This window comes from Streptomyces sp. NPDC104381 (assembly GCF_055583745.1).
On sequence record NZ_JBVJNK010000002.1, the window covers coordinates 1 to 114,026 of the forward strand.

Annotated in this window: 97 protein-coding genes, 1 tRNA gene and 2 pseudogenes (1 of these 100 running past the window's edge); 49 read left to right on the forward strand and 51 right to left on the reverse strand. The window is 71.1% G+C overall.

Annotated features, from left to right (window positions below; translation table 11 throughout):
• Positions 1–220: 220 nt before the first annotated feature.
• From ACZ607_RS05080 to ACZ607_RS05105, 6 genes are all read right to left on the reverse strand, one after another.
• On the reverse strand, positions 221–1,204 hold the full coding sequence (locus ACZ607_RS05080; protein ID WP_469731888.1) for an ABC transporter substrate-binding protein: 984 nt from the start codon (positions 1,202–1,204) through the stop codon (positions 221–223).
• A 1-nt stretch (position 1,205) separates the two neighbouring features.
• On the reverse strand, positions 1,206–3,188 hold the full coding sequence (locus ACZ607_RS05085; protein ID WP_469731890.1) for an ABC transporter permease: 1,983 nt from the start codon (positions 3,186–3,188) through the stop codon (positions 1,206–1,208).
• Complete coding sequence (locus ACZ607_RS05090; protein WP_469731892.1) at positions 3,188–4,336, reverse strand: quaternary amine ABC transporter ATP-binding protein; 1,149 nt, start codon at positions 4,334–4,336, stop codon at positions 3,188–3,190. The genes ACZ607_RS05085 and ACZ607_RS05090 overlap by 1 nt, the downstream gene beginning before the upstream one ends.
• Entirely contained in the window at positions 4,333–5,904 is a 1,572-nt protein-coding gene (locus ACZ607_RS05095; RefSeq protein WP_469731894.1) for a GMC family oxidoreductase, read from the reverse strand. Before ACZ607_RS05095 ends, ACZ607_RS05090 begins: the two co-directional genes overlap by 4 nt.
• An 80-nt stretch (positions 5,905–5,984) precedes the next feature.
• The gene (locus ACZ607_RS05100; protein ID WP_469731896.1) at positions 5,985–7,517 is read right to left on the reverse strand and encodes an aldehyde dehydrogenase family protein; all 1,533 of its coding nucleotides are present in this window, start codon (positions 7,515–7,517) and stop codon (positions 5,985–5,987) included.
• A 403-nt stretch (positions 7,518–7,920) separates the two neighbouring features.
• A complete protein-coding gene (locus ACZ607_RS05105) occupies positions 7,921–8,850 on the reverse strand; it encodes an LLM class F420-dependent oxidoreductase (protein ID WP_469731898.1) in 930 nt (309 codons plus the stop codon).
• 135 nt (positions 8,851–8,985) lie between these two features.
• Between ACZ607_RS05105 and ACZ607_RS05110 the strand changes: the two genes are divergently transcribed.
• Positions 8,986–9,939, forward strand: a complete 954-nt coding sequence (locus tag ACZ607_RS05110; protein ID WP_469731900.1) for an intradiol ring-cleavage dioxygenase — start codon at positions 8,986–8,988, stop codon at positions 9,937–9,939.
• 170 nt (positions 9,940–10,109) lie between these two features.
• Here ACZ607_RS05110 and yicI read toward each other — a convergent pair whose 3' ends face one another.
• Complete coding sequence (gene yicI, locus ACZ607_RS05115; RefSeq protein ID WP_469731902.1) at positions 10,110–12,377, reverse strand: alpha-xylosidase; 2,268 nt, start codon at positions 12,375–12,377, stop codon at positions 10,110–10,112.
• Positions 12,374–15,334, reverse strand: a complete 2,961-nt coding sequence (locus tag ACZ607_RS05120) for a glycoside hydrolase family 3 C-terminal domain-containing protein (RefSeq protein WP_469731904.1) — start codon at positions 15,332–15,334, stop codon at positions 12,374–12,376. The genes yicI and ACZ607_RS05120 overlap by 4 nt, the downstream gene beginning before the upstream one ends.
• A gap of 411 nt (positions 15,335–15,745) precedes the next feature.
• Between ACZ607_RS05120 and ACZ607_RS05125 the strand changes: the two genes are divergently transcribed.
• From ACZ607_RS05125 to ACZ607_RS05150, 6 genes are read left to right on the forward strand one after another with little or no spacing between them, the layout of a single operon-like run.
• Positions 15,746–17,419 (forward strand): extracellular solute-binding protein, encoded by a 1,674-nt coding sequence (locus tag ACZ607_RS05125; RefSeq protein ID WP_469731906.1) that lies wholly within the window; start codon positions 15,746–15,748, stop codon positions 17,417–17,419.
• Position 17,420: 1 nt separating this feature from the next.
• Positions 17,421–18,437, forward strand: coding sequence for an ABC transporter permease (locus tag ACZ607_RS05130; RefSeq protein ID WP_469731908.1), 1,017 nt, complete (start codon positions 17,421–17,423; stop codon positions 18,435–18,437).
• Between the two features lie 5 nt (positions 18,438–18,442).
• On the forward strand, positions 18,443–19,378 hold the full coding sequence (locus tag ACZ607_RS05135) for a carbohydrate ABC transporter permease (protein ID WP_261988170.1): 936 nt from the start codon (positions 18,443–18,445) through the stop codon (positions 19,376–19,378).
• Between the two features lie 47 nt (positions 19,379–19,425).
• Positions 19,426–21,402: a beta-galactosidase gene (locus tag ACZ607_RS05140; RefSeq protein ID WP_469731910.1), complete on the forward strand. Its 1,977-nt coding sequence runs from the start codon at positions 19,426–19,428 to the stop codon at positions 21,400–21,402.
• A complete protein-coding gene (locus tag ACZ607_RS05145) occupies positions 21,399–23,618 on the forward strand; it encodes a glycosyl hydrolase family 95 catalytic domain-containing protein (protein ID WP_469731913.1) in 2,220 nt (739 codons plus the stop codon). The genes ACZ607_RS05140 and ACZ607_RS05145 overlap by 4 nt, the downstream gene beginning before the upstream one ends.
• 39 nt (positions 23,619–23,657) lie before the next feature.
• The gene (locus tag ACZ607_RS05150; protein ID WP_469731915.1) at positions 23,658–24,365 is read left to right on the forward strand and encodes a glycoside hydrolase family 12 protein; all 708 of its coding nucleotides are present in this window, start codon (positions 23,658–23,660) and stop codon (positions 24,363–24,365) included.
• A 79-nt stretch (positions 24,366–24,444) separates the two neighbouring features.
• On the opposite strand, the gene ACZ607_RS05155 is transcribed toward ACZ607_RS05150, so the two are convergent.
• From ACZ607_RS05155 to ACZ607_RS05190, 8 genes are all read right to left on the reverse strand, one after another.
• Positions 24,445–25,452 (reverse strand): LacI family DNA-binding transcriptional regulator, encoded by a 1,008-nt coding sequence (locus ACZ607_RS05155; protein ID WP_469731917.1) that lies wholly within the window; start codon positions 25,450–25,452, stop codon positions 24,445–24,447.
• 196 nt (positions 25,453–25,648) lie between these two features.
• Positions 25,649–26,737 (reverse strand): pectinesterase family protein, encoded by a 1,089-nt coding sequence (locus ACZ607_RS05160; protein WP_469731919.1) that lies wholly within the window; start codon positions 26,735–26,737, stop codon positions 25,649–25,651.
• 170 nt (positions 26,738–26,907) lie between these two features.
• On the reverse strand, positions 26,908–27,240 hold the full coding sequence (locus tag ACZ607_RS05165) for an SH3 domain-containing protein (RefSeq protein WP_469731921.1): 333 nt from the start codon (positions 27,238–27,240) through the stop codon (positions 26,908–26,910).
• A gap of 32 nt (positions 27,241–27,272) precedes the next feature.
• Positions 27,273–27,647, reverse strand: a complete 375-nt coding sequence (locus ACZ607_RS05170; RefSeq protein ID WP_469731923.1) for a hypothetical protein — start codon at positions 27,645–27,647, stop codon at positions 27,273–27,275.
• Positions 27,648–27,760: 113 nt separating this feature from the next.
• Positions 27,761–28,777 carry a winged helix-turn-helix domain-containing protein gene (locus tag ACZ607_RS05175; protein ID WP_469731925.1) on the reverse strand — a complete coding sequence of 339 codons (1,017 nt, stop codon included), beginning with the start codon at positions 28,775–28,777 and terminating at the stop codon, positions 27,761–27,763.
• A gap of 171 nt (positions 28,778–28,948) precedes the next feature.
• The gene (locus tag ACZ607_RS05180) at positions 28,949–29,869 is read right to left on the reverse strand and encodes an arabinan endo-1,5-alpha-L-arabinosidase (protein WP_469733385.1); all 921 of its coding nucleotides are present in this window, start codon (positions 29,867–29,869) and stop codon (positions 28,949–28,951) included.
• A 219-nt stretch (positions 29,870–30,088) separates the two neighbouring features.
• Positions 30,089–31,276 carry a cytochrome P450 family protein gene (locus ACZ607_RS05185; protein ID WP_469733386.1) on the reverse strand — a complete coding sequence of 396 codons (1,188 nt, stop codon included), beginning with the start codon at positions 31,274–31,276 and terminating at the stop codon, positions 30,089–30,091.
• Between the two features lie 32 nt (positions 31,277–31,308).
• On the reverse strand, positions 31,309–32,622 hold the full coding sequence (locus tag ACZ607_RS05190; protein WP_469731927.1) for a cytochrome P450: 1,314 nt from the start codon (positions 32,620–32,622) through the stop codon (positions 31,309–31,311).
• Between the two features lie 394 nt (positions 32,623–33,016).
• Here ACZ607_RS05190 and ACZ607_RS05195 point away from each other — a divergent pair, with 394 nt between their 5' ends.
• A complete protein-coding gene (locus ACZ607_RS05195; RefSeq protein WP_469731929.1) occupies positions 33,017–34,966 on the forward strand; it encodes a family 43 glycosylhydrolase in 1,950 nt (649 codons plus the stop codon).
• Between the two features lie 148 nt (positions 34,967–35,114).
• Here ACZ607_RS05195 and ACZ607_RS05200 read toward each other — a convergent pair whose 3' ends face one another.
• The gene (locus ACZ607_RS05200; RefSeq protein WP_469731931.1) at positions 35,115–35,759 is read right to left on the reverse strand and encodes a proteophosphoglycan 5; all 645 of its coding nucleotides are present in this window, start codon (positions 35,757–35,759) and stop codon (positions 35,115–35,117) included.
• A 162-nt stretch (positions 35,760–35,921) separates the two neighbouring features.
• Here ACZ607_RS05200 and ACZ607_RS05205 point away from each other — a divergent pair, with 162 nt between their 5' ends.
• Positions 35,922–36,833, forward strand: coding sequence for a hypothetical protein (locus ACZ607_RS05205; RefSeq protein ID WP_469731933.1), 912 nt, complete (start codon positions 35,922–35,924; stop codon positions 36,831–36,833).
• 86 nt (positions 36,834–36,919) lie between these two features.
• On the opposite strand, the gene ACZ607_RS05210 is transcribed toward ACZ607_RS05205, so the two are convergent.
• Positions 36,920–38,965 carry an FG-GAP-like repeat-containing protein gene (locus ACZ607_RS05210; protein WP_469731934.1) on the reverse strand — a complete coding sequence of 682 codons (2,046 nt, stop codon included), beginning with the start codon at positions 38,963–38,965 and terminating at the stop codon, positions 36,920–36,922.
• A gap of 221 nt (positions 38,966–39,186) precedes the next feature.
• The gene (locus tag ACZ607_RS05215) at positions 39,187–39,567 is read right to left on the reverse strand and encodes a hypothetical protein (protein WP_469731936.1); all 381 of its coding nucleotides are present in this window, start codon (positions 39,565–39,567) and stop codon (positions 39,187–39,189) included.
• 158 nt (positions 39,568–39,725) lie between these two features.
• Between ACZ607_RS05215 and ACZ607_RS05220 the strand changes: the two genes are divergently transcribed.
• Both ACZ607_RS05220 and exaC read left to right on the forward strand, forming a co-directional pair.
• Complete coding sequence (locus tag ACZ607_RS05220) at positions 39,726–40,979, forward strand: GAF domain-containing protein (protein ID WP_469731938.1); 1,254 nt, start codon at positions 39,726–39,728, stop codon at positions 40,977–40,979.
• Between the two features lie 107 nt (positions 40,980–41,086).
• Complete coding sequence (exaC, locus tag ACZ607_RS05225) at positions 41,087–42,610, forward strand: acetaldehyde dehydrogenase ExaC (protein ID WP_469731940.1); 1,524 nt, start codon at positions 41,087–41,089, stop codon at positions 42,608–42,610.
• 76 nt (positions 42,611–42,686) lie between these two features.
• On the opposite strand, the gene ACZ607_RS05230 is transcribed toward exaC, so the two are convergent.
• Positions 42,687–44,288, reverse strand: a complete 1,602-nt coding sequence (locus ACZ607_RS05230; protein WP_469731942.1) for a Na+/H+ antiporter — start codon at positions 44,286–44,288, stop codon at positions 42,687–42,689.
• A 727-nt stretch (positions 44,289–45,015) separates the two neighbouring features.
• Here ACZ607_RS05230 and ACZ607_RS05235 point away from each other — a divergent pair.
• The 7 genes from ACZ607_RS05235 (at position 45,016) to ACZ607_RS05265 (ending at position 51,082) form a co-directional block, all read left to right on the forward strand.
• A complete protein-coding gene (locus tag ACZ607_RS05235; RefSeq protein ID WP_469733388.1) occupies positions 45,016–46,164 on the forward strand; it encodes an ATP-binding protein in 1,149 nt (382 codons plus the stop codon).
• Complete coding sequence (locus ACZ607_RS05240) at positions 46,161–46,571, forward strand: roadblock/LC7 domain-containing protein (protein ID WP_406144633.1); 411 nt, start codon at positions 46,161–46,163, stop codon at positions 46,569–46,571. The genes ACZ607_RS05235 and ACZ607_RS05240 overlap by 4 nt, the downstream gene beginning before the upstream one ends.
• Positions 46,568–46,948, forward strand: coding sequence for a DUF742 domain-containing protein (locus ACZ607_RS05245; RefSeq protein ID WP_469731945.1), 381 nt, complete (start codon positions 46,568–46,570; stop codon positions 46,946–46,948). The genes ACZ607_RS05240 and ACZ607_RS05245 overlap by 4 nt, the downstream gene beginning before the upstream one ends.
• Positions 46,923–47,513 carry a GTP-binding protein gene (locus ACZ607_RS05250; protein ID WP_469731947.1) on the forward strand — a complete coding sequence of 197 codons (591 nt, stop codon included), beginning with the start codon at positions 46,923–46,925 and terminating at the stop codon, positions 47,511–47,513. Before ACZ607_RS05245 ends, ACZ607_RS05250 begins: the two co-directional genes overlap by 26 nt.
• 13 nt (positions 47,514–47,526) lie before the next feature.
• Positions 47,527–48,888, forward strand: coding sequence for a cytochrome P450 (locus ACZ607_RS05255; protein ID WP_469731949.1), 1,362 nt, complete (start codon positions 47,527–47,529; stop codon positions 48,886–48,888).
• A gap of 101 nt (positions 48,889–48,989) precedes the next feature.
• Complete coding sequence (locus ACZ607_RS05260; RefSeq protein ID WP_469731951.1) at positions 48,990–50,243, forward strand: cytochrome P450; 1,254 nt, start codon at positions 48,990–48,992, stop codon at positions 50,241–50,243.
• A gap of 74 nt (positions 50,244–50,317) precedes the next feature.
• Complete coding sequence (locus tag ACZ607_RS05265) at positions 50,318–51,082, forward strand: enoyl-CoA hydratase/isomerase family protein (protein ID WP_469731953.1); 765 nt, start codon at positions 50,318–50,320, stop codon at positions 51,080–51,082.
• Positions 51,083–51,175: 93 nt separating this feature from the next.
• Here ACZ607_RS05265 and ACZ607_RS05270 read toward each other — a convergent pair whose 3' ends face one another.
• Positions 51,176–52,042: a LysR family transcriptional regulator gene (locus ACZ607_RS05270; RefSeq protein ID WP_469731954.1), complete on the reverse strand. Its 867-nt coding sequence runs from the start codon at positions 52,040–52,042 to the stop codon at positions 51,176–51,178.
• Between the two features lie 94 nt (positions 52,043–52,136).
• Between ACZ607_RS05270 and ACZ607_RS05275 the strand changes: the two genes are divergently transcribed.
• The 3 genes from ACZ607_RS05275 to ACZ607_RS05285 all read left to right on the forward strand — a co-directional run bounded on the left by ACZ607_RS05275 (position 52,137) and on the right by ACZ607_RS05285 (position 54,116).
• On the forward strand, positions 52,137–52,454 hold the full coding sequence (locus ACZ607_RS05275) for a hypothetical protein (protein ID WP_469733390.1): 318 nt from the start codon (positions 52,137–52,139) through the stop codon (positions 52,452–52,454).
• A 275-nt stretch (positions 52,455–52,729) separates the two neighbouring features.
• Positions 52,730–53,089, forward strand: coding sequence for a UBP-type zinc finger domain-containing protein (locus ACZ607_RS05280; protein ID WP_469731956.1), 360 nt, complete (start codon positions 52,730–52,732; stop codon positions 53,087–53,089).
• Positions 53,090–53,150: 61 nt separating this feature from the next.
• On the forward strand, positions 53,151–54,116 hold the full coding sequence (locus ACZ607_RS05285) for a DUF5996 family protein (RefSeq protein ID WP_469731958.1): 966 nt from the start codon (positions 53,151–53,153) through the stop codon (positions 54,114–54,116).
• Between the two features lie 94 nt (positions 54,117–54,210).
• On the opposite strand, the gene ACZ607_RS05290 is transcribed toward ACZ607_RS05285, so the two are convergent.
• Positions 54,211–54,858 (reverse strand): TetR/AcrR family transcriptional regulator, encoded by a 648-nt coding sequence (locus tag ACZ607_RS05290; protein WP_469731960.1) that lies wholly within the window; start codon positions 54,856–54,858, stop codon positions 54,211–54,213.
• Between the two features lie 152 nt (positions 54,859–55,010).
• Here ACZ607_RS05290 and ACZ607_RS05295 point away from each other — a divergent pair.
• Positions 55,011–55,770, forward strand: a pseudogene (locus tag ACZ607_RS05295) (SDR family NAD(P)-dependent oxidoreductase).
• A 231-nt stretch (positions 55,771–56,001) separates the two neighbouring features.
• Here the strand turns inward: ACZ607_RS05295 and ACZ607_RS05300 are convergent.
• Both ACZ607_RS05300 and ACZ607_RS05305 read right to left on the reverse strand, forming a co-directional pair.
• Positions 56,002–56,892 (reverse strand): hypothetical protein, encoded by an 891-nt coding sequence (locus tag ACZ607_RS05300; RefSeq protein WP_469731962.1) that lies wholly within the window; start codon positions 56,890–56,892, stop codon positions 56,002–56,004.
• Between the two features lie 378 nt (positions 56,893–57,270).
• Positions 57,271–57,957, reverse strand: a complete 687-nt coding sequence (locus tag ACZ607_RS05305) for a hypothetical protein (RefSeq protein WP_469731963.1) — start codon at positions 57,955–57,957, stop codon at positions 57,271–57,273.
• A 440-nt stretch (positions 57,958–58,397) separates the two neighbouring features.
• Between ACZ607_RS05305 and ACZ607_RS05310 the strand changes: the two genes are divergently transcribed.
• The 10 genes from ACZ607_RS05310 (at position 58,398) to ACZ607_RS05355 (ending at position 70,676) form a co-directional block, all read left to right on the forward strand.
• The gene (locus ACZ607_RS05310; RefSeq protein ID WP_469731964.1) at positions 58,398–60,935 is read left to right on the forward strand and encodes a Pls/PosA family non-ribosomal peptide synthetase; all 2,538 of its coding nucleotides are present in this window, start codon (positions 58,398–58,400) and stop codon (positions 60,933–60,935) included.
• A complete protein-coding gene (locus tag ACZ607_RS05315) occupies positions 60,932–63,412 on the forward strand; it encodes a non-ribosomal peptide synthetase (protein WP_469731965.1) in 2,481 nt (826 codons plus the stop codon). The genes ACZ607_RS05310 and ACZ607_RS05315 overlap by 4 nt, the downstream gene beginning before the upstream one ends.
• Positions 63,413–63,439: 27 nt before the next feature.
• Positions 63,440–64,447 carry a TauD/TfdA family dioxygenase gene (locus ACZ607_RS05320; RefSeq protein WP_469731966.1) on the forward strand — a complete coding sequence of 336 codons (1,008 nt, stop codon included), beginning with the start codon at positions 63,440–63,442 and terminating at the stop codon, positions 64,445–64,447.
• A complete protein-coding gene (gene sbnB, locus ACZ607_RS05325; RefSeq protein WP_469731967.1) occupies positions 64,444–65,514 on the forward strand; it encodes a 2,3-diaminopropionate biosynthesis protein SbnB in 1,071 nt (356 codons plus the stop codon). The genes ACZ607_RS05320 and sbnB overlap by 4 nt, the downstream gene beginning before the upstream one ends.
• Positions 65,515–65,588: 74 nt before the next feature.
• Positions 65,589–66,581 (forward strand): 2,3-diaminopropionate biosynthesis protein SbnA, encoded by a 993-nt coding sequence (sbnA, locus tag ACZ607_RS05330; RefSeq protein ID WP_469731968.1) that lies wholly within the window; start codon positions 65,589–65,591, stop codon positions 66,579–66,581.
• A 91-nt stretch (positions 66,582–66,672) separates the two neighbouring features.
• Positions 66,673–67,263 carry a sigma-70 family RNA polymerase sigma factor gene (locus tag ACZ607_RS05335; RefSeq protein ID WP_469731970.1) on the forward strand — a complete coding sequence of 197 codons (591 nt, stop codon included), beginning with the start codon at positions 66,673–66,675 and terminating at the stop codon, positions 67,261–67,263.
• Positions 67,260–68,069 carry an anti-sigma factor gene (locus tag ACZ607_RS05340; RefSeq protein ID WP_469731972.1) on the forward strand — a complete coding sequence of 270 codons (810 nt, stop codon included), beginning with the start codon at positions 67,260–67,262 and terminating at the stop codon, positions 68,067–68,069. Before ACZ607_RS05335 ends, ACZ607_RS05340 begins: the two co-directional genes overlap by 4 nt.
• A gap of 246 nt (positions 68,070–68,315) precedes the next feature.
• Positions 68,316–68,738 carry an ATP-binding protein gene (locus tag ACZ607_RS05345; protein WP_469731974.1) on the forward strand — a complete coding sequence of 141 codons (423 nt, stop codon included), beginning with the start codon at positions 68,316–68,318 and terminating at the stop codon, positions 68,736–68,738.
• Positions 68,739–68,852: 114 nt separating this feature from the next.
• The gene (locus tag ACZ607_RS05350; protein WP_469731976.1) at positions 68,853–69,809 is read left to right on the forward strand and encodes an intradiol ring-cleavage dioxygenase; all 957 of its coding nucleotides are present in this window, start codon (positions 68,853–68,855) and stop codon (positions 69,807–69,809) included.
• A 6-nt stretch (positions 69,810–69,815) separates the two neighbouring features.
• Positions 69,816–70,676 (forward strand): triphosphoribosyl-dephospho-CoA synthase, encoded by an 861-nt coding sequence (locus ACZ607_RS05355; RefSeq protein ID WP_469731977.1) that lies wholly within the window; start codon positions 69,816–69,818, stop codon positions 70,674–70,676.
• A gap of 44 nt (positions 70,677–70,720) precedes the next feature.
• Here the strand turns inward: ACZ607_RS05355 and ACZ607_RS05360 are convergent, their stop codons facing one another.
• Positions 70,721–71,299, reverse strand: a complete 579-nt coding sequence (locus ACZ607_RS05360) for a TetR/AcrR family transcriptional regulator (protein WP_469731978.1) — start codon at positions 71,297–71,299, stop codon at positions 70,721–70,723.
• A gap of 32 nt (positions 71,300–71,331) precedes the next feature.
• Here ACZ607_RS05360 and ACZ607_RS05365 point away from each other — a divergent pair.
• From ACZ607_RS05365 to ACZ607_RS05380, 4 genes and pseudogenes are all read left to right on the forward strand, one after another.
• Positions 71,332–71,610: pseudogene (locus ACZ607_RS05365) on the forward strand (aromatic-ring hydroxylase C-terminal domain-containing protein); the annotation flags it as partial.
• 11 nt (positions 71,611–71,621) lie between these two features.
• On the forward strand, positions 71,622–72,272 hold the full coding sequence (locus ACZ607_RS05370) for a CatB-related O-acetyltransferase (protein ID WP_469731979.1): 651 nt from the start codon (positions 71,622–71,624) through the stop codon (positions 72,270–72,272).
• A 51-nt stretch (positions 72,273–72,323) separates the two neighbouring features.
• Positions 72,324–73,601 carry an erythromycin esterase family protein gene (locus tag ACZ607_RS05375; RefSeq protein ID WP_469731980.1) on the forward strand — a complete coding sequence of 426 codons (1,278 nt, stop codon included), beginning with the start codon at positions 72,324–72,326 and terminating at the stop codon, positions 73,599–73,601.
• On the forward strand, positions 73,598–74,011 hold the full coding sequence (locus ACZ607_RS05380; protein ID WP_469731981.1) for a VOC family protein: 414 nt from the start codon (positions 73,598–73,600) through the stop codon (positions 74,009–74,011). Before ACZ607_RS05375 ends, ACZ607_RS05380 begins: the two co-directional genes overlap by 4 nt.
• A 67-nt stretch (positions 74,012–74,078) precedes the next feature.
• On the opposite strand, the gene ACZ607_RS05385 is transcribed toward ACZ607_RS05380, so the two are convergent.
• The 4 genes from ACZ607_RS05385 to ACZ607_RS05400 are packed head-to-tail and all read right to left on the reverse strand — an operon-like array spanning position 74,079 to position 78,332.
• Complete coding sequence (locus ACZ607_RS05385; RefSeq protein WP_469731983.1) at positions 74,079–75,065, reverse strand: class I SAM-dependent methyltransferase; 987 nt, start codon at positions 75,063–75,065, stop codon at positions 74,079–74,081.
• On the reverse strand, positions 75,062–76,168 hold the full coding sequence (locus ACZ607_RS05390; protein ID WP_469731984.1) for an NAD(P)-dependent alcohol dehydrogenase: 1,107 nt from the start codon (positions 76,166–76,168) through the stop codon (positions 75,062–75,064). The genes ACZ607_RS05385 and ACZ607_RS05390 overlap by 4 nt, the downstream gene beginning before the upstream one ends.
• Entirely contained in the window at positions 76,165–77,568 is a 1,404-nt protein-coding gene (locus ACZ607_RS05395; protein WP_469731986.1) for an aldehyde dehydrogenase family protein, read from the reverse strand. Before ACZ607_RS05395 ends, ACZ607_RS05390 begins: the two co-directional genes overlap by 4 nt.
• Before the next feature lie 8 nt (positions 77,569–77,576).
• The gene (locus ACZ607_RS05400) at positions 77,577–78,332 is read right to left on the reverse strand and encodes a (5-formylfuran-3-yl)methyl phosphate synthase (RefSeq protein ID WP_469731988.1); all 756 of its coding nucleotides are present in this window, start codon (positions 78,330–78,332) and stop codon (positions 77,577–77,579) included.
• A gap of 475 nt (positions 78,333–78,807) precedes the next feature.
• On the opposite strand from ACZ607_RS05400, the gene ACZ607_RS05405 reads away from it, so the two are divergent.
• Positions 78,808–79,290 (forward strand): DedA family protein, encoded by a 483-nt coding sequence (locus tag ACZ607_RS05405; RefSeq protein WP_469731990.1) that lies wholly within the window; start codon positions 78,808–78,810, stop codon positions 79,288–79,290.
• Positions 79,291–79,318: 28 nt separating this feature from the next.
• Here ACZ607_RS05405 and ACZ607_RS05410 read toward each other — a convergent pair whose 3' ends face one another.
• Both ACZ607_RS05410 and ACZ607_RS05415 read right to left on the reverse strand, forming a co-directional pair.
• A complete protein-coding gene (locus tag ACZ607_RS05410; protein ID WP_469731992.1) occupies positions 79,319–81,211 on the reverse strand; it encodes an alkyl/aryl-sulfatase in 1,893 nt (630 codons plus the stop codon).
• 63 nt (positions 81,212–81,274) lie between these two features.
• On the reverse strand, positions 81,275–81,667 hold the full coding sequence (locus tag ACZ607_RS05415) for an SHOCT domain-containing protein (protein ID WP_469731994.1): 393 nt from the start codon (positions 81,665–81,667) through the stop codon (positions 81,275–81,277).
• A 168-nt stretch (positions 81,668–81,835) separates the two neighbouring features.
• On the opposite strand from ACZ607_RS05415, the gene ACZ607_RS05420 reads away from it, so the two are divergent.
• Positions 81,836–83,059, forward strand: coding sequence for a metallophosphoesterase (locus ACZ607_RS05420; protein WP_469731995.1), 1,224 nt, complete (start codon positions 81,836–81,838; stop codon positions 83,057–83,059).
• Positions 83,060–83,075: 16 nt separating this feature from the next.
• Here ACZ607_RS05420 and ACZ607_RS05425 read toward each other — a convergent pair whose 3' ends face one another.
• Positions 83,076–83,558, reverse strand: a complete 483-nt coding sequence (locus ACZ607_RS05425) for a MarR family winged helix-turn-helix transcriptional regulator (protein ID WP_469731997.1) — start codon at positions 83,556–83,558, stop codon at positions 83,076–83,078.
• A gap of 83 nt (positions 83,559–83,641) precedes the next feature.
• Here ACZ607_RS05425 and ACZ607_RS05430 point away from each other — a divergent pair, with 83 nt between their 5' ends.
• Positions 83,642–84,571, forward strand: coding sequence for a quinone oxidoreductase family protein (locus tag ACZ607_RS05430; RefSeq protein ID WP_469731999.1), 930 nt, complete (start codon positions 83,642–83,644; stop codon positions 84,569–84,571).
• A 40-nt stretch (positions 84,572–84,611) separates the two neighbouring features.
• Here ACZ607_RS05430 and ACZ607_RS05435 read toward each other — a convergent pair whose 3' ends face one another.
• The gene (locus ACZ607_RS05435; RefSeq protein WP_469732001.1) at positions 84,612–85,487 is read right to left on the reverse strand and encodes a helix-turn-helix transcriptional regulator; all 876 of its coding nucleotides are present in this window, start codon (positions 85,485–85,487) and stop codon (positions 84,612–84,614) included.
• Positions 85,488–85,646: 159 nt separating this feature from the next.
• On the opposite strand from ACZ607_RS05435, the gene ACZ607_RS05440 reads away from it, so the two are divergent.
• Entirely contained in the window at positions 85,647–86,426 is a 780-nt protein-coding gene (locus ACZ607_RS05440; protein ID WP_469732003.1) for an SDR family NAD(P)-dependent oxidoreductase, read from the forward strand.
• 31 nt (positions 86,427–86,457) lie between these two features.
• Here ACZ607_RS05440 and ACZ607_RS05445 read toward each other — a convergent pair whose 3' ends face one another.
• Positions 86,458–87,339: an alpha/beta hydrolase fold domain-containing protein gene (locus ACZ607_RS05445; protein ID WP_469732005.1), complete on the reverse strand. Its 882-nt coding sequence runs from the start codon at positions 87,337–87,339 to the stop codon at positions 86,458–86,460.
• A 235-nt stretch (positions 87,340–87,574) separates the two neighbouring features.
• Between ACZ607_RS05445 and ACZ607_RS05450 the strand changes: the two genes are divergently transcribed.
• The gene (locus ACZ607_RS05450; RefSeq protein WP_469732006.1) at positions 87,575–88,231 is read left to right on the forward strand and encodes a YceI family protein; all 657 of its coding nucleotides are present in this window, start codon (positions 87,575–87,577) and stop codon (positions 88,229–88,231) included.
• A 19-nt stretch (positions 88,232–88,250) separates the two neighbouring features.
• Here the strand turns inward: ACZ607_RS05450 and ACZ607_RS05455 are convergent, their stop codons facing one another.
• Positions 88,251–89,186 carry a GlxA family transcriptional regulator gene (locus tag ACZ607_RS05455; RefSeq protein ID WP_469733391.1) on the reverse strand — a complete coding sequence of 312 codons (936 nt, stop codon included), beginning with the start codon at positions 89,184–89,186 and terminating at the stop codon, positions 88,251–88,253.
• Positions 89,187–89,377: 191 nt separating this feature from the next.
• Here ACZ607_RS05455 and ACZ607_RS05460 point away from each other — a divergent pair, with 191 nt between their 5' ends.
• Positions 89,378–90,706 (forward strand): MFS transporter, encoded by a 1,329-nt coding sequence (locus tag ACZ607_RS05460; RefSeq protein ID WP_469732008.1) that lies wholly within the window; start codon positions 89,378–89,380, stop codon positions 90,704–90,706.
• Here ACZ607_RS05460 and ACZ607_RS05465 read toward each other — a convergent pair.
• Entirely contained in the window at positions 90,683–92,002 is a 1,320-nt protein-coding gene (locus ACZ607_RS05465; protein ID WP_469732010.1) for an aminotransferase class I/II-fold pyridoxal phosphate-dependent enzyme, read from the reverse strand. The two genes, ACZ607_RS05460 and ACZ607_RS05465, sit on opposite strands and share 24 nt — an antisense overlap.
• 47 nt (positions 92,003–92,049) lie before the next feature.
• Here ACZ607_RS05465 and ACZ607_RS05470 point away from each other — a divergent pair, with 47 nt between their 5' ends.
• Positions 92,050–93,351, forward strand: coding sequence for an MFS transporter (locus tag ACZ607_RS05470; RefSeq protein ID WP_469732012.1), 1,302 nt, complete (start codon positions 92,050–92,052; stop codon positions 93,349–93,351).
• 62 nt (positions 93,352–93,413) lie between these two features.
• On the opposite strand, the gene ACZ607_RS05475 is transcribed toward ACZ607_RS05470, so the two are convergent.
• Positions 93,414–94,100: a hypothetical protein gene (locus tag ACZ607_RS05475; protein WP_469732014.1), complete on the reverse strand. Its 687-nt coding sequence runs from the start codon at positions 94,098–94,100 to the stop codon at positions 93,414–93,416.
• A 246-nt stretch (positions 94,101–94,346) separates the two neighbouring features.
• On the opposite strand from ACZ607_RS05475, the gene ACZ607_RS05480 reads away from it, so the two are divergent.
• Together ACZ607_RS05480 and ACZ607_RS05485 are read left to right on the forward strand one after the other, a co-directional pair.
• On the forward strand, positions 94,347–95,147 hold the full coding sequence (locus ACZ607_RS05480; RefSeq protein WP_469732016.1) for an SAM-dependent methyltransferase: 801 nt from the start codon (positions 94,347–94,349) through the stop codon (positions 95,145–95,147).
• Between the two features lie 299 nt (positions 95,148–95,446).
• Positions 95,447–95,998, forward strand: coding sequence for a YbaK/EbsC family protein (locus tag ACZ607_RS05485; RefSeq protein WP_469733393.1), 552 nt, complete (start codon positions 95,447–95,449; stop codon positions 95,996–95,998).
• Between the two features lie 67 nt (positions 95,999–96,065).
• On the opposite strand, the gene ACZ607_RS05490 is transcribed toward ACZ607_RS05485, so the two are convergent.
• The 3 genes from ACZ607_RS05490 to ACZ607_RS05500 form a co-directional block, all read right to left on the reverse strand.
• The gene (locus tag ACZ607_RS05490) at positions 96,066–97,031 is read right to left on the reverse strand and encodes an aldo/keto reductase (RefSeq protein WP_469732018.1); all 966 of its coding nucleotides are present in this window, start codon (positions 97,029–97,031) and stop codon (positions 96,066–96,068) included.
• Between the two features lie 72 nt (positions 97,032–97,103).
• A complete protein-coding gene (locus ACZ607_RS05495) occupies positions 97,104–98,648 on the reverse strand; it encodes a hypothetical protein (RefSeq protein WP_469732020.1) in 1,545 nt (514 codons plus the stop codon).
• Between the two features lie 160 nt (positions 98,649–98,808).
• Entirely contained in the window at positions 98,809–99,321 is a 513-nt protein-coding gene (locus ACZ607_RS05500; RefSeq protein ID WP_469732022.1) for an anthrone oxygenase family protein, read from the reverse strand.
• Between the two features lie 184 nt (positions 99,322–99,505).
• Here ACZ607_RS05500 and ACZ607_RS05505 point away from each other — a divergent pair, with 184 nt between their 5' ends.
• Positions 99,506–100,372, forward strand: a complete 867-nt coding sequence (locus ACZ607_RS05505; protein ID WP_469732025.1) for a septum formation family protein — start codon at positions 99,506–99,508, stop codon at positions 100,370–100,372.
• A gap of 89 nt (positions 100,373–100,461) precedes the next feature.
• Positions 100,462–101,262, forward strand: coding sequence for an N-formylglutamate amidohydrolase (locus ACZ607_RS05510; protein ID WP_469733395.1), 801 nt, complete (start codon positions 100,462–100,464; stop codon positions 101,260–101,262).
• Positions 101,263–101,272: 10 nt separating this feature from the next.
• On the opposite strand, the gene ACZ607_RS05515 is transcribed toward ACZ607_RS05510, so the two are convergent.
• The gene (locus ACZ607_RS05515; protein WP_469732027.1) at positions 101,273–101,704 is read right to left on the reverse strand and encodes a VOC family protein; all 432 of its coding nucleotides are present in this window, start codon (positions 101,702–101,704) and stop codon (positions 101,273–101,275) included.
• Between the two features lie 205 nt (positions 101,705–101,909).
• Positions 101,910–102,473 (reverse strand): TetR/AcrR family transcriptional regulator, encoded by a 564-nt coding sequence (locus ACZ607_RS05520; RefSeq protein WP_469732029.1) that lies wholly within the window; start codon positions 102,471–102,473, stop codon positions 101,910–101,912.
• 102 nt (positions 102,474–102,575) lie between these two features.
• Between ACZ607_RS05520 and ACZ607_RS05525 the strand changes: the two genes are divergently transcribed.
• The gene (locus tag ACZ607_RS05525) at positions 102,576–103,499 is read left to right on the forward strand and encodes an NmrA family NAD(P)-binding protein (RefSeq protein ID WP_469732031.1); all 924 of its coding nucleotides are present in this window, start codon (positions 102,576–102,578) and stop codon (positions 103,497–103,499) included.
• A gap of 51 nt (positions 103,500–103,550) precedes the next feature.
• Here the strand turns inward: ACZ607_RS05525 and rbsD are convergent, their stop codons facing one another.
• The 6 genes from rbsD to ACZ607_RS05555 all read right to left on the reverse strand — a co-directional run bounded on the left by rbsD (position 103,551) and on the right by ACZ607_RS05555 (position 109,675).
• Positions 103,551–103,937: a D-ribose pyranase gene (gene rbsD / locus ACZ607_RS05530; RefSeq protein WP_469732033.1), complete on the reverse strand. Its 387-nt coding sequence runs from the start codon at positions 103,935–103,937 to the stop codon at positions 103,551–103,553.
• Positions 103,934–104,863: a ribokinase gene (locus ACZ607_RS05535; protein ID WP_469732035.1), complete on the reverse strand. Its 930-nt coding sequence runs from the start codon at positions 104,861–104,863 to the stop codon at positions 103,934–103,936. The genes rbsD and ACZ607_RS05535 overlap by 4 nt, the downstream gene beginning before the upstream one ends.
• A 20-nt stretch (positions 104,864–104,883) precedes the next feature.
• Entirely contained in the window at positions 104,884–106,848 is a 1,965-nt protein-coding gene (locus ACZ607_RS05540; RefSeq protein ID WP_469732037.1) for an ABC transporter permease/substrate-binding protein, read from the reverse strand.
• Positions 106,838–108,385, reverse strand: coding sequence for a sugar ABC transporter ATP-binding protein (locus tag ACZ607_RS05545; RefSeq protein WP_469732039.1), 1,548 nt, complete (start codon positions 108,383–108,385; stop codon positions 106,838–106,840). Before ACZ607_RS05545 ends, ACZ607_RS05540 begins: the two co-directional genes overlap by 11 nt.
• A complete protein-coding gene (locus tag ACZ607_RS05550; RefSeq protein WP_469732041.1) occupies positions 108,382–109,398 on the reverse strand; it encodes a LacI family DNA-binding transcriptional regulator in 1,017 nt (338 codons plus the stop codon). Before ACZ607_RS05550 ends, ACZ607_RS05545 begins: the two co-directional genes overlap by 4 nt.
• A 189-nt stretch (positions 109,399–109,587) precedes the next feature.
• Positions 109,588–109,675 (reverse strand) — tRNA-Leu (locus ACZ607_RS05555).
• Between the two features lie 199 nt (positions 109,676–109,874).
• Here ACZ607_RS05555 and ACZ607_RS05560 point away from each other — a divergent pair.
• On the forward strand, positions 109,875–111,272 hold the full coding sequence (locus ACZ607_RS05560) for a DUF2254 domain-containing protein (protein ID WP_469733397.1): 1,398 nt from the start codon (positions 109,875–109,877) through the stop codon (positions 111,270–111,272).
• Between the two features lie 37 nt (positions 111,273–111,309).
• Here the strand turns inward: ACZ607_RS05560 and ACZ607_RS05565 are convergent, their stop codons facing one another.
• The 3 genes from ACZ607_RS05565 to sucD form a co-directional block, all read right to left on the reverse strand.
• Positions 111,310–111,684, reverse strand: a complete 375-nt coding sequence (locus ACZ607_RS05565) for an SH3 domain-containing protein (RefSeq protein WP_469732043.1) — start codon at positions 111,682–111,684, stop codon at positions 111,310–111,312.
• Between the two features lie 134 nt (positions 111,685–111,818).
• Complete coding sequence (locus ACZ607_RS05570; RefSeq protein WP_469732045.1) at positions 111,819–113,384, reverse strand: aldehyde dehydrogenase family protein; 1,566 nt, start codon at positions 113,382–113,384, stop codon at positions 111,819–111,821.
• 245 nt (positions 113,385–113,629) lie between these two features.
• Positions 113,630–114,026 carry the final stretch of a succinate--CoA ligase subunit alpha gene (gene sucD / locus ACZ607_RS05575; protein WP_469732047.1) on the reverse strand. Its footprint extends 485 nt past the window's final position, so 397 of the gene's 882 nt are visible here — the last part of the coding sequence; its start codon lies beyond the right edge, outside the window — the gene reads right to left on this strand; its stop codon occupies positions 113,630–113,632.

Genomic DNA, 114,026 nt, shown 5'->3' on the forward strand with positions numbered 1-114,026 from the left:
AGGAGGCCGATTGCCGAGATCAGTGCGCTGATGCGGTGAGTCACGTGGACATCATCAACGATGACCTCGGCCAGCGGAAGTGATCCAAACGAACCAGCCTAGGTGAAGCGCAGTTCCGCCGGGTGCGCCGCGCAACGCGAGGACGCCCCCGGACGTGCGTCGGCCGCCGCGGCTGGTGCCGCGGCGGCCGGCTGAGGGCGTTCGGGGATCCGGGTTCAGATCACCGGTCCAGCCACTTCTTCCAGGTGTCCGGGTGTCCCTCGATCCAGCGGTCGGCGGCCTCGTCGGGGGTCAGCCGCTCCGAGGCGATCAGCTCGGAGACCTCGTTCTGGTCCTTCTCCGACCAGTGGAACTTCTTCAGGAAGGCGGCGGCGTCCCCGCCCCGCTCGGAGAAGTCCGCGTTGAGGTACTTCTGGAGCGGGGTCGTCGGGTACGCGCAGTCGATGTCGGCGGGGTCCTTGGCCGCGCAGGCGTCGGAGTACTCGGGCAGTTTCACCTCGACCATGGGCACCTCGTTGAACAGCCACTGCGGCTGGTACCAGTAGCTGAGGAAGGGCTTCTTCTCCTTGGCGAACTGCTGCATCTGGGTGATCTGGGCGGCCTCGGAGCCGGCGAAGACGACCTTGTAGTCCAGGCCGAGATTCTTCACCAGGGCCTTGTCGTTGGTGACGTAGGACGGCGAACCGTCCATCAGCTGGCCCTTGTCGCCGCTCTCCGCCGTGCGCAGCTCGTCGGCGTACTTGTCGAGGTTCTTCCAGTTGGTGACGTCGGGGTGCTCGTCCGCCCAGTACTTGGGGACGTACCAGCCGATGTGGCCCGTGACGCCGAGGTCGCCGCCGGGGACGATCGTCTTCTTGTCCTTGACGTACAGCTGCTCCTGGTCGGGGTGGCCCCAGTCCTCCAGGATGGCGTCGACCCGGCCCTGGCTGAGTGCGTCCCAGGCGGGCACCTCGTCGGTCTGTACGAGGTCGACGCGGTAGCCGAGCTCGTCCTCCAGGATCTTCTGCGCGACGGCGACGTTGGCCTGTGCGCCGACCCAGGACTGGACGGAGAGGGTGACGGTCTTGATGTCGGCGGGGGCCGCGAACGGGGACGCCTGCTTGGTCATGTCGGCCGCGCCGCAGCCGGTGACGGCCAGCAGGCCCGCCGCCGAGGCGACGGTCGCGGCGGTACGGAGGCGGGCGCGGGTACGGGTGCGAGCCATGTCAGCTCTCCTTCCGCTGGCGGCGGGCGGTGGGCTGGGTGACACGGTCCAGCATCAGTCCCAGGCAGACGATGGCGGCGCCCGCGACGAGACCGGTGGCCAGGTCGCCCTGGGCGAGGCCGAACACGACCTCGTAGCCGAGCGCGCCGGAGCCGACGAGGCCGCCGATGATGACGACGGCGAGGACCAGGACGACTCCCTGGTTCACGGCGAGCAGCAGGGCCGGCCTGGCCAGCGGGATCTGGACCTGGCGCAGTTGCTGGCCGCTGGTGGCGCCGAGCGAGCGGGCGCACTCCATCGCGGCGGGGTCGACGCCCCGCAGCCCCTGGGTGGTGATGCGGACGACGGCGGGCAGGGCGTAGACGACGGCCGCCGCGGCGGCGGGGGCGCGGCCGACGCCGAAGAGGGCGACGACCGGGATGAGGTAGACGAACTGCGGCATCGTCTGGAAGACGTCGAGGACGGGCCGCAGCAGCCGTTCGAGGCGTGCGCTGCGCGCGGCGCCGACGGCGATGCCGAAGCCCAGGACCAGGGTGACGGCGACGGCGGCGATGACCTGGCTGAGCGTGTCCATCGACAGGTCCCAGACGCCGAGGACCCCGATGGCGGCCATGGCGAGGACGGCGGTGAGCGCGGTGCGCCAGGTGCCGATGGTCCAGGCGAGGGCGGCGACGATCAGCAGCACGCCCCACCAGGGCAGGCCCTGGAGCCCGCTGCGGAGCGGGTTGAGGACCCAGTTGGTGAAGTGGGCGGCCCAGTCGGCGGTTCCGCCGATGACCGGGATGCCGGTGTAGAGGTGGTCGACCATCCAGTCCTTGGCCGTGTTGACCGGTTCCGCGATGGGGACGACTCCGCCCTCGGGCCAGACGCGGCCGCCGGCGAAGCGGCCGACGACGGCGACGGCCGCGGCGATCAGGGCGGCGAGCCCCCAGCCGCGTACGCCGCGCAGGGCCTCGATACCGGTGGGCTCCGTGCCGATCCTCCGGCCGGCCGCCTCGGTCGTACGGTCCAGGACGACGGCCAGCAGCACGATGGGGATGCCGGCGGCGAGCGCGGCCCCCACGTCGACGGAGGAGAGCGCCTGGTAGACGCGGTCACCGAGACCGCCGGCGCCGATGACGGAGGCGATGACGGCCATGGACAGCGCCATCATGATGGTCTGGTTGAGGCCGAGGAGCAGTTCCTTGCGGGCCAGCGGCAGCCGCGCGCTCAGCAGGCGCTGGCGGCCGGTCGCGCCGAGCGAGGCGACGGCCTCCATGACGCCCGCGTCGGCGCCGCGCAGTCCGAGTGCGGTGAGCCGGGCCATCGGCGGGGCCGCGTAGACGACGGTCGCGAGGACCGCGCCGGGCACGCCGATGCCGAAGACCAGTACGACGGGCAGCAGATAGGCGAAGGCGGGCAGCACCTGCATGGTGTCCAGGACGGGGCGCAGGACCCGGAACGTACGGTCCGAGAGGCCCGCGGCGAGCCCGAGGAGCAGGCCGAGCACCACGGAGGCGAGGACCGCGACGACCATCAGGGCGAGGGTCTGCATGGTCGGCACCCACATGCCGAGCAGGCCGCACACGAGGAAGGAGACCCCGGCGGTCAGGGCGAGGCGCCCGCCGGCCGTGCGCCAGGCGACGAGTGCGGCGACGGCGGTGACCCCGGCCCAGCCGAGGGCGAGCAGCGCCAGGTAGACCCCGCGCACCGAGAGGACGACGGCGTTGCTGATGTGGCCGAAGAAGTAGAGGAACAGCGGGTGGCTGTCGCGGTTGCCGATGATCCAGTCGTTGACCTCGCCGAGCGGCCCGCTCAGGTCGACGGTCAGGGCGCCGGGCCAGACTCCGCCGCCCCAGCGTGCGTGCGCGAGGGGTACGGCGACGGCGGCGATCACCAGCAGGAGGAGGATCTTGCCGAGGGCGGGGCGGCCGCGCAGGGCGGCGAGGGGCCCGCTCCCCGGGGGACCGGAGGCGGTACGGGTCGTGGCGTGGGCGGTGGCCATCAGACGGTCACCTCACGGGCTCCCGCACCCGCGCCGGGGCTTCCTCCCGGCTCCGGGTCCGCTCCCGCGACCACGTCGAGCAGGCACGCGTGGTCGACGACGCCGAGCAGCCTGCCGCCCTCCATCACGCGTGCGACCGGGTCGCCGGAGCGGGCGACGGCCTCGATGGCCTCGGAGACGGTGGCCCCGGGCCGGACGGCCGGGCCGCTGTCGCCCTCGCCGGAGGTCGGCGGGCGCATGGCGGTGGCGACGGTGAGGACCTGTTCGCGCGGGACGTCCCGGACGAACTCGCGTACGTAGTCGTCGGCGGGCGAGCCGACGATCTCCTCGGGGGTGCCGAGCTGGACGATGCCGCCGTCCCGCATCAGCGCGATGCGGGTGCCCAGGCGGAGCGCCTCGCCGAGGTCGTGGGTGATGAAGACCATCGTGCGGCCCTCCTCGCGGTGCAGCCGGACGACCTCGTCCTGCATCTCCCGCCGGATCAGCGGGTCGAGCGCGCTGAACGGTTCGTCGAAGAGGAGGACGGACGGGTCGACGGCGAGGGCACGGGCGAGCCCGACGCGCTGCTGCTGCCCGCCGGAGAGCTGGGCGGGCCGGCGGTCCTCGAGACCCGCGAGGCCGACCTTCTCGACCAGTTCGGCGGCCTTGGCGCGCCGTTCGGCCTTGCCGAGGCCCTGGATCTCCAGGCCGTAGGCGACGTTGTCGAGGACCGTGCGGTGCGGCAGCAGGCCGAAGTGCTGGAAGACCATCGCGGCCCGGTGGCGGCGCAGTTCGCGCAGCCGCGTGGTGTCCATGGCCAGGACGTCCTCGCCGTCGATGGCGAGGGTGCCGCTGGTGGGCTCGATCAGCCGGGTCAGACAGCGTACGAGGGTCGACTTGCCGGAGCCCGACAGGCCCATGACGACGAAGACCTCGCCCTTCTCGACGTCGAAGGAGACGTCGCGGACGGCCGCGGTACAGCCGGTGCGCTCGCGCAGCTCGGCCGGGGGCAGGCCGGCGTGCTCGCTGCCGGGGATGCGGTCGGCCTTGGGGCCGAAGACCTTCCAGAGGTTCTTGACGCTGAACACCGGGGCACCGGCCGCGGGGGTGTCCGCCGCGGGCTCACCGGTGGCAGGGGTACGGGTCACGGGGGTACTGGCTTCGGTCATCGGACATCGCCTCCGCTGGTCGGGGTCGCTCGGAGCAGCTCTGCGCACTTCTCGCCCACCATCAGCACGCCGATCATGGGGTTCACGGCGGGCATGGTCGGGAAGACGGACGCGTCGGCGATGCGGATGCCCTCCAGTCCCTGGATCCGCAGCTGGGGGTCGACGACGGCCGCCGGGTCGCCCTCGGCTCCCATCCGGCAGGTTCCGGCCGGGTGGTAGACGGTGTGGGCGACCTTGCGGGCGTACTCGCTGATGTCCTCGTCGGACGTGACCTCGGGCCCCGGGCACACCTCGCGCGTGAGCCAGTGCGCCAGTGGTTCGGTCTTCGCTATCTCGCGGGCGAGCTTGATGCCGTCGACCAGGGTGCGGCCGTCGTAGTCGTCCTCGTCGGTGAAGTAGCGGAAGTCCAGGGCCGGCTTGACCTCGGGGTCGGCGCTGGTGAGGTAGAGCCGGCCGCGGCTGCGCGGCTTGGGGATGTTCGGGGTCATCGACACACCGTGCGCGGGCTTCTCGTAGCCGAGGCGCTCCGGGTTGTCGGTGAAGGGGATCTGGTAGAAGTGGAACATCAGGTCGGGGCCCCGGGATCCGGGGTCACGCCGTACGAAGAGGCCCGCGTCGGAGTCCATCGCGGAGTTCTCCGGGATCGGCCCGTCGGTCTCCCAGACGATGACCGACTCGGGGTGGTCCAGCAGGTTCTCGCCGACCCCGGGTGCGTCGTGGACGACGGGGATGCCGAGCGCGGTCAGGTCCTTCGCCGGACCGATCCCGGAGTGCATGAGCAGCCGCGGGGTGTCCACCGCGCCCGCGCAGACGATCACTTCGCGGGTGGCGCGCAGGAGCGTCTCCTCGCCGTCCTGGGTGCGTATGTGCACCCCGGTGGCCCGGTTGCCGTCGAACTCCAGGCGGTACGCCCATGTCTCCAGCAGGATCGAGAGGTTGGGGCGGTCACCGGCCTCGATGTGCGGGTGGAGGTAGGCCACGGAGGCGGAGGAACGCTTGTTGTTCTCCGGGTGGTAGGCCAGGTCGAAGAAGCCGACGCCCTCGTGGAAGGGCTTCCTGTTGAAGCTGTCCACGCGCGGGACGTCGGCCGCCGCCCGGGCGGCGTCGACGAAGTCGCGGGCGATGGCGTTCCGGTCCTTCTCGTCGACGGGCACGATGTTGTTGCGCAGCCGGCCGAAGTAGGGGTCCATGGAGGCGGCGTCCCAGCCGTCGGCGCCGGCCTCGGCCCACTCGTCCCAGTCCCCGGGCAGCGGCTTGAAGCTGATCAGCGTGTTGTGCGAGGAGCAGCCGCCGAGGACCCGGGCGCGGCTGTGCCGGATGTGGGAGTTGCCGCGCGGCTGTTCGGTGGTGGGGTAGTCGTAGTCGAGGTCCCCGCCGAGCAGTCCGAGCCAGCGGCGGAGGGTGAGGACGTCCTCCCGGTCGATGTCGGTGGGTCCGCCCTCGATGACGGTGACGGTGACGTCGGGGTCCTCGGTGAGGCGGGAGGCGATGACCGAGCCGGCGGTGCCGCCTCCGACGATCACGTAGTCGACAGGTTCGGGGCGTGCGGTGCTGGGGGACGGGGGCATCGGTCACTGCTCCTTCTGCAAGGTTCTTGCGTGTACGTGGTGCTGCGAACAGCCGGGCGGGGAGGGTGGATCCGCTCTGTTCAGCCGGCGAACCAGCGCTGGGGGCGCGGGTTGAGGTTCTGGTAGATGTGCTTGGACTCGCGGTACTCGGCGAGCCCGGTGGGGCCGAGCTCCCGGCCCGTACCGGACTTGCCGAAACCGCCCCACTCGGCCTGCGGGAGGTAGGGGTGGTAGTCGTTGATCCAGACGGTGCCGTGCCGCAGCCGGCCGGCGACGCGCCGGGCGCGGCCCGCGTCGGTGCTCCACACGGCGCCCGCGAGGCCGTACTCCGTGTCGTTGGCCAGCGTGACGGCCTCTTCCTCGGTACGGAAGGTCTCGACGGTGAGGATCGGTCCGAAGGTCTCCTCGCGGACCACCTTCATCTCGCGGTGGCAGCCGTCCAGGACGGTGGGGCGGTAGAAGTAGCCGCTCGCGGGGCGGATGTCGGAGGGCTCGGGGCGCGCTCCGCCGGAGCGGACGACGGCGCCCTCCTCACGGGCGGACGCCACGTACGCCTCGACCTTGGCGAGCTGCTGGGCGGAGACGAGCGGGCCGCACTCGACGCCGTCGACGGTGCCGCGGCCGAGGCGGATCGCGTCGGCGCGGCGGGCGAGTTCGGTGACGAAGCGGTCGCGGACGGACTCCTCGATGATGAGGCGGGCGCCGGCGGAGCAGACCTGGCCGCTGTGGAAGAACGCGGCGTTGAGTGCCTGGTCGACGGTGGTGTCGAAGCCCTCGTCCGTGGCGCACGCGTCGGCGAACACGACGTTGGGGTTCTTCCCGCCGAGCTCCAGGGCGACCTTCTTGACGCTGGGCGCCGCGGCCCGGGCGACCTTGGTGCCGCTGGCGAGCCCGCCGGTGAAGGAGACGAGGTCGACGTCCGGGTGCTCGGAGAGCCGTGCGCCGACGGGGTCGCCCGCGCCGGTGACGAGGTTGGCGGCGCCGTCGGGCAGTCCGGCCTCGGCGAGCAGCCTGATCAGGTGGACGGTGGAGAGCGGGGTGACCTCGCTGGGCTTGAGCACGAAGGTGTTGCCCGCGGCGAGGGCCGGGGCGATCTTCCAGCTGGCCTGGAGCAGCGGGTAGTTCCACGGGGCGATCAGGGCGCAGACGCCGACCGGCTCGTGGACGACGACGCTGTGGACGTCCGGGTCGCCGGCGTCGACGACCCGGCCGCCGCTCTCGTTCATGACGAGGTCGGCGAAGTAGCGGAAGGCGTTGGTGACGTCGTCGACGTCGACACGGCCCTCCTCCAGGGTCTTGCCGGTGTCGCGGCTCTCGGTGATCGCGATCTCCTCGCGGTCCCGCTGGAGGAGCCCGGCGACGCGGCGCAGCAGCTCGGCTCGCTCGGCGACGGGCCGGTGGGGCCAGGGGCCGTCGTCGAAGGCACGGCGGGCGGCGGCCACGGCCGCGTCGGTGTCCTCGATGCCGCCCTCGGAGACATGAGCCAGGACGGTGGCGTCGGCGGGGTCGAGGACCTCGCGCGTCGCACCTGATCCGGCGGCCCGCCAGACGCCGTCGATGTGGAGGGTGTCCAGGGCGGCCGTGGGGCGGTCCGACGAGGTGGGAGCCGACATGTAGCGATCTGCCTTCCGTGCCTGATTGCTCCGCACCGGTCCGGCCGAGCACTTGTGCGCCGGTGGACCGGGATACGGCACCAGCAGCCTGGGACCCTTTCCGCTGCGGCCGGATGTATGCCGAGATATTCACTCTGGGTGATGCGGCTCACTTACGGCGCCCTCACACGGCGGTCCGGAAGGGGCGGCATTCCGGGGTCGTCCAGGGGACGTCACGGAGGGTAGCCGCGTGGATGGATGCGACGCACGAGGAGGCGTCCCGGGGGCGCGGTGGATGGTGGCCGCCCGGTCCGGCGGTGGTCGGTGGCCGCCCGGTCCGGGGCACGGCCGGTCCGGGGCACGACCGGTCCGGGGCGCGGCCCGCGGGTACGTGGCCGGCGCCTGGTCGGTCCCCCGGCGCCGCTCAGACCCCGGCGGCCCGTGCCGTCTCGTACACCTCGGTCGCCACGTCGACGAGCTCCGACGCGTCACGCAGCGTGCTCTGGAGGTCGAGGACGATCTCCGGGACCCCTGTGGCGGCATGGGCGAGGAGATCCTCGACGATCTGCGTGACGTCGCCGTGGAAGGGCTTTCGGCCACTGCCCGGCACAGGCGTCGCGCTGTGGCGCACGTTGGCCCGGGCGCAGACCCCGACCGGACGGACGCGCCCGCGTTCGGCGGCGACGTCCCGCACCCGCTGCCACTGCCGGGACAGCTCCGGGGCACCCATGGCCACGGGCATCCAGCCGTCGGCCCGGTCGACCAGACGGCGCAGGGCCCGGGGGCTGTTCGCGGGCAGATGGACGGGGATGGGGCGTACCGGCTTCGGCCCCACCTCGGAGGGCGCGATCGTGGTCAGGTTCCCCGTGTACGAGACGGGGTCCGGCCCCCAGACGGCCGCGCACACGTCCAGCAACTCGTCCAGGACGGCGCCACGCTCCTCGAAGGGCGCGACGGAGGCGGCGGCGTACTCGTCCAGGGACCATCCCGTGCCCAGGCCGACGACCAGGCGGCCACCGCTGGCGACGTCGAGCGAGGCCAGCGAGCGGGCGAGCTGGAAGGGCACGTGCAACGGCGCGACGAGCACACTCGTGCCGAGCCGGGGCCGCTCGGTGGCGGCGGCGGCCAGGGTCAGCGTGACCAGCGGATCGGCGACACTCCGGTAGTGATCGGGCCAGGCGAGCCCCGGGACTCCGTACAGCCCCTGGGTCGCGGGCTCGGGGAAGAGGACCCGCTCGAACACCCAGAGACTCTCGTACCCGACCGCTTCCGCGGCGCGCGCCACGACGGCGACGTCACGGCCGATGTCGTACTGCTTCATCTGCGGCAGACCGAGACCGAGTGCAACCGGCATACGTGTACCGCCCTCCCACTGGTCGACCGAGGCAACTACCCTACGCCAGCAGCCCTTTGGGGGCACCCGGAGGTTGGCCGGATACGGTCGCGGATCCACACGTCTTTCACAGGAACCGTTCTTAGCGTCGTGTCCATGACGAACCCACTCCATGACGAGCCGGACAACGCCGCCGTCTCACGGGCCCTGTCCCGCCGTCGCATGCTCACCCTCGGCGGGGCCGGCGCCGTCGCCCTCACCGGGCTCGGCGCCGTCGCGCACGCCGCCGGCTCCGGCGCCCGCCACGGCTCGCAGGCGGCGGACGTGACCGCCGACGCGTGCATGCAGCTGACGACCGAGTCGATCGAAGGCCCGTACTACCTCGACTACGAGCTGTTCCGGAAGAACGTCGTCGAGGACCGCACCGGCATCCCGCTCGTGCTCCGCCTGCGCGTGGTGGACACCACGACCTGCAGGCCGATCCGCGACTCGGCCATCGAGATCTGGCTCTGCGACGCGTCCGGCGTCTACTCGGGCTACACGGATACCGGCAACGGGGGCGGCGGGGGCGGCGGCGAACCGCCCACCCAGCCGCCGGGCACCCCGCCCCCGGGCGGTGGCGGGGGCGGCCATGCCACCCCGACGGACGACCTCACCTGGCTGCGCGGCATCCAGATGACCGACCGGCACGGCTTCGTCACCTTCCGGACCGTCTTCCCCGGCTGGTACACCGGGCGCGCCGTCCACGTCCACACCAAGGTGCACACCGGCGGCACCCGCACCTCCGACGGCTACGAGGGCGGACGCACCTGTCACACGGGGCAGTTCTACTTCGCCGAGAACGCGGTGAAGGCCACCGAAGGCCTCGCCCCCTACTCGGGGAACACGGTGACGCGGGTGACCCTCGACGAGGACATGCTCTACCCGGGAACCGGCGCGCAGGGGGGTCTGCTCCATCTCTCCTACGACCGCCGGCACATCGAGCGGGGCGTCATCGGCTCCCTCACCATGGCCGTCGACCCCGCCGCCACCAACGAAGGCGGGGGCATGCCCGGCGGTGGCACGCCGCCCGGCCCCAGCGCCTCGCCGAGCGCCTCGCCCGACGCCTGACGCGACGTCCGGCGCGGCGTCCGGCGCCGCGTCCGACCGGCATCTGATCGGCATCCGATCGGGCGTCCGACGCGGCACGTCCGAGGCGGCGCGTCCGAGGCGGTCGCGTACGGGCCGTCGGCGGAGGATCCCTCCGCCGACGGCCCGTCGAGCGATCCGTTGCCGCCGGGTCAGGCGACGGTCACCGTGCCGCTCCCCTCCCCCGCCGCTCCGGTGGCCTCCACACTCACGCGGTACGGCCGGTCGCCGCCCTCCGCCGTGACCCGGACAGCCGCACCGTCCCGTACGACCCGGAACGACGCCGCCACGGCGCCGGTCAGGTCCGGCACGGTGACCGTGCGCTCACCGGCGGCCGAGCCGTAGACCCGCAGGGTGAGTCCGTCGAGCCAGTCCCCGTCCGGGCGCTGGTCGTCGGCACCCCACGGGAGCACGGCGCCGTCCCTGACCAGCAGCGGCAGGCTGTCGAAGCCGTGCGTCTCGTGCCGCCAGGCCGGGCCGGTCACCCGCTCGCCGGTGAGCAGCGAGGTCCAGGTGCCCTCGGGGACGTAGTACTCGACCTCGCCGTCCTCAGTGAAGACCGGGGCGACCAGCAGGTCGGGGCCGAGCATGTACTGCCGGTCCAGGGTGCGGGAGGCGGGGTCGCCGGGGAACTCCGCCAGCATCGGCCGCATCATGGGGACGCCCGTGCGGTGCGCCTCGACGGCCACGCCGTAGAGGTACGGCATGAGCCGGTGCTTGAGCAGGGTGAACTTCCGGGCCACGTCGACGGCTTCCTCGCCGAACTCCCACGGCACCCGGTACGACACATTGCCGTGCAGCCGGCTGTGCGAGGAGAGCAGACCGAAGGCGAGCCAGCGCTTGAAGACCGCCGGGTCGGGCGTGCCCTCGAAGCCGCCGATGTCATGGCTCCAGAAGCCGAACCCGGACAGCGACAGGGAGAGACCGCCGCGCAGCGACTCCGCCATGGCGGTGAACGACGCGAAGCAGTCGCCGCCCCAGTGCACGGGGAACTGCTGGCCGCCCGCCGTCGCGGACCGGGCGAAGAGGACCGCCTCGCCGGTGCCGCGCTCCTTCTCCAGGAGCTCGAAGACGGCGCGGTTGTAGATCTGCGCGTAGTAGTTGTGCATCCGCTCCGGGTCGGAGCCGTCGTGCCAGACGACGTCCGTCGGGATGCGCTCGCCGAAGTCCGTCTTGAAGCAGTCGACCCCCTGGTCCAGCAGACCCTTGAGCTTGCTCTGGAACCAGGCGGTGGCCGCCGGGTTCGTGAAGTCGACCAGCGCCATCCCCGGCTGCCACAGGTCCCACTGCCAGATGTCGCCGTTGGGCCGCTCGACGAGGTGGCCGAGCGCGGCGCCCTCCGCGAACAGGGCCGACTTCTGGGCGATGTACGGGTTGATCCACATGCTGATGCGCAGTCCGCGCTCCTTGAGGCGGGCCAGCATGCCCTCCGGGTCGGGGAAGACCTCGGGGTCCCAGAGGAAGTCCGACCACTGGTACTCCCGCATCCAGAAGCAGTCGAAGTGGAAGACGCTCAGCGGGATCCCGCGCTCGGCCATGCCGTCGACGAAGGAGGTGACGGTGGCCTCGTCGTACGACGTGCAGAACGAGGTGGTCAGCCAGAGGCCGAACGACCAGGCCGGTGGCAGCGCGGGCCGTCCGGTCAGGGCCGTGTACCGCGACAGGACGTCCTTCGGGGTCGGGCCGGCGACGATGTAGTACTCCAGCGACTGGTCCTCGACGCTGAACTGCACCTGGCCCACGGACTCCGAACCGACCTCGAAGGAGACCTTGCCCGGGTGGTTGACGAACACGCCGTAACCACGCGAGGAGAGGTAGAACGGGATGTTCTTGTAGGCCAGTTCGCTGCTGGTGCCCCCGTCCGCCTGCCAGATGTCCACACTCTGGCCGTTCTTCACGTACGGCGTGAAGCGCTCGCCGAGCCCGTAGACGTACTCGCCTACGTCCAGGGCGAGTTGGGCGATCATGTGGTGGACGCCGTCGGGGGTGGTCGCGAAGGCGGTGCCCTTCGGGTCCACCCCGGTGAGGCGCCGGCCGTCGCCGTCGAGGAAGGTGATCCCCCAGGGCCCGTCGCCGTCCATCCGCAACGTCAGTGGCCCGCTGGTGAGTTCGGTGACCGCGCCGTCCCTGCGGGTGCGGGCGTGCGGCGTGTCGCCGTCACCCGGCAGGAGGGTGAAGTCGGGTCCGCGGTGGGCCCTGCCGGCGTGATGGGTGGTGCGCACGCCGATGACACCCTCGGCGGGAGAGAAGCATTCCACCGTGATCAGCGGGGTGTTGAGCGTGTCGCCGCGTTTGGCGACCCGCTTGACGGCGGCGTGGGCGGTGAACCGGTCGTCCTCCACCCGCAGATCGCGGATCTCGGTCGCGTAGGAGGCGCTCACGCCCTCACGCATGAGCCAGAAGCCGTCGGTGAATCTCATGCGGACTCCTCGGAGTGAAGGGCTTCGATGCGGGCGAGGCGCACGTTGCCCGAGAGGTCGATGCACAACTCGCTCACCACGCCACGGATCTCCTTCTCGACCTCGATGGCCCGGTAGTCGTACAGGCCGCCGGTGTCCGGGAACTGGATCGCTGTGCCGAATCCGCCACCGCTCACTTCGACGCACCCCTCCCCCGAGACGAACAACGTCAGTCCGGCCGCCCCCTCACCGAAGTCGCACAGCCGGTAGACGAGCCGTCCCGCCTCGCCGGCGGAGGCGGGGGCCACGGCGTCGCCCCCCGCCTTGGCGCGGTCGACGATCACCGTGCCCCGCTGCCAGTCGTAGTCGGCCGCGTCCAAGCCGCGCGCCACCACCGGGCGGGGCCCTTCCGCTTCACCGTCGACGGCCACCGTGGCGGTGAGCCGGATGTCGGCGCTCGACGCGCCCGCGAGAATCTCGTACGTGCCGGGCTCGACGGTCCACCGGCTGTGGGCCACGCTCCAGTGACCCAACTCCTCGACGGCCACATCGAATTCGATACGCTCCGCCACGCCCGGCGCGAGGTGCGTCCGGCGGTGGGCTGCCAACGTGAGCCGTGGCAGGTCCGAGGGGAAGGCCGCGGCGGGCAGCAGGCGACCGAGGCGTCTGCCGCCGACCGTACCGGGCTCCACGGGCGAGTCCGGCCGTCCGGGCACGGCCGCGCGCACGTAGAGCTGAATCACCTCGTCGGCCGCGACGGAGCCGTCGTTGGTGACGGTCAGTGACATCCGCAGCCGGTCGCCGTCCACCTCCGCCCTGAGGTCGGAGTACCCGAAGGCGGCGTACCCGAGGCCGTGGCCGAACGGGAAGAGCGGGGTCCCGTCGAAGTAGAGGTACGTCTGCCGGGAGCCGATGATGTCGTAGTCGAACAGGCCGGGCAGGTCGTCGTCGCTCGCGTACCAGGTCTGCGGGAGCCGGCCGGCCGGGGAGACGTCGCCGGCGATCACCCGGGCGAGCGCGGTGCCGGCGGCCTGCCCTCCGTGCGCGGTCCAGAGCAGGGCGGGCAGCGTCTCCGCCGCGTCGGTGACCGCGTACGGGTAGGCGGAGGTCAGGGCGAGCACCGTACGCGGGTTGGCGGCGTGGGCGGCGCGCCACAGGCGGTCCTGCTGGGCGGGGAGGGCGAGGGTCGTACGGTCCTCGGTCTCACGGCCGTTGATGTGGGGGTCGTTGCCCGCGACGACGATCACGGTGTCGGCGGCCGCGGCGGCCCTGGCCACGGCGTCCGCGCCGTACTCGACGGTCTCCAGCGCGAGGACCGTGGCGTCGTCACGGGAAATCTTCTCGCCCGACACGGCAACCTTCGCGCCGTCGGCGGCAACCGACACGTACCCACCGGTCCCCATGTGCAGAAGGCGGTGCCCGCCGTCGTGCCCCTCCACCTCCTCCAGGCGGAACGTCTCCTGGACGACCCAGCCGCCCGGCTCGTCCGCGGACGCCCTGACGTACCCGTCGTCGGCCACGGAGAGGTACAGCCCCTCGTCGGTGCGCAGAGTCAGGACGCCGTCGCCCCAGTCGACGAGGGCCAGTTCGGTGGCCTCCTCGCCGCAGGTCAGCGGGGGCAGGTCGGTGCGGCCGGCGAGGAGCGCCGGGTCGAGCGCGCCTTCCGCGCCGCGCGCCTCCCCATCCGTGGCCCCCTCGGCGACGGGGACCCGGAGCCAGCCGTCGGAGGACCTCAGACGGACCTTGTCCACGCCTTCCGCGAAGAGGACGTTCCCGGCGCCGTACCGTTCGCGGAATCCGTCGAGCGGGGTCGCGCGGTGCATGAGCGTGCCGCTGTACCAGTCGAGTTTGCAGGCGTCGCCGAGAAGCCCGACCACCGCGACGGTCCGGCCGGGCGCCGGCTCCAGGGGCAGCAGACCGTCGTTCTTGAGGAGGACGACGGCCTGTTCCGCGGCCTCCAGGGCGAGCGCCCGGTGTTCCTCGGTGTCCAGGGCGTCCACCCGGGCGTACGGATCGAGCTCGGGGTCGAACTCGCCGAGTGCGAAGCGCAGGGAGAGCAGCCGGTGGACGGCCGTGTCGATGTCGCTCTCGTCGATGAGGCCCTTCGCCAGCGCGTCGCGGATGCGGCCGGTCATGACCGTGGAGTCCGTGCCGTGGTCGGTGAAGTTGTCGACGCCCGCCTTCAGGGAGGCGGCCGTCGCTTCCTCGTGGGTGTCGAAGTAGTGCTCGGAGTCGACCAGGTTGGAGGGCGCGCCCGCGTCCGAGCAGACGACGAGCGGCTGGTCGGTCCAGCTCCGCAGTTGCTGCTCCAGGAGAGGGGAGACGTGGTTGGGGCGGCCGTTGACCAGGTTGTAGGCGGGCATGACCCCGGCCACCGCGCCGGCGCGCACCGCGTCACGGAAGGCCCGCAGGTCGTACTCGTGCAGGACGCGCGGGCGGACCGAGGAGGAGGCGGTGTCGCGGTCGGTCTCGTTGTTGTGCGCGAGCCAGTGCTTGAGCACGGGGGCGGTGCGCCAGTAACGGGGGTCGTCGCCGCGCAGTCCCCGGGTGTAGGCGACGGCGATGGCGGAGGTCAGCGCGGGGTCCTCGGAGTAACCCTCCTCGCCGCGGCCCCACAGCGGGTGGCGCAGCAGATTCACCGTCGGCGCCCAGACGTTGAGCCCGACGCGGTCGTCCTGGGCGCGCTTGGCGCGTACCTCGTCGCCGACGGCCTCGCCGATCCGGCGGACCAGGTCGTCGTTCCAGGTGGCGCCGAGGCCGACGGCCTGCGGGAAGACGGTGGCGGGTCCCATCCAGGCGACCCCGTGCAGGGCTTCCTGTCCGGTACGGAACGGGCCGAGGCCCAGCCGCTCCACCGCGGGGGCGAACTGGTGGAGCATCGCGATCCGCTCGTCGAGCGTGAGCCGTCCGAGCAGATCGTCGGCGCGCCGGGAGAAGGACAGCTGCGGGTCGCGGAAGGGAAGCGGATGGTCCGTCACGTGCGGGTCCCCTTGGAGAGGTGGGAGGTTTCAGGGTCTGCGGGCGCCGAGTGGTCCATCGACGCGAGGAGAAGATCTTTCGAAGCGCTTCGATGCTCTGCGGCCGACCCCGCAGGTGTCAAGGGGACTGCGGCCTCGACGAGGCTCTTCCGGCTGCGCTTGAGCCGCGCCACGAAGAGAAGCGCTTCGGAACAGGTCCGAGGAATATCGAAACGAACTCTTGTGTGGCCGGGACCCTTCACTTAACCTCGCTGCAACATCGAAGCGCTTCGACGAGGCAGCCCGTTGACCGCTTCAGCTCAGCCGGTGCAGTGCCACCGGCTCGGCCGGTAACGCCCCCTACCTCAGACACAGGGCCGAGCGGCAGTCGCCGCCGCGGGCCGTCCTGTTGCACCACGAAGGGTTGACCCCATGACGCCGAACTCCTCCTCCGCTCCCAGCCGGAGACGATTCCTCGCCTCCTCGGTGGTTGTCGCGGCAGCCGTGGGCGGCGGGATGCCGCTCCTCGCAGCCTGCGGCGGCGGTTCCGGCGGAGCGAAGAACGAGGGCACGACCACGGGCAAGAAGCTGAAGGACCTCCTGCCCGCCTACGTGCCGTCGAAGGCGGTCACCCCCGACATCCCCAGCAAGAACGGCTCCGCCGTCGGCTTCACCACCGCGCTCCCGGCCGACGAGCTGGCGGTCTCGGTGCCGAAGAAGCTGGGCCAGGGCAGCGAACTGAGCATCATGGCACCGCTGTGGGGCACGTCGCCCGGTGAGGGCAACCCGTACTGGACGGCGATGGACGAGGCCGTCGGCGTCAAGGTCAAGTGGCAGAACCAGGACGGCAACGTCTACGGCCAGAAGCTCGGCGCGGTGCTCGCCTCCAGCAGCATCCCGGACGCCGTGGTCGTGCCCGGCTGGGAACTGGGCGGCAAGATCCCCAGCGCCATCGCCAACAAGTTCGCCGACCTCGGCCCCTACCTCTCGGGCGACAAGGTCAAGGCCTACCCGAACCTGGCGGCCATCCCCACCGGTGCCTGGCAGCGCGGTGTCTTCGCCGAGAAGCTCCGCGGCCTTCCCATGCCGGCCGAGGCGACGCCCAACATCACCCCCTTCTACCGCGCGGACATCTTCGAGGAGAAGGGGTACGAGGTCCCGACCACCACGCAGGAGTTCTACGACCTCTGCAAGGAGATCAACGCCCCCAAGAGCAAGGTGTGGGCGTGCGGCGACATGACGTGGTCCGCGTTCGTCTTCTTCGGGGTGCTGCCCGAGAAGCCGTACTACTGGAAGCTCGTCGACGGCAAGCTGGTCAACCGCTACGAGACCGACGAGTACCTCGAGGCCCTGGAGTGGTCACGCTCGCTGTACTCGGCCGGCTTCGTGCACCCGGACGCCAAGGCCGAGACGGGTGACATGCGCACCACGTTCTCGTCCGGCAACGCCCTGATGTACAACGCGGACATCTCCGACTGGTACGCGGCCTCCGCGATCCAGCGCCTGGACAAGCCGGACTTCCGGATGGGCGCGATGGACTTCTTCGCCCACGACGGCGGGGACCCGGTGATCTACGAGGCCGCGCCCTCCAACATCTGGTGCTTCGTCAACAAGAACGCGGACAAGAAGACGATCGAGGACGTCCTCGCCCTCGCCAACTACACCGCCGCTCCCTACGGCACCAAGGAGCAGCGTCTGAAGGCGTACGGCCTGGAGGGCACCCACCACACCCTCAAGGGCGGTGTCCTCACCAAGACCGAGCAGGGCAACAACCAGGTCTTCGCCACCTACGAGTACATCGCCACCTCGGCACCCTTCCGCGCCTATCCCGACCACCCGGACGTGGTGAAGGGCGTCATCGAGTGGCAGCAGCGCCAGGGGGCGCACCTCAGGAAGCCGCTCTTCCACGGCATGCAGATCCAGGAGCCGACGCGCTACACCGAGCTCAACGCGCAGTTCGAGGACCTGGAGAAGGACATCGTGCGCGGCCGCAAGAAGGTCGGCGACATGCAGCAGCAGGTCTCCGACTGGAAGACCAAGGGCGGCGACAAGCTCCGCGACTGGTACAAGAAGCTGCTCGACGAGACCGGTGAGTCGGCTTCCTGACATGTCACTGAGCACAGAGGACCGGCGCGCGCGGGAGTCACGGACGCCGCCGGTCACGACGCAGGCGGCCGGTGACCGGCCCGCCGCCAAGGGCATGCCCCTGCGGCACCGGCTGCGCCGGGACCGCACGCTGCTGCTGATGACCCTGCCCGCGATGCTGCTCCTGCTGGTCTTCGCGTACATCCCGCTCGCGGGCAACGTCGTCGCCTTCCAGGACTACGACCCGTACGTCGCGGACAACGCCTTCCAGGCGATCACGCAGAGCCCTTGGGTCGGGTTCGAGTGGTTCCAGCAGATGGTGAACGACCGGTTGTTCTGGTCGGCGCTGCGGAACACGCTGGTGATCTTCCTGCTGCAGCTGACGCTGTTCTTCCCGGTGCCGATCCTGCTCGCGCTGTTCATCAACAGCTTCGTGCGGCCCCGGGTCCGGGCGGTGGCACAGGCCATCCTCTATCTGCCGCACTTCTTCTCCTGGGTCCTGGTCGTCACCGTGTTCCAGCAGATGTTCGGCGGCGCGGGGCTCATCGCGCAGACCCTGCGGGAGCACGGTCACGAGGGCTTCGACCTGATGACCGACCCCGGTCTGTTCAAGTTCCTGATCACCTTCGAGATGATCTGGAAGGACGCCGGCTGGGGTGTCATCGTCTTCCTCGCCGCCCTGGCCGCGGTCAGTCCGGACCTCTACGAGGCGAGCGCGATGGACGGCGCGAACCGCTGGCGCCGGATCTGGCACATCACCCTGCCGGCCCTGCGTCCCGTCGTGGCGCTGCTGCTGGTCCTCCAGGTGGGCAACGCGCTGACCGTCGGTTTCGAGCAGATCCTGCTCCAGCGCACGGCGGTCGGGCCGGGTGCCTCGGAGGTGCTCGACACCTACGTCTGGAACGTCGGTATCACCAACGGCGGATTCAGTTACGCGGCGGCCGTCGGCATCGTCAAGGGAATCTTCGGTCTGCTGCTGGTCCTCGGGGCCAACAAGGTCGCCCATCTCATGGGTGAGCAGGGGGTGTACAAGAAGTGAGCAGCCTGCTCTCCGGTCTGACCGGCTTGGCCGGGGTGAAGCCGGGAACCCGCGGCCGTCTGCGTCCCGCGTGGGAGGAGGAGCCGTCGCGGACGGGCCTCGCCTCCAAGGGTGTAGTCCTGGTCCTGATCTGCCTGGCCGTCCTCTTCCCGCTCTGGGTGGTGATCGTCACCAGCCTGTCCTCGGTGCGGACCATCACCGAGGCCGGCGGGCTGGTGGTGATCCCGCGCGGCATCACGTTCGTGGCGTACCAGGAGCTGCTCGGCGGCGGCCAGGTCACCCGGGCCACCGTGATCAGCGTCTGTGTGACCCTGGTCGGCACGGTCTTCAGCATGGCGGTGTCCATCATGTGCGCGTACGGCCTCTCGCGCACCGGGTCCGTGCTGCACCGGCCGCTGCTGGTGTTCATGCTCGCCACGATGTTCTTCGGCGCCGGTCTCATCCCCACCTACCTGGTGGTCCAGGGGCTCGGGCTCACCGACTCCTATCTGGCGCTGATCCTGCCGAGTGCCCTGAACGTCTTCAACATCCTGGTCCTGCGCGCCTTCTTCATGAGTACGGCCCAGGAGCTCATCGAGAGCGCCCGGATCGACGGGGCCGGCGACTTCCGGATCCTGTGGCAGATCGTCATGCCGCTGTCCCGCGCGGTCATCGCCGTGATCACGCTGTTCTACGCGGTCGGCTACTGGAGCGCCTGGTTCAACGCGTCGATCTACATCAGCGACCCGGAGATGATGCCGCTCCAGAACGTGATGAACCAGCTGGTGCTCAAGCAGGAGCGGCCCACCGGGCTCGCCCAGGTCATCAACACCGGCCATCTGTCGCCGCTCGCCATCCAGATGGCGGTGATGGTGCTGGCCCTGATCCCGGTCGCGTTCCTGTCGCCCTTCGTGCAGAAGCACTTCAAGGAAGGCATGCTCACCGGCGCCGTCAAGGGCTGAGCCACGTCCCGTCGCCGTTCACCGCCCCCAGTGGAGGATCCAGATCCATGCCGTCCCTGTACGACGCCACCCGTGGCCGCATCCTCTTCGGGGGCGACTACAACCCCGAGCAGTGGCCCGAGGAGGTGTGGGCCGACGACGTACGGCTGATGAAGGAGGCCGGGGTCAACTCCGTCACCGTCGGGGTCTTCTCCTGGGCGATGATCGAACCGCGCCCGGGCGCCCGTGAGTTCGGCTGGCTGGACCGGCTGCTCGACCTTCTGCACGGCCATGGCATCGGCGTGGTGCTCGCCACCCCCACGTCCTCGCCACCGCCGTGGATGGGAGCGCTCCACCCGGAGACGCTGCCGCGCGCCGAGGACGGCTCGCTCGTCAACTACGGTTCCCGGCAGCACTTCTGCCCGAGCTCACCGGTGTACCGGCACTACGCCGCGGCCCTCACCGAGGACCTCGCCGCACGGTACGCCGCCCATCCGGCGCTCACCGTGTGGCACATCAATAACGAGTACTGCACGCACTGCTGGTGCGACGAGACCGCCGCCCACTTCCGCCGCTGGCTGGCGTCGCGCTACACCACCCTGGACGCGCTCGACGAGGCGTGGGGCACCGCGTTCTGGAGTCAGCGCTACGACTCCTGGGCGGAGATCCTGCCGCCGCGCCGGGCGCAGTACCTGCGCAATCCGGCCCAGGAGCTGGACTTCAAGCGGTTCACCTCCGACGCCCTCCTGGAGTGCTACACCGCCGAGCGGGACATCGTCGCCCGGCACACCCCGCACATCCCGGTGACGACCAACTTCATGCCGCTGTGGTCGGGCCAGGACGCCTGGGCCTGGGCGGAGCAGGAGGACATCGTCTCCGTCGACGTCTACCCCGACCCGGCGGACCCGCGGGGCGGCCAGTACAACGCGATGCTCGCCGACATGACCCGCTCGCAGGCCCGCGGGCCGTGGATGGTGATGGAACAGGCGGCCGGCACGGTCAACTGGCGCCCCGTCAACCACCCCAAGCCGGACGGGCTCAACCGGCTCTGGTCCCTTCAGGCGGTGGCCAGAGGAGCGGACGCCCTCTGCTACTTCCAGTGGCGGCAGTCCCGGCAGGGCGCGGAGAAGTTCCACTCCGGGATGCTGGGCCATGCCGGTGAGGACGGCCGCACCTTCCGCGAGGTCAAGCGCATCGGCGCCGAACTCGCCCTGATCGGCGGCGAGGTGAGCGGCACCGGCGTGCCCGCCGACGTCGCGGTGCTGCACGACTGGGACGCCTGGTGGTCCAGCACCCAGGACGGCCGGCCGTCCTCCCTCGTCTCGTACCCGGAGCTGCTCCGGACCTGGCACCGGGCCCTGTGGGAGGAGGGGATCGGCACGGACTTCGCCCGCCCCGACGCCGACCTGAGCGGGTACCGCATGGTGCTCGTGCCGCAGCTCCAGCTGCTCTCCGACGCGGCGGTGGACAACCTCGTCGCGTACGCGCGGGGCGGCGGGACCCTCGTGTGCGGGTTCTTCACGGGTGTCACGGACGTGGACGACCGGATCAGGCCGGGCGGCATGGACAGCCGTCTGCGGGAGCTGTTCGGCATCCGTACGGTGCACGAGTGGTGGCCGCTGGACGCGGACGCGGCGGTGGAGTGCGACGGTTTCCGGGGCACCTTGTGGTCGGAGGAGCTGGAGCCCGACGGCAGCGCGGAGACGGTCGCCGCGTACACCGGTGGCGAGCTCGACGGGCTCCCGGCCGTGCTCCGCAAGGGCACCGCGTGGTACGTCTCGACCCTGCCCGAGCGCCGGGCCCTGCGGGAACTGCTCGGCCGGGCGGCGGCCGGCGCCGGCGTGCGCCCGGTGCTGGAGGGGCTGCCCGCCGGGGTGGAGGCGGTGCGCCGCGGCGGACTGCTCTTCCTGCTGAACCACGGCCGGTCCCCCGTACGGGTGGAGCTCACGGGCCTTCACACCGACGTGCTCACGGGCGCCGGGGCCGACGACGGTGTGGAACTGGGCCGCTACGGCGTGGCCGTCCTCCGGGAAGCGTCCGCATGATCGACGGCACGTGGGAGCCCCGCCCCGCCACCCGGTGGGAGGATGCCTTCCTCAGCGGCAACGGCCGCCACGGGGCCATGGTGTGGGGCGATCCGGCGGACGACCGGGTGATCGTCGACCACCACACGCTGGTGCGGCCCAACGGCAGCGAGGGCCTGCGGCCGCCGGAGCTCGCCGACCGGCTCGGGCGCCTCCAGGACGCGCTCCTGGCCGGGGACACGACGGCGGCCGAGGACTTCGGCGCGGGGCTTCCCCTGGTGTGGGTGCAGCCCTTCCACCCGGCGTTCCAGTCACGCGTACGCCGCTCCCGTGGCCTGCACGAGGCGGTCGCCGGCTACCGCCGCGAGGTCGACTTCACGACGGGCGAGGTGACCGCGTCCTACGAGGCCTGGCGCAGCGGTGTCTTCGTGTCGCGGGCCGACGACGTGGTCGTTCAGCACATCACCGACCTCGGGCTGACCGCCGACCTCGTCCTGGACCACGCGCTGCCCGGCGCCCCCGCGCAGCTGGCCGTCGGCCGCTCCACCGTGCTGACCCCGCAGGGCGCGCGTCTGGCACTGCGGGTGGGCTATCCGGGTGGCAGCCCGGGCTACACGGGTGTCACGGTGGCGCGGGTCGACGGCGGCACCGTGACGGTGGCCGGCGAAGGCATCCGGATCGAGGGCGCGCGGAGCCTCACGCTGACGACCCGGGTGGTCAAAGGGCCCGGCCACCCGGACCTCGGAGCGTTGTGGGCCGCCCTGCCGTGCGACGACTACGCCACGCTGCTGGCCCGCCACCGGCCGCTGCACCGCACCGCGTACGGGCGCGCCTCCCTCACCCTGCGGGACGCGGCGCCGGAGCGTGAGCGGTCCGGCAGCGAACTGCTGCGCACCCCCGACTCCCCCGCGCTGCTGGAGCGGCTCTTCGCGGCGGGCCGCTACCACCTGCTCTCCTCGTCGGGGATGCTGCCGCCCCGGCTGACCGGCCTGTGGACCGGCGACTGGGACACCGCGTGGTCCGGTGCCTTCACCACGAACGCCAACCTCAACCTCCAGATCGCCTCCGCCGCGACGGCCGCGCTCCCTGAGGTCACGGAGGCGCACAGGGCCCTGGTCCAGGGCCAGTCGGCGGACTGGCGGGACAACGCCCGGGCTCTCTTCGGGGCCAGGGGCGTCGTCGCGCCGTCCCACACGGACGGCTTCTCGGGCCACACCCGGCACTTCCAGCGCGCCTATCCGCTGCACCTGTGGACGGCGGGGGCGGACTGGCTGCTCCAGCCGCTGCTGGAGCACGCCGAGGTGACCACGGGCGCCCCCGACCCCGCGCTGACCGACGCGCTGGTCGAAGTGGCCCTGTTCTACGAGGACTTCCTCAGCCGGGAGGACCCGGACGGGAATGTGGCCGTCGTGCCCTCGTACTCCCCGGAGAACCGGCCCGCCAACGCGAGCTGGGGCACGGTGAACGCCACCATGGACATCGCCGCGGCCCGCCACGCCCTGACGACGGCCGCCGAACACTCCCCCGATCACCCGTCGGCCGGCCTCTGGCGGTCCCTCGCGGACCGGCTCCCGGCCTACCTGGTCAACGAGGACGGGGCGCTCGCCGAGTGGGCGTGGCCGGGCCTGCGCGAGACGTACGACCACCGCCATCTGAGCCACCTCTACCCGGTGTGGCCGCTGGACGCGATCAACCCGTACGACACACCGGAACTCGCCACGGCCGCACACCGCGCGCTGGAGCTGCGCGGCTCGGAGAACGACTCCGCGCACGGCCATCTGCACCACGCCCTGATCGCCGCCCGGCTGCGGGACCCGTCCCGGGTGTCGGCCGCGCTGGACGCGGTGCTGGGCGGCGACTTCTTCCACGACTCCCTGATGAGCGCCCACTACCCGTCCAGGAACGTCTACAACGCGGACGCCGCCCACACCCTGCCCGCCGCCGTGATCGAGTCGCTCGTCCAGTCGGCACCCCACCGGCTGGTGCTCCTGCCGGCCGTCCCGGCCGCGTGCCCGGCGGGTGAACTCCGGGGCGTGCGGACACGGTTCGGCGCCCACCTGGACCTGCGGTGGTCGGAGGACGGCGCCACCGCCGTGCTGCGGCCCACCCGCGACGCCCGCGTCGATCTGCGTACGGGCGACGGGCTCGCCCTCACCGAGACCTCCGCCGGAACGCCGCCGGCTCCGCTGGAGCTGACGGCCGGCGTGGACCGCGTCCTCACCCTGGAGGCGCGGTAGCAGTTCCCAGCCTCCATCCCCACATGGAAGGAACACCCCATGGCACATTCCACCCTGACCAGGCTGCTCCTGGCGCCGTCGGCGGCCGTGGCCGCGCTGATCGGCTTCGCGGCGGCCCCCGCACACGCGGCGATCTGGACCTCGTCCGAGCAGTGGGGCAACTACACCACGTCGGACAACTACATCCTCTACAACAACATCTGGGGTTCCGGAGCGGGCACCCAGACCATCTGGGCCAACTCCTCCAGCAACTGGGGCGTGACGGCGAACCACCCGAACACGGGCGGCATCAAGTCGTACCCGAACGCCAAGAAGATCGTGAACAAGCCGATCACGTCGCTCTCGTCGCTGACCAGCGGCTACAACGTGACCGTCCCGTCGTCCGGCGCGTACAACACCTCGTACGACATCTGGGACACGGACTACGACTACGAGGTCATGCTCTGGGTCAACTACAACGGCGCGGTCGGTCCCCTCGGCACCTCCCAGGGGAACGTCACCCTCGGCGGCCACACCTGGACCGTCTACAAGGGCGACAACGGGGCGAACGAGGTCTTCTCGTTCCTGCGGACCTCCGACTCGTCGTCGGGCACCGTGGACATCCTGCCCATCCTCAAGTGGATCAAGGACACCAAGGGCTGGTGGGGCAACGAGACCATCGGTGACGTCCAGTTCGGCTACGAGATCACGTCGTCGTCCGGCGGACTGGACTTCACGACCAACGGGTTCAACGTCTCGTCGAGCTGATCCCGGTACGGGCCGGGGGGACGCCCCCGGCCCGTGTCGCCCCGTGCGGTGCGCCCCGCACGCGGTGGGGCCGCCCCGGTCAGACCGGAGCCGGTCCCGAGCTCGCACGGACCGTCAGCACGGGTTCCAGCAGCTCCACTTCGTCCGTGCCCCGGCCGGTGAGCTTCGCGACCACCTGCTCCACCGACCTGCGCCCCATCTCCTGCGCGGGGATGGCCACGGACGTCAGCCGCACCGACGCCTGCGTCGCGACCTGTTCGGGGCAGACGGCCACCACGGACACGTCCTCCGGTACGGCTCGGCCCTGCTGCTGGAGCAGGTTGAGCAGCGGCTCGACTGCGGCCTCGTTCTGGACGATGAAGCCGGTCGTCCCCGGCCGTTCGTCGAAGATCCGGCCCAGGGTGCCGGCCATCGCCGCGTACCCGCCCTCGCAGGGGCGGTGCAGGATCCGCACCCCGGTCTCCTGCGCCTTGGCCCGTATGCCGTCCACGGTGCGTTCGGCGAAGCCGGTGTGCCGCTCGTAGACGGCGGCCGCCTCACCGATCACCGCCACCTCACGGTGGCCGAGGCCGGCGAGGTGGTCCACGCAGAGCGCCCCGGTGGCCTCGAAGTCGAGGTCCACACAGGTCAGCCCGGAGGTGTCGGCGGGCAGTCCGATGAGGACGGCGGTGCGGCCCGAGTCACGGAGCAGCGGCAGCCGTTCGTCGTGCAGTTCGACGTCCATCAGGATCATCGCGTCGGCCAGCGAGCTGCCCGCGATGCGCCGGACGGCCGCCGGGCCCTCCTCGCCGGTGAGCAGCAGGACGTCGTAACCGTGCGTACGGGCGCTCGTCGCGACGGCGATGGCGATCTCCATCATCACCGGCACGTACATGTCGGTGCGCAGGGGCACCATCAGCGCGATGATGTTGGACCTGCTGCTGGCGAGGGCGCGGGCACCGGCGTTGGGGTGGTAGCCCAGCTGCTGGATACTGTGTTCCACACGTTCGCGGGTGGAGGCCGAGATCGACCGCTTACCGCTGAGGACGTAGCTCACCGTGCTCGCGGAGACTCCGGCGTGCTGGGCGACCTCGGCAAGCGTGACCATTCGGCTTCTCCCCTACAGATGGCGACCGGAGGGGAGAGCTGGTGAAGCGCTTCGACAACGCTTTGCTGTGCTCCCCTTCGCACTCTGACATGCACAGACACCGAGGAGCCTAGACTCGCTCACAGGGACTGTCCAGAGTGGAGTCGAAGCGCTTCGATCCAGCCCCCGGCTGCGGCTCCCTGCCGCACACCGTGACTCAGGACGCCGAAGGTGTCCAGCCCGCCAGCCAGTCGGAGATCTCCTGGTCCGCGGCCTGGGCGTCGGTGAGCTGCGGCCGGTCGCTGCTCGCGGCTCCGGAGCCGGGCCCGGTGTTCCTGTATTCGGCGAAGCGGTCGTCCTTCCAGGAGAACCCGCTCATGTCCGTCCACGGCGCCGACCTGATCGCGGAGCTGAGCGCCGTGTCGCGGAAGGTCGCCATCGGGTCGAGCGAGGCGTCCCCGCCGGCGTGCCACGGCCGCCCCAGGTAGAAGGACGACGCCGACACGTCGCCGTTGACCGTCGAGCCGGTGATCAGGAAGCCCTTGCGGTCGGCGGCGGTGCTGGGCGCGGCGATGTAACCCGCCGAGCTGCCGTCCCACCGCTTCTTCAGGGTGATGACGGAGGCGTCGATCACCGCGGTGGCGCGCCCGAAGATGAAGTCGACGTTGCCGACGACGTACGAGTTCCTCATGTAGACGCGGCCGAGTGCCGCCTTGGACGCGGTGTCGAGCAGCAGGGTGTCCTGGTCCCCGGTGACGATCACGGAGTCGAGGAACACCTTGTCGGCGGCGGTGCGCAGGGCCACGGCCTGGCGCGCGCTCATGTCCTGGTGGGCGGCCTCGTCGAAGTCGTTGGAGATCGTGAGGTTACGGGCCTGGAAGCCGTCGGCCTCGGCCGCGACGGTCGCGCTGCCGCTCGTCCCGTACGTACCGGAGCCGTCGGGCTTCTGCGTACCGGAGGCGTTGTCGTGGACGATGACGGTGTTCTTGCGGCTGGAGCCACTGCCCTGAAGGGTGACGTTCTGCTTGCCGGCCGGGATCTTCACCGTCCCCCGGTAGGTGCCCGGCGCTATGGACACGACGACCCGCGCGGTGTTGCCCGCGGGGATCGCGTCGACCGCGGCCTGCACGGTGGTGTACTGCCCGCTGCCGTCCTTGGCGACGGTGAGGGTGGTCGCCGACTCGGCGCCGTACGCCGTCCCGGGGACCCAGGCCGGGGCGCCGGCGAGGAGCGCTGCCGCCCCCGCCGTCACCGCCCTGCGCGCCCCGGGGCGGAGAGCGGTGGGTCGTCGTCGCATCGCTGCCATGGCCTGATCCGTTCGTCGGGGAAGAGGTGGGGTTCCGCCCACCAGTCGCCACCGCCGGCCCCGAAGGTTGCCGGGGTCCGCCACGACCCCCGGCAAGGAACGGGAGGCCGGCCCTCCGACGGCGTCGCACCCGCGTCAGCGGTGACCGTCGCAGGGCCGGCAGAGGGGTCTCAGCACTCGGCGGACGCGGGAAGGCCGGCGTACTGGTCGCCCTTGAAGTAGACCGCGCTGCTGTATCCGTCGGCGAACCCGATCCAGATGTCGTTGGTGTATCCGTTGTCGGTGACGGTCTGGCCGTGCGTCCAGCAGTAGGCCTGGTACGACCGGCCGGCCGTCAGGGTGGCGAGGTAGGCGCTCTCCGAGGTCGGCAGCTTGCGGACGTTGACGTTCGTGTACGGCACGACGGTGTACGACGGCTCGGCGGGGGCGGCCACGGCGGCGGCCCCCGGCGTGAGCACGACGATCGCGGCGGCGAGTGCGGCCGCGACGGACCTGCGGTGCATGGTGATTCCTCCGATGGGGTGCGGCACGGCGCTCACTGGCAGAGAGCCAGCCCGTCGATCCAGTTGGTCTTGTTCTTGAGGTAGTAGCTCGCCATGAAGCCCATGTGGTGGTCGGACGTTCCCACCAGCACCCAGTAGGGGTTGCCGCCCACGGTCTGGCCCGGCTGCTGGCAGATCACGCTGACGACGTCCCCCGCACCGACCTGGGTCTGCACGCTCGGACAGGCGGTCACGCTCGGGCGGATGCCGCACCCGGTGCTTCCCGGTGCGTTGTCCCGGACGTTGACGTTGTTCGCCCAGACCCCGTAATCACCGGAGCCGTGGCCATCCGCGTGCGCCGTCGGCATACCGACCGCGACCAGGGCGGCCGCGACCGTCACGGCACCCAGAATTCCCCGTTTCCTCATGTCATCCCTCCAGGATGTGTCGGACGGGGACAACGATCGTCACGGTCGTCCGGCAGCGGCAATCCTTTCGACCCAGCCCGAAACGTCACGCCCGCCCGCAGCTTGACGTTCCGTCAGCTCAGAGGGCGGACGGCGGAGGCCAGCAGCTCGGCACCCAGGTGCGTGATCATGTGCAGCACCGCCTTGCCGTCCCGTCGGGTGGTGATCAGGTTGGCCCGGCGCAGCACGCTCGCGTGCCGGCTCGCCGACGCCGGCGAGATGTTCAGGCGGCGCGCCAGCCCTGTGGTGGTGCAGCCGTCCGCCGCGGCGGTGAGCACGGAGGCCCTGGTACGTCCCAGCAGGTCCTCCAGCGAGCTGCCGGTGGCCGCGTCGACGCCCAGGAGCGCCGGTCCCTCCGTCGCGCCGTCGATGGTGGGCAGCGCCAGCACGGGCGCCCGGTCCATGTCCAGGAGGTCCTGGAGCACTTCCGCCCGCTGCGACGAGAACACCGTCGGCGCGATGACGATCCCGCGCCCGCGCAGATGGATGTCCGCGCTGCGGGGGTGACGCACTTCGAGCACGGGCGGCCGCCACCGCACCAGGGGATGGCACAGCGTCGCGAGCAGCCGCTCGACACCGCCCTCCGCCATGGTGCGCACGTAGGCGGCCCTGGCAGCCGCCAGATGTGACCACACCTGCTGCTGGTAGGGCTCGACGGTCGCCCGGTGGCAGGCCCTCAGCGCACCGGCCAGCTGGAGTCCGGCCTCACGGTCGCCGTCGGCCAGGGCCCTGGCCCACGAGCGGTGGTCCGGATGGACGTCGATGTACTCCAGCTCGACGCGCATGAGGGATCGCGGGGCCGCCAGAAGGGCCTCCACCGCCTCGTCGATACTGGTGGCGTGCCCCGCCAGGCTCGCCACATCGACCTGCGGCCCCCGTGCGGGCATCAACGCGAGCAGGGGCCGCGCCTGTGCGCCGAGCCGTTCGTCGAAATGCGCGCCCACGGACGCCCGCCAGGACCGAAAGGCCAGACCACCGTCCCGCGCCCGCAGCCGTCTCACGCTGTCCATCGTCTCGGCCGCCACACCGATCGTCGCGACCACCCGGGTCCGCGCCAGATCCTCCGCCGTGAAATGGATGCGTTTCGCCACAGCCCGCCCCGTCCCCGCCGTACTCGCTCCCGCACGGCAGTATCCCAGCGGCGGTCCTGCGGCACGACCGCCGTTCGAGCCACGTCCCTGCCGCTGAGCCTCGCCGTCACCCACCGCCCGCGCGAGCCCGTCAGCGGGCGGCGGGCGGCAGCGACAGGGCACCCGCCCGGGTCAGTAGGCGACGGGCCACCCGCTGCTCCAGTCCAGCAGGTTGACGCCGAGCTTGGGAGTCCCGTTGTCCTGGCCGTCGTAGTAGTGGTAGACGAGCAGGTCGCCGTCGGAGTCCGCCAGGATCGACTGTCCGCCGGGTCCGACGTAACGCCCGTGCGACTCCATGACAGCCGTACCGCCGTTGTCGAGCATGCTGACACCGTTGCGGTCCTTGAACGGCCCGGTGACGGTGGTAGCCCTGCCCACCTTGATCTTGTACGTCGAACCGGTGCCGGCACAGCAGGTGTCGTACGACGCGAAGAGGTAGTAGTAGCCGTTGCGCTTCACGAGGGAGGGCGCCTCCACGGCCTTGGTCCCGGTGGGCCGTGAGGCGAGCGAGCGGCGGGCGGTGTCCCCGGCGTACTGCTTGCCCGTCGACGGGTCGATCCGGATCATCTTGATCCCCGTCCACCAGGAGCCGAAGGACAGCCACCACGTCCCGTCGTCGTCCACGAACAGGTTCGGGTCGATGGCGTTGTAGTCGCTCGACGCGTTCGAGGTGTAGACGATCCCGTAGTCGCTCCAGCTGCCGGCCTGCCCGGTGGTGGAGGCCGCCAGGCCGATGGCCGACGTGTTGGAGCCGAAGGACGAGACGGCGTAGTACATCAGGTACTTGCCGCCCCGGTACGAGATGTCGGGGGCCCAGGGGTCGGACGCCGAGGAGTAGTTCTTCCACCAGCTCGGCTTGGTGGTGAAGGCGTTGCCCGAGCGCCCGAAGGCGGTGCGGTCGGTGGAGGTGCGGAGCTGGAGGCCCTCACCGGTGGAGTAGAGCAGGTACTGGCCGGACGAGCTGCGGATCATGCTGGGGTCGTGGACGACGACGTCGCCGTTGACGACGCCCGGGTTGGGGTACGCGGACGCGCTGCCCGGCACGAGTGCCATCAGGAACGCGGCGGGGAGTACGGCGAGGGCTCTCAGCGAACTGCGGCTCACGGACTTCCTCCTCCGGAAGGATCGGACTGAAGCGCTGCACCTCCCAGTCGCCGCCGCCCGCACATCGGTTGCCGCAGCACGAAAGGGAGGGCGTCCGGACCGGATCGGCCCGCTCCGGGCGCCTGAACGGTCCGAAGGCCCTCCCCTTCCCCGGGCCGGGGCCCGGGGTCAGCCGTGGAGCCGCACCGGGAACGACTCCAGGTCGTTCTGGGTCATGACCGGGAGCTTGCGGAGATCGCCGTCGGCGGTCGCGAGCTTCAGGTCCGGGAAGCGTCCGAAGAGTGCGGGGAGCGCGATGCCGGCCTCGACCCGGGACAGTGCGGCGCCGGGGCAGATGTGGGGTCCGTGGCCGAAGGTCATGTGGCGGATGGGGGTGGGCCGGGTGATGTCGAAGGCGTCGGCGTCGTCCCCGTGCTGGGTGAGGTCGCGGCCGATGGCCCGGTAGGAGATCACCACGCCCTCCCCCTTGGCTATCACCTGGTCGCCGACCTGGATGTCCTCGGTGGCGAACCGCATCAGCAGGTGGGTGGTGGGCGTGTCCCAGCGCAGCGTCTCCTCGATCACCGTCTCCCACGGGATCTGCCCGTCCAGCACCTTGCGCAGCTGGTCGGGGTGGGCCAGCAGAGCGCGGACCGCGTTGAGGATGAGTCCGATCGTGGTCTCGTGCCCGGCGGCGACCATCGCCTTCAGGTTGCCGACGACCTCCTCCTCGGTGAGCGGTTCCCCGCCCTCCTCGGCGAGGATCAGGGCGCTGGTGAGGTCGTCGGTGGGGTGGGCGGTCTTCTCCCGTACCAGTTCGGCGTAGAAGACGTCGAGTTCGGCCAGCAGGGCCAGCCGGTCCTCCTGCGGGGTGAGCATCGAGAAGAAGGCCTTGTACTGCCGGGTGAGCATCGGGTGCAGCGCCTCGTCGACGCCCATCAGCAGCCCGACGACCTTCATCGGGAGGGGCTGGGCGAACACGGCCTTGAGATCGACGACCCCGTCCTCGCCCTGTGCGGTGAGGGCGTCCAGCAGTTCCTCGGTGAACTTCTCGATGTCGGGGCGGATCGCCTCCAGCCGGCGGGGGGTGAGCGCCTGGGAGGTCTTCGTCCGCAGCCGGCGGTGCTGTTCGCCGTCCACGGTGAACATGGAGCGCCCGGCGTCGATCATGCCGATCAGGGGCCAGGCGTGGGTGACCTCGCCGGTCTGCCAGAGCCTCCAGGCATCGAGGTCCTTCACCAGGCGCGTGTCGACGAGGAGTTGACGTGCTTCGGCGTGCCGGGTGACGGTCCAGGCGGGGACACCGAGGAGCTCGATGCGGGCGAGCGGGGCGGAGTCCCGAAGCGTCCTGGTCTCGCCGTCGAGGTCCTGGACCATGGGGTCGATCACCACGGTCGCGTACGGGCAGTTCACAGCAGGTCTCCAGTCGTGTGTACGGGAGCGAACCGGACGGGGAGCGCGTTCATGCCGCGGAGGAAGGCGGACGGCCGCCTGACGAGCTCCTCGGCGGGGACGGCGAGTTCGAGGTCGGGGAGCCGGTCGAGGATGACCTCGATCGCCGTACGGGCGATGGTCTCCGCGATCTCCTGGGCGGGGAAGGGGCAGCGGTACTCCCCGTGGCTGAACGCCAGGTGGGATCCGTTGGCCGCGTGGTGCCCCGCACCGCCGGAGACCGCTTCCTGGCGTATCAGCGGGTCGGTGTTGGCGGCGCCCAGGCCGAGGAGGAGCATGTCCCCGGCGTGGATGGTCCGGCCGCCGAGCCGTGTGTCGCGGGCCGCCCAGCGGCCGGCGAGTATCTGGGTCGGGCTCTCCTCCCAGAGGACCTCGTTCATCGCGTCACCGACACTGCGCCGCCCCCCGGCGAGCGAGTCGGCGAACTGGTCCTCTGTGAGCATCAGCCGCAGGGAGTTGCTGATCCAGTCGGCGGTGGTGAGGTGCCCGGCCGCGGTGATCGCCATCAGGTCGAGGGCGTACTCCTCGTCCGTGAAGGGCTCCGGGTCGGCGAGCATCCGGGAGGTGACGTCGTCGCCGGGCGCGGTCCGCTTCGCCGCCACCAGCCGCCGCATGTGCGCGCCGAAACGGCCGTAGGCCTCCTGGGCTCCCGGCCCGCCGTCGGCCAGGTCCTTCAGGACCCGGGCGATGTCGGCGCCCTCCGCGTCGGGGAAGCCGACGAGACGGGCGAGGACGAGCACGGGGAGGGGCTCGGCGAAGTCGGCGACGAGGTCGGCGGTGCCCCGTGGGCCGATGCCGTCGACGAGCCGGTCGGCGAGCTGCTCGCAGTGCTCCCGGATCTCGAACGGGTCCGCGGCCTCCAGCGCGGGCACCACCAGCTGGGAGTGGCGCCGGTGTTCGGCGCCCGCGGTGAAGTAGATGGAGGGCATGGGCCGCCCGACCATGGGCAGGAGCGGCCAGTCCTCGGGGATGTGCTCCCACTGGTTCCACAGCCCGACGTCCCTCGGGAACAACTCCCCGTCGCTGGTGACCTGATGGAGCTCGCGGTACCCGACGACCAGCCAGGCCGGGAATCCGCCGGGGAGTTCGACGGGGACGACGGGCCCGTAGGAGTGGCGCATGGTCCGGTACAGGGCCTGCGGCTCGGTGTGGAACGCGGGACCGCTGAGCGGCACGGGGGTGTCGGCGGCATGCGCGGGGCAGCCGCCGCGGGGTGCGGGCGCCGCGGTTAAGGAGGGGTGCGCGGAAGGGGGCATGGAGGGGTTCGTCATCGTACGGGCTCCTGGGAGACGGCTTCGCGCGTTGCGGCCATACGATCAACGCGCCCCCACTATAGGGAGGTTGCGTGAAGCTTTGGGCAGCGTTCCGGTCGCCGGCCTCCGCGTCCGGGCCGTCGGCGGACGGAGCAGCGGCCCGGCCGGCGTGGGTGCCGAAATGGCGTGGAAGCACTGTGGACAGGCCCCTTCACCCATGCTCTGATGCTGCACGTCGCCGAATTTCCAACGTAGTAACGCACTGCGGTGAACCCCCGGTGGCACGCGGCTGCACCTCGCCTCGCCCGACCCGTTTTCGCCCGGCTCGCCCGGCCGCCTTTGCCCGCCGCCCGTCTCGTCGCCCGTCTCGTCGCCCGACAACGTTGTCGATCAGGAGAAAGGCCCCCACTTCATGGCGCGCATCATCCGCACGCTCTCGGTCGTCCTGGCCTCCACCGCCCTGCTGCTCGGCTTCGCGCCCTCCCCCGCGGGAGCCGGGCAGCAGGGCCCCGTCCGGACAGCCGCCCCGCCGGTCCACAGCACGGCCGAGGCGGGGAACCCGCTGGTCGAGGGGTGGTACGCGGACCCGGATGTGGCGGTCTACGGCGACCGCTTCTGGATCTACCCGACCACGTCCCGGAGTTACGGCGAACAGACCTTCATGGACGCGTTCTCCTCGACGGACATGGTGCACTGGACCAAGCACCCCAAGGTGCTGGACATCGCCGATGTCCCGTGGGCGAAGTACGCGCTCTGGGCGCCCGCGCCCGTGTACCGCGACGGCAAGTACTACCTCTACTTCGCCGCCAACGACATCCAGAGCGACTCCGAGGTCGGCGGGATCGGCGTCGCCGTCGCCGACCGTCCCGAGGGCCCGTACAAGGACGCCATCGGCGCTCCGCTCATCGACCGGTTCCACAACGGCGCCCAGCCGATCGACCAGGACGTCTTCATCGACGACGACGGCCAGGCGTACATGTACTACGGCGGGTGGGGCCACGCTAACGTCGTCAAGCTGAACCCGGACATGACCAGCCTCGGGACCTTCCCCGACGGTTCGGTCCACAAGGAGATCACCCCGGAGAACTACACCGAGGGCTCCTTCATGTTCAAGCGCGGCGGCACCTACTACATGATGTGGTCCGAAGGCGGCTGGACCGGCCCGGACTACTCGGTGTCGTACGCGATGTCGGACTCCCCCACCGGCCCGTTCGAGAAGATCGACAGGGTGCTGGCCCAGGACCCGGCCGTCGCCCGGGGCTCCGGGCACAACTCGGTGGTCAACGTGCCGGGCACGGACGTCTGGTACATCGTGTACCACCGGCGCCCTCTGAGCGAGACCGACGGCAACCACCGGGCCCTGGCCTACGACCGGATGTACTTCGACGAGGACGGCACGATCCGGCCGGTCACCATGAAGGTCCAGGACAACTTCGAGGACGGCAACGCCGTCGGGTGGCGCACGTACGGCGGCGACTGGGCGACGGCGCACGGCGCCTACTCGGTCACCTCGCCCTCCGGCGGCCTGGCCCTCCAGGACACCGCGTTCTCGGACCTGGTGTACGAGGCGGACGTGACCCTGCGGGACGGACGGGGTGCAGCGGGCCTCGTCTTCCGCGCCACCCCGCCGGAGGCCGGCACGGAGGGCTTCCAGGGGTACTACGCCGCTCTCACCGCGAAGGGCCTCGTCCTCGGCAAGGCGTCCGGCGACGGACGGACACCGCTCGCGACCGCGCGGCTCGCGGGCGCGGCCGGCAGGACCCACCGGGTACGGATCGAGGCGGTCGGGCCGTCTCTCAAGGTGTACGTCGACGACATGGCGAAGCCGAGGATCAGTGCGACGGACTCGACGTACACCTCCGGCTCCAACGGCGTCCACGCCGTCCGGCCGGCGCCGGAGCCCGGCGGGACGGCGGTGGGCAAGCCACTGGCGGGCTTCGACGACGTCGCGATCCGCTCCGATGTGTTCAGCTTCGAGGCGGCCGACGCCCCGAACCGGTTCATCCGGCACGCCTGGAGCCGTGGCCGGGTCGATCCCGACGTCACGCCGTACGCCGACATGCAGTGGAAGGTCGTCCCCGGCCTCGCGGACCCGTCGGCCGTGTCACTGGAGTCGGTCAACTTCCCCGGCCGTTTCCTGCGGCAGCGGGACGGAGAGGTGTGGAGCGAGGAGCGCACCGACGACGCGGGGTTCCGCGCGGACGCGACCTGGCGGAAGGTGCCCGGGCTCTCGGACCGGTCCCTGACCTCGTTCGAGTCGTTCCGCTCGCCGGGCCGCTATCTGCGCCACCGGGACGCGCTGTTGTACGCCGAGCGCGTCACCCCCGGGGAGCGGCCGGGGGCCACCTTCAGGGAGTGGTGAGACGGTGACGCGGTCCGGCCGGGCCTCCCCCGGGGGCCCGGCCGGACCGCCGGCCGAGGGAATGCCCGGCATCGCCCCACTGCCGGTTCCTGCCCTTGAGCGCCCGAGGCCCCCACGGCACCGGCCCGGGCCGCGGCCTGCCGGGGCTCTACGCCGCGTCGTCCGCGAGGAAGGCGCGGGCCGCCGCGGCCCCGGCGTCCGCGTCCCAGCCGGTGGTGGGGACGACGGCGGCCACCAGAGCGGCGTCGACCTCGCCGTCGGCGGCGATCAGTGCGTCGATCGCCTCGAAGGGGGGCCGGCCTCCCTCGGCGTCCGGCATCCGCTGGACGGTGGCGAGGATCTTCCCCCGGGTCAGGGCCGTGGTGAGCACGGGCAGCCCGAGACTCGTGAACCCGTCGTCGAGTGCGTAGTCGGCGCGGTGCCAGGTGTGGCCGTCGAAGCCGTACACGAAGCCGAGGTAGAGCTCCTCGTCCGCGTCCCGGACCCGGCGGACGGGCGGCTCCCACCACGCGGGCGCACCGGCCAGCAGGTCGGTCTCCTTCTCCTCGAAGAAGTCGGACGCCTCGGCGTAGAAGGTCTCCGACTCGTTGCGGTCCTGCCCGAGCAACACCGCACGGCCCTGGTCGAGACGGTGCAGGTCGGCCCAGCTGCCGTGCCCGTCGTCGTAGTGCCACAGGGGCGGGAGCGCCCGGCACCGCTCACCGTGCCCTGACGCCGCCTGCACGGCGGCGAGGGCCGCCCAGCGTCCTCGCCACGTCATCGGGTCGGGTAGGTCGAGCTGCACCAGGGCCATGGTCGGACTCCTTCGCGGGTCGTCGCGGCTCGGTCGGTGCGACCGCGCCTTCTGCGGGACTCCGCGCCGCGTGGACGGGATCCCGGCCCGCCTGACCACCGGCCGCAGGCCCTTTTCGCTCCCCGTGTACCCTCGCCGGGCACCGGTATACGCTGCCTGATCATGCGCATAACAGCACGCGGGCCCGCCGCCGGCGCCACCGCTCTCCTCACTGTCCTGCTCGCCTCGGTCACCGGTTGCTCGTCCTCCGGTTCCTCCGACGGCGAGGACGGCTCCAAGCTGCTCACCGCGCTCGGAAGCCTCGACGACGACAGCGGGACGAAGCAGGTGACCTTCCTCGACGTCTCCCGGGTGAGGGAGTTGAGCAAGGATGACGCCAAGCGGTTCGCGCCCGTCTCGGAGCCGGCCAGTGCGCTGCTGAGTCCGCACGAGCCCGGTCTCCTCGGGCAGCAGTTCGAGGTGGCCCAGATCGACACCGCGGTCGACACCCCGGAGGCGGGGCACTGGACGGGTTCGTTCGATGCGGCGGCGGTCGCCGAGTCGCTGAAGTCCGCCGGCTATACGCAGAGCGAGAAGGACGGCCGGAAGGTCTGGGCGCACTCCGGTGGCACGGGGGCGTCGCTCGACGTCTCGGACGACGCGATCTCGTACTCCACGCGGGACTCCGATCCCATGGCCGCTGTCGACCCGGAGAAGGGCTCCTCCCTCGCCGACGACAAGGAGTTCCGGCGGGCGGCCGAGTGCCTGGGGGACGTCTACCGCGCGGACTTCAACCCGCCCTCGTCCTCCTCCGACCCGGTGCGCCTGGCGGCTCTGGGCCAGCAGGCGGACTCCAAGGCCGAGAACACCGAGATCCTCTGCTTCGTGGTCGAGGACGACGCCGCCGCGAAGAGCCTGGAGAGCAAACTGCTCGAGGTCGTCGACGAGAAGGCGCCGAAGTTCGACGGCACGAAGGTGACCGTGGAGAAGGGGGACCAGCCGCTGGTGCGGGCCGTGGTCCCTGACAGCGCTTCCCAGCGGCCGGGGCGGCTGGTCATCTCGGACCTGGAGCTGTGGATGACGGCGGCGGAGTAGCGGCGCGCACCACGCCCGGTGGCGCGGGGGACACGGCGACTCCGCCGTGTCCCCCGCGCTCGCTCACTCCGGGTGGCGTACGAGCGTCAGAGGCACTTTCCGCTCAGCCAGGACTTCAGTTCCTTGGGCCAGGTCGTGACCATCGCCTGCGAGGAGACGGGGGTGGCGAACTGGTCCAGCTTCTCCTGCCATGTGGCGTACTGGCCGGAGGCCGCGGGAGGGGGCTCCTCCCAGCCGACCGCCGCCGAGTCGACCCAGCGCGGGTAGTTCGTGAGCGTGGCTCCGAGACCGGCCGCCTCGATGCGCTTGATGAGTTCGGCCTTCAGGTCGGTGTTCTTGGCGCCCGTATAGATCATGATCTTCTGCGTGGAGGCCCGCTCGGCGATGGGGTCGATGACCTCTTTCCAGGCGGTCTCACGGATGGACGCGTCGGCGCTGAGCAGGGACTTTCCGGCCTCGCCCTTGAGCTCCACGAAGGCCGCCATGTTCTGGCTTTTGGCGCTGGCGAGCCATTCGCGGAAGGTGTAGACGGTCTCACCGGTGTACGGGCCGTGAACGATCGTGCGGCCCTTGAGCTGGTCGGCGCCGGTGGCCCACCAGATGTCGTTGACGTCGGCCTTGGGGCCCGTGAGTCCCCTGGTGGTGCTGTTGTGCCACATCACCCCCTTGGTGCCGTTCTTGGTGAGCTGGAGGTCGGCCTCCACGCCGCCCGCTCCCCAGCTCTTGTGCTGCGCGAGGCCCTTCGGGTGGTTCGGCTGCCGCACCTGGTCCCGCTCCCAGGCGTTCTCCGCGGTCGGGTAGCCGCCGTGCCCGTAGACCACGGGGCAGACGGGCAGCGGCGGCGGGCTGCTGTAGCGCTCGACCATGTGGACCCGGTCGAGGGTCCAGCCCGTGGGCTCCGACCAGCTGTGCAGGGCGTCGCCGAGGGTGCCGTCGGCCTTGGCGACGAAGGTGATGGCCTTCGCCCGTGTGTCGCTGTATCCGTAGAAGGTGGCGAGGTCGTCGCGGCCGTCACCGTTGTAGTCGCCGGTGACGATGCGCATCTGGGACCGCTCGTACCACCCCGGTACGGCGGTCAGGAGCTCGCGCCGGTTGCCGAACCGGCCGTCCGCGTCGAGGTCGAAGCCGATGAGGGCGTCGTGCCCGTCGGCGTAGTCGTACCAGGCGGCGAACTCGTCACGGCCGTCACCGTCGAAGTCACCGGAGTGCACGTCGACCCGGCCGAACTGCCAGCCGGTGGACTCCCAGCCGCGTACGGGCTCGCCGAACCCGCCGTCGGACCTGGCAGTGAAGGCCATCAGCCGCACGGTGCCGGCGGTGTAGCTGTCCAGGACCCCGATGTCGTCGCGGCCGTCCCCGTCGAAGTCGCCGGTGGCGAACTTCATGCGGGCGACCTCCCATCCGTCGGCGGCGGTGCGCGCGAAGGACGCGGAGGGGGTACCGAAACCGCCCTTGGCATCGGCCAGGAACGTGAAGAGCTTGTCGTCGCCGTTGCGGTAGTCGTACCAGGCGGCGATGTCGTCGCGGCCGTCACCGTTGAAGTCACCGGCTTCGGCGGTGATCGCGTCGAAGGTCCAGTTCCCGGGGGCCACGGCCCAGGAGGCGAAGTGGGCGGCGAAGGTGCCGCTGCCCGTGCCGAGCCAGGTGAGGAGGGAGACGCGTCCGTCGTCGTAGCCGTAGAAGGCGGCGACGTCACCGATCCCGTCCCCGTTGAAGTCACCGGTGACACGCTTCATGTGCTCGGCCCAGAAATTGCCGGCGGCCGACTCCCAGGCCCTGTTGGGTGCGGCGAAGCCGCCGTCCGTGCCGGCCAGGAAGGCCCGCATGCGGTCCTCGCCCTTGCTGTAGTCGTACCAGGCGACCATGTCACTGCGGCCGTCGCCGTTGTAGTCGTGGCGGGGCCCCTTGCCGGCCGCCCGCACGGTGGCTGCCCGCGTCCCGTCGTCGGGCCGGGCGGTGGAGCTGACGTACGGAAAGCCTGCCGGTCCACCGGCGGCATCAGCGGTGGCCGCGACAGCGGCCGCCGTTTCGGCCTCCCCACCCGCGACCGCACTCGCACTGCCGGTGCCCGCCTGCAGACCGAGCAGGGCGCACACGGCAGCGGTGCCTATTATCCCCAAACGTCTCTTCATCCGACTGTTCATCCCCCACGTTCACTTCACTGTCACTGCTGCGTTGTCACTGGACGAGAACGCGCCCGCGTTCCACGGACACGCTTCGCTCCGCCGCCCGAAGAGACGTCACCCCCTCGGCCGCCGGGGGTCCCCCCTCGACCCGGCAAAGCCGCCGACGATTAGATCACCGGCGCGTCCGCGTGAACAGCCCGCACGAGGCCGATCCGCGACGGCGGGCCTCAGAGGCTGTCCAGCTCGGCCGCGAGGTCCGGGGCCCGCATGCCGGGGAAGGCGTACCCCTCGGTCCCGTCCCACGGGACGTCGAGGTCGTCCATGTGTACGCGCCATTCCGCTTCCGGCAGGGCACGGCGCAACTCGCTCACGGAGGCCAGTACATGGTCGAGGACCGCCAGCACCCGGCCGGGGTCGAAGGGCATCTTGGTGGAGCCGGCGACCAGCTCGTCCGGACGGCTGCCATCGCCGTCGTACAGGTGGAGACCCTCCTCGTCCTCGTACGGGAAGGCTTCCCCGTGGGCAGCGGCGATGCGCTCGACGGCTGCCCTCTCGGCATCCGTCAGTGGCACCGCCCGGTGCGCGCCGTAGTAGAGAGAGACGCTCATAAGCCCGAGCGTACCGAGGGGGTACGACAGAGCCGCCCGGCACGGTTCAGCCGGCCGAAGCGCTGGGAACGGGGACGGTGCGCGCCTCCGGACGGGTTGTCGCGGGCGGCCGTTGCGCCGACGATGGGGTGGCATGCCGCCGTGGACGGGAGGGCGAGTTGACGGATCCCTGGGTGGCTCTGGCCGCCGACGCGAACCCCGGTGCCCGGCTCGGTGAACTGCGGCGGGCCCATGAGGTGTTCACCTCCGACGGCCGGCTGGAGACGCCGGTGCGGTCCGTCGTGGGCCAGTCGTGGCGTCGGTCCGCCCGGGCGCGGGTCAGTCCGGACGGCGCGGCGCTGGTCGAGCTCGGCGCGGCAGAGGTCGGACCGTACCGGGAGGCGCATCCCCTGGCCCGGGTCATGCCGATGATCCGCGAACTCATGAGTGCCTACGCGGTGGACGGCGAGCATCTGCTCGCCGTGTGCGACGCGCACGGCAGGCTGCTCTGGGTCGAGGGGCATGCGCGGGCCCGTCGGCGCGCGGAGCGGATGAACTTCGTGGAGGGGGCCCGCTGGGCGGAGTCGGAGGCCGGCACCAACGCACCCGGTACGGCGCTCGCGGTGGACCGCCCGGTCCAGGTGTTCGGCGCCGAGCACTTCCTCCGGCCGGTCCAGCAGTGGACCTGCGCGGCCGCCCCGCTGCACGACCCGCACACGGGCCGGCTGCTCGGCGCCGTCGACATCACCGGCGGCGACGGGCTGGCGCATCCGCACAGCCTGGCGTTCGTACAGGCGGTGGCGCGTGCCGCCGAGTCCCAGCTGGCGCTCGTCGCGCCGCCGTCCGCCACCGGCTCGGCACAGCTGTCCGCGCTCGGCCGTGACGAGGCGCTCCTGGTCGCGGGCGGGCGCAGGATCCGGCTCAGCAGACGCCACAGCGAGATCCTGGTGACGCTGGCACTCCATCCGGAGGGGCTCGGCGGTGACGAGCTGCTGATCGAGCTGTACGAGGACGAGTCCGTCCCACCGGTGACGATCCGGGCCGAACTCGCCCGGCTGCGGCGGCTCCTGGGACCGGAGCTCCTGCGCTCGCGTCCGTACCGGCTGGGCCTGCCGGTGGACGCCGACTTCGACACCGTGGCACGCAGGCTGGAGTCCGGGGCGGTGGCGGCGGCGCTCGGCGCGTACGCGGGCCCCCTGCTGCCGCGTTCGCAGGCTCCGGCCGTCGTCCGGCTGCGGGACCGGATCGCCGGGCAGCTGCGTGCCGCGCTGATCGCCCGGGGCGACCCGGGGCTGCTCGCCGACTGGGCGTACAGCCCGTGGGGCGGGGACGACCTCCCGGTCTGGCAGGCGCTCGCCGGGGCGGCACCACCGGAGCGGCGTGCGGCGCTCCTGGCCAGGGCCCGGGCGCTCGACGAGGAGCAGCGCTCGTAGGGCCGCTCACGGGGCGGGCGGTGCAACGGCGTTGCAACGTCGCGCTCCCTAGCCTCACGCCGAGGGCCGTCCAACGGCGGGCGGCACGGATCCGGGAGGCCACAGAGATGACCCGTTACGCGGAACCCGGCACCGAGGGTGCCATCGTCTCGTACGAGTCCCGTTACGACCACTGGATCGGCGGCGCCTACGTCCCGCCGGCCCGTGGTCAGTACTTCGAGAACCCCAGCCCCGTCAACGGCCGCCCCTTCACGGAGATCGCCCGTGGCACCGAGGACGACGTGGAGCGCGCACTGGACGCCGCGCACGCGGCGGCCCCCGCCTGGGGTGCCGTCTCCGCGGGCGACCGGGCGAACGTCCTCAACCGGATCGCCGACCGCATGGAAGCGCATCTGGAGGAGCTTGCGGTCGCCGAGAGCTGGGAGAACGGCAAGCCGGTACGCGAGACACTGGCCGCCGACATCCCGCTGGCCATCGACCACTTCCGGTACTTCGCGGGTGCGCTGCGCGCCCAGGAGGGCTCGCTCAGCGAGATCGACGACGACACCGTCGCGTACCACTTCCACGAGCCGCTGGGTGTGGTGGCCCAGATCATCCCGTGGAACTTCCCCATCCTGATGGCCGTGTGGAAGCTCGCGCCCGCGCTGGCAGCCGGGAACGCGGTGGTCCTCAAACCGGCGGAGCAGACCCCGGCGTCCATCCATGTGTGGATGAGCCTGGTCGCGGATCTGCTTCCCCCGGGCGTGGTCAACATCCTCAACGGCTTCGGCGCGGAGGCCGGCAAGCCGCTCGCGTCCAGTCCGCGGGTCGCCAAGATCGCCTTCACCGGCGAGACCACGACGGGGCGCCTGATCATGCAGTACGCCTCGGAGAACCTGAAGCCCGTCACCCTGGAGCTGGGCGGCAAGTCGCCGAACCTGTTCTTCGACGACGTATGGGCGAAGGACGACGACTTCCGGGACAAGGCGCTCGAGGGGTTCACCATGTTCGCCCTCAACCAGGGCGAGGTGTGCACCTGTCCGTCGCGGGCGCTGATCCAGCGCGGGCACTACGGCGAGTTCCTCGAAGCGGGCATCGCCCGTACCGAGCAGATCGTGCCGGGCCACCCGTTGGACACCGACACGATGATCGGCGCGCAGGCCTCCGCCGAGCAGCTGAAGAAGATCCTGTCGTACCTGGAGATCGGGCAGCAGGAGGGCGCGAAGATCCTGACGGGTGGTCAGCTCGTGGAGCACGGGGGCGCGCTGGAGGGCGGTTACTACGTTCAGCCGACGATCTTCGAGGGGGACAACCGCATGCGGGTCTTCCAGGAGGAGATCTTCGGGCCCGTGGTCGCGGTGACGTCGTTCTCGGACTTCGACGAAGGCATCAGGACGGCGAACGACACGCTGTACGGGCTCGGGGCGGGCGTGTGGACCCGGGACACCAACACCGCCTACCGGGCGGGCCGGGCCATCAAGGCGGGCAGGGTCTGGACGAACTGCTACCACGCGTATCCGGCCCACGCCGCTTTCGGAGGGTACAAGCAGTCGGGCATCGGGCGGGAGAACCACAGGATGATGCTGGAGCACTACCAGCAGACGAAGAACCTCCTGGTGTCCTACAGCCCGAAGAAGCTGGGCTTCTTCTAGCCGGCCCGGTGACGGGCGCCTGGCCTGAGGCAGCCCCGCCAGGGCCGGTGTGGGTGCACCGCCGTCCGGCGTGGGGTCATTCGGCTTCTTCGATGCGGCGGAGGCGGACTTCCTCGATGTCCAGGGAGGCTTGCATCTGGCGCAGGACGGTGTCGTCGATGCGGAGTTCGTCACGTAGTTCGATCATGGTGCTGCGCTTGTGGGCGATGACGGCGAGCCGCAGTGCCGTGTACTGCTGGGCGTGCCGCAGCGCGGGATCGGTCGGTGAGCCGTCATCGGCGTCGGTGTCGGCATGGGCTCGGACGAGAGCGAGGTGCTTCTCGAATTCGCGGCGTACGCGGTCGAAGACATCCTGGTCGGCGTTCAGTTCCGCAGCAAGGTCCGGAAGCGCCGCAAGCGCCTGCTCGGAGGCGCGGGTCCGGGCGAGGTGGAGTTCGTCGGCCACGAGGGTGTCGGCGGGGAGCCGGGCCCAGCGCACGACGCCCGGCAGGGCGGTGCCTTGGAGGACAAGGGTGAGGAGGATGACACCGGAGGCGACGAAGACGATGATGTCGCGGTCGGGGAACGGGTCGCCGGACTTGAGGGTGGCAGGGACGGACAGGGCCAGGGCGAGGGAGATCGCGCCGCGGAATCCGGTGACCGCGTTGACGACGCGGGGACGGGCGCCCACGCGTCGCTCCCGCTGCTGAGGGCGGCGGTCGAGCACACGGATGAGATAGGGAGAGGTGAACAGGAACGCGAAGCGGACGGCGATGACCACCCCGGTCACGATCACGACGGCGACGCTGGCTGCGGCCAGGTCGCCGCCGGTCAGCTCCCGAGCCGCTGACAGGCTCTCCAGGCCGACCAGGACGAACAGGGAGCCGTTGATCAGGAAGGTGGCCAGCGACCAGAACGCGGTGGTCTGCCGACGGCCTGCGGCCTGTCCGACCCGGGGCCCGGTCTGGCTCATGATCAGCCCGCACACCACGACCGCCAGGACGCCGGAGGCCTGGATGGCCTCGGCACCGAGGTAGGCGGTGAAGGGGACGGTGAGGATGGCGGTGTTCTCCAGCAGGGGGTCGGCCAGGTGCTGGCGCAACCTGCCGCCGAGCCAGGCCACTACGACTCCGACGAGGGCGCCGCCACCGTAGGAAAGCAGCGTCAGCCAGGCGACGTGGGCGGGACCGAGGTGTTCCTCGCCGACGGTGATACCCACGGCCAGTCCGTAGACGACCAGGGCAGTGCCGTCGTTGACCAGGCTTTCGGCACGGAGGATGGTCACCGCGCGACGCGGCAGCATGCGAGCCATCGCTGCCACGGCGGTCGCGTCGGTCGGTGCGACCGCCGCGCCGAGCACCCAGGCAGGTCCCCAGCCCATGCCGAGGGCGTGGGCGGTGGCGGCGACGCCCGCAGCGGTGAGCACGACCAAGGCCGTGCTCATCAGGACGATCGGCCGCAGGTTGTGGCGGATCTCCCGCAAGGATGTCGTCAGGCTCTCCCAGTACAGAAGCACGGGCAAGAAGATCAGCAGTACCACTTCGGGCGGAAGAGAAGCATCCCGTAGAGCGGGGACGAACCCGAGAACCAGCCCGAGGGCGAGCAGGAGAATCGGCGGGGCGATCCGCAGGCGTTGAGCCGCCGTGTGCCCGAGCAGCAGCGCCAGGCCAAGAGTGACGACGAGTTCGAGTCCGAGCACGTGCTACTTCTCTCCCTTGACGAACGACGGCAGCGGCCCTGGGCGGGCGGTGAGCGGATGCCGGCGACTGCCGGAATTCCATCGGGCCAGTGTCACTGTCCGGTCCACGGCATCGACGCAGGACACGACGGCACCCGCGAGCGCCCTCTCCACGACCGTGCCGGTGTTCCAGCGGCCGTCGGGCGCCGCCGCGCTCATCCGGATGCGGCTCGCCCCGGCCAGGCCCGACTGCTGGAGGTCGCAACATCCGCACAGGGCCAACATGTTCCTCCACGAACATGCCTCTGGCAGATGCCCCAGGGACATGATCCCAGGGGATGATTCGTCCGAAAAAGTGGAAATGACGGGGCATCACATCGTATCCCGGCGGCCCGCAACGCTCACCAAATAACGCAAATCAGCACGATGCTGAATATCCGTCAGGTGACCGAAAAGCAACAGATCCACTCACGATCCGATCCCCCCGTGGTGATACGATCACCGAGCTTGCCAAGCGCCAAGGAACCCGCTATGGCATCACTGGAAAGTCAGCGCATCGGCCCAGAATCCGCCACCCCCGGGGGAGACCTATGCCATCAGTCAAGCCCTTCAAAACTGTCGGGCCAGGCGAGCATGTGCGACCGACCCCACATATCCGTGGGTGCGGGACACCAGTGACCGGGGACGTACTCGACCTCGCCCGCCAGACATTCAGTATCCGGTGGCCCAGTCGCCCGAAGAGAGCCTTATGACGCAATACCTCCAGGATCCAGCCTTTTGGGTTCTGATCGCTGGAATTCTTGTCGCAGTCGTCGTGATATCGCGCGGCAGGAAGAAGATATCCGAGCTACGCAGAGAGAAAGAGGATCTGAACACTCACTACGCGAATCTCGAGAATCACTACACCGAGGCCGTCGAAGAGGCCAAGGACCGGGCCGAGGAAGCGACGAAGACCGCGCTGAAGGCGGCCATGCGTACGCTTCAGGGCCTCGCCGGCGAACAGCAGTTGGCGATCACGAAGCTGCAGGAGAAGTACGGGGAACTCCAGATTCTCCAGGACCTCCTCGATATCGACCACATGAACTCGCAGTTCGCCCGGCGCGCGCAGTCCATCGCCGTGCTCTGCGACGGCTGGCTCGGCAGGCAGCGCGCCGCCGCATCGCTCTATGACGTGGTCAGGAGCGCGAAGGGGCGCATCCGCTACTTCACCCGTGTGGAGATCCGGGCCCAGACGAACTTCGCGATCGCCAGCCGCGCCGTCGAACCGGTCGCGCTGACCCTGGCCGAGCTGCTGGACAACGCGACGAGTTACTCCGCGCCGGAAACGACGATCGAGATCAACATCCGCCCCGTACCCAAGGGCGTCTGCATCATCGTCGACGACGCCGGTGTCGGCATGAACGAGGAGGAGAAGGAACGGGCCGCGAAGCTCCTTTCGAGCGAGCGCTCCCCCGGTGTCTCGGGGCTGGGAAACCCGCCCCAGTTCGGGTTCACCGTGATCGGCGTCCTCGCCGCCAGGTACGGCTTCACCGTCTCCGTGGACTCGACCTCCCCCTACGGCGGCGTCCGAGCGGTCGTACTGCTCCCGGAGGATCTCCTCACCACCATCCAGGCGCCCGAGCCCGGGCCGGAGCCCGAGCCCAAGGAGTCCCCCACGGTGGCCGTACCCCCCTCCATGCCGCCCGAGGAGGCCCCGGTGGTCGCCTCGACCACCCCAGGAGGTCTGCCCAAACGCCGGCGCAGAGGCGCGATATCCATCGTGCCGGCCGTCGACTCGACGGAAGTGCCGGCTCGTTCCAGCGAACAGACCGCTTCCGTCATGGGCGCGTTCCAGCGCGGAACACAGTCCGGTCGCCGTTCCACCAACGCAAGCAGCGAAGGGCCTGAGACTCAGTGAATTACGACCTGTCATGGATGCTTGACAGTGCCCTGGAAGTGCCCGAGGCGCAGCACGCCCTTCTCGTGTCCGCCGACGGTCTTCTCATGGCGCGTTCGAAGGGCGTCGGCAAGGACCAGGCCGACACCGTCGCCGCCGCCATGAGTGGAATCCAGTCGCTGAGCCGGACGGTGGTCGACTTCTGCGGCACACCGGAGAGCCGGCACCGTCAGTGGCGCCAGACCCTGGTCGAGTTCGACCACGGCTGGGTCTTCCTCATCTCCGCCGGCGAGGGCGCCTATCTCGCGGTTTCCGCGACGCCCGACGTCGACATGGCCGAGATCACGTTCCGCATGCAGCAGCTCGTCGGACAGCTCGGCAAGGCCCTGTCCACGCCCCCTCGCGAGATTGCCGACACCAAGGCATGACGACACCGGACGATCCCGAACAGGAACAGCCCCCCACCCCCTTAGTCCCGGCCTATGTCATCACCAACGGCCGCAGTCTGCTGGACGACGACACCCTCTCGCTGATCACTCTGGTGACGGCCGCTCAGGACTCACCGGCCGTGGAGCATCTCGACCCGGAGAAGCGGCGTCTTCTGGAGCTGTGCTCCGGGGGACACCTGTCGGTGGCGGAGATCGCCGGGCACACGCAGTTCCCCGTCGGCGTCGTCAAGATCCTGCTGTCCGATCTCACCCAGGGCGGGTACCTCGTCACGCGGGCCCCGATCCCCACCGCGAAGCTCGTCGACCGGAACATACTGGAGCAGGTGCTGCATGGCCTTCAAGCCCGATTTGGATGACGGTGTCTATCTCCGGGAATCGGTGCAGACCGCAGCGAAGATCCTGGTGGTCGGGCACTTCGCCGTGGGCAAGACCACGTTCATCGGAACGATGTCCGAGATTCCGCCGCTGCGCACCGAAGAGGTCATGACCCGGGCGGGCGAGGGGATCGACGACCTCAAGGGCACGACCGGCAAGACCACGACCACGGTCGCGATGGACTTCGGCCGGCTCACGCTCAGCGAGGAGCTGGTGCTCTACCTCTTCGGGACGCCGGGGCAGCAGCGGTTCGTGCAGGTCTGGGAGGACATCTCACGCGGTGCGCTCGGGGCACTGGTACTGGTGGACCCGGAGCGCCTCGACGAGTCCTTCCCCGTGATGGACCTGGTCGAGCACTACGGGATCCCGTACGCCATCGCCGTGAACCGCTTCGGCGACCGCCCCGATCACGCGGACGAGGAGATCCGGGAGGCACTCGACCTGCTGCCCGAGACACCGCTCGTCAACTGCGACGCTCGCGATCAGCGTTCCTCCGCGAACGCGCTGATCACGCTCGTCCGTTACCTCCAGTCACGCCTCAACTAGGAGCTCGACCCCCATGCAATCCCCTTCGGACTTCCCCGCACCGCCACCGGGATGCCCCGCACACGGCAGCGGTGTTCCCCTGTACGGCCCCGAGTTCGCCGCCGATCCGCACGGTTTCTACGAGCACCTGCGAACGTTCGGCCCGGCCGCGCCCGTCGAACTGTCGCCCGGTGTGCACGCCTCGCTGGTCACGGACTACGCGGCGGCGCTGCACGTCCTGCAGAATCCGGAGACCTTCGTCCGGGACGCGCGGCGCTGGCGCGCGCTCAACGCGGGCGAGGTCCCTCTGGACAGCGCGATGGTCCCCATGATGTTGTACCGGCCGAACTCGCTCTACTCCGACGGTGCCGCGCACATGAGGCGCCGTCAGGTCGTGACCGAGACGTTCGCGCGGATCGACACGCACCGGCTGAGCAGGCACATCGACCGGGTCGCCGACTACCTCATCAGCGACTTCAACGGCCGGGGCCGGGCTGATCTGGTCGCCGACTACGCCCAGTTGGTGCCCCTGCTGGTCTTCAACGAGCTCTTCGGCTGCCCCGCGGAACTGGGCGACCAGCTGGTCTCCAGCATCTCCAGCCTGATGGACGGCATCGAGGCGGACAAAGCCATCGCTCTGCTGACCGAGACGCTGATGGAACTGATCGCCCTGAAGCGCGCTCAGCCCGGTGACGACATCACCTCCTGGCTGATGGAGCACCCGGGCCGCCTGACGGACGAGGAGCTGATCTCCGAGATCATGACGCTGATCGGAGGCGGCGCCGAGCCCACCCAGAACCTCATCGGCAACGCACTGCGGCTCCTGTTGTCCGACGACAAGTACGCGGGCGACCAGTACGGCGGGAGCCTGCTGGTCGAGGACGCCATCAACGACGTGCTCTGGAACAACCCGCCCATAGCCAACTGGGCCGGCCACTATCCGGTGCACGACGTCGAGCTCTCCGGGACGAAGCTGAACGCCGGGGACCCCGTCCTCATCAGCTTCGCGGCCGCCAACAGCGACCCGAGCCTCTCGACCAGCCGCCAGACGCTCAGCAAGCGAGCTCACCTGGCCTGGGGCGCGGGCCCGCACGCGTGCCCCGCCAAGGACCTGGCGCTGCTCATCTCGGTCCTGACGATCGAGAAGCTCCTCAACAAACTGCCGGACATCGAGCTGAGCGTCCCGGTCGAATCGCTGACGTGGCGGCCGGGTCCGCTGCACCGCGCGCTGACATCGTTGCCTGCCCGGTTCACCCCGGTCCGCGGGGGGAGTTCGACCGCCGCACGTTTCTCGGCCGATGTCCGTTCCGCACCGGCTCATCCGGTGGGCGAACAACAGCAACAAACCCGAAAGGGGACTTTCTGGAGCGGCTTTCTCTCCTGGTGGAAGGGGTGACATCCACCACACCACATGGGCGGTCGCGGTCGCATGGGTGTTCCACCTGAGGGGTAGTCAGGGCTGGAAACCTTACGTGATCCTTTGAGAGAAAGATTCTCGTGGAACCCACCCTGCCAACCGCGACCGTCGACCGTCGCACCGTGGCCTCCCTTTTCTCCCGGCTGCGCACCGGGAAAGGCCAGTCGAATCCCCGACCCCTCTACGCGGAACTGAGGGAGCTCGGGGATATCTTCCCCTCCCCCTGGGGCGGACACCTCGTCACCTCCTACGCGCTCTGCGACGAGGTCATGCGGAGCAGAACGTGGAAAGTGCCCGATACCGAGTGGAGGGCCGGTCAAGCCAACGCCGCGCGCTGGAACACACCGGCCTCACTGCAGACGGCGAAATCGCTTCCCATGCTCAATCCGCCTCGCCATACGAAAGTGCGGCGTTCGACGGGCAACATGTTCGACCGGGCCAAGCTTGCCGAGATTGAGGGTTCGATAGCGAAGAACGTCGAGAAGGTGCTCGACGCCTTCGAGGACGAGCTGCTCAAGGGGCCTGCGGATTTCAATTCCCTGGTCGCCGACGAGCTTCCCGTACGATCGATCGGGGAATGGCTCAACCTTCCGTCGGACGATTATTCCCGGCTGAGGTCGCTGACCAATGACCAGACCCTCAGCCAGGAATTCTTCCCCACCCCCAGCCAACTCGCCCGGGCGGACGCGGCGGCCCACGGGCTCCAGGAGTACTTCACCGCACTGGTGCGGGAGCGTCGCGCGAGGCCGGGGGACGACCCGGTCTCCTCGTGGATAGCGACCTGGGACACGCTGGAACCGGACCGGGAGAAAGCCGACGCCGAGGCACACTCCATGGCGGTCTTCGTGATCGTCGCGGCCCTGGAGACCACGGAGCACCTGCTGTCCAGCATGGTGCGGCTGCTGCTGGAACACCCCGAGCAGCTGGAGCGGCTGCGCGCCCACCCCGAGTACATCCCGCACGTGGTCGACGAGACCCTGCGCTACGACCCGGCGATCCACGCGATCAGCAGAACGGCACCGCACGACATCACGCTGGGCGGCACGCCGGTCCGCGAGGGCGAGATGGTGCAGCTGATGGTGGGAGCCGCCCAGCACGATCCGCGGCAGTACGAGGATCCCGAGAAGTTCGACGTCAGCCGTAAGCCGCCCCACTTCGGTTTCGGCAGCGGAATCCACTACTGCCTCGGTGCGCCGCTGGCGCGACTGGAAGGCAGTCTGCTGCTGACCTCGATGCTCCGGCGGCTGCCCCGGCTGCGGATCAGCGAACCGCCCGCCTGGGAGCCCCGGGTTTCGTTCCGCCGGCTCAACCGCCTCATGGTGACACCGGCCTGAACGGGCCGCACCGAAGAGAGGAACCGTTTCATCGTGCCCAGTCTTCCGAAACCGCCTGTCAGGAATCAAGAAATATGATCGATGATCTCAAAGCCCTGCACGTCGAGCACGACAACGCGGTGGTGAAAGTCCGGTTGAACAGCCCGGAGACCGGAAACGCGATATCCGGACTGCTCCTGGACGAACTCCTCGCCGTCCTCGGCGCACTGGACGACCATCCCACCACGCGCGTCCTGGTCCTCTCCGGCGCGGGTTCCGACTTCTGTCTCGGCGGCGACCGCACCGAATTCCCCTCCCTGCTCTCCCCGGAGACCGGCAACGCGAGCATGCGCGCGCTCGCCAACAAGGCCCGCCGGATGTGCGACCTGCTGGCGAACACCGGGGTCGTCACCATCGCGCGGCTGCACGGCGGCGTCGTGGGAGCGGGACTCGGACTCGCGGTCTTCTGCGATCTGCGCGTCGGAGCGGACACCAGCACCTACCGGATACCGGAGCTGGGACTCGGCGTGCCCCCGGCCTGGGGCGGAATCACCGCCCGGATGCTGTACGAGACGGGTGCCGCCCGGATCCGGGAGCTGCTGCTCACCGCCGACAGGTTCGACGCCGACCGGGCCGCCGAACTGGCCATCCTGCACAAGGTCGTTCCGGAGGACCAGCTCGACGCCACCGTCGACCGTTGGATCAAGCCGCTGCTGCGTCGCTCCCCCACGGCGCTGCGCAGTACGAAGGCCATGCTGAACTCCTACGCCGGCGCCAACCGCCTCGGCGACGCCACGCTGTTCGACGCCGAGCTGCTGACCGCCGCGGTCACCGCGGCCGAGGCCGCCCGGCGCCGCTGACCCGCTCCCCACCAGGCCGGAGGTGGGGCCGATCAGCCACGGCACGGCGACGGATGCCGTCATGGGCGGTGCCGGAGCAGTGGCGGTGCGGGCTCAGCCCCGCGTCGCCTCCACCGCCGAGGCGACGAAGTCTGCGACCAGTCGCCGCCGGTCCTCCTGGCTCCAGGCGAGGACCAGCGCGCTCCCCGGCGCGTCGGCCACCGGGACGTGAACGAGCCCCGGGTGCTGTGGCCGGGTCAGTGAACGCGGCAGCACCGCGACTGCTCGTCCCAGCAGCACCATGTGCGTCAGTTCGGCGCCGTCGGCAACCTCCGGACCGATCCCGGCGACGGGCTCGATCCCGGGCACCCCGCTGCCGCGGATACCTTTCCACCGGGGCAACGTCTCGTGGGCCAGGTCGGCGAGGGTCACCTCGCCACGGTGGGCGAGCCGGTGGTCCGGCGGCAGGATCGCCACCCGTCCTTCGCTCATCAGGGTTTCGTGATCCAGTCCGGTGAGGTCGTCGAACGGCACGTACAACAGAGCCACGTCCGCCCGGCCGTCGCGCACGTGGTCGGCGCGGTCGGTGGCCCCGCCGAACAGGATGTCGACCTGACGGGCGTCGGGCCGGCGGGCGTAGGCGGCCAGGATGCCGGACAGCAGATTCGCGTCTCCGCCGGGCTTGATCACCAAGCGCAACCGGGCCTCCCGCCCGCCTGCGCGGCGGGTCTTCTCGATCGCGGCCTCCACGGCAAGCAGCGCGTACCGGCCGTGGTACTGCAACACCTGCCCGGCGGGGGTCAGGGCGACGTGCCGACTGGAGCGCTCGACCAGCACCACTCCGAGCCGCTCCTCCAGTCGCCGTACCGCCTTGGACAAGGCGGGCTGGGCGATCCCCAGTCGCTCTGCCGCCCGGCCGAAGTGCAGTTCCTCGGCGAGAGCGGCGAAGTACTCCAGCTCGCGGGTCTCCAGATCGGCCATACCGCCACGATACTGGCTCATTCATTCCTCGGAGGAATGGATTCAGAATCCACCGGCCTTGGACTTCATGAAGAACGCCCAGTTCAATGAAGGCATGATTCACCACACGATGATCGTCGCCTTCGATGAACCAATTCCCTCCGGCGAACTCGAAGAGTTCCTGAAAGGGCTTGAGGAGCTGACTGTGGGCACCGATGCCTTTCAGTCCTTCACCGCCCGCCGCCACCTGCGCATCCCAGGCGACGACCACGCCCCCGTGGCTGTCGCTTCCGCCGTTGTCCAGCTCGGCGTGGCCGACCTCGACGCCCTCAACGCGTCCTTCGCCGTCCCCGGTCTCGGCGAATTCATCGACAGCTGGCAGGCCCGCCGCCCGTACAAAGCGATCTGGGTGAACCACGAGCCCCTCGCCTGACTCAGCACCCCGGCGCGTTGCCCGCCCGAGGCCGTCATACCCTCCGCCTGGCCCGAGATGGCATGCCGGTCTTCCTCCACGGTCACAAGTAGGCGGGCAGGGGCCTGTCCGGAGTGTGATGCACAAGCCGGCCCGCCGTACGGCGGTCGTGATGATCTACGGGAACCAGGCCAGGCGAGAGGGTGCGCCGCGACGGCGTCACCGCGCCCGTCGGCAGTGGCGCGCGACGCGGACCAGGGGGACGCTGGGCAGGGGGCCGGACCGAGGAGGAGCACATGGCCGACGAGCGGATACCTGGCATCGATCCGAGCGTCCCGCCGAGCGGTGACGGCTGCGCGGCGTGTCTGGCGGGCGCCGACCCCGGCTGGTGGTTCCACCTGCGCCGCTGCGCCGCCTGTGGGCACATCGGCTGCTGCGACTCCTCCCCGGCGCAGCACGCCTCACGACATGCCCGCGAGTCCGGGCACGCCTTCCTGACCAGCTTCGAACCGGGCGAGGACTGGTTCTGGAACGCCGAGACCCAGGAGTACTACGACGGCCCGGGCCTGGCCCCGCCCGGCTCGCACCCGGCCGCCCAGCCCGCCCCCGGCCCCGCGGGCAAGGTGCCCGAGAACTGGGAACGGCTGCTGCACTGACCCGGTCCGCCGTCGGCCGTCGCCCAAGCCCTGATCCCATCGACACACCGGGAGGCTCTCCGTGAGCGGACCTCACGACGCGTGGCCGACGCTGGCCCACGAGGATCTGGCGTCCATGGTCGGATACGTCAACCGGGTGGTGCAGGTCGCAGGCAAGTACACCCTCGACGAGCCCTTCGAAGTCGGCTGGGGGAACGTCGTGCTCGACGTCACCCCCCGCGGGCTCAGGACGCCGACCTTCCGGCGGCGAGGAGTGACCTTCACGGTGCACTGCCGTCTGCTCGACGGCGACGTCGTCATCGAGGCCGACACGGGCTCGCGGACGGTGCCCTTGTCGGGGTCGACGGGGTCGGTCGCCACGTTCTACGCGGCGTTCCGCGACGCGGCGGCAGAGCTCGGCGTGGACCGGCCGCGTTCCCTGCTGATCTGCGAGATCCCGGATTGTGCGCCGACTTTCGAGGCCGATCACGCCGAACGGAGCTGGGATCCCGGTGCGGCTCGGCTGATGTGGGAGGCGTTGAACCTCGCCGCCGGCGGGCTCGAAACGTGGCAGGCGCCCTTCCGCGGGCACCGCCCCCGGGTCGGTGTGATGTGGGGCGGCTTCGATCTGTCCGCCACACGACACCGGGTGCAGCCCACCGAACCACCGTCCGATCGTCCGGTGTTCATGCGGAATGCCCAGCTCGCGGCGTACGTGGCGGTGGGCTTCTCCTTCGGGGACGCCACGGCGCCCGGCGCCGGTATGTACGCCTACATCTGGCCCCAGCCGGACGGTCTCGAAGGCAGGTCCTGGGGTGTCGACGGCGCCGTCTGGAATGCCGAGGCCGGTCTGGTCCTTCTGCCGTGGGACAGACTCGGCGAGAGCGCCGACCCGCATCAGGCCATCGTGGCGTTCGGTGACGCCGTCCACGACGCCGCAGTCGAGCTGGGAGGCTGGCCGTCCGACCTCATCGGGCCCCGCGTCGACGGGTGGTACATGAGCACGACGCCGCCGGAGGTCGTTCGAGCCCGACACCGTTCGGCTTGAGAGACATTCCACTCCCACCCGCTCGGCAACCTCCCGCGGCGTTCCGAGGTGCCGGTGGCGGGCGCCGTCCGCACCCGCCGCGGGGCCGGAGCCCTCAGGGCTGCTGCGGGTCGTCGCCGCTGCGGCCGTAGCGGGCGAGCATCGTCGTGACCGCCTCGTCGACGGCACGGCCGACGTCGGCAGGTGCGGGACTCCAGTCGGCGAGCAGCATCCGCGGCCACAGGACGTAGTTGGCGATCATCCCGAGGAACTGGTTGGTGGCGCTCTCCGCGTCCGGTACCACCGCGGTGCCCGCGGCGTGCTGGGCCTCCAGGTAGTCCTGGACGGAGACGAAGTAGGGCAGCTTGCCCAGCTCGAACTGGGCCCGTCCCAGTTCCGGGAAGCGCGGCAGTTCGGCGATGACGATGCGGAAGAGGGCCGCCATCGCGGGCCGGCCGATCAGGTCGGCGTACTGGCGGCCGATGGCGCTCAGGCCGGCGCGCAGGTCACCGGCCTGCGTCGCGGGGGCCGCCGGGTACGGACCGCCCTTCCAGTACTCGGTGACGATGGCCTCGAAGAGCGCCGCCTTGGTGGGGAACTGCTTGAACAGCGTGGACTTCGAGACGACCGCTTCCTGCGCGATCTTCGCGAGCGAGGTCCCGTCGTAGCCCCCTTCCAGGAACAGCTTCGTGGCCGCTGCGGTGATCGCCTCGCGCTTGCGCTGAGCGAGTCGTTGATGGTGCGCGGAGAGTCCTGCGGTCATGGGGTCAGTATGACTCAACCCCGAGGCGAGTCACTTGACTCGCCACTGTCCAGGTGTTTACGTGGACAGGGATGCGAGTCGCACGACTCGCATCCGGTCGACGGGAGTACTCCCCCGCCGGCGCCGTTCCGTTCCCGTGGGGAGAAGCACTCATGGAGTCAGGCAAGATCGCACTGGTGACCGGCGGCAATCGCGGGCTGGGCCGGGCCACGGCCCAGGCGCTGGCCCGGCACGGGCTGCGCGTCATCGTGACCTACCGCGGCGACGCACAGGAGGCCGAGGAGACGGTCAGGAACGTTCAGGAAACAGGCGCCGCGGCCTGCCGCGCTACGACTGGACATCAGCGATGTGGCCTCCTTTCCCGCCTTCGTGTCCCATCTGGCCACGCAGTTGGAGCGCTGGGACGCGACCCGCCTGGACGTCCTGGTCAACAATGCCGGGATCGGGCTGTTCGGCCCCTTGGAAGCGGTCACCGTCGACGACTTCGACGCGGTGATGGACACCAACGTGCGCGGCACGTTCTTCCTCGTCCAGGCGCTTGCGCCCGTGATGGCCGACGGGGGGCGGATCATCAACGTCTCCTCCTCCCTCAGCCGCCACACCGGTGCCGGCACGTCGGTCTACTCGGCCTCCAAGGCGGCGGTCGAGGTTCTCAGCCGGGTGCTGGCCGTGGAGTTGGGGGCGCGCAAGATCCGCGTCAACGCCATCGCGCCGGGTCCGACAGCCACCGACTTCAACGGCGGCGCCATGCGGGACGATGCGCAGATGCGCGAGGGACTGGGCGCGCAGACCGCGCTCGGCCGCGTCGGAGAACCGCAGGAGATCGGCGACGCGATTGCCGCGCTCGCCTCCGAGGACCTGCGGTGGGTCACCGCCCAGCGCCTCGAAGTCTCCGGCGGCGCGCTGCTGTAGGGGCCCCGCCACCGGCGCGACCCACCCCCACCTGGCGATACCTCCCACTGGTGCCCCACCTTTGATCCTGGTGTCGTACGGCCCGAAGAAGCCCGGCTTCTTCCAGACGGCCCGGAGAAGGGCGCCTGACTCGGGCAGTTGCCCGTCAGACGCCCTTCACGGAGCGTGCGGAACGACAACAGCGCCTGGGGCGCGCGTGCGGCGGATCTCAGTTGCGCGGAGGGAAGGACTTCACTCGGTGAAGACCTTTACGGAGTCCGCGCTCCCGCCGTTCCGGTTGACGCCGATGAAGAAGTCGCTCCCGATGTGGGTGACGTCCTCGATCTCGTCGGCCAGGCTGTTCCCCGGAATTCCGATATCGCCTTCCACGTCACCTCCGGACCAGTTGTACTGGTACACCCAGTTCCACCCGGTGTCGGGCGTCGACGTGTTGATGGACCTGGTGTTCCAGATGTAGTTCTCGGAGCAGTCAAGGCCTTGGTCGGAGCGATTGTCGTGACTCGTCAGGTTGCTCTTCACCAGCGTCCATCCGCTCGTCAGCGAACCGGCACCGGGATGGGTCCACAGGTTACCCAAGCGACGGGCGGCGTATTTGCCGGCTCCGCCGGCCGCCGTCGCGCTGTAGCAGAGACCGCTGATATTGCCGATGGGCAGATGGACGACCTCGCTCGCGCCGACAGCACCGGATGAGTTGAGGTGAATGATGGCCACATCGGCGCTCGGGTAAGCCGACTGACTTCCCTGGGTGGCGATCAGGGCAGCACCCTGGCCCTGATAGTTCGGATGGTAGGCGAGGTCGTTGCCGTGACCGAGTGCGGGTATGGAGGTCGGCGCCCCTGCGCAGATCCAGCTGTCACCGTCCCAGGTCGAGCCGTCGCGCAGCCATCTGGACAGGACCGGATCCGCCCCGCCTCCCTTGGTGAAAACGATGTAGAGCTGGCCGCCCGACCCCGCGACCATCCCCTGCATGACGGTGCGGCCCGCCCTGCACGCACTGCTGTTCGGGATGTTCAGCCGTTCCGCGCCACTCCTGTCCGTGGCGGCGTAGGCGGACGGCGTCGAGGCAATGGCGATTCCGGTCAGGAGTGCCAGTACGGACGCGAAACTCAGCAGTTTCTTCACTTGGTACCTCTTCTTTGCGGATAAGGCGAGGAGGGTAGCATTTGACGTGCACCCTAAATCTGACGCTGCATCAACTCGTAGCAGAATTACGCAATCTGACGGCTAATCACCCTGAACTGCAAAGAGCGTCCAGTCCCATACCCTGCCGATCCCGGAGCCCCGCAGGCCGACCCGTACGCCCTGCCCGAATTCACGTTGAAGCACATCCAGCCCTGACCCGCCCCTGACTCCCGGCACGACACCATCGCGCCCCGGGCCGGCACACCACGCGACCGGATCGAGCACGTGACCGCTCCCCCGGCCGAGACGCGACGCTCAGGCATGACCACCCTGAGCCGACCGGGATCCCACCGCTGTTCACCACTGGCACTCCAGAGATCATTTCGGGCGGGGCACCGTGAAGTAGTTGCCTGCGGAGGAGTCCCCGACCCCGAGGGTGAGAACGGTGTCGTAACGGGTTCGTGCAAGTGCCACGGTCACCGGCTCCTCCGGAGCGATCGAGCAGCGCTGGTAGATCACCTCGGGCCCGGTTTCGGGGCATGGGGCGGGCTCCTCGACCTGGAACGGGAGCGGCAGGTCCGGCCGGTCCCAGTCAAGCCGCAGCCCAGGGGCTTCGAGTGTCGGCGCGGGCATCAGGGTGCCGTCCTGGAACGTGCCGCGAGCGCGGTGGTAGTCGAGCGCAAAGGTCACGGTGCCGGCCGCGTGCGGCATGTCGTTCCCCTTGCCGTCCTGCGGTCCCCAGGTCGCGATGCCGGCCGCGCGGATCCGGGACAAGACCTCGGTGATCTCTCCCCGGACGCCGAAGTAGGCGTCGGCCCGCATGCTGCACGTGAGGACGTACGGAGACCGGTCGTTCTCGAACAGCGAGCCATTTCGAGGACCCTGACAGGAGTCGGCAGAGCGGGTGAGCACGTGCTCCAGGCCGTCGACGGCGGTCAGGCGCGCGATCACGGCGCGCATCTTCTGCTCTTCCTTCACCCGGCGGGATTCCGCTTCGGATGACGTGGCCTGCGCACGCAGTTCCTTGTCCGCAGGGTCGTGGGAGCACGCCGCGGTCAGTCCCACCAGGGCGCATGCCAGCAGCAGTCCGCCCGCTCGCGCGCACCACCCAGAGCTCCGGCGCCACCGGTCCGCCGTGGTCTTCCTCATTTCCGCACCCCTGCCCCACCTTCCGGTGAGGCAGGGCCAGGTGCATGAGTACACGTACTCAGATCCCAGCTTCCTGCCGTCACCACGACCGGCCGCACCTACCCCGAGCCAAGATCACTTACGGGGCACCCTCATCACCAGCCCTGATCACGCCAACCCAGTCTCGATCGCCCCACGACGACGGTGCGGCCGGTGACAGCAGCGGGCCGCGCCCCCTTTTGGCGTCATACCGCACTTTATTCGGACAAGGGGCAAACTTTCACCCGCCCGGTCTCGAATGCCTGGTAGAGAGCATCCGCGTACGGCTCATCCGGGGTCGTGTTCCACGCGGCACGCGCCTTTCGAGGGAGCTTTCCATGGCCGCAACGCAGGTCGCCACCCTGTCGCCGCCCGAAGACACCTCTGATCGGCACCGCCCCGAACCCGTCGCCCGCACGGAAGCGGCCCTCTCCTCGGTGCTGGCCGACGTCCTGCGACGGGATCACGTGGCGGCCGACAGTCACTTCTTCGAGGACCTGGGCGCCGATTCACTGGTGATGGCTCATTTCTGCGCGCGGGTCAGGAAGCACGCCGCCCTGCCGCCGGTCTCGATGCGGGACGTCTACGCGCACAGCACCATCCGTGATCTGGCCCTCGCGCTGACGGCCGCCGCACCCCCCGCGCCCGTCGAACCGTCGCACCGGGTTCTCGCCCCCTCGTCCCCGGCACCGGCGAGCCCTTCGGGCAGGCCCAGGTACGTCCTGTGCGGGACGCTGCAGTTGCTGACGTTCCTCGTCTACTCATGCCTCGTCGCGTTCGTCGGTGTCCGGGGCTACGGGTGGATATCCGCCGGGTCCGGTGTGCTCGACGTGTATCTCCGCTCGGTCGTCTTCGGCGCCGCGGTGTTCCTGGGGCTGTCCGTCGCGCCGGTACTCGTCAAGTGGGCCCTCGTGGGCCGTTGGAGGCCCCAGCGGATCAGGATCTGGAGCCTGGCCTACTTCCGACTCTGGCTCGTCAGGACACTCGTCCGCTCGGATCCGCTCGTCCTCTTCGTCGGGTCTCCGCTCTACACGCTCTACCTCAGGGCGCTGGGCGCGCGGATCGGGGCGGGCGTCGCGGTCTTCTCCCGCCATGTGCCCGTCTGCACCGACCTGCTCTCCATCGGTGACTCCACCGTCATCCGCAAGGACGCCTTCCTCACCTGCTACCGCGCCGGTGACGGACTGATCGAGACCGGCAGCGTGACGCTCGGGAAGGACGTGGTCGTCGCCGAGGCTTCGGTGCTCGACATCGGCACGGCACTCGGCGACGGCGCCCGACTGGCACACGCGTCCGCCCTCCACAGCGGCCAGACGGTGCCCGCCGGCGCGTACTGGCACGGTTCACCGGCGCGGCGCGCGGACGGGGAGTACCCGGTGGTGGGACCCGCGTCCTGCGGCTCCGTGCGCAGGACGGTCCACAGCGTGACGCAACTGCTGAGCGCGCTTCTGGTGTACCTGCCGCTGGCCGTCGGAGGCATCGGAATCCTGCTCGCCGAGGCGCCGCAGCTCAGTGCGGTGCTGGAACCCGGGCCCTCGATCCTCACGACGTGGGTGTTCTACCGCGACGCACTGGCCATCTCCTTCGTGCTGCTCTTCGTGATCGCGCCGGTCGGCTTCCTCCTGCTCGCCACCGTCCCCCGGCTGCTCGCCCGCACCATCGTGCCCGGCAAGGTCTATCCCCTCTACGGCTTCCACTACGGAGTGCTCCGCGCGATCACCCTGCTGACCAACCGGCCTTTCCTGACACGCCTGTTCGGCGACAGCTCCGCCGTGGTCCCCTACCTCCGCCTGCTCGGGTACGACCTCTCACGGGTCGAGCAGACAGGATCGAACTTCGGGACCGAGGTGAAGCAGGAGACGCCCTACCTGAGCACGGTCGGAACGGGGACGATGGTCGCCGACGGGCTGTCGATCAACAACGCCGAGTTCTCCAGCACGTCCTTCCGCGTCTCCCGCACCTCCATCGGGCCGCAGAACTTCCTGGGCAACAGGATCGCCTATCCGGCCCGGGGCCGAACCGGCGCCGACTGCCTGCTGGCGACCAAGGTCATGGTCCCGGTCGACGGAAGGATCCGGGAGGGAGTCGGCCTCCTGGGATCGCCCAGCTTCGAGATACCCCGGTCCGTCCAGCGGGACAGCAGCTTCGACCTCATGAAGAGCGGCGAGCGGCTGCGTACCGGCCTGGCCACGAAGAACAGGCACAACGCCGGCTCCATGGGGCTGTACCTCCTGGTCCGGTGGTTGTACGTGTTCGTCGTCACGCTCGTCATGTCGGTATCCGCCGAGCTCTACACCTCCATCGGTGCGGTGTCCGTCGCCCTGGGCAACGTCCTCGTCGTGCTCGTCAGTGCCGCGTACTTCGTCCTCGTGGAACGGGCGGTCACGGCCTCCCACCCGCCGGGTCCGCTCTTCTGCTCGATCTACGACCTCCGCTTCTGGCGGCGTGAACGCTTCTGGAAGGTGCCCTCGGAGGTGTACCTCAAGGCCTTCGACGGGACTCCCTTCAAGCCGCTGATCTGGCGGTTGCTGGGTGTACGGATCGGACGCAGGGTCTTCGACGACGGCTGCAGCCTGACGGAGCGCACGATGGTCACCATCGGGGACGGCGCCACGCTCAACACCGGCAGCGTCGTCCAGTGCCACTCCCAGGAGGACGGCACCTTCAAGTCCGACCGCTCCACCGTCGGCAGCGGCTGCACGCTCGGGGTCGGTGCCTTCGTGCACTACGGCGTCACGATCGGCGACGGAGCGGTACTCGCTCCCGACTCCTTCCTCATGAAGGGCGAATCGGTCCCGGAGGACACCCTGTGGGGCGGCAACCCGGCCACCCAGACCGTCCGGGCGACTGCCCGTGGCGAGGAGGCGACACGATGAATACGCCGACACGCGGCAGCGCGGAGTACTGGCGCGACGTGCTCACCGCCGGAGGGGGCGCCCGGGTGGCCCGGTGGACGCACACGCCGGCACCCGGCACCGCCGAGGTCGAGGCGGTCGTTCCCGGAGCGCTCGTCACCGAGCTGGACCGTCTGACGACGTCGATGCGGGTCTCCTCCACCTCACCCATGCTGGCCGCGCACGCCAAGGTGCTCTCCTCGCTGACCGGGGAAGCGGCCGTCACCACGGGCTATGCCGCGGCCTCCGGTGCCCTGCCGTGCCGGCTGACCACCGATGCCTCCTCCTGGCGGACGCTGATGCTGCACGCGGACCGTACGGAGGCGGAACTGCTGGCCCACAGGGACTTCCCGGTCGACACCCTCCGCGCGGAGCTGGGTCTCCCGCCCACCGCGTACGACACCGTCTTCGACCCCGGCGGTGCCGGTGCACCGGCACCGGCACCGGAGACCGTGTTCCAGGTGGCGCTCACCCGTCGCGGCGGCGAGTCCGTGCTCCGGCTGCGGTACAGGACCGAGGTCCTCGACGAGGAGCACGCCGCCAGAATCGTCGGCTACCACCTCACCGCGCTCAGGCTGATCGCGGCTGACCCCGACGCGCAGCACCGGCGGCAGAGCCTGCTGGCGCGGGAAGAACTCCGCCATCAGATCGACGGGCTCGCGGGACCCCACCGCGAACTCCCCGACGTACGCTTCCATGAACTGTTCGAGCAGCGGGCGCACGCACGGCCGCACTCGGTCGCGGCCGTCCAGGGCGGCCGGCGGTTGACCTACCAGGACCTCAACGACCGGGCCAACCGGCTGGCACACGCCCTGCTGGGCGCGGGGCTCGGCCGGCAGGACGTCGTCGCCGTGGTGACGGAACGGAACCTGGACTGCCTGACCGCGGTCCTCGCGGTCCTCAAGGCCGGCGGGGCCTACATGCCCGTCGAGCCGCACTTCCCCGCCGGCCGCATCGCCGCGATGCTCTCCCGGGCCGACTGCCGGCTGGTGCTCACCGAGCCCGGCAGCACCACCACGCTCGACCGTGCCGTGGACTCCCTGCCCGGGGTGCGGACGTCGTTCATCGGCACACTGTGCGAGGAGGCCCACGAGGTCTCCGATCCCCGCGTGCCGGTCGGCCCGGACGATCTCGCGTACGTCATCTTCACCTCGGGCTCCACCGGGGAACCCAAGGGCGCGATGGTGGAGCACGCGGGCATGCTCAATCACCTCCTCGCGAAGAGCGAGGACCTGGGGATCGGTGAGGGCGATGTGGTCGCCCAGACCGCACCCCAGTGCTTCGACATCTCCCTCTGGCAGCTCCTCTCCCCCCTGCTGGCCGGCGGACGCACCCTGCTGGTCGGCCAGGAGGCGATCCTGGACGTCCGCAGGTTCGTCGACACGCTGGCCGACGGCCGGGCCGGTGTCCTTCAGCTGGTGCCGTCCTACCTCGACGCGGTGCTGTCCTTTCTGGAACGGCATCCGCGCGAACTGCCCGATCTGCGCTGCGTATCGGTCACCGGCGAAGCTCTGAAGAAGGGCCTCGTCCAGCGCTGGTTCACCGCCATGCCCGGTGTCACCCTGGTCAACGCCTACGGACTGACCGAGACGTCCGACGACACCAACCACGCGGTCATGGACCGGGTGCCGGACACGCAGGGCGTGCCGCTCGGCCACCCGGTCAACAACGTGCGCGTCTACGTCGTCGACGAGCACCTCTCCCCGGTGCCGCTGGGCGCCCCCGGCGCCATCGCCTTCTCGGGGGTCTGCGTCGGCCGCGGGTACATCAACGACCCTGAGCGGACGCGGGCGGTCTTCCTGCCGGATCCGTTCCACGCGGGCGAGCGGCTCCATCTGGGAGGGGACTACGGCCGCTGGCTCCCCGACGGGCAGCTGGAATTCCTCGGCCGCCGGGACTCACAGGTCAAGATCCGGGGATTCCGGATCGAGATCGGTGAGATCGAGAACGCTCTGCTGCAGGTGGCCGGCGTACGCGACGGCGCCGTGGTGGTGGCCGAACGGGCCGGGCGAGGACGGCAGCTGATGGCCTTCTACAGCGGCGGGCGTCCCCTGCGCACCGCTGTCCTGCGGGACCGTCTCGGCGAAGCGCTGCCGGCGTACATGGTTCCGTCGGCCTTCCACTGGCAGGAGACCCTGCCGCTGACCGCCAACGGGAAGATCGACCGCCGGGAACTGGCCGTACGGGCGGCGGAGTCGGGCGGGGCCGTCGTGGACGGGAACGACGAGCTGCCTCGTACGCCCACCGAGCAGCGTCTGGCCGCGGTCTGGGCCGAGGTGCTCGGCGTGCCCCGGGAGCTCGTGGGCAGACAGGACAACTTCTTCGACCGCGGGGGCACCTCGCTGTCGGCGGTCAGGGTGGCGGTCTCCCTGGACCGGGAGGTATCGCTCAAGGACCTGGTCCGTCACCCCGTACTCACCGATCTCGCCTCCTTCGTCGACGCACGTTCCACCTCATGAACCGATCACGACCCCGAGGAGAACACGATGACTTCCATGGAGATGACCAGCGCTCCGCTCGATCTGGAGTGGGAACCGGGCCGGCCCGCGATGCTGCGGGTCCAGGCCGCCGGCGACCCGGCGGGCTGGGCGGCCGAAAGCCGGGAGGAGCTGTACGCCGCACTGGCCGAACACGGTGCCGTACTGGTCCGCGGCCTGGGTCTGCACGACACGGACGGCGTCGCCGCGGTCCTCGGCCGGCTGGCCGCCGAACCCGTGACGGAACGGGAGACCTTCGCGCCCAGGCAGACCTATGCGCCCGGCGTCCACTCGTCCTCCCCCTGGCCACCGAACCAGCCGATGTGCATGCACCACGAACTGAGTTACGCGCTCGGCTCCCCCGGCCTGCTCCTCTTCGCCTGCCTCACCGAGCCCACCGCGGGCGGAGCCACCTGCCTCGCCGACGCGCCGGCGGTGCTCGACGCCCTGCCCCGCGGACTGACCGAGCGGTTCGAGAGGGAGGGATGGCTCCTGACCCGCAGCTACAACGGCGAGATCGGAGCCACGGTGACCGAGGCGTTCGGCACCGACGACCGCGACGCGGTGGAGCGCTACTGCCACGACCACGCCATCTCCTGTGCCTGGCAGCCCGACGGAGGACTCCGCACCGAGCAACGGCGCAGCGCCGTGGTGCGCCACCCGGCCGACGGACGGACCTGCTGGTTCAACCAGATCGCCTTCCTGAACGAGTGGACGCTCGCACCCGAGGTACGCGAGTACCTCGTCGACGAGTACGGATCCGACGGCCTGCCGTTCAACACGCGCTACGGCGACGGCGAGCCCATCGGAGAGGACGTCGTCCAGCTCATCAACTCGGTCTACGAGGAACACACCGTGCGCCGGCCGTGGAGGGCCGGAGACCTGCTCCTCGTCGACAACATCCGTACGGCGCACAGCAGGGAGGCCTACGAGGGACCTCGCGAAGTCGTCGTCGCCATGGCCTCGCCGTCCCGGCCGGACACCTGCTCGCCGACCTTCGAGGCGGGATCGCGATGAACACAGACCGCACTGCTGCCCCCGTATCCGTCCCGGACGAGGAGGTCACCGTGCCCTCGTTCGCGGTGATCCCCGGCAGCCAGGTCCGAAGCGCCCTCGAAGGGCGCGAGAAGGAGATCGTGGAGGAGGTCGAGGCCGCGTACCGGCTGCACGGCGCGGGCAGGACGGTGAACCCGCCCTCCTCGTTCCTCCGCTTCCCGGACCGCGCCACGTCACGGATGATCGCGCTGCCCGCCTCCCTGGGGGGCGAGTCGCCGGTGGACGGACTGAAGTGGATCTCCAGCTTCCCGGCGAACGTGAGGTCCGGTGTACCGCGCGCCTCGGCCGTCCTGATCCTCAACGACCCGCGCACGGGCTACCCGTTCGCCTGTCTGGAGAGCTCGATCATCAGTGCCACGAGGACGGCCGCGTCCGCGGTCTCCGCTGCCGACCGGCTCAGCCGCGACCGGCCACGCCCCACCCGCGTCGGGTTCTTCGGCACGGGATTGATCGCCCGGTACATCCATACGTTCCTCGAAGGCTCGGGCTGGTCGTTCGAGGACATCGGGGTGTACGACGTCTCCGCCGGGAGCGCGGCCGGTTTCCGGCTGTACGTGGAGCAGTCCGGCAGCGCCGCCCCCGTGACCGTGCACCGCGCCCCGGAGGAGCTGATCCGCACCAGCGATCTCGTGGTCTTCGCGACCGTGGCCGGCGAACCGCATGTCGACGAGCCTGCGTGGTTCGACCACAACCCCGTGGTGCTGCACGTATCGCTACGCGATCTCACCCCGGGCGTTCTTCTGACCGCCACCAACATCGTGGACGACGTCGAGCACTGCCTCAGGGCGGCCACGTCCCCCCATCTGACCGAACAGCTCACGGGCAACCGGGACTTCGTGCACGGCACGCTGGACGACGTGATCACGGGGCGGGTGACCGTGCCGGGGAACAGGCCGGCGATCTTCTCGCCCTTCGGCCTCGGGGTGCTCGATCTCGCGGTCGGCGGCTTCGTCTACGACCGGGTCGCCCGCTCCGGCGAACTGCGGACCGTGGACGACTTCTTCCACGAACGAAGCCGCTACGGATGAAGCCGGCTGTCCCGAACCGGGCTCGTTCCGCCGCGCGGCACAGCCCGCAGAAACGATCGGAAGAGGAGTTCACCGTGTCGGTCATCACTGTTCCTCAGGCCTTCGACGAGGAAGAGCTCTATGTGGACGTACAACGGATCTTCGGGGAGGCGCTGCTCCTCAAGTGCGAGGGCTTCAACTTCGCCGGATCGATCAAGCTGAAAGCCGCCGCCGAGATGGTGGCATCGGCCGAGCGCGACGGCACCCTGACCGCTGATTCCGTGCTCGTCGAGTCCTCGTCGGGCAATCTCGGCGTGGCACTGAGCATGATCGCGGCCAGCAAGGGCTACCGGTTCGTATGCGTGACGGACTCACGCTGCAACCTCACCACCCGGCTGATGATGGAGGCTCTGGGCGGCGAGGTCCACCTGGTGGCCGGCCAGGAGGCCGGCGGCGGTTTCCTCGCCGCGCGGCTGGAGCACGTCCGGCGCCTGTGCGCCTCCGACGACCGGTACGTGTGGCTGAGCCAGTACTCCAACCCGGCCAACTGGAGGGCGCACTACCGCACGACGGCTGTGGAGATAGCCCGGTCGTTCCCACGGCTGGACGTCCTGTTCGTGGGGGCGGGGACGACGGGGACGCTGATGGGCTGCGCACGGTACTTCCGGGCCTGGCACCGCCCGGTACGGATGGTCGCGGTGGACACCGTGGGCTCGGTCGCGTTCGGAGGGGACCCCGGCCGCCGGATGATCCCGGGGCTGGGCATGAGCATGCGTCCGCCGCTCCTGGACGAGTCGTACGTGGACGAGGTGGTGCGGGTCGAGGAGGCGGACACGATCCTCGCCTGCCGTCGCCTGGCCAGGAGCGGCTTCCTCTTCGGCGGCTCCACCGGCACCGTGGTGAGCGGCGCGACCGACTGGCTGGCGCGGCACGGGACGCCGGACCTCACATCGGTGGCCATCGCACCCGACCTCGGCGAGCGCTATCTCGACACCGTCTACCAGGACAAGTGGGTCCAGGACCTCTACGGCGAGGATCCGGCCGACCTCACGGGCCCGCCGCCGCACCATGCGAATTCACCGCTTTGACACACCTGGATGGCCCTCGGCACCGAGGGGTGGTTGTGTCGCACGGGAATGGTCTCCGTACCCGGTGTCGACAGGTCAGCGAGGTCTCCAGGTGCAATCCGCCGATCGCGGAGGGGATACCGGGCAGCGGACGGACGAGCCCGATCTGGACCAGCTGATGCTCTGGACGGCCGAGGGGGACCACGACGCCTTCGCCGACGTCTACGACCGGGCCGCCGGGCCGGTGATGGGTCTGGTCCACCGGGTTCTGCGGGACCCGGCGCAGTCGGAGGAGGTGGTCCAGGACGTGCTGCTCGAGGTGTGGCGTACATCCGGCCGGTTCCAGCCCGGCCGGGGCAGTGCGATGACCTGGATCATGACTCTGGCCCACCACCGGGCGGTGGACCGCGTGCGGTCGTCCCAGGCCGGCGCGGACCGCGAACGCAGGGCGGCGGTGCTGAACCCCGGACCGCCTTTCGACGACGTGACCGAACAGGTGGAGACCCGTCTGGAGTGGCAGCGGGTACGCCGCTGCGTCCACGCGCTCACCGATATCCAGCGCGAGACGGTGACCCTCGCCTACTACGGAGGGCTCACCTACAAGGAAGTGGCGCGATCGCTGTCCGTACCGCTGGGCACGGTGAAGACCCGCCTGCGCGACGGGCTGATCCGGCTGCGTGCCTGTCTGGGAGGGACGCCGTGAACACGGTCGACCCGCACGACGCGAGCGGTGCCTACGCCCTGCACGCACTCCCCGAGGACGAACGCCTCGCCTTCGAGCGGCACCTGGAGGGCTGCGAGGCCTGCCGCGAGGAGGTGGCCGAGCTCCAGGCCACAGCCGCACTCCTGGGGGAGGCCGCGGCGGTCACTCCGCCGGCCGCCCTGCGTGAGGAGGTCCTCCGCAAGGCGGCCACCACGCCGCAGGAGGCGCCCGCCGGGCCCCGGAAGTCGTCCGCGCCGCCGCGGCGGTCGCCCGTAGCGCCGCAGCCGGTCCCTGTGACGCCGGGGGCGGACGGCCGGGCACAGGCCCCGTCGCGTCAGCTGCCCCGCCTCGTGCTGGCGGCCTGCGTGGCGGCCGTGGTCGCCTGCCTCGGCATCGCCACGTGGCAGTACCAGGAAGCCCAGGACGCCAGAGCCACGGCCGAGCAGGTGCATGAGCGGCAGAACGATGTGGCACGCGTGCTCACGGCGCCCGACGTCCAGCTCTCGACCCAGAGGCTGCGCGGCGGCGGCACAGCCACGGTCGCCGTCTCCCGCGACGAGGACGCGGCCACGCTCGCCGTTTCCGACCTGCCGCGGCTTCCCGCCGGCAAGGAGTACGAGGCCTGGTTCATCGAGGACGGGACGCCCGTGCCGGCCGGACTGCTCAGCCACAGCCCCGGGCGCCGGTTGACCCTGCTGGAAGGGCCGGTCGGCGACGCCACGGCAGTGGCCCTGTCCGTCGAACCCTCGGGGGGCTCCGAGCAGCCCACCACCGACCCCCTCGGCGCGGTCGAACTCCCCGCCTGACACGGCCCACGCACCCCGGCTCCCGCTGCCGGCCACTGCCTTGCGGGAGTTCCGGGCATGCGTCCGCCTTCGCGCGCAACCGTCGGTTCACCCCAAACAATCCCACCGGTGCCTACGAATCCCTTGTGTAAGGCCGCTCAGGACCCGGGTGCCGAATCCGCCAGGACCGGGACCCGTCCAGCGCCAACTCGGGCAGCACACCATCCGGCGCCCGCAAGGCCGCCGCACCCTCCTCGGGACCCTGTCATGACCACAACCGTCACCTCCACCCTCGCGCCGGGCCGGCTCGGCACACAGACGATCCCCCTGCCGTCCGGACCTGAAGCTCCCTCGCACGCCCGCAGGGCAACCGTCGCCTTCCTCCGCCGGACCCGGCCCGCGCTCGCTCCCGGTCGTCACGACGACGTCCTGCTCATCGTGTCCGAACTGGTCACCAACGCGGTCCGGCACGCCTCCGGCCCCAGCGCCCTCACCCTGACCACCACCGGGAGCTCCCTGGACATCGCGGTGACCGACTGCTCGTGCGTCGCACCGGCCCCACGTCACCCGGATCTGACCGACGGCACGGGCGGCATGGGCCTGCACATCGCCGAGGACCTGGGAGCCCGGGTCTTCACCGAACCGCGTCCCGGCGGAAAGTGCGTGCACGCGGCCTTCCACGACGCCTGACGTCGCCGGGCGGTCGCCCGCGGGATTGCGATCCGCTACGCGCCCGTGGCCTCACAGCCCATTGCAAGCTCTCACCCATCGCATGGAAAGAGAGCCCGCCTAATGTCCGTCCACATGACGGGAATCCACAAAGGCCACAAGATGACCCGCCGCCGGGCCCTCGCGGTGACCGGAGGCACGGCCGCAGCGGGCGGACTGGCGATAGCCGGTTACCAGGCCGCGTCCGCCGAGACGAGTACCGGGGCCGGAGCCTCCGCATCAGCGGCGGCTTCTTCCAGCTCCACCGGCACCACCTGCATGCAGCTGATGACCAGTGTCACCGAGGGGCCGTACTACCTGGACGGCGCCCTGGTCCGCAAGGACATCACCGAGGGAAAGAGCGGTGTCCCGCTGACCCTGCGCCTGACGGTCGTGGACGCCACCGACGGCTGCACTCCGGTCCCCGGCGCGGCCGTGGAGATCTGGCACTGCGACGCCTGGGGCTACTACTCCGGCTACACCACCGCCAACCCCGGTGGTTCGGCCCCCGCCGAGAGCGAGGACGGCTCGACCGCGGACGACGACACCTATCTGCGCGGCTACCAGATCGCCAACGCGAACGGGGTGGTCAAGTTCACCACCATCTTCCCCGGTTGGTACACCCCGCGGACCTGCCACATCCATGTCAAGGTGCACACCGGCGGCGAGAAGGAGGACAGCACCTACGAGGGCGGCAAGGTCAACTTCACCGGCCAGCTGTTCTTCGACGACGACATCGCCCAGGAGATCTTCGCCCTGGAGCCGTACTCGAAGCACTCCGGTTCCTACACCGAGCTCGCCGACGACATGGTCTACGACGACAGCGGTGCCGCCGGCGGACTGCTGACGCTGAAGGCCGTGCACAAGAGCGACGCGTCCAAGGGCTACAAGGGATTCCTGACGCTGGGCGTCGATCCCGACACCGAGAACACCGGCGCGGGCAGCGGCGAAGGCGGCGGCGGTACTCCTCCCGGAGGCACTCCGCCCGACGGCACACCGCCCGCCGACGCGCCCACGGGTGCGGCGGCTCCATCGGCCTCGGCCTCCTCGTAGGCAGTCATGAGAAGCCGTGAAGCCGGCGGGACCGCCTATGAGAAGGCACTCGCGCGGACCGCCGTGGCCGCGCTGACCGAGCAGTTGGCCCTCGCGCCGAAGCCCGGACTGCCCGACCCGCGCGACCTGGCCGCCCGCACCACCCGCCGGGACCACCGAGCGCTGTGCTGGTCGGCCAGGGCGCTCGCCCCCGGCCTCACGGCGATGGCCGCCTCCGCACGCCGCAGCGGCGCCCCCTCGCCGGCACTCCGCGCCGAACTGGGCGCCATCGGGCGGTGCACCGAGCACTCGATGGCCCTGGCCGGCGGCGGACACCGCGGTGCGCTGTGGACGCTGGGGCTGCTGGTGGCCGCGGCCGCTCTCAGTCCCGGCGCCAAGGGCGTGGAGGTCACGGCGACCGCCAAGCGGCTGGCGGCGCATCCCGACCGGGATGCGCCGCTGCTGCCCTCGCGCGGGTCGGCGGTATCCGCGAAGTACGGCGCGCCCGGGGCCCGGGGCGAGGCACGCGCCGCCTTCCCGCATGTGCGCCGGGCGCTCACCGCGCTGGCCGCCGCGCGGCGGGCCGGCACCGAGACGCAGGCCCGCCTGGACGCGCTGCTCACCGTCATGTCCACCCTCCAGGACACCGAGCTGCTGTACACGGCCGGCCCGCCCGGGCTGCGCGAGGCGCAGGCGGGCGCCCGCGCGGTTCTGGAGGCAGGCGGCACCGCGACCCCGGCAGGGGCCGAGGCGCTGGCCGCCCTGGACGGCAGACTCCAGGATCACGCGTGGAGCCCGCGCGGCAGCGCCAACCTGCTGGCCGGTGCGCTGTTCCTCGACGCGCTGCCGTCGGTACGGGTGCCGACCACGGCGCTCCGGGCCGCCTGACCTGCCGGGCACCCGGGCGGTTGGTCGGGCTTCCGGAACTCATGTCACGGTCGTGGCCCCATCCCGGCGAAGAGGGCGTCGAGAGTTCGATCGACATAGTCGTGGGTCAACGGCTCCTGCGTGATCAGCAGGCGGAAGTACAGCGGGCCGGACAGAATCGCCATCGCCAGGTCCAGGTCGAAGTCGGGCGACAGTTGGCCCTTCTCCCGCGCCGTCCTCAGGCGCGCGACGGTCTTGTCCGCCTGGGGAGCGATGAACCGCTCATTGAGCGCGCCGGCCACGCCGGGGTCGTGCTGGGCCTCGCCGACCAGGGCCCGGAAGAGGGGGCCGAACTGTGCCCCGGCCAGGAGGTCGACGGCCCCGTAGATCTGCTCGCGCAGGTCTGCGATGACATCACCCGTGTCGGCGTAGTCCAGGACGGACTCACTGCGCGTGAGCAGCGCGTCGAGCAGCAGGGCGCCCTTGGACCGCCATCGGCGGTAGACGGTGTGCTTGCCGACGCCGGCCCGGGTGGCGATCGCCTCGATGCTGAGTTTGGTGTAGCCGAGTTCCTGCCCCAGTTCCAGCGTGGTCCGCATGATGGCTTCGGTCAGATCGGGGCCGCTGCGCCGGGCGTTGGTCATCTCTCCACAGTAGCGGCACGGCACGTGCCGTTCTTGACAGGGTTCGACGATCCCGGCACGCTGCTGGCACACCGGCACGGCACGTGCCGTGCCTTCAGAGGGGTGGGTGTGTGGACGCTGACGTGATCCGCCCGGACGCCCACATCGCCTGGGCCGCGCCCGTCGGCGCATCCTCTGACACCGCGGTACCCGCGCTGCGGCAGGCCCTCTCCACCTGCTTCGGAGACCCACGGCCGGACGAGGGGCCGCACCGCCGGCCGGCGACCGACCACGTACCGACCGACCGCCTACCGACCACCCGCACACGATGAGGACGTTCGCCGTGCCCGTTCCCGCAGACCCCACGACGCTCCACCCGATGCCCGACCAGCCACGGGTGGTGCTGCTCAAGCCGTTGGTCACGTCCCCGCTGATCGAAGTCGGGGAGTACTCCTACTACGACGACCCCGATGACGCGACCGCGTTCGAGACCCGCAACGTGCTGTACCACTACGGGCCGGAACGGCTTGTCATAGGCAAGTTCTGCGCGCTGGGCACGGGGGTGCGGTTCCTCATGAACGGCGCCAACCACCGCATGGACGGCCCCTCGACCTTTCCCTTCCCCACCATGGGCGGCTCCTGGAGCGACCACTTCGACCTGCTCACCGGCCTGCCCGACCGCGGGGACACCGTCGTCGGCAACGACGTCTGGTTCGGCCACAGCACGACCGTCATGCCCGGCGTACGCATCGGACACGGAGCGATCATCGCGAGCGGCTCCGTGGTCACCAAGGACGTCCCCGACTACGGCATCGTCGGGGGCAATCCGGCCCGTCTTCTGCGCACCCGATACAGCGACGCGGACGTCGCCCGGCTGCTCGCACTGGCCTGGTGGGACTGGCCCCCGGAGCACCTCAGCGAGCACGTACGGACCCTCATGGCCGGCAGTGTCGATCAACTGGAGGACGCGGCTCCCTCCGTCCCGCGCCCGTGATCCACCCGCGCCCACGCGCTCGCCATCACCTCTCGGAAAAGAGCCTCCACCATGCCTGCCGCCACCGACCGAACGCCTTTCACCGACTGGCTCCACGGCCATGCCACCCCGCTCAGCCGCCTCGACCCCGCAGCGGCCCTTGACGACCTGGAGCCACTGCGCGACATCCTCGACGGCGCCCGCGTGGTCGCCCTGGGCGAGCACTCCCACTTCATCGACGAGTTCGCCGCGCTGCGCCGGCGCATCCTGCGGTTCCTCGTCGAACGATGCGGCTTCACCGCCCTGGCCTTCGAGTACGGCTTCTGCGAAGCCCTGCACCTCGACGCCTGGGCCCGAGGCCAGGGAGCGGACGACGACCTCTCCGCACTCCTGGCAACCGCGGTCCCCATCGGACTCCAGGAGCCGTTGCGCTACATCCGCCGGCACAACCGCACGGCCGCAACTCCGGTCCGCTTCGCGGGAATCGACATCCCCGCGGCGGGCGGGTCGCTGCTCCCCGCCCTGGCCCCGGTCGGCGACTACCTCCGCCACGTCGACCCGGAGACCCTGCCGACGCTGGAGAGGGCGACCGTGATCGCCTCGTCCTTCGCCGGTGACTCCGCAGCGGTGGCCGCACCCGCGTGGGCTCGCCTGGCCACCACCGACCAGGACACCCTCAGCGCGCTCCTGGCCCGGCTGCTCATGCGATTCCGTTCCCTGAAACCGCTGTATCTGTCGCGCGGAGACCAGCACGGCTACGACACCGCGCTGCGATGCCTGGAGGCCGCCTGCCACGGCGACTACACGTTCCGTGCCATGGCGGCGCTCTTCACCGGAGACGGCCTCACCGCCGACACCTCCGCCCGCGACCTCTACATGGCGGAATCCCTTCTGTGGCACCTGGACCGACTCGAACCCACGGCCCGCGTCGTGCTGGTGGCCCACAACGCCCACATCCAGAGGACGCCGATCGCCTTCGACGGCCACCTCACGGGTCTCCCCATGGGGCAGCACCTGCACCAGGCCCTCGGTGACGCGTACTTCGCCCTCGGTCTGACCAGCGTCACCGGCCACACCGCCGACATGCGTCGCGACGAGGAGGCTCCTTTCGGGTTCACCGTCCACGACACCCCGCTGGAGCCACCCGTGACGGGGAGCATCGAAGCGGCGTTCGCCGGGACCGGTCTCGGACTCGCCGTCGCTGATCTTCGTCGGGCGCGGGCGGAGAACGTCAGCGGCCCCGACCTCATCCGGATGCAGAACGTCTACCTGCGTACCCCGGTCATCGATGCCTTCGACGGCATCCTCAGCACTCCCACCTCCACCACCACCGACCTGGAGAAGCCATGACCAGCAGGTTCACCGAACTGGTCGTCGACTGCCACGACCCGCAGCGGCTCGCGGCCTTCTGGTGCGAAGTCCTGGACTTCACCGTGCTCGACCGGAGCGAGGACAAGGTCGAGATCGGCTCCTGGGAGCCGACCGTCGAGGCTGTCCGGGCCGGCCAGATGCCGCCCACGGTGGTCTTCATCCGGGTGCCTGAGGGAAAGACCGTGAAGAACCGGCTCCACCTGGACGTCAGCCCCATCGATGCCGGCACCGACGACGAGGTCGCCAGGCTGATCCGCCTCGGCGCCACCACGGTGGACGTGGGCCAGGGCCCTGCCCGGAGCTGGGTCGTCATGGCCGACCCCGAGGGCAACGAGTTCGATGTCCTGCGCACCCTCGCTCCCCCGACCCAGGTCACGCCCACCGCCTAGGAGAACCGGGCCGCCGCGACAACGCAGGTGCAGCGCGGTCGGTCGAACGCGGCGGCCCGGACGGGCGTCAGGGGCGGGGCTTGTGCGCGAAGACCCACCGGTTCCCCTCCAGCGCGTCGTTCGGCTCGGGGAGGGGGCCGCGCCCCCGCAGACGGGTGAAGTCGAAGGGTGTGTGCATCGAGGTCGTCCAGCCCTTGGCCGCCAGGTCGCCCGCGGAGTCGGGGCGCGGCCCCCTGTCGAAGAGGTCCAGCAGATCGATGCCGATCTGTTCCCGCGTCGCCGTGTAGATCGCGCTGTCGCGGTACGCCAGCAAATCCTTCTCCAGCTTGGCCTCGAAGGCCAGGGCGCTCCCCTGGGCGGTGAGCCGGTCCACCGTGTCGACGAGATACGTCTCGGCGGGGCCCGGCAGGTAGAACAGCAGGCCTTCGGCCAGCCATACGCTCGGGACGGCCGGGTCGAAACCGGCACAGGTCAGCGCGGTGACCCAGTCGGCGCGCAGATCGACCGGCACCGGGATCCGCCTCGTCCTCGGGACGGCGGACAGGCCCGTGAGCACCTGGTGTTTGAAGGCCAGCACACCCGCCCTGTCGATCTCGAAGACGACACAGTCGGGCGGCAGGTCCAGCCGGAACGCCCGGGTGTCCAATCCGGCTCCCAGCAGGACCACTTGGCGTACGCCCGTACCGACCGACCCGTGGACGAAGTCGTCGAGGACCCTGGTCCGCAGGCCGAAGTAGCGGGCGAACCTCCCCCACAACGGATTGTCGTCCCCGTCCGGGACCTGCTGGATGTTCACCGGCCAGTCCGCGCAGGCGGGGGCCGCGCGTACGAAGTGTTCCGCGTAGACGTCCCGGGCCAGGCTGTCGCGGCGGTGGGTCTCGATCGCCCGTGCCGCGGCGACCAGGAGGGCGGTCAGTCCCACGCCCGCGTCCACGCCGTCCTCGGCGGTCCGCCGCGTCGCCGTGGTGGTCGTGTCCCCTTCGGTGTGGGCGGAGCGCGCGGACGGGTCGCCGGTGGGGTGGCGGGTGTCGTCGGTGATGGACGTTTCGCTCATCGGTCTCTTCCTTCCGGCAGCAGGACGGGCTTGATCACGCGTCCGGCGTCACAGTCGCGTTCGGCCTCGTTGATGTCGGCCAGCGCATAGGTGCGGATCAATTGGTCGAAGGGGAAGCGGCCGGCCTTCCACAGGCCGATCAGCCGGGGGATCAGCAGCTCGGGGACGGCGTCCCCCTCGCAGATGTGCCGGATGCTGCGACCCCTGTCGAGCGTGCCCGGTTCGAGTGGCAGTGCGGTGTGGAGACGTGCCACGAGACCGAGAGTGCCGGTGGGGCGCAGTGCCTGGAGCGCGTCGTTGATGAGCGGGGCGGAGGCCGTGGTGTCCAGGGCGTACCGCGCACCGCCGTCGGTGTGCCGGCGGATGCGCTCGGCCAGTCCGGCCGTCACGGCGGGCAGCGGGACGGCGCCGAACCGCTCGGCCAGCTCCAGGCGCCCCGGATGCCGGTCGACGGCCACGGTGTGTACGCCGGCGACGGTGGCCGCCATGACCGCGGCCAGGCCCACCGCTCCCGCGCCGAGTACGACGAGGGTGTCACCGGGGCCCGCACGGAACGTGTTCAGCACGGCTCCGGCGCCGGTGAGGACGCCGCAGCCGAGCGGGCCGAGCAGTTCGAGAGGCAGGGCGGGGTCGACCCGGACGGCGTTGCGCGCCGGTACGAGGGCGTATTCGGCGAAGGAGGACTGGCCGAACCACCGGGAGGCCACCGCTCCCCCGCCGGCGTCGGTGAGCCGTGGCGCGTCGTCGGCGCGTCCCCCGTAGAGGTTGAGCGAGGCGAAGGAGTCGCAGTAGGCGGGGGCCGCGCCGCGGCAGTTCCGGCAGTCTCCGCAGGAATCGAAGCTCAGCACGACGTGGTCACCGACGCCGATCGCGCTGTCCGGGCCACCGCCCGACGCCACCACGACTCCGGCGCCCTCGTGGCCGAGGACCGCCGGCAGCGGGGTGCGGCCGGCCGATCGCCGGACCGCGAGATCCGTCCGGCACATTCCGCAGCCCGCGATCCCGACGAGGATCTCACCGGCGGCCGGGCCGGTGCCCAGGACGACCTCCTCGACGGCGAACGGGGTGTCGTACGAGCGCAGTACGGCGGCTCGGAACCTCATTGCTCCTCCTCCCACGGCCGGTGCACGACGAACGGACGGAGGTTGCCGTAGAGGCCCCACGGCCCGCCCGCGACACCGACCCCGCTGTCCTTGACGCCGGCGAAGGGCTGGGCGAGGGAGAGTTCGGCGTGGTGGTTGATCCAGGCCGTGCCGCAGTCGAGCCGGTCGGCTGTCGCCGCGGCCCGGTCGAGATCGGTGCCCCACACGGAACCGCCCAGCCCGAAACCGGTGCCGTTGGCCGCCTCCACGGCGTCGTCGAGGCTTCGGTACGGCAGCACGGGCAGGATCGGTCCGAACTGTTCCTCGGTCACGACCGGGTCGTCGGCAGGGACGTCCGTGAGGATCGTGGGAGCGAAGAAGTAGCCCGGTCCGTCGAGCCGGTGACCACCGGTCGCCGCCCGGGCGCCCGCCGCCAGGGCCCGTTGTGCGACCCGCTCGACCCGGGCCAGCTGGGGGGCGTTGTTGACCGGCCCGAGCCGGGTGTCCGGATCCAGGCCGGGGCCGACGACAACCGTCTTCGCGCGGTGTGCGAGGGCCTCGACCACCTCGGCGTGGAGCCGGGCCGGTGCGTAGACGCGTTTGACGGCCATGCAGACCTGTCCGCAGTTACGGAACGCGGCCCAGAACAGCCGGTCCGCGATGCGGTCCACGTCGACGTCGTCCAGGAGGACGGCCGCGTCGTTACCGCCCAGTTCCAGGGTGACACGGGCGAGGGAGGCCGCCGCCGCCGCGGCGACGGCCCGCCCTGTCGGCACCGAGCCGGTGAAGGTGACATGACGGATACCCGGGTGGGAGACGAGGTGGGCACCAAGGGGTTCCCGGCCGGTGATGACGGTCAGGACACCCTCGGGCAGGGCTGCGGCGAGGACGGCACCGAGCAGTCGGGTGGCGAGGGGGGTGTAGGGGGACGGTTTGAGGACCACGGTGTTGCCGGCCGCGAGCGCGGGCGCGAACTTCGCCGATGCGAGCTGGAGGGGAAAGTTCCACGGCACGATCGCGGCGACGGGTCCGAGAGGGCGCCAGCGGATCTCGCTGTGCACCGGCCGGCCGTCGTCGATCCGGCGGGTGCGGGGGGCCAGAGCGGCGAAGTACCGCAGCCGGGCCGCCGTACGGGCGACCTCGGCGTGCGACTCGGCCAGGGGTTTGCCCTGTTCGCGGGTGAGCAACGGGGCGAGGTCGGCGGCGGCGGCCTCCACGGCGTCGGCGGCTGCGTTCAGCCCGGTGGTGCGGGCGACCGGGTCGGCGCGCCATCCGGCCCACGCGCGCCGGGCCCGGTCGATCGCGTCGTCCAGCTCGTCCGCCTGCTGGTCGGGGGCCTCGCCGAAGGTCTCCCCGGTGGCCGGGTCGATGACGGCGAGGCGTGGGGCACGGTGCCCGGGGGCGGCTTCCGGTGTCGGCATCCTGGTGGTCAGTTCAGGGCCGGGATCTCGGCGGCGTACTCCCGGGCATGCCGGTCCATCTCCGCCCGGAAGGCGGCCACCAGGTCCGGCTGGATGCGTCCGGCATTGCGGTCACCGCCCGAGCAGACCGCTCCCCGCACGCCCACGATGTCGGTGCCGATACGGGTCAGTGGACCGAGGTCGGCCTGCTTGACACTGCCCGCGAGGGCGGCGAGCAGACCGGATGCGTGGGCACGGCCGACGAACTCGGCGCAGACGTCCGGCGGAACGTAGTCGAACAGCCGGGTCCCGTCCTTGATCGCGGTGTCCAGCATGGCCGCGTCGGCCCCGGCGCGGGCTGCGATGTCGGGCAGGGCGAGCGGATTGACGCAGCCGACCCGGTGGGCGTCGGCGTAGCCCGAGGCGACGACGAGTGCGTCCGGGCGGTGGCCCTTCACCGCCCGGACAACCGCCCGCATGACCTCGACGCCCTGCTCGGGGGTCGTGCATCCGTACAGACCCACCTTGATGTACGTGGCGCCGGAGACGGTCGCGCCGAGCGCGGCCTGCGCCACGGTGCCCGGCTTGTAGGGCACGTCGCCCACGGTGGCGGAGACCGGTTTGTCCGCCGGCACCGCGTCGCGGATCTCTCGGATGACCCAAGGGAAGTTGGCGCCGAGAGACCCCTCGTCGGGCTTCTTGACGTCGACGATGTCGAGGTGCTCCGCCGCCTTCGCGCAGGCGAGCGCTTCCTCGATGCCATCCGGGGAGATGAGAAGCAACACCGTGAACTCCTTCCGCCGCGAGTCCGCCGCCCTGGGGACGGGGAACTGCGGATCACCTGGTTCATGTGCGGTGGGCTCATCATTTCCGTCGCCCGTGGGCACCGGTAGGGCGTGCGGACTCACCTGGGTGTCGCGTGTGCACACGCGACCGGCCCCGCGTGCCCCGGCGCGAATCCGAACCTGTCGAGCCGTGCCGGAACCCACCGCACTCAGGGGCGCGCCCCTGCGCGCTCGCGTGCACCGGTGCTTGCGTCCGCCGTATTCACGTTCGGTTAGGCTGGCCTTGCCTGGCGTGGGTGGCGGGCGTGCGGATTCCGGTGCCGCGGGTGGGAACCCGGTGGGCGAACAGGCAGAGGCAGGGCGCAGGTGGGAGACGGTGACCAGGCTCGTGCGCGCAGCGCGCCCGGCGGGCCGGGAACGCTCACGCGGGTGACGCGAGGTGCGGGTTTCGGCCCGGCGCCCGGGACGAGGCATCGTGGATAAGCTCGCGCTCACGGCCGGGACCTTGTACGTCATCGTCCTGCTCCGCGCCGGAGGGACCTTCGCCGTCGGGTGGCTCGCCGGTGCGGGTGCCCGGCGCAGCAGGTTCGCCGAGCGGATCTCCTCGGCGAAGTTCCGGCGTGCCGAGCGAGCGATCCAGCGGTGGGGCGCGCCGGTGGTGGCGGTCTCGTTCCTGACCGTCGGTTTCCAGACCGCCGCCAACTTTCTCGCGGGGAGCATGCGCATGCCGTTGCCGCGCTACCTCCCTGCCCTGTTCCTGGGCGGAGCCGCCTGGGCGCTGATCTACGCGACGGCGGGGCTCGGCGTGCTCGAGGTGCTGGGGAGACTCTTCGCCGAGCGGGCGGCCCTCGGGGGATTCGCCGCGGCCGTCCTCCTGCTCGCGGTGTGCGGGGTGGTGGTGTACCGCAGGAGAAGGGCGGTCACGTCCCCCGGCGACACCGGCGCCGACGAGGCGTGAACCTGTTGCCGGGTGGGGCCCGCTCGGATCAGGGCGTGACGATCGGGAAGTCCTGATCACCCGCGTCGAGCAGGGCGGCGAGCCGGCCGAGCACGGAGGCGTCGCCGTCGACCTGGATGCCCGCCTCCGTGAGACGCTCCGGTGACAGCCCGCCGAGGGCCAGTGCGGGCAGGGCGCGGGCCTCGGTCCGCAGAGTGACGTCCGCGGTCCCCTTCTGTGCCGCCGCGGAGTACGTGAGGACGCCGTTGGCGAGCCGGAGGCGGTACCGCTCGCCGGAGTCGGTGATGTGGACGTCGATGCTGAGCGTCTCCTCCCATGCCTTCGGGCCGTCGATCTGGATCGCGAGAGCGTCGAACAGCATGGGCGGCGTGAGGTTGGCGACGACGTCCGGGGCCGCCGTGACCGTGGGGGTGCCGAACCGGCCCTGACGCAGCTCGGTGGCACCGGACAGATAGAAGTTGCGCCAGGTGCCGTTCTCCGCGCCGTAGCCGAGCTGCTCGTAGGTGTCGGCGAGCAGCTCGCGTGCCGAGGCGTGGTCCGGCCGGGCGAACACGACATGGCTCAGCACTTCGGCGGCCCAGCGGAAGTCCCCCTCGTCGAAGGAGCCGCGCGCCTTGTCGACCACGGCGTCCGCCCCGCCCATGAACGCCACGTACCGCTGGCCGGCCTCGACGGGGGTGTGCTGCCACAGGTGGGCGGGGTTGCCGTCGAACCACCCCATGTAGCGCTGGTAGACGGCTTTGAGGTTGTGGCTCACCGAGCCGTAGTAACCGTGGGTGCTCCACGCGTTCTCCAGCGCGGGCGGCAGCGGGAGGTGCTCGGCGATCTCGGCGCCGGTCCACCCCTTGTTGATCAGGCGCAGTGTCTGGTCGTGCAGGTAGCCGTACAGGTCCCGCTGGGTGCTGAGGTAGCGCACCACGCGGTCCTGGCCCCAGGTGGGCCAGTGGTGCGAGGCGAAGACCACGTCCGTCCTGTCGCCGAACAGGTCGATCGACTCGGTGAGGCAGTGCGACCACGCGTGCGGGTCGCGGACCACCGCGCCGCGCAGGGTCAGCAGGTTGTGCAGCGTGTGTGTGGCGTCCTCGGCCGCGCACAGGGCCCGGAAGTCGGGGAAGTGGATGAGCATCTCCGCCGGCGCCTCCGTGCCGGGCGCCATCTGGAAGATCATGCGGACCCCGTCGACGACCTCCTCCTGGCCCGTCTCCGAGATGTCCACGGTCGGCGGGACGAGGGTGATGGTGCCGGTCGACGTGGTCTGTCCGAGTCCGGCGCCGACCTGGCCCCCCGGGCCACGGGCGAGCGCCGCCCCGTACATGTAGGCGGCCCTTCGCCCCATCGCGGTGCCGGCGTAGACGTTCTCGGACACGGCGTGGTGGATGAATCCCGCAGGGGCGAGGACGGGCACCCGCCCGGCATCGACGTCCTGCTGTGTGGTGACCCCCTTCACGCCGCCGAAGTGGTCGACGTGCGAGTGGGTGTACACGACGCCGGTCACCTGCCGGTCGCCCCGGTGCTCGCGGTAGAGCGCGAGCGCCGCCGCTGCCGTCTCCTGGGACAGCAGCGGGTCGATCACGACGACACCCGCGGACCCTTCGACGAAGGTCACGTTCGACAGGTCGAAGCCCCGAACCTGATAGATCCCCTCGACCACCTCGAACAGCCCTTGTGTGGCCACCAGTCGGGACTGGCGCCACAGACTGGGGTTCGCGGTGTCGGGCGCATCGCCGTCAAGGAACGCATAGGTGTCGTTGTCCCACAGGGTGGTGCCGTCCTCGGCCGTGACGGCGTTCGGCTCGCGCCGTCCGACGAGCCCTCGGCTCGCGTCGTCGAAGTCCTGCCGGTCGGAGAAGGGGAAGCGCCGGCGGATGTCCGCCTGCTGCTGAGCGATGGAGGGCTGGGCCGGCTTCGGCGTCGGAGTCATGGGTCCAGACTGCCCGCTTTCCTGCCGAAGCGCCTCGTATGCCGTACGGGCCATCGGCACCGCTCAGGCGAGGACCTTGGCCTTCGCCCTCTCGTACTCCTCCGCGCTCAGGTCGCCGTTCCGCTTCATCTCGGCGAGCTTGGAGAGCTCCTCCACGTGCTCGCTGCCGCCCGGGCCCGCGGCCTTCTTCACGTACGAACGGAACGCCTTCTCCTGCTCCTTCGCCTCGGTGATGTCACGCTCCCGCATGCTCCGCCCCCGCACCACCAGGTAGAGGAACACGCCGAGGTAGGGCAGGACCAGGACGAGGATCAGCCAGCCCGCCTTGCCCCATCCGCTCAGCGAGTGATCACGGAACAGGTCCGTGATCACCTTGAAGAGCAGAAAGAACCACATCACCCACAGAAAGAAGTACAGCATGGTCAGAAACAGGTTCAGCAGCGGATAGTCGTCCATGCCGTGGTCCTTCCACATCGTTCCGCCTCGCGCGGAACCGGATCCGGATATCCCAGCGATACCGTCCCCGGCAGCCACCGCATCTGGTGCGCGGCCTTCCAGGGCAGCTCGACTTCATCGCTCCGGTACAGTGCGCGCCGGCGATCTCGTTACTTGAGGAGGGGAAGCGTGACCGACACCAGCGAGGCCCGATCCGCGGACGGTGAGGCTCCTGCGGCCCGGCGGAGTCGGCTGAGCCGCCTGATGCGTTACGTCCCGCTGATCGCCCCGGTCCTGCTGTGGGCCGTGCCCTGCTGGGTGCTGCTGCACGCCGGCCAGCACTGGTCGCTTTCCGTGGCGCTGGGCGGCACCGCTCTGTTCGTCCTCGGTCTGGTCGTCATGCCGCTCGCGATGGTGCGCGGCCACGGCCGGCGGCAGCAGGACCGGGCGGCCGTCGTCGGGGACACGCTCCTCGGGGCGAGCTGGGTGCTGTTCACCTGGTCCGTCCTGCTCGGTGCCCTGCTGCGCCCCGCCCTGGCGGTGGCCGACGTGGGCGACGCGCAGAGCCGGGCCCGGATCGTCGGTTACGTGGTCCTCGGCGTGGCCGCCGTACTGCTCGCCTGGGGGTACCACGAGGCCCGCCGGGTGCCACGGGTGCGCCGACTCGACGTACAACTCCCGCGCCTGGGAGCCGGATTGGACGGGACCCGCGTCGCCCTCATCACCGACACCCACTACGGCCCCCTCGACCGCGCCCGCTGGTCGGAGCGGGTCTGCGAGACGGTGAACACCCTGGAGGCCGACCTGGTCTGCCACACCGGTGACATCGCGGACGGCACGGCCGAACGCCGTCGCGCCCAGGCCGCCCCGCTGGGCACCGTGCGGGCGACCCGGGCGCGGGTCTACGTCACCGGGAACCACGAGTACTACAGCGAGGCCCAGGGCTGGGTCGACCTGATGGACGAGCTCGGCTGGGAGCCGCTGCGCAACCGTCACCTGCTGATCGAACGCGGCGGCGACACCCTGGTCGTCGCGGGCGTGGACGACGTCACCGCCGAGTCCTCCGGACTGGCCGGCCACCGCGCCCACCTTGCCGGAGCCCTGGAAGGCGCCGACCCCGACCTGCCCGTCCTGCTCCTGGCCCACCAGCCCAAGTTCGTCGACCGGGCGGCGGCGGGCGGCGTCGACCTCCAGCTGTCGGGCCACACCCACGGCGGCCAGATCTGGCCGTTCCACCACCTCGTCCGCATCGACCAGCCCGTCGTCGCGGGCCTGAGCCGCCACGGCGCCCGCACACTCCTCTACACCAGCCGCGGCACCGGCTTCTGGGGGCCGCCGTTCCGCGTCTTCGCCCCCAGCGAGATCACGCTGCTCGTACTCCGTTCCTCGCAGCAGGCGCCCGCGCGGCCCTGACGAAACGGGCCCGGCTTCAGGGCGTGCCGCGTCCCGGGCGCTCGGGGCGCGGCACGGCCGGCAGGGGCGGGGAGAGCAGGGGTTCGAGCAGCTCGGTGAGCTGCCCGCGCCGCTCCGGATCCAGTCGGCCGGTGGCCGGCGCGAGGGCCTCCCGCGCTTCCTCGTACAGGCGCTGGGTGAGGTCACGTCCGGCGTCGGTGATCAGGACGACGACGGCCCGTTTGTCGTCGGGGCTGGTACCGCGCGCCAGCAGGCCACGCCGTTCGGCGCGGGCGATGAGGCCGGACAGGGTCGACTTGTCCAGGCCCAGGAACGCCGCGAGGTCACTCATGCGGGGGCGCCGGTCGCGCACGATGCCGAGCACACGCAGCTGGGTGAGGGACAGGTCGTGCTCGGCGCCGATACGGGTGAGCACACCCATGACCTGGAAGGCGCTGCGGACCAGGCCGTCGATCAGGTGGTCCGTGGAGTCTTCGTCCGGGGCGTCGTCGGGAGCCATGAGGAGCACCCTACTTGACATTGTTTGTATTACCAACAACTCTGATAGTGATTTGTAATGCAAACCATCCCAGGGAGTCCCTCATGCATGCTGCGGTCATCACGGCGTACGACGCTCCGCCCGCCTACGGCGAGCACCCCGAACCGGTGGCCCGGGGCGAGCACGAAAGGGTCGTGGACGTCCTCGCGGCGGGCCTGCACCACCTGACCCGGTCCAAGGCGAACGGCAGCCACTACTCCGCCACCGGCGTCTTCCCGCTGGTGCCCGGCGTCGACGGTGTCGTACGCGACGCCTCGGGGCGCCTGCGTTACGCGGTCCTGGACGACACGGATCTCGGCACCTTCGCCGAGCGCACGGTGATCGACGTACGCCGGAGCGTCGTCCTGCCCGACGATGTGGATCCCGTACGGATCGCCGCGGCGATGAACCCGGGCATGTCCTCCTGGGTCGCGCTGCGGCGCCGCATCGGCTTCCGCGCGGGGCAGCGGGTCCTCGTCCTGGGCGCCACCGGCAGCGCCGGACGCATGGCGGTCCAGGTCGCCAAGCGGTTCGGCGCCGCCCAGGTGTTCGCCGTCGGCCGCGACACCACCCGCCTCGCGGCGCTGCCCGGCCTCGGCGCGGACCGGGCGCTGACCTTCGACGAGATCGCCGCCGCGGCGGACGTCGATGTCGTCCTCGACTTCGTGTGGGGCGCTCCCGCCGCCGATGCCATGCTCCCGATGCTCACCGCCCGGGCCGACCGCTCCGTCCCGCTCACCTGGATCCAGATCGGCTCCATGGCGGGCGCGTCCGCCCCCATCCCTTCCGCGGCACTGCGTGCGGCCCAGCTGCAGATCGTGGGCAGCGGCATCGGCTCCGTCTCCCCCCGCGACTTCATCGCCGAACTGCCCGAACTGGCGCGCGCGGTGACCGAGGGCGCCCTCGACGTCCAGGCCCGGGCCGTGCCGCTGGCCCGAATCGCTCAGGCGTGGTCGGAGGGGACCGGCGGCGAGCGCCTGGTCTTCGTCCCCTGACCCCCGGCCGGCCTGCCCTCTCAGGTGTTCCGGCGGGCTGTCACCGAGGCCCGCCTTCTCCGGGCCACCGATCCGGCAACGAGCCGTGATCGGAGAGGAGTTGTGTCCCTATGACGTCCAGGAGCGCCAGCCGTTCGGCGTCCTCCGTACCGGGCTGGGCCGTGTAGACCATGATGCGCAGGTCGCTGCCGGTGACCCTGAGGACGTCGCAGTCCAGGGTCAGCGCCCCGACGTCGGGATGGTCGATGGTCTTGCGGGCGGCCCGGTGCTCGCCGACAGCGCCCGATTCCCACAGGGTGTCGAAGTGGGCGCTGTGGGCGCGCAGTTCGCCGATGAGCGAGCGGAGGTTCGGGTCGTCGGGGTAGCGGCCGGCGGTGCGGCGCAGGTCGGCGACCTGTGCGGCCTGGAGTCCGCCCCTGGACTCCGGGGTGTGGCGTACGCGGCTGCGCGGGTCCAGGAAGTTGCGCCGGACCGCGTTGAGGTCGTCGCCGTGCCACTCCCCCATGAGCGCGGTGTACAAGGGGTTGGCGAGCAGTTGGGTCCAGGCGGCGTCGAAGACGGCCACGGGCGTGCCGGTCAGGCGGTCCAGCATGCGGTGGACGCCGGGGGTGATGTGCTGGGGGATCGTGCCCGGGCCCGGCAGGGCGAGGCCGGCCAGGTGGAAGAGGTGGGCGCGCTCCTCCTGGGTGAGTCGCAGGGCGCGGGCCAGGGCTTCGACGACCTGGGGCGAGGGGTGGGTGGCGCGGCCCTGTTCCAGCCGGACGATGTAGTCGGCTGAGATGCCGGCCAGCTGGGACAGTTCCTCGCGGCGCAGGCCGGCGGCGCGTCTGCGCGCGCCCACGGGCAGGCCGACGACCTGGGCCGGGGTGCGATCCCGCCAGTGGCGCAGGGCCGTGCCGAGTTCCGTGGTCGCCATGCCGTCGATTGTGGCAAGCGCGGCGGTGCTCTGTCCTGGTACCACCGTTCCCAGGACAGCGGGTCTGCTGGCTGACCAGGCGTTTCCCGCCGACCATGGGCATGTGCCGTCGCAGTGTCGCCCGGGCACTCAGGCCGGCACCCGAAAGGAACGACCCCCATGAGCAAGCTCGCCCTCATCACCGGCGCCACCTCCGGCATCGGCAGGGCCTTCGCCGACCGCCTCGCCGCCGACGGATACGACCTGATCGTCGTCGGCCGCCGCGCGGACCGCCTCGAGGAATTCGCCGCCACCCACCCGGACGTCGGGGTCCGGGTCGTCGCCGCCGATCTCTCCACCGACGCCGGCATCGACACCGTGGCCGGCATCTGTGCCGCCGAGCCGCTGACCATGCTGGTCAACAACGCCGGCGTCGCCCACTACATGCCCTTGGCCGAACTGCCCGCCGACAAGGCCCGTGAGATCGTCCACGTCAAGGTGCTCGCCCCCACCCTGCTCACCCGCGCCGTCGTCGCCGGCATGCAGGAGCGCGGCGAAGGAAAGATCATCAACGTGGCCGGAATGATCGCTTTCAGCGGTCCCGCCGACACGTCCGTCATGCCCCGCCGCGCCGTGTACGCCGGCTCGCTGGCCCACCTCGTCGCCATGTCCCAGACACTCGGCGCCGAGCTGGAGGGGACGGGCGTCCAGGTCCAGGTGCTGTGCCCCGGCGTCGTCGCCACCGAATTCCACGAGCGTCAGGGCCTCGACATGAGCGTGGTGCCGCGCATGAGCGCCGAGGACGTCGTCACCGCCGGGCTGCGCGGCCTCGAACTGGGTGAGGTCGTCTGCGCCCCCGGCGTCGAGGACGCCCACCTCCTCGACGCCGTCTCCCGGGCCGACCTGGCCGCCTTCGGCGCGCAGAGCCCCGAGCTCGCCTCCCGCTACCGGGCCGGCTGAGCCGGGCCCGCGCCGACCGCCCCCGCGCCGCTCACTTCGAGCCGGCGATCCACTGCGTGATGCGCTCCAGCACACACCTGCCCGTCGGGTTCCCCTCGGACAGGATCGTGATCTGGAAGACGTGCGGCATGGCCTCGTACACCTCGACGGAGACCTCGGTTCCGGCGTCGGAGGCCGCCTGCGCGTAGCGCAGGGTGTCGTCCAGGAGCGCCTCCGCCGACCCGACCGTGAACAGCAGGGGAGGAAGGCCGTCGAGGGCGCCGTGGATCGGCGACTGCGGGGCCTGGCCGGGCCGGGCACCGCCGAGGTACTGGCCGATGAGACGGGTGAGCAGTGCGCGGTCGACGCCCGAGTCGTGGGCGGCGTTGTCGTCGATGGACGGGCTGGACAGTGTGAGGTCGGTGATCGCGGAGTTGGCGATGACGGCGGCCGGGAGGGCGGTGCCGGAGTCCTTGAGGGCGAGCAGGGCGGAGAGCGCCAGGGTGGCTCCGGAGGACTCGGAGAAGATGACGATCTTCGCGGCGGGCACGCCCTGGTCGAGCAGGCTCCGGTACACGGCGACCACGTCGTCCAGCGGTGCCGGGTAGGGGTGGGCCGGGGCCAGGCGGTAGTGCACGACGAGTACCGGGCGGGCGGTCGCGCCGGAGATCCGGTGGGCCGTCAGGTTCATCAGCTCCGGCATGCGGTGCTCGAACCCGCCGCCGTGGACGTAGAGCACCACACCTTCCTCGACGGACGCCCCTCCCGCCGTCACCCAGACCGCGGGCACTCCCCCGCTCCCGGGCAGCACCGGGCTCAGATCGGCGTCGGCGGGCAACGCGAAGGACCGGCTCCCGAGGGCGGCGAGCTCTGCCATGACCGCGGCCGCGGCTGTGGTGGGGTCGGGGTCGGCGGGGATGCGGGTGATGTCCATGTGTCAGAGACCTACCAGGTGCTCGTCGGCACCGGCAAAGCATATTCGGGTCGGCCCCGAGAGCGGAGGAGGGCGTTCCGGGCCCGCCGACGCGAGCGGCGTACGGGGCCGGAACGCGTCGTGCCCACGCTCGGCTACCGCCATCACGTCACCTTGTGAAGGTCTGACCATGGATGTTCGGGTTCCTTGATCAGCTCTTGCGGGCGCCACTTACCTCGGAGTAACTAACTGTTCCATGAACCTCTTCAGCCGCAGCTCCCTCCTCCGTCGTCCGGAGCCCCGCACGGAGGAGACCTCCCCCGGCCCGGCGGCCGCAGGTACTGCTGTTCTGCCCGACCCGGGTCTGGCGGCCCTCACCGGGGAGTGGATGATCGACCCCGCCCACAGCCGGATCGGCTTCTCCGTCCGGCACGCCATGGTGACGACGGTGCGCGGCGCGTTCCTGGAGTACGAGAGCCGGCTGTACTTCGACGGGCGCAACCCGGCGCGTTCGCGGGCCGAGATCTCGCTGGCCACCGGGAGTGTCGACACCGGTGTCGAGCAGCGCGACGCGCACCTGGTGGGGCGCGACTTCCTCAACGCGGCGAAGCACCCCCGCATCAGCTTCGTGAGCACCGCCGTGCAGCTCGCCGGCAAGGACGTCTACCGCATGAGCGGTGACCTCTCCATCCGCGGCATCACCCGTCCCGTGGTCCTGGACCTCACGTACATCGGTTACGTCACCGATCCGTTCGGCTACGAGCGCGTCGGGTTCGACGGGACCACCACCATCAACCGGTCCGACTGGGGTCTGACCTACAACGCCCGTCTGGCCGAGGGCGGCGCCATGGTGAGCGAGAGGCTCCGTCTGCAGTTCGACATCGCCGCCATCCGTACGCCTCCCGCCGCCTGAATCCCGACGAGTTCGGGCTTCAGGTGACCGTGTCGTCTGCCGCTCCACTGAACGTGCGGCGGTAGGCGCGCGGTGACACCCCCAGGGCCGCGTGGAAGTGCTGACGCAGGGCGGTGCCCGTCCCGAAGCCGGCTTCGGTGGCGATCCGGTCCACCGGCAGATCGGTGCGCTCCAGCAACTGCCGTGCTCTGTCGATGCGTTGCTGGGTGAGCCACTGCATGGGCGTGACGCCTGCCTCCTGCCGGAAGCGCCGGTTGAACGTACGCACACTCATCGACGCGCGGTCGGCCAGCTCATCGAGTTTCAGGGGCCGTTCGAGGTGCCGGAGTGCGTACTCCCGGGCCGGTCCCGTCGAGCACTGCTCGGGCGGGGTGACGGGGCGTTCGATGTACTGGGCCTGGCCTCCCTCCCGGTGCGGGGGTACGACGGTCCCCCGGGCGACCGCGTTGGCGACCTCCGCCCCGTGGTCGGTACGGATCATGTGCAGGCAGAGGTCGATGCCCGAGGCCGCACCGGCGGAGGTGAGGACGCCTCCGTCGTCGGTGTACAGGACGTCGGCGTCCACCTCGATCTCCGGGTAGAGCGTCCGGAACTCCTCGCACGACTTCCAGTGCGTCGTCGCGCGCCGCCCCGCCAGGAGCCCCGCCGCCGCCAGGACGAACGAACCGGTGCAGATGGACGCCACCCGCACTCCCGCGGGGACACGGGCCAGCGCCCGGGCCATGTCGGCGCCGATGCGGCCGCGTTCCTGCGGCTCGTAGTCCTCCTGGGCGGCCGGTACGACGACGGTGTCCGCGTCCTCCAGGGCCTCGGGGCCGACGGCCACGTCGATGGTGAAGTCGGTGTCCGTCGGGACGACGCCGGGCCGGGTCGTGCAGGTGACGACCTCGTACAGGGGCTCACCGGAAGGCGAGACCGCCTGGCCGAACAGCCGGTGCACGATCCCCAGCTCCATCGGGATCAGACCCGGCCGCACGAGCACCACCACCCGATGCTTCCTCCGGAGTGAAACCCTCGCGGCTGTCCTCGCGGCTGCTGTCCTCGCGGCTTTCTTCGCGGCTTTTTTCGCTGCCATGGCCAGATTCTTGCAGAAGTCGTCCATCTGGCCAGTGGTTCGGCCCCGGGCCGGCGCTGACGATCGAGCCCATGGACACAGTCGACGGAGTCAACGGCCTTCCGCACCGCAGCCGCCTCGGGCACCGCGCCTGGTGGGTGGCGGCCGCCGCGCTGCTCGCCATCGTCGTGGCCGGCGCCTTCTCGACCCTGCCCGGCCTGCTCACCGGACCTCTGCAGCAGGAGTTCGGCTGGTCCCGCGGGTCCATCGGGCTGGCGGCCTCGGTGAACATGGTCCTCTACGGTCTCACCGCACCGTTCGCCGCCGCGCTCATGGACCGCTTCGGCATGCGGCGCGTCGTGGTGGCCGCGCTCCTGCTCATCGGGTCGGGTGCCGGGCTCACCGCCGTCATGACCTCGGCCTGGCAGTTCACCCTGTACTGGGGCATGCTCGTCGGCCTGGGCACGGGTTCCATGGCCACGGCCTTCGGCGCCACCGTCACCCAGCGCTGGTTCGTACGGCGGCGCGGTCTGGTCACCGGGGTGCTCGCCTCCGGCAGCGTCTTCGGGCAGATGGTGTTCCTGCCCGCCCTGTCCTGGACCGTGGACCACCACGGCTGGCGCCCGTCCCTCGTCACCCTCGTGCTCGCCGCGTGCACCACGGCGCCGCTGATGTGGCTCGTGCTGCGGGACCACCCCGGCGACGTCGGCAGCGAGCCCTACGGCGCCGACCGTCACACCCCGGGCGCGGGCCCCGGCCACGCCCCCTCCGGCGGCGCCGCCCGCCGAGCGCTCGCCGTCCTGCGCGACGCCGCGCGCACCGGCCCGTTCTGGTCGATGTCCGGTGCGTACGCGATCTGCGGAGCGTCCACCAACGGCATCATGTGGACCCACTTCACCCCGGCCGCCCACGACCACGGCATGCCCGCCACCACCGCGTCGTCGCTGCTCGCCGCGATCGGCGTCTTCAACGTGGTCGGCACCGTCGCCTCCGGCTGGGCCACGGACCGCAGTGACCCGAGGCGGCTGCTCGCGGTCTTCTTCGCCCTGCGCGGGCTGCTCCTGATGTGCCTCCCCCTGCTCATGAGCGCCACGGTGCGGCCGTCCATGATGGTCTTCGTCGTCGCGTTCGGCCTGCTCGATCTCGCGACCGTCCCGCCGGTCATCGCGCTGTGCCGCGAGTTCCACGGCGACGCCGGCGCCGTGGTCTTCGGCTGGGTCAGCGCCGCTCACCAGGTCGGCGCCGCCCTGGCCGCGTACGGAGGGGGTGCCGCCCGGGACGTCTTCGGGACGTACGCTCCGGTCTGGGTCACGCTCGGCGCGCTGTGCGCGGCGGCCGCGCTGCTGTCGTTGCTCGTCCGGCGCGCCGTCCCGGCCGGACGCTCCGCCGAGCCCTGCCTAACCTCCGTAGACCGCCTGTGACTCGGCGAGCGCGTCCGCGAAGTCACCTGCCAGCCGCGTGGATTCGTCCGGGGTGAGGGTGGCGGTGGTGACCCGTACCCCGGGCGGGGAGGCGAGGCGGAAGCGGGTGCCCGCGGCGGTCCACCAGCCGCGGGTGCGCAGGGCGTTGACGACGGCGGACTCGTCCCGGACGGGCACCCATACGCTGAGGCCGCTGGCCCCGTGCGAGGCGATGCCACGCTCCCCCAGTGCCGCGCGCAGCGCTTCACGGCGGGTGGCGTACGTACGGGACGCGTCCGCGACCAGCCGGCTCACCGCCGGGTCGGCCAGCAGGTCCGCGACGGTCACCTGGAGGATGTGGCTGACCCATCCGGAGGTGAGCAGCATCCGTCCGTCGTGACGCGCGAGGGTGGCGGGATCGCAGGCGAGGGCGGCCCAGCGCAGGTCGATCCCGAGGTGCTTGGAGACCGTACGCACCTGGGCCCAGCGGGGCAGTCCACCGGCGGCGAGGGTCACCGCGTCGGCTCCGGCGATGTCCGCGTTGTGGTCGTCCTCCACGACCAGCACGTCCGGGAAGTCGCGCAGCACGGCGAGGAGTTCGTCCCTGCGGGCGGGGGTGAAGCGCGCGCCGAACGGACTCTGGCCGCGCGGACTGCACACCAGGCTCCTGGCTCCGGCGCGCAGTGCGGTGCGAAGCGCCTCGGGGCGCAGGCCCTCGTCGTCGACCGCCACCGGCAGCATCCGCAGGCCCAAGGCCGGTACGAGGTCGAGGAGATGGTGGAAGCCGGGGTCCTCCACGGCCACGGCGTCGCCGGGTTTGAGCTCGGTGGAGAGCAGTCTGGCGATGCAGTCCAGGGCGCCGTGGGCGAAGCTGACGGATCCGGTGGGTACGTCGTCGCGGGCGAACCAGGTGCGGACGGCGTCCTCCAGCACGGCGAACCGTGGGGCGGCGCGGTGCGATCCGGACACGGGGCCCACGCTCGCGGGCGGGGTCAGCACCGGGAGGCAGGCGGGGTCGGGGTGCCCGCCGGCCAGGTCGCGGAGCCCCTCGGGCACCTTGGGAGGCCGCCGCGAGGTGACGACGGGGGCGGACGCCACCACCGTACCTCCGCGCCCGAGGGTCACCACCACCCCTCGCCCGCGCAGCTCCTTGTAGGCCGCCGCGACCGTCCCGGCGCTCACGCCCAGCTCCTCGGCGAGACGTCGCACGGGGGGCAGCGAGGCGCCCGGCCGCAGCGTGCCGTCGGACACCCGGCTTTCGACGGACGCCGAAATCTCTCTGGCCGTACCGCCCGCGATCCCATATTGTTCTGCCACAGAGCACATTTTGTACCGATACAAAGTGCGAGTCAAGGGGGAATCCGATGGAACCGACGCCGAGTCGCGTGCCGTTCGTCCGGCGCCTGGCCGTTCCCGGCGGCCGTGACGGACGGCTCATGTTGGTGGTCGCCGTCATCGACAAGATCGGCACCGGCCTGTGGACCGGAGCGGCGACGCTCTACTTCCTCTACGTCGCGCATCTGTCGGTAACTCAGATCGGCGTGCTGATGGGCCTGTCCGGCATTCTCGGCATCGCCGGGCCCCCGCTCGCCGGGCGGCTGGCCGACCGCTTCCCCGTGACCCGCATCCTGCTGGGCGCCCAACTGGCCCGTGGCGCCGCGCTCCTGGCACTGCTGACCACCGACGACTACGCGCTGCTGGTGCTGTTCTCCGCGCTGGGCGCTCTGCCGGACCGCGCGTCGAGCGTCCTGACCAAGCTGTTCGCCGCGCGTGTCGCGGGTCCCCACCGCATCCGCTACCAGGCGATCCAGCGCACCGCTGCGAACATCGGGTGGGCCGTCGGCGCGGCCGGGGCAGCCGCCGCCCTCACCGTGGGCACCACCGCCTCCTACCAGGCGCTCCTGCTCGCCAATGTCGCCTCGTACGTGGTCATCGGCGCCCTGACCCTGCGGTGCGCGGAGCCGCCGGCCCCCAGCCGCGTCGTCGCGGGGCAGTCCTCCCCCGCCGGCGCTTCCCTTACCCCGTCCGGTCCTTCGGGCGCCCCGGCCAGGGCGGCGACGCCCTGGCGGGACCGCCGCTATCTGGCGTTCACCGGGTCGGAGATCTGGCTGTTCCTGGACGACAGCATCCTCCAGGTCGGGTTCCCCCTGTGGATCGTCCACGCCACCGACGCGCCGGTCGGGCTGGCACCGCTGGTCCTCGTCCTCAACAGCGTGCTGGTCATCGCGCTCCAGGTCCCGTTGTCCCGCTTCGGCGAGACGAGGGCGGCCGCCCGCCGTCTGCTGGTCCCGATCGGCGCGGCCCTGCTGACGGGCGGGGTGGCACTCGCCGCCTCGGCCGGCGGCGGGCGCTGGTTCGCCACCGGCGCCGTGGTGCTCGCGGCCGTCGCCTTCACGCTCGCCGAGATCCTGCACTCGATCGCGTCCTGGGAACTGTCCATCGCCCTGGCGCCCGGCGAGGCGCAGGGCGCCTACCTCGGGGTGCACGGGCTGGCGCAGTCCGCGCAGCGCAGCCTCGGCCCCGTCGTCGTCGGAACCGCCGTCGGCCTGGGCCCGGTCGCCTGGCCGGTGCTCGGCGCGACACTCGTGGTGGCCTGCCTGGTGCAGCACCGGCTGGTCAGGCCGACCGCCGTGGCCGAGACCCGCGTCGGCTCACCGGCGTACTGAACCGGCTTGTCGGCCGCACCCCTTGGGGCCTGCGCGGTGAGGCGCACGGCGGCCCGGGCCGCTCAGCCGGCGTCGGCGGCGTCCAGTACGTCACCGTCGGCCGGGGCCCGCACGGTCAACGGCTCGTCGAAGGCGCTGAAATCGGTGGTGCTGCGGTAGTCGGTGCCCTTGTAGGCGACGCGGAGGAGGTACGGCTTGCCTTCGGCGGCGACGTAGAAGGTGTAGACACCCTTGGCCGTGTTCTCTCCGTCGCCCTTGTCGGTCACCTTCAGGGGGACGGCCGCGCGGCCGCCGATCCGGGTCCGTTCGCCCTTGACGGCGGTCCCGAAGGCGCTGAACGGCCAGGTGCAGTCGACCAGTCCGTCCCCCGGCTTCGCGTTGGCGGCCGGGGTCCTGATCCAGCGGTCCTGCTTCTCCGCCTCGGCGGCCTTCCGGCCGGACCACTGCTCCAGATAGGCGCGGTCGGGCCGCACGTAGTCCGTGTCACCGATCCGGATCTGTTCGAGGGTGCCCTTTCCGGTCCAGGTGATCCTGTTCGTGCACCGGCCCTTGAGGTCGGTGGTCTGCCGGCTGGAGTAACTGGTGCCGCCTGCCGCGGTGGTCGACGCCGCGATGGTCACGGTCCTGAGCGCGTTCATGGTGGCGTGCGCCTCGTCCAGCAGCTCGTCGGCGGAGAGCTCCTTCTCCTCCCCGCCCGCGCAGCCGGTGACGGCTGCCCCGAGCAGCAGGCCGGTCAGTACCGTCGTCACGGCAGTCGATATCGCACGCACAGGGACCCCCACAGTTGATCGGCGGATCAGCCTACGGCAGACGCGCGGCGTGTCCGCACGCCCGGCATCGCCCCCGTACGCGCGAGTGAGGCGCCGGCCCGGGGCGGGCGGGCCCAACGTGCGGTGCCCGGGCGGCGATCGGGCGGTGACCAGCGGGAATCACCGGGGTACGGTGGCCCGACACGAGCCCGACCGGGACGTTTCGGCCGCACGAGGTGACGAACGATGAACGCATACCCGCTGCCCACCCCCCATCCCACGAACGCGCATCCCGCCCGCGTCTACAACGCGTGGCTGGGCGGCAAGGACCACTATCCGGTGGACCAGGAGGCGGCCGAGCTCGCCGCGGCGGCGAACCCGACCATCGTGCCGTCGGTCCGCGCCAACCGCGCCTTCCTCGGCCGCGCCGTACGTGTCCTCACGACGGCCGGGGTCCGCCAGTTCCTCGACGTGGGCACGGGCATCCCCGCTGCGGGGAACACCCACGAGGTGGCCCAGCAGGCGGCCCCGGAGTCCCGTGTCGTGTATGTCGACAACGACCCGATCGTCCTGACCCATGCGAGGGCACTGCTGGTCAGCGGCGCCGAGGGGCGGACGGACTACGTCCAGGCGGACGCGCGGGATGTCGACACCATTCTCGAATCGGCCTCGCGGACCCTCGATCTGGACCGGCCGGTCGGCCTGATGCTGGTGGCGATCCTGCAGTACATCAAGGACGCCGAGGACCCGTGGGACATCACCCGCCGCCTGCTGGACCGCCTCGCGCCGGGCAGCCATCTGGTCCTGTCCCACCCGGCCGCCGATGTCACCGCCCCCGAGGTCGCGGAATCCATGCGGATCTACAACGAGCGTGCCGCCGACCACGCTTCCGCCACACCGCGTACGCGGAAGGAGGTGGAACGCTTCCTCGAGGGGCTGGAGATCCTGGAGCCGGGCGTGGTCACCCTCACCCGCTGGCGCCCGGGACCGTCCGACACCCCGGACGACACCCTGCCGATGTGGTGCGCCGTCGCCCGTAAGGCGTAACAGCGGCTCTCCCCCTCCCGGGTGGCACGTGCGCGCGGGTTCCCGGCGGAGACCTGCCAAGAGCCCTCAGGCGGCGGCCGGTTCCGGTCGCGTTCCCCCGGTGGAACGGCCGAAGACCGGGGGCGCCCCGTGGTCGGCACCGCCCGGAGCGCCGGCGGCGGGGGTCGCCACGTCGAGGCGGGGCGGCCTCCTGAGCGGCTGTCACGCGGGGGCCCCGGGCTCTATCGTCGTGCCGACAACACACCACCGAGGTCCAGCAGTTGTCCGACAGAGGATTGGTACACGTGCCCGAACAGTCTGTGTCCGTTCCGCAGGAGCTCGCGGACGCCCCCGGCGGCGACGCCGCGTATCAGCGCCTCATCTCGCTGCTCGACGGGAGCGGCGCCCGCTACCGCGTCATCGACCACGCCCCGGAGGGGCGTACCGAGGAGGTCAGCCGCTACCGGGGCCATCCGGTGGCGCAGGGAGCCAAGTGTCTCGTCGTCATGGTCAAGACGGGCAAGCGCACCAAGCGGTACTTCCTCGCGGTCGTCCCCGGTGACGCCCGGGTCGACCTGCCGGGGCTGAAGGCCCTGGCCGAGGGCAGTTACGTGTCGTTCGCGTCGGCGGACAGGGCCGAGGCGCTGTCCGGGAGCGTCAGCGGCACGATCCTGCCGTTCAGCTTCCATCCGGATCTCGAACTCGTCGTGGACCCGGGGGTGCTGGAGCACGAGGAGATCTTCTTCAACGCGGCGCGCCTGGACCGCTCCCTGGCCCTGCACGCGGAGGACTACCGCGACCACCTCCACCGCGTCGGGGCGCTGATCCGGCCGATCACGGCCGCGCGGGAGCCGGCCACCGGCGCCTCCTGAACCACCCGGGCGTGTCCGGGGAGACGGGCCGGGTCCGCAGTGCGGTCGGCCCCTCTCCCCCGGCGCGTCAGGCGTAGAAGTCGCGTTGCCACCGGTGCTTGGCGAGGATCGCCAGCTGGTCGGCGGTGAGGGTGCGGCCGTCGCTCAGCGCGGTGTTCCGCTCGACGTTGCGCACGGAGCGCATGCCGGGGATGACCGTGGAGACCGCGGGTGAACTGAGCACGAACCGGAGCGCGTTCTCGGCGATCTCGTCGGGGGCGATGCCGAGGTCGGCGACGATCGCGGCCACCCGCTGCTCGACCTGGGCGGGCCGGTCGTCGCGGAAGTAGCGGTTGCGCCAGTCGCCCTCGGGGAAGGTCGTGCCGGCGGTGATCCGCCCGGTGAGGCCGCCCTCGTCCAGCGCCACCCGCACGATGACGCCGACGCCGTGCTCCTCGCAGGCGGGCAGCAGCGCGTCGGCGGGCGACTGGTCGAAGACGTTGTAGATGACCTGCACGCTGTCGACGACACCGCTGCGGACCAGCGCGAGGGCGGTCTCGGGCTGGTGGTCGTTGACGGAGACGCCGAACAGGCGGATCTTTCCCTCCTGTTTGAGGCCGGCGACGGTCTCCAGCCAGTCCCCCCGGCCGACCCATTCGTCGTTCCAGACGTGGAACTGCAGGACGTCGAAGTGGTCGAGGCCGGAGGCGCCGAGGCTGGTCTCCAGGCTCGTACGGATGTGGTCGCCGGGGAACGCGTCGTCCGGGTCCACCCCGTCGGGTGCCGGCCATGTCCTGTTCTTCGGCGGCACCTTGGTCGCGACCAGGATGTCGTCTCCGGCGCGTTCGCGGACGACCCGGCCGACGATGCGCTCGCTCTCCCCGTAGCCCCGCGCCGTGTCGATGAAGTTCACCCCGAGGTCCACGGCCCGGTTCAGGGCGCGTACGGACTCGTCCTCGGTGGCACCGACCCAGCTCGACTCACCGATGCCCCAGGCGCCGTACCCGATCTCGGACACCCTGAGTCCGCTCCGCCCCAGTTCGCGATATCGCACAGTCGTCCTCCACGTCGTGACATGGCTTCCCGGCGGGAAACACGTCGACGATAGGCGAGTTGAGCGGCCGGGTCAGCCGGATTGTCGTCCGGCGGCCGTCGTCGTCGTCGCGGTGGCGGCGCCCGGCAGCAGGTACGTCCGGTGGGGGCCCGTGCCACGGCCTGCCGGCAGAGGGACGAGGCGTGCGCCGCCGGTGGCCGGGGGCGGCACCTCGCCGTCGGCCGTCAGGACGGCTGTCGGCATGCGGCGCGCGAGGGCCTGGAGCGCTTCGGGAGTGATGCTCGCGTCGTGCCCCGTGGTCTGGCGTGAGACGCAGCCTGCGTAGTAGGCGATCGGCACGGCGTGGTCGCCGCTGACCACACAGGGCGGGCGTACACCCAGCCGGTTCAGCTCCCCGGCGACCGCCGCGAACTCCGTGGTGGTGGCGTGGCTGACGCGGACCGCGTGGCTGAGCACGGAGAGCTGGACGGTGAGATGGGCCGCGAGGGCCAGCGTCAGCGCGGCGAGACCCACCGGGCGTCGGGCACGACGGGCGCGGGCGAAGAGGTGCACCACGTACTCGGCGACCGGGACGGCCAGCAACGCGTAGGCGGGGAGCAGGAAGCGGGGCGCGGCGTACCCGACCAGGAAGAGGTACGGAACGGCCGTCGAGACCCCGGTCGCCGTCGCCAGCAGTGCCGTGGCCCCCCGGCCGGCGCGCCGGGCCGCCAGGATCCCGCCCGCCGCGAGAAGGGGGAGCGCCACCCACCAGACGGCGGTGCCGGGGCTCTCCCAGCCGATGTCGCAGGGACGGCACAGGGTCCGGCCGGCGAGCGCGCGCAGATGGTCGTCGACGGCGATGTTCCAGCCGAGGCCGCCCTGGATCTCACCGGCCCGGTGGAGCCGTGCGGCGAGGCCCCCGTAATGGGCGTACGCCTCGGCCGTCCAGGGTGCGCAGCCGGCCGCGAGGCCTCCGGCGAGCGCGGCGCACAGGCGCGGCCGGCGCCGGCCGGGGACGAGGACGGCGGCCAGGGCCAACGGGAGGGCGAGCCAGAAACCGTCGGCGGGGCGCATCAGGGCGACCAGCGCCACGGCGGCCCCCGCTCCGGCCGTCGCGACCGGCCCGGTGTCGCCGCGCACGGCCCTCACGGCCCAGCCGGTGGCGGCCAGGGCGCCCAGGGCGCACCAGAGGTTGGGCATGGCGGCCGGCCCGTAGAACAGGGTGGGCCACAGGCCGGCGAACAGCGCGCCCGCGCCCACGAGGACGGGGGCGGGCAGCATCTTCCGCCACACCCACAGGGCGCCGAGCAGTGCGGCGGCGGAGAGCAGCGCGAGGTAGACCCGCAGCGCGGTGGTGGATGTCGTGAGCGCGGCGGCGGGGGCGACGAGGTAGGAGATCCCGCGGGCGCGGGGAGCACTGAAGTAGGCCGGAGGAGCGTTGCCGCCGACCTGGCTGACGTAGACGGTCTCGTCCCAGGAGAGACCTGAACCCGGTACGACGTAGGCGAGTTGTACGGCGGTGAAGAGCACGGCGACCGCCGTCAGCCACGGCAGCGGACCTGATGGCCACCGGCCGGGCGGGGCGGCGGGGGTGGTCGGGTCCTTCTGCGCGCGGTCCAGTGGCGGGCAGTCGTGCACGGGCCGCTCCTCTCCTCGCCGGGGCCGCGGGGCGGGGTGGCGCGGCCTTGGTCAACGAGAGAGGGGCGCAGGGGGTCACGCGGGTCCCCTGGGGGATTCCCCCCAGATCTCACCCGCCCCCGGCGAGGCCGGCGGTCGTCATCGCGGCCTGGCACGGCCTCTAGGAACTCAGCTCCCGTGCGCCGGCGCTGTGCAGGTGGAGCGCCCACAGCAGCGCGCCGAGTGACCCGGTGTGGAGGACGGCGCGGACGGTGTTCCAGGTGGTCCAGCGGTCCTCGAACGCGGCACGCGCCTCCCGGAGCCGGTCGGGTGCCGAGTCGAGGGGCACCGTGTCCAGGACGTCGTTGAGCGGGACGTTCTGCGTCCCGGTGACGAGGAACGCCGCGGCGTAGAGGACCAGCGCCGCGATGATCCAGGGCAGTGCCCCCGGGCTGTGACCCCGTACGGCGAGGACGACGGCCAGGATCAGCAGCGGCAGGGGCAGCAGGAAGGGCGTGAGGAACCAGCCGTTGATGATGGTCCGGTTGATGTGCTGCATGGTCTGGACGAAGGCCCGGTCGTCGCCGCGGGCGAGGCCCGGCATGACGGCGTAGGAGAAGGCGCAGAACAGCCCTGCCATCAGGGCCGCTCCGACCGTCGAGGCGAGGAGGGTCACGGTCTGGAGGGTTCTCATGGGTGCTCCGAATCCGGCGCTGCGGCCCGGTCGACGAAGTGGATGACGGCCCTTGTCGGGCCGGTGGCGGGTGCGCGGGCGGTGCCGCCCAGGTCCGGGCACAGGGTGCACACAGAGGCGTCACCTTTATGCCATACGATGCGCACACCTGTTCACAGTACTTCCGTTTGAGGATGCCCACGTCATGTTTCTCGGTGTCACGTCCCGTTCAGCGCGCGGCATGTCCGCCGCCGTCGCCCTTCTCGCGATCGGCGCGGTGGGCTGCGCCGACGCCATCGACGGTGCCAAGAAGGTGGCCCGGCAGCGATCGGTCTTCTCCCTCACCCCGGGAGACTGCTACAACCCGAACGGCGCGGCGACCGACACCGAGGCGTTCAGCGTCGAGATCGTGCCGTGCGGGGAAGCGCACAAGGGCCAGGTCGTCGGCGAGTTCACCATCGAGGGCGAGTCGGAGTACCCCGGTGACGACGGGGCGTCGAAGATCGCCGAGAAGCGGTGCCCGGCGGAGTCCCTGAAGTTCATATCCGACACCTGGGCGGTTCCCGAGGGCGTCGGCCTCTTCCTCTACTACCCCACCGCCGACAGCTGGAAGACCGGCGACCGGTCCGTGAGCTGCACGTACGCCAAGGAGTCGGGCACGTTCTCCGGCTCGCTCCGGAGCACGTCCCTGAACACCGATCAGCTCACCTACCTGAAGGGGGCCAACGCGGTGTACGAGGCGCTGTGGGACAACCAGCCCGAGAAGGACCAGATCGAGGACGATCTGCCCGGCTACAAGAAGCAGGCCGAGGCCGTGTCCGCCGCACTGGTCTCCCACGTGGCCGCCCTGAAGGACGTGCAACAGCCGCAGACCGTCAAGCTCCGCGCGCAGCTGGACGAGGCCGCGGAAGCCTGGAAGGACGCCGCCTCCGCCGGAACCACGGACGATTTCTACGTCGCCTACGACTTGGGCTTCACCGGCATCGACCCGAACAGGACGGTCGCCGCCCGCAAGGAGCTGAAGCTCGCCACCACCGTCCCGGCCGACGACGCCGAGGTCTGGGCCGGCTGACCTGCGGGTACCGTGGGGCGACGGGGTGGCAACCGAGCCGCCCGGCCGCCGCACCCTCCCCCGCCCCTCGCGCGCACCTGGAGCGACTCCTGAGCCCCGAGCCGCCGCCGTTCCACCTCCTGCCGGGCGCCCCCGGGTCGCCGGTGCTGCTGCACGTCCCGCACTCCTCCCGGGTCGTCCCGGGAGACGTACGGGAGGGCATCGTGCTCGACGACGGGGAACTGGCCGGGGAACTCGACCACATCACGGACGCCCACACCGCCGTTCTGGCCGCCCGGGCGTCCGCGGCCTGCGCGGTGACCCCGTGGAGGTTCGTCAACGGCCTGTCACGGCTGGTCGTCGACCCCGAGCGGTTCCCCGACGAGCGGGAGGAGATGCTGGCCGTCGGCATGGGCGCGGTGTACACCCGCACCACCCACCGGGAGCGGCTCCGGCCGCCCGGGGCGGACCCGGAGCCGCTGCTCGACCGTTACTTCCACCCGTACGCCCGGGCGATGACCGCCGCCGTCGACGAACGGCTCGCCACCACGGGGCGTGCCGTCGTCGTCGACGTGCACTCCTACCCGGCCACCGCGCTCCCGTACGAGCTGCACGGCACCGGCCCGCGCCCTCCGGTGTGTCTGGGCACGGACGGTTTCCACACCCCGCCCGGGCTTTCGGCCCTGGCGGAGGCGGCGTTCGCCGGATTCGGCGGCACGGGGCTGAACAGCCCGTTCCCCGGTACGTACGTGCCGCTGAAGCACTACGGGACGGACCGGCGGGTCACCGCGCTGATGATCGAGATCCGGCGGGACCTCTACATGACCGAGCCGGGCGGCCCGTACGGCCCGGGGCTCGACGCGCTCGCCTCGGCTCTGGCCGTGCTGGTGGACGGGCTCATGGACGTATGACCCGGGAGGGCTACCTGGGCCGGGCGTAGGGCCGGGTCATGATCTCCATGTTGTGGCCGTCCGGGTCCAGGAAGTACGCGCCGCGGCCGCCGAACAGGCGGTTGATCTGCCCGGGTTCGGTGTGGTGGGGGTCGGCGTAGTAGGTGACGCCGAGCGCGCGGAGCCGGGCGGTCATGGTGTCGAACTGGGCGTCGGGGACGAGGAAGGCGTAGTGCTGCGACTGCACGGGCTCGTCCCGCAGTTCGTAGTAGTCGAGCGTCACGCCGTTGCCCAGGTCGACGGGGAGGAACGGCCCGAACGGGGAGCCGACCTCCAGGCCCAGGACGGTGGCGATGAACTCGGCCGCGAGGCCGCGGTCCTTGGCGTGGACGGCGTGGTGGTCGAGCTGGACGACGTCGACGCCCTGCCGGGAGTCGGGTCGGTGCTGCTGGGTGTGAGGCATGTCGGGTACGTCTCCATGTCGTGGATTCCGCTGGGAGGGGGCGCCGTTGGGGCGCCGGGCGGGAGAACACGACGGGGTGGCGGGGCTCGCGCCCGCCACGGGCTCACGCGGCAGCCGGGCTGCTCTCTCGTAGATGGCCCATGGCCCACCCGGCAGTCACGGCAGCGACCTTACCGTGCGCCTGTGACGGCGGGGCGGCGAACGCTCAGGTCGCGCCGGCGCCGAGGCCCGCGACGACGAGCCGGAAGGCGCGGTCCGCCCGCGCCTTCGGATCGGTGTAGTTCTCCGTGGCCAGGGCGATTCCGACGACCAGGGTGAGCAGGTCGTCGACGGTGATGTCGGCCCGGACGGCCCGGTCCTCGACGGCCCTGCTCAGCAGGGAGGCGCCTGCAGCCCCGATGACCGCCGCGCAGGAGTCCTGGGTGGCGCCGTCCTGGAGGGGCTCGTAGGACAGGGCGTCCGCCAGGCCGCGCGCGGCGACCGAGTAGGCGAGGAGTTCACGCAGCCACTCCACCAGTGCGGTGCGGCTGTCGTGCTCGTCGTGGAGCGTACGGGCGCGCTCGCACAGGGCCTGGACACGCTGCTTGAAGACGGCGTCGAGCAGGGCTTTGCGGGTGGGGAAGTGGCGCCGCACGGTGGCCGATCCGACGCCTGCGACACGGGCGATCCGCTCCAGGGAGGCCTGGGCTCCCCGGGCCGCCACCTCCGCCTCGGCCACGGCGAGGATCTGCGCGTAGTTGCGGCGGGCGTCCGAGCGCTGGCCGGTCATGTTCTCCCCTGCGTTGATAAGTGGCGGGCCCCGCCGTATTGTAGCGAAACCTAAACGGCGGGCCCCGCCGTTTCTGTGCCGTGACCATCGAGGAGTTCACTCATGACCGCTGCCGCTTCACCGGTTCTCGTCACCGGTGCCACCGGCCGCCAGGGCGGCGCCACCGCCCGTGCGCTGCTCGCGGAGGGAACGCCGGTGCGCGCTCTGGTGCGTGACCCGGACACCCCCCGCGCACGGGCCGTCGAGGCACTCGGCGCCCGGTTGTGCGTCGGCGATCTCACCGAACCGTCGACCCTGGAAGCGGCCGTGGACGGCGTCCGGGCCGTCTTCTCCGTGCAGATGCCCGCCTACACCGGGAAGGGGTTCGACTTCGCCGGTGAGGTGCGCCAGGCGGAGAACCTCATGGCTGCCGCGAGGGCGGCCGGTGTGGAGCAGTTCGTCCAGTCCTCGACCAGCGGCGTGGGGCAGCACGTCGAGGCCCCGGGATGGGCCGAGGGCCGGTGGGCGGTCATGGAGGCCCCGCTCGGCACGAAGGCCGCGATCCAGGACCGGCTGCGCGAGACCGGCTTCCCGTACTGGACGTTGCTCAAGCCGTCGTTCTTCATGGAGAACTTCGAGCCGTCCATGCGCTTCTACTTCCCCAGGGGCGTCGAGGGCGGTCTGGTCACCGTCGTGAAACCGGGCACGCGACTGGCGCTCGTGGCGGCCGGGGACGTGGGCCGGGCCGCGGCGGCCGCCCTGTCGGCGCCCGCCGCGTTCCACCGGGTGGAGCTGGAACTCGCCGGCGACCACCTGACCATGACCGAGATCGCCGAGATCCTCTCCCGCGCCCTGGGGGTCCCGCTGTCGGCACCGGACATGACGGAGGAGCAGGCCCGCGCCGCCGGCATGGGGGACATGGGCGCCACACACGCGTTCATGGAGGCGTTCGGCCAGCCCGCCAGGCCGCGGTTCGCCCGTGAGCTGGGCCTCGATGTGACCCGCTTCGAGGAGTGGGCGCACGACCGTCTGCGGGCCACCGCCTGAGCGGCGCGTCCCAGGACCGGCCGGGCGGCCGTCCGCCCGCGCGGTGCGGCGTCAGAAGAAGACGCCGCACCTCAGCAGGACGTTGGCGTACGGCCTGGCCTCCCCCGTGCGTACGACCAGGCGTGCGGAGGCGGTGAGCGCCTTCAGCTGTTCGTGGGGGACGTGCGTGAGGCCGGGGAGGCCGGTCAGGAGGCGGGCGGCCTCCGGGTTGGCCTCGCGTATCTCCTCGGCCGCCGTCGCGCCCTCGACGACCAGTTCGTCCAGCAGTCCCTGCAGGACCTCGGCGAACGAGGGGACGCCCGCCCGGAAGGCCAGGTCGACCACCCGGGGGCCCGGCGGGACGGGCATGCCCACATCGCAGATCAGGACGCCGTCGCCGTGGCCGAGTTCGGCCAGTGCCCCGGCGAGGTGGCGGTTCAGGATCCCTGACTTCTTCACAGCGCGGCGACCTCCTCCGCGGTCGGGAAGGACGCCTGCGCGCCCTCCTTGGTGACGGCGGCCGCGCCGACCCGTACGGCGTACCCGGCCGCCTCGGTGAGGTCATCGCCCAGGCCGAGCCGCCAGGCGAGGGCGGCGGTGAACGCGTCGCCCGCGCCCGTGGTGTCCACGGCGTCGACCCGGGGGCTCGGCACCCGTACGGGGTCGCCGCCCCGGGTGTCCGAGACCAGCGCGCCGTCCGCGCCCAGGGTGATCACCACCGAGCGCGGGCCGAGGGCGGTGAGCCCCCGCGCCCAGGACTCCGGTGTGGAGCCCGCGCTCTCCCCGAGGATGAAGCGCGCCTCGTGCTCGTTGACGACCAGCGGGTCGCAGGCGGCCAGCACCTCGTCGGGCAGCGGCGCGGGCGGGGACGGGTTGAGGACCAGCCGCGTCCCCGGCGCGAGGGAGCGCGCCGTTTCCGCGACGGTGTCCAGCGGGATCTCCAGCTGTACGGAGACCACGCGGGCCGAGGCGAGAAGGGGCGCCGCGGCCCTGATGTCCCCGGGGGTCAGCCGGGCGTTGGCGCCCGGGGACACGACGATGCTGTTGTCCCCCGAGGGGTCGACGGTGATGAGGGCGACGCCGGTGGGCGCCCCTCCGACGAGGACCCCGCCGGTGTCGACCCCCGCGTCCTGCTGCGAGGCGCGCAGCAGCCGGCCGTGGGCGTCGTCGCCGACCCGGGCCAGCAGTGCCGTACGGGCACCGAGGCGGGCGGCGGCGACCGCCTGGTTGGCGCCCTTGCCGCCGGGGTGGACGACGAGGTCGGAGCCGAGCACCGTCTCCCCGGGTCCCGGGCGGCGGTCCACACCGACGACCAGGTCGGCGTTGGCCGAACCGACGACCAGGAGGTCGTGCGGGAAGGGTGCGGAGCCCTCGTTCTTCTGCATCGGGATGGCGCCTTTCGTGATCAGGAGAAGTCGGCGACGTTCTGCCGGGTGACGACCTTGACCGGCACCTTCACCATGTCGGCGATCTTCTTGCCGTCGGCGGCCTTGATCGCGTTCTGCACGGCGATCCTCCCCAGTTCCCCGGGCTGCTGGGCCACGGAGGCGTACAGGGTGCCCGCCTCGACCGCGGTGAGGCCGTCGGGGGTCCCGTCGAAGCCGACGACCGGGACGGACTTGCCGGCCTTGCTGCCCAGCGCCTTGACCGCGCCGAGCGCCATCTCGTCGTTCTCGGCGAAGACGCCGTTGATGCCGGGGTGGGACTGGAGCAGGTTGGTCATGACGTCCAGGCCCTTGGTGCGGTCGAAGTCGGCCGGCTGGGTCGCCACGACCTTGATCCCCGGGTACGCCTTGAGGCCCGCGGCGAAGCCGGCGCCGCGCTCACGGCTGGCGGAGGTGCCCGCGGTGCCCTGGAGGACGATGATGCTGCCCTTGCCGCCGAGCCGGTCGGCCAGGGTCTTCGCGGCGAGCTTGCCGCCCGCCACGTTGTCGGAGGCGACGAGCGTCGACGTCTTCGCCTTGTTGACACCGCGGTCGGCGGCGACGACCGGGATGCCGGCCTTGTTCGCGTTGCGGACGCCGGGGCCGACGGCGTCGGAGTCCACCGGGTTGACGATGACGGAGTCCACCCCGGAACTGGTGAAGTTCTCCAGCTGGTTGGCCTGTTGCGAGGCGTCGTTCTGGGCGTCGGTGACGGTCAGGTCGATGCCGGCCGCCTTCGCCTCCTTCTGCGCGCCCTCCTTCATCTGGACGAAGAAGGGGTTGTTCAGGGTGGAGAGCGACATGCCCACCTTGGTGGTGGTGCCGGAGGAACCGGACTTGAAGAAGGTCACGGCGGCGATGACGGCGGCCACGCAGACGACCGCGATGCCGACCTGCATCGCGCCCTTGCGGCCCTTCCCGGGTGATCCCGGTGCGGCGGAGGAACCGCCGGCGGACGCGGCACCGGAGCCGGCCTTGCGGCGCAGGGTGTCCAGCAGCACCGCGAGAGCGATGACGACACCGATGACGACCTGCTGCCAGAAGGCGGACACCGAGAGGAGGTTGAGGCCGTTGCGCAGCACGGCGAGGATCAGCGCGCCGATGAGGGTGCCGGACGCCTTGCCGACGCCGCCGGCGAGGCTGGCGCCGCCGATGACGACCGCGGCGATCGCGTCGAGCTCGTACCCCTGGGCCGCCTGCGGCTGCGCGGAGACGAGACGCGAGGCGAGGACGATGCCGGCCACGGCGGCGAAGAGACCGGAGAGGGCGTAGATGGCGAGCTTCTGCTTCTTGACGCGCAGTCCGGAGAGCCGGGCCGCCTCCTCGTTGCCCCCGATCGCGTACATGGAGCGGCCGATGTAGGTGCGGCCCAGGATGAGGGCCGCTATCAGGCCCATCGCGATCATCACGAGCACCGGGACGGGCAGCCAGCCGCCGAGCGTGTCACCGAGCACGGAGACGGAGTCGGGGAAGGGGATCGGCCGGCCCTGGGAGATGACCAGGGACAGGCCCCGGGCCACCGACAGCATGGCCAGGGTCGCGATGAACGAGGGCAGCTTGCCGTACGCGACGAGGGCGCCGCTGACGAAGCCGCAGGCGATGCCGGTGGCCACGGCGATGATGACCGCCAGCCAGACGGGTACCCCCGCCGAGGTCGCCGACCACGCGAGGACGGTGGCGGAGAGCGCGGCGACCGAGCCGACGGAGAGGTCGATGCCGGCCGAGACGATGACGAAGGTGACACCGAACGCGAGGATCGCGGTCACCGCGGCCTGGACACCGACGTTCAGCAGGTTCTGGGTGGTGAGGAAGTCGCCCGAGAGCAGCGACATCGCCACCAGGAGGACGACCAGGGCGCTGAGCGCGCCGTTGTCGAGCAGGAGGCGGCGGAGGGTGTGTCCGGCGCCGCCCGCGCCCGTCTTGCTCGGATGCGTGTCAGTGGCCACGGGGGCTCTCCTCTGCGTTCTCTGCGTGCTGGTCGGGGTCGATCACGGGGGCGCCGCTGACGGCGAGTGCCATCACGGCGTCCTGGGTGGCTTCGTGGGCGGGGAGCTCTCCGGCGATACGGCCCTGGGCCATGACCAGGACCCGGTCGCTCATGCCGAGGACCTCGGGCAGGTCGCTGGAGATCATCAGGACGGCGTGTCCGGAGGCCGTCAGCTCGTTGATGAGCTGGTAGATCTCGACCTTGGCGCCGACGTCGATGCCGCGTGTCGGCTCGTCGAGGATCAGCACCCGGGTGTCGGCCAGGAGCCACTTCCCGATGACGACCTTCTGCTGGTTGCCGCCGGACAGGGTGCGGACGTGCTGGCCGAGGCCCGCCATCCGTACGCCGAGCTGCTCGGCGATCCGGGCGGCGGCGGTGCGCTGCGCCTTGACGTCGACGAGCCCGGAGCGGGTCGCCGAACGGAGGGTGACCAGGCCGAGGTTCTCCTGGACGGAGGCGTCGAGCACGAGGCCCTGGCCCTTGCGGTCCTCGGGGACGAGCCCGATCCCGGCGCCCATGGCGGCGGTCACGTCGTGCTTGCCCAGCCGCTCGCCGCTCACCTCGACGGTCCCGGCGTCGTAGGGGTCCGCGCCGAAGACGGCGCGGGCGACCTCGGTGCGTCCGGCGCCGACGAGTCCGGCGAGACCGACGACCTCACCGGCCTTCACGTCGAAGCTGATGTCGTGGAACACCCCGTCGCGGGTGAGTCCCCGTACGGAGAGCAACGACGGTCCGGTCTCCGGGCGTTCGCGCGGATACTGCTGGTCGATGCTGCGGCCGACCATGAGCTGGACCAGTTCCGCCTCGGGCGTCGAGGCGGGCACCTGGTCGATGCTGCGGCCGTCGCGCAGGACGGTGACACGGTCCCCGAGGGCCGCGATCTCGTCGAGGTGGTGGGTGATGAAGACGACGCCGACGCCGTCGGCGCGCAGCTGCCGCACGATCCCGAAGAGCTTGTCGACCTCCTCGGAGGTGAGGACGGCGGTCGGCTCGTCCATGATCAGGACGCGTGCGTCCAGGCTCAGCGCCTTCGCGATCTCGACCATCTGCAGCCGGGCGATGCCCAGGTCACGGACCCTGACCCTGGGTGAGATGTGCAGGCCGACCCGGCGCAGCAGCACCTCGGCGTCGGCCTCCATGCGCCGGCGGTCGATCATGCCGAGGCGCCGGGGCTGGCGGCCGAGGAAGATGTTCTCGGCGACCGTCAGATCGGGGACGAGGTTGAACTCCTGGTAGATCGTGGCGATCCCGAGCTTCTCCGCGTCCTGCGCGCCGTGGATGCGCACTTCCTCGCCACCGGCGAAGATCCGGCCGCGGTCCGGGCGGTAGGCGCCGGAGAGCATCTTGATGAGGGTGCTCTTGCCCGCGCCGTTCTCACCGAGCAGGACGTGCACCTCTCCGCTGCGGAGGTCGAAGTCGACACTGTCCAGGGCGACGACGCCGGGGAAGGTCTTGCGTACGCCTTCGATGCGCAGCAACTCGACTGATTCGCTCACTCGTTGCTCCCGGGGGTGGAGGTGCGCTCGCCGCAGGAGCTGCGTACGACGAGGCGGGCGGGCAGGGTGACGGACTGCGGGGGGCGGCCTTCGACGATGTCGATCAGCGCGCGTACGGCGGCACGGCCGAGGTCGCCCGTGGGCTGGGCGATCGCGGTGATCGGCGGACCGGTGTGGACGAACCACGGGATGTCGTCGAAGGCCGCGATGCCGATGTCCTCGGGGACGCGCAGGCCGCGTGCGCGGATGGCGTCCAGGGCGCCGAGCGCCATGAGGTTGTCGGCGGCGAACACGATCTGGGGCGGGTCGGGCAGCGCCAGGAAGCGTTCGGTGGCGCGGCGGCCGCTGTCGGCCTGGAAGTCGCCCTGCCCGATGTAGGCGTCGGGGAGGGCGAGTCCATGGGCGCGCATCGCTTCGCGGAAGGCCTCGACGCGTTCGTTGCCGGTGGTGGTGGCGGCCGGTCCGGCGATGATGGCGAGCCGGCGGTGGCCGAGCGCGTACAGATGGGCGACCAGGTCCTGGATGGCCCGGTGGCCGTCGGCGCGTACGACGGGGATGTCCACCCCGGGGATCCAGCGGTCGACGAAGACCATCGGGGTCCCGGTGCGCGCGACGTCCAGCAGCAGCGGGGACTCGCCGTCGGCGGGCGACACCAGGAGTCCGTCGATCCTGCGGTCCAGGAGCGTACGGACGTGGTGGTCCTGCTGTTCGAGCCGCTCGTCGGCGTTGCCGATGATCACGCTGTAGCCGAGGCCGCGGGCCTCCTCCTCGACGGAGCGGGCCAGCGCGGTGAAGTACGGGTTGAGTACGTCGCTGATGACGAGGCCGAGCGTGCGGGTCTGGTCCGTGCGCAGCGAGCGGGCCACGGCGTTGGGCCGGTAGCCGAGGGCGTCGACGGCGGCGAGGACGCGTCTGCGTGCGTCCGGGCTGACGGAGGGATGGCTGTTGAGGACACGGGAGACCGTGGCGACAGAGACTCCTGCCTGGGCCGCGACATCCTTGATGCTCGCCATTTCCGGACCACCTCCTTGTGGTTTCCGTGAGCCTCGAAACCAGCGGAAGTAGCCGTGGAATCGATTACACGCATGATTGGAATCGATTACATGGCGGAAAACAACCCCACACCCGGGGGACGTGACCGGATCGTGATGCGTGGCCCGACGCGGCACGCAAAAAGACCCCAGATGAACTGGGGTCTTCGCTGGTGTCCGAGGGGGGACTTGAACCCCCACGCCCGATAAAGGGCACTAGCACCTCAAGCTAGCGCGTCTGCCATTCCGCCACCCGGACAAGGTGTCTGTCGTTCCGGGGTGTTCCCCGTGGCGACAAAGAAAACAATACCAGGGGTTTGGGGTGCCTCTCACCTGCGTTTCAGGTGGTCAGTGCGGTGCGGGCCCGGCCGGGACCCACCCGGCGCCGACACGCGTACGTTCCGTGACGTGCGGCGTACGCGGCGTGCTCCCGGGCTACCTTCCCGGACATGAGCGGCATGAACGGCAGGAGCGGCGGGAGCGGGAGCGAGTCCAGTGGCGGGAGCGGCGCGAGCGGTCCGCCCGGCGCGAGTGGCCCGCGTGGCACGGGTGCGCACGTCCCGCGACCGCCCCACGCCCTGGCCTCGCTGCGGGAGCGGCTGCGCGACACCTTCTGGTTCGCGCCGGCCGCGGGTCTCGTGGGCGCCGTCGTGCTGTGGCTGGTCCTCTCCGAACTGGACACGAGGATCGTCATGTACCTCCAGCGGGAGGAGGCGTACGAGGAGCTCGGCGACCTCCTCACGTTCGCGGGCGACGCCCGGACGATCGTCACCACGGTCAGTGCCGCGATGATGACGTTCATCGGTGTCGTGTTCAGCATCTCGCTGGTGGCCGTGCAGATGGCGAGCGGGCAGCTCACCCCGCGCGTCGTCCGGATCTTCGTACGGAGCAGGATCAGCAAGCTCACGCTGACCGTGTTCCTGGCGACCTTCGCGTTCTCCCTGCTGGTGCTGACCTCGTACGAGGGCGGCCCGGAACCCGATCCCCGCCGGGTGACGTCGGCGCCCCTGCTCCAGAGCCTGCTGACGCTCGGGCTGGTCGGGCTGAGTCTGCTGCTGTTCGTCGCCTATGTGTCGGCGACCCTGCGGCTGATGCAGGTCGGGCCCGTCCTGGACCACATCACCCGCGAGTCGCTCCGTTCCCTCGCGCGGCAGCCGGCGGGCACGGACGACGAACCCCCGCCGGGTGCCCGCACGGCGTACCTCGTGCACCGGGAGCACGCCGGGGTGCTGCGGGATGTGGCGGTGGGACGGCTCGTGCGGGCCGCACGCCGCGGGGGCGTCGTCCTGCGGCTGGTGCCCCGCGTCGGGGATTTCGTGGTCCCGGGCACGCCCGTGCTGACCGTGCACGGCGGGGACGCCCCGGCTGCCCGCGCCCTGCGGCGCACGCTCCGGGTGGGGGTCGAGCGCACCCTGTACCAGGACCCGGCTTTCGGTCTGCGGCAGTTGTCGGACATCGCGCTGCGCGCGCTCTCGTCCTCGGTGAACGACCCGACCACCGCGGTGCAGTGCCTGGACCGGATCGTGCAGTTCCTCGCCGTCGCCGTACGTCTGCCGCTGGGGCCCCTGCACCACCGTGACCGGCGGGGCGAGGTACGGCTGGTCCAGCCGGTGCCGGGGTGGACGGACCTGGTGGACCTCGCGTTCGAGGAGATCCGCTGGTGCGCCGCCGGGAACCCCCAGGTCACGCGGCGGCTGCTGGCCGGGCTCGACGATCTGCTGGGGCTGGCGTCCGAGGAGCGGACGCGGCCGCTGCTCCGGCACCGTGCGCTCCTGGTGGAAGCGGTGGAGCGCACGGTGCCGGAGGCGGCGGGGCGGGCGTTCGCGCTGCGCCCGGACCGTCAGGGGATCGGGTGAGACCGCCCCCCTGACGGCTTGCTCACGCGGCTCCGGTTTACAGGTATCCGCTGTAGATGAACCGGGCCCTGCTGGGCGTCCCGGGCGCGTCCGTGTCGAGATAGCCGGTGATCTCGTACCAGACGTTCCCCGCGGAGTTGATGCACTCGTAGTACAGGTGGACCGTCTTTCCGGCAGCGATGTAGCCGGTGACGGACGCGCTTCCTGCGGCTCCCGTGTGGACCGGGGTACGGGCGTTGGTCACTCCGCCCTTCCCGTATCCCTTGCAGGTGAGCGCGGCCTGCGTGCTCACCCCGCCGGGCGCGGCGAGGGTGTCGGCGGACGCGGCACCGGCCGACGGCGCGGCGGTGAGTACGGCCGAGGCGACCAGGACAGGCAGGGCGAGCGCCGCCCACGTCTTGGTTTTCTTCACGAAGTATTTCCTCACGGTGTGCGAGTTCGTCTTTCCCCTGACACGGCGCCGGTAGCGACCGGCGCCGTAGTACGAAGATCGTATGCGTGTTCCGTGACGACTTGAGGGAGCGTCACAGGTCCTTCAACGTCCCATCACATCGGCGGCATGAGGTGGTAGTCGGGGAAGTTGCCCGGCGGCCGCTCCCCCGGCGGGCCCTCGGTGACGGCCCGTACGAGCAGTTCGCCGCCGACGAAGGCGCCCCGCCAGGACGCCCCGAAGCCACCGAAGAGCTCCTCGCGGTCGCCCCGGGAACGCGGCTTGCCGTGGCCCGTCTTGAAGGCGCGGATCTGCGGGGCCAGGCGTGCGTACGTCGCCGGGTCGTCGGTCGAGAGGGTGGCGACCAGGGCTCCGTTCGACGCGTTCATGGCGGCGAGGAGTTCGGCCTCGGTGTCGACGAGGACGATCGTGTCGACCGGGCCGAAGGGTTCCGCGTGGTGGAGCGGGGAGGACGGGGGCGGGTTCAGGAGGGTGACGGGGTGGAGGTAGGCGCTGGTGTCCTGGCCGGGGAGGAAGCGGCCGTCCGCCGCCGATCCCCGGTGGAGGGGGACGGCCCCGCGGTCGATCGCCTCGGTGACCTGGTCGTGCAGTTCCTTGGCCTTGGTGGCGTTGATCAGGGGCCCGAAGTCCAGCTCGGGGAGCGGGTCCGAGGGGTGCTCCACCGCGAGGGGGTGGCCGGTGCGGAGAGAGCGTACGGCGGGGAGGTAGGCGGCCAGGAACTCCGCGAAGAGCGTGCGCTGGACGACGAAGCGGGGGTAGGCGGTGCAGCGCTGCTTGCCGTAGTCGAAGAGCTTCGGGATGACCGCGGTCAGGGACGGCCAGTCCGTGTGGTTCCAGATGCCCCAGGTGTTGAGGCCCTCCTGTTCGAGGATGTGCCGCTTGCCGAGGTCGGCGACGGCGGTGGCGATGCGGGCGCCGGTGTCCCTCCCGCCGACGAAGGAGACACAGCCGATCTCGGCCGACCGGACGAGCGGCTCGGAGAGTTCGCGGCCGCTGCCGCTGACGAGGGTGAGCGGGACGCCTTCGCGGGCGGCGAGCGCACAGGCGAGGGTGAGACAGGAGACGCCCCCGTCGGTGGGGGTCTTGGCGATGACGGCGTTCCCGGCCAGCGCCTGGACCAGCATCGCGTGGACCAGCACGGACATGGGGTAGTTCCAGCTGGCGATGTTGGAGACGGGGCCCGCGAGCGGGGTCCGGCCGGCGAGGAGGCGTTCGCTGTGGTCGACGTACCAGCGGACGCCGTCGATGGCCCGGTCCACATCGGCCTGCGCCAGGCGCCAGGGTTTTCCTATCTCCCAGACCAGGAGCAGGGCGAGGAGTTCGCGGTGCTCGGTGAGCGCGTCGAGGGTGGCCGATACGCGGGCGCGGCGTTCGGGGAGCGGGATGTGGCGCCAGGCGCGGTGCTGGTCGAGGGACGCCCGTACGGCCCGGCGGGCGGCCGGGGCGTCGAGGCGGGGCGGGCCGGTGAGGGGGGTGCCGTCGATGGGGCTGGTGGCGGGGAGGGTGCGGCCGTCCCGGTGCCAGGTGCCGGCCCAGAGGTTGCGGGCCCGGTCGTCGCCGAACGCCTCGGGGGCGGTGGTGAGGCAGCGGTGCCAGGCGTCGTGCCAGGCGGTGCCGGGTTTGAGGGCGGGGGTGTCGGTCTGCGCGGGTGTCTGGGGCATGGGGTCTCCGCTCTGGGTGCGTGGCGGGGATGCGGGGTGCGGGTGGGTGGCGCGGTGCGGGCGGGGGTGCGGGGGCGGGGGCGGGGTGGGCGCCTGCGGCGGGCCTGTTCCCCTGCCCGCCCCTTCCCGTAACCGGGGCTCCGCCCCGGACCCCGGTCCTCAAACGCCGGACGGGCTGGGAATGACGGGCTCGGGCGGGCGCTGTACGGGGGCGGAGCCGCGGGCTGAAAAGGATGGGCTCGGGTTCAGCCGCGCAGCCTGGCCTCCGCCAGGCGGGCCGTCTCCATGGGCGTTGCGCCGACCGCTACGCCCACCGCTTCCAGCGCCTGCTTCTTCGCCGCGGCCGTGCCGCTCGATCCCGAGACGATCGCCCCGGCGTGGCCCATCGTCTTGCCCTCGGGGGCGGTGAAGCCCGCGATGTAGCCGACCACCGGCTTGGTGATGTGCCGGGCGATGTGGGCGGCGGCGCGTTCCTCCGCGTCGCCGCCGATCTCGCCGATGAGGACGATCAGTTCGGTGTCCGGGTCGTTCTCGAACGCCGTCAGGCAGTCGATGTGCGTCGTGCCGATCACCGGGTCGCCGCCGATGCCCACCGCCGTCGAGAAGCCGGTCTCGCGGAGTTCGTGCATCAACTGGTAGGTG

Coding starts and splice junctions, on each gene's coding strand:
- ACZ607_RS05460 (WP_469732008.1), top strand. CDS start 89,378: ATGGACACAGTCGACGGAGTCAACGGCCTTCCGCACCGCAGCCGCCTC.
- ACZ607_RS05415 (WP_469731994.1), bottom strand. CDS start 81,667: ATGGACGACTATCCGCTGCTGAACCTGTTTCTGACCATGCTGTACTTC.
- ACZ607_RS05080 (WP_469731888.1), bottom strand. CDS start 1,204: ATGGCTCGCACCCGTACCCGCGCCCGCCTCCGTACCGCCGCGACCGTC.
- ACZ607_RS05090 (WP_469731892.1), bottom strand. CDS start 4,336: ATGACCGAAGCCAGTACCCCCGTGACCCGTACCCCTGCCACCGGTGAG.
- ACZ607_RS05280 (WP_469731956.1), top strand. CDS start 52,730: ATGGCCGACGAGCGGATACCTGGCATCGATCCGAGCGTCCCGCCGAGC.
- ACZ607_RS05440 (WP_469732003.1), top strand. CDS start 85,647: ATGAGCAAGCTCGCCCTCATCACCGGCGCCACCTCCGGCATCGGCAGG.
- ACZ607_RS05165 (WP_469731921.1), bottom strand. CDS start 27,240: ATGCACCGCAGGTCCGTCGCGGCCGCACTCGCCGCCGCGATCGTCGTG.
- ACZ607_RS05430 (WP_469731999.1), top strand. CDS start 83,642: ATGCATGCTGCGGTCATCACGGCGTACGACGCTCCGCCCGCCTACGGC.
- yicI (WP_469731902.1), bottom strand. CDS start 12,377: ATGAGATTCACCGACGGCTTCTGGCTCATGCGTGAGGGCGTGAGCGCC.
- ACZ607_RS05100 (WP_469731896.1), bottom strand. CDS start 7,517: ATGTCGGCTCCCACCTCGTCGGACCGCCCCACGGCCGCCCTGGACACC.
- ACZ607_RS05290 (WP_469731960.1), bottom strand. CDS start 54,858: ATGACCGCAGGACTCTCCGCGCACCATCAACGACTCGCTCAGCGCAAG.
- ACZ607_RS05150 (WP_469731915.1), top strand. CDS start 23,658: ATGGCACATTCCACCCTGACCAGGCTGCTCCTGGCGCCGTCGGCGGCC.
- ACZ607_RS05315 (WP_469731965.1), top strand. CDS start 60,932: ATGAATACGCCGACACGCGGCAGCGCGGAGTACTGGCGCGACGTGCTC.
- ACZ607_RS05205 (WP_469731933.1), top strand. CDS start 35,922: ATGCGCATAACAGCACGCGGGCCCGCCGCCGGCGCCACCGCTCTCCTC.
- ACZ607_RS05215 (WP_469731936.1), bottom strand. CDS start 39,567: ATGAGCGTCTCTCTCTACTACGGCGCGCACCGGGCGGTGCCACTGACG.
- exaC (WP_469731940.1), top strand. CDS start 41,087: ATGACCCGTTACGCGGAACCCGGCACCGAGGGTGCCATCGTCTCGTAC.
- ACZ607_RS05110 (WP_469731900.1), top strand. CDS start 8,986: ATGACGAACCCACTCCATGACGAGCCGGACAACGCCGCCGTCTCACGG.
- ACZ607_RS05560 (WP_469733397.1), top strand. CDS start 109,875: ATGAACGGCAGGAGCGGCGGGAGCGGGAGCGAGTCCAGTGGCGGGAGC.
- ACZ607_RS05130 (WP_469731908.1), top strand. CDS start 17,421: ATGTCACTGAGCACAGAGGACCGGCGCGCGCGGGAGTCACGGACGCCG.
- ACZ607_RS05125 (WP_469731906.1), top strand. CDS start 15,746: ATGACGCCGAACTCCTCCTCCGCTCCCAGCCGGAGACGATTCCTCGCC.
- ACZ607_RS05085 (WP_469731890.1), bottom strand. CDS start 3,188: ATGGCCACCGCCCACGCCACGACCCGTACCGCCTCCGGTCCCCCGGGG.
- ACZ607_RS05355 (WP_469731977.1), top strand. CDS start 69,816: ATGAGAAGCCGTGAAGCCGGCGGGACCGCCTATGAGAAGGCACTCGCG.
- ACZ607_RS05320 (WP_469731966.1), top strand. CDS start 63,440: ATGACTTCCATGGAGATGACCAGCGCTCCGCTCGATCTGGAGTGGGAA.
- ACZ607_RS05445 (WP_469732005.1), bottom strand. CDS start 87,339: ATGGACATCACCCGCATCCCCGCCGACCCCGACCCCACCACAGCCGCG.
- ACZ607_RS05520 (WP_469732029.1), bottom strand. CDS start 102,473: ATGACCGGCCAGCGCTCGGACGCCCGCCGCAACTACGCGCAGATCCTC.
- ACZ607_RS05535 (WP_469732035.1), bottom strand. CDS start 104,863: ATGCAGAAGAACGAGGGCTCCGCACCCTTCCCGCACGACCTCCTGGTC.
- ACZ607_RS05170 (WP_469731923.1), bottom strand. CDS start 27,647: ATGAGGAAACGGGGAATTCTGGGTGCCGTGACGGTCGCGGCCGCCCTG.
- ACZ607_RS05250 (WP_469731947.1), top strand. CDS start 46,923: ATGGCCTTCAAGCCCGATTTGGATGACGGTGTCTATCTCCGGGAATCG.
- ACZ607_RS05455 (WP_469733391.1), bottom strand. CDS start 89,186: ATGGAGCTGGGGATCGTGCACCGGCTGTTCGGCCAGGCGGTCTCGCCT.
- ACZ607_RS05185 (WP_469733386.1), bottom strand. CDS start 31,276: ATGGTCCAGGACCTCGACGGCGAGACCAGGACGCTTCGGGACTCCGCC.
- ACZ607_RS05410 (WP_469731992.1), bottom strand. CDS start 81,211: ATGACTCCGACGCCGAAGCCGGCCCAGCCCTCCATCGCTCAGCAGCAG.
- ACZ607_RS05235 (WP_469733388.1), top strand. CDS start 45,016: ATGACGCAATACCTCCAGGATCCAGCCTTTTGGGTTCTGATCGCTGGA.
- ACZ607_RS05435 (WP_469732001.1), bottom strand. CDS start 85,487: ATGGCGACCACGGAACTCGGCACGGCCCTGCGCCACTGGCGGGATCGC.
- ACZ607_RS05505 (WP_469732025.1), top strand. CDS start 99,506: ATGTTTCTCGGTGTCACGTCCCGTTCAGCGCGCGGCATGTCCGCCGCC.
- ACZ607_RS05310 (WP_469731964.1), top strand. CDS start 58,398: ATGGCCGCAACGCAGGTCGCCACCCTGTCGCCGCCCGAAGACACCTCT.
- ACZ607_RS05210 (WP_469731934.1), bottom strand. CDS start 38,965: ATGAAGAGACGTTTGGGGATAATAGGCACCGCTGCCGTGTGCGCCCTG.
- ACZ607_RS05570 (WP_469732045.1), bottom strand. CDS start 113,384: ATGCCCCAGACACCCGCGCAGACCGACACCCCCGCCCTCAAACCCGGC.
- ACZ607_RS05140 (WP_469731910.1), top strand. CDS start 19,426: ATGCCGTCCCTGTACGACGCCACCCGTGGCCGCATCCTCTTCGGGGGC.
- ACZ607_RS05160 (WP_469731919.1), bottom strand. CDS start 26,737: ATGGCAGCGATGCGACGACGACCCACCGCTCTCCGCCCCGGGGCGCGC.
- ACZ607_RS05350 (WP_469731976.1), top strand. CDS start 68,853: ATGACGGGAATCCACAAAGGCCACAAGATGACCCGCCGCCGGGCCCTC.
- ACZ607_RS05525 (WP_469732031.1), top strand. CDS start 102,576: ATGACCGCTGCCGCTTCACCGGTTCTCGTCACCGGTGCCACCGGCCGC.
- ACZ607_RS05275 (WP_469733390.1), top strand. CDS start 52,137: ATGATTCACCACACGATGATCGTCGCCTTCGATGAACCAATTCCCTCC.
- ACZ607_RS05395 (WP_469731986.1), bottom strand. CDS start 77,568: ATGCCGACACCGGAAGCCGCCCCCGGGCACCGTGCCCCACGCCTCGCC.
- ACZ607_RS05195 (WP_469731929.1), top strand. CDS start 33,017: ATGGCGCGCATCATCCGCACGCTCTCGGTCGTCCTGGCCTCCACCGCC.
- ACZ607_RS05425 (WP_469731997.1), bottom strand. CDS start 83,558: ATGGCTCCCGACGACGCCCCGGACGAAGACTCCACGGACCACCTGATC.
- ACZ607_RS05375 (WP_469731980.1), top strand. CDS start 72,324: ATGCCTGCCGCCACCGACCGAACGCCTTTCACCGACTGGCTCCACGGC.
- ACZ607_RS05515 (WP_469732027.1), bottom strand. CDS start 101,704: ATGCCTCACACCCAGCAGCACCGACCCGACTCCCGGCAGGGCGTCGAC.
- ACZ607_RS05265 (WP_469731953.1), top strand. CDS start 50,318: ATGATCGATGATCTCAAAGCCCTGCACGTCGAGCACGACAACGCGGTG.
- ACZ607_RS05550 (WP_469732041.1), bottom strand. CDS start 109,398: ATGGCGAGCATCAAGGATGTCGCGGCCCAGGCAGGAGTCTCTGTCGCC.
- ACZ607_RS05155 (WP_469731917.1), bottom strand. CDS start 25,452: ATGGTCACGCTTGCCGAGGTCGCCCAGCACGCCGGAGTCTCCGCGAGC.
- ACZ607_RS05105 (WP_469731898.1), bottom strand. CDS start 8,850: ATGCCGGTTGCACTCGGTCTCGGTCTGCCGCAGATGAAGCAGTACGAC.
- ACZ607_RS05480 (WP_469732016.1), top strand. CDS start 94,347: ATGAACGCATACCCGCTGCCCACCCCCCATCCCACGAACGCGCATCCC.
- ACZ607_RS05360 (WP_469731978.1), bottom strand. CDS start 71,299: ATGACCAACGCCCGGCGCAGCGGCCCCGATCTGACCGAAGCCATCATG.
- ACZ607_RS05200 (WP_469731931.1), bottom strand. CDS start 35,759: ATGGCCCTGGTGCAGCTCGACCTACCCGACCCGATGACGTGGCGAGGA.
- ACZ607_RS05380 (WP_469731981.1), top strand. CDS start 73,598: ATGACCAGCAGGTTCACCGAACTGGTCGTCGACTGCCACGACCCGCAG.
- ACZ607_RS05145 (WP_469731913.1), top strand. CDS start 21,399: ATGATCGACGGCACGTGGGAGCCCCGCCCCGCCACCCGGTGGGAGGAT.
- ACZ607_RS05345 (WP_469731974.1), top strand. CDS start 68,316: ATGACCACAACCGTCACCTCCACCCTCGCGCCGGGCCGGCTCGGCACA.
- ACZ607_RS05095 (WP_469731894.1), bottom strand. CDS start 5,904: ATGCCCCCGTCCCCCAGCACCGCACGCCCCGAACCTGTCGACTACGTG.
- ACZ607_RS05470 (WP_469732012.1), top strand. CDS start 92,050: ATGGAACCGACGCCGAGTCGCGTGCCGTTCGTCCGGCGCCTGGCCGTT.
- sbnB (WP_469731967.1), top strand. CDS start 64,444: ATGAACACAGACCGCACTGCTGCCCCCGTATCCGTCCCGGACGAGGAG.
- ACZ607_RS05385 (WP_469731983.1), bottom strand. CDS start 75,065: ATGAGCGAAACGTCCATCACCGACGACACCCGCCACCCCACCGGCGAC.
- ACZ607_RS05180 (WP_469733385.1), bottom strand. CDS start 29,869: ATGGCACTCGTGCCGGGCAGCGCGTCCGCGTACCCCAACCCGGGCGTC.
- ACZ607_RS05390 (WP_469731984.1), bottom strand. CDS start 76,168: ATGAGGTTCCGAGCCGCCGTACTGCGCTCGTACGACACCCCGTTCGCC.
- ACZ607_RS05500 (WP_469732022.1), bottom strand. CDS start 99,321: ATGAGAACCCTCCAGACCGTGACCCTCCTCGCCTCGACGGTCGGAGCG.
- ACZ607_RS05255 (WP_469731949.1), top strand. CDS start 47,527: ATGCAATCCCCTTCGGACTTCCCCGCACCGCCACCGGGATGCCCCGCA.
- ACZ607_RS05245 (WP_469731945.1), top strand. CDS start 46,568: ATGACGACACCGGACGATCCCGAACAGGAACAGCCCCCCACCCCCTTA.
- ACZ607_RS05450 (WP_469732006.1), top strand. CDS start 87,575: ATGAACCTCTTCAGCCGCAGCTCCCTCCTCCGTCGTCCGGAGCCCCGC.
- ACZ607_RS05190 (WP_469731927.1), bottom strand. CDS start 32,622: ATGACGAACCCCTCCATGCCCCCTTCCGCGCACCCCTCCTTAACCGCG.
- ACZ607_RS05270 (WP_469731954.1), bottom strand. CDS start 52,042: ATGGCCGATCTGGAGACCCGCGAGCTGGAGTACTTCGCCGCTCTCGCC.